This is a genomic window from Phaeodactylibacter luteus, assembly GCF_007993045.1.
Taxonomy (GTDB): domain Bacteria; phylum Bacteroidota; class Bacteroidia; order Chitinophagales; family Saprospiraceae; genus Phaeodactylibacter; species Phaeodactylibacter luteus.
Window position 1 is genome coordinate 1 of record NZ_VOOR01000009.1, and the last position, 115,343, is coordinate 115,343.

The 115,343-nt window shown below is 54.5% G+C and carries 91 protein-coding genes (1 of these 91 running past the window's edge); 41 read left to right on the plus strand and 50 right to left on the minus strand.

Annotated features, from left to right (window positions below; all coding sequences use genetic code 11):
* Positions 1-139 precede the first annotated feature (139 nt).
* From FRY97_RS05960 to FRY97_RS05970, 3 genes are all read left to right on the plus strand, one after another.
* Entirely contained in the window at positions 140-637 is a 498-nt protein-coding gene (locus FRY97_RS05960; protein ID WP_147166531.1) for a DUF6932 family protein, read from the plus strand.
* Positions 638-642: 5 nt separating this feature from the next.
* Positions 643-864: a hypothetical protein gene (locus FRY97_RS05965; protein WP_147166532.1), complete on the plus strand. Its 222-nt coding sequence runs from the start codon at positions 643-645 to the stop codon at positions 862-864.
* 1,196 nt (positions 865-2,060) lie between these two features.
* On the plus strand, positions 2,061-2,294 hold the full coding sequence (locus FRY97_RS05970) for a LexA family protein (protein ID WP_147166533.1): 234 nt from the start codon (positions 2,061-2,063) through the stop codon (positions 2,292-2,294).
* 228 nt (positions 2,295-2,522) lie between these two features.
* Here the strand turns inward: FRY97_RS05970 and FRY97_RS23120 are convergent, their stop codons facing one another.
* Positions 2,523-2,720 carry a hypothetical protein gene (locus FRY97_RS23120; protein WP_246141594.1) on the minus strand — a complete coding sequence of 66 codons (198 nt, stop codon included), beginning with the start codon at positions 2,718-2,720 and terminating at the stop codon, positions 2,523-2,525.
* Here FRY97_RS23120 and FRY97_RS23125 point away from each other — a divergent pair.
* Both FRY97_RS23125 and FRY97_RS05980 read left to right on the plus strand, forming a co-directional pair.
* On the plus strand, positions 2,715-2,924 hold the full coding sequence (locus FRY97_RS23125) for an IS3 family transposase (RefSeq protein ID WP_246141601.1): 210 nt from the start codon (positions 2,715-2,717) through the stop codon (positions 2,922-2,924). The two genes, FRY97_RS23120 and FRY97_RS23125, sit on opposite strands and share 6 nt — an antisense overlap.
* Before the next feature lie 70 nt (positions 2,925-2,994).
* The gene (locus FRY97_RS05980; RefSeq protein WP_147166535.1) at positions 2,995-3,669 is read left to right on the plus strand and encodes a lysoplasmalogenase; all 675 of its coding nucleotides are present in this window, start codon (positions 2,995-2,997) and stop codon (positions 3,667-3,669) included.
* 88 nt (positions 3,670-3,757) lie between these two features.
* Here the strand turns inward: FRY97_RS05980 and typA are convergent, their stop codons facing one another.
* Positions 3,758-5,563 carry a translational GTPase TypA gene (typA, locus tag FRY97_RS05985; RefSeq protein WP_147166536.1) on the minus strand — a complete coding sequence of 602 codons (1,806 nt, stop codon included), beginning with the start codon at positions 5,561-5,563 and terminating at the stop codon, positions 3,758-3,760.
* Between the two features lie 200 nt (positions 5,564-5,763).
* Here typA and FRY97_RS05990 point away from each other — a divergent pair, with 200 nt between their 5' ends.
* The 4 genes from FRY97_RS05990 to FRY97_RS06005 all read left to right on the plus strand — a co-directional run bounded on the left by FRY97_RS05990 (position 5,764) and on the right by FRY97_RS06005 (position 8,197).
* Positions 5,764-6,348: an RNA polymerase sigma factor gene (locus tag FRY97_RS05990; protein ID WP_170254524.1), complete on the plus strand. Its 585-nt coding sequence runs from the start codon at positions 5,764-5,766 to the stop codon at positions 6,346-6,348.
* The gene (locus FRY97_RS05995; protein ID WP_147166538.1) at positions 6,341-7,267 is read left to right on the plus strand and encodes a hypothetical protein; all 927 of its coding nucleotides are present in this window, start codon (positions 6,341-6,343) and stop codon (positions 7,265-7,267) included. Before FRY97_RS05990 ends, FRY97_RS05995 begins: the two co-directional genes overlap by 8 nt.
* Positions 7,268-7,440: 173 nt before the next feature.
* Complete coding sequence (locus FRY97_RS06000) at positions 7,441-7,779, plus strand: hypothetical protein (RefSeq protein WP_147166539.1); 339 nt, start codon at positions 7,441-7,443, stop codon at positions 7,777-7,779.
* A gap of 61 nt (positions 7,780-7,840) precedes the next feature.
* Entirely contained in the window at positions 7,841-8,197 is a 357-nt protein-coding gene (locus tag FRY97_RS06005) for a hypothetical protein (protein ID WP_147166540.1), read from the plus strand.
* A gap of 10 nt (positions 8,198-8,207) precedes the next feature.
* Here the strand turns inward: FRY97_RS06005 and FRY97_RS06010 are convergent, their stop codons facing one another.
* From FRY97_RS06010 to FRY97_RS06030, 5 genes are all read right to left on the minus strand, one after another.
* Entirely contained in the window at positions 8,208-9,350 is a 1,143-nt protein-coding gene (locus FRY97_RS06010; RefSeq protein ID WP_147166541.1) for an AI-2E family transporter, read from the minus strand.
* A gap of 415 nt (positions 9,351-9,765) precedes the next feature.
* A complete protein-coding gene (locus FRY97_RS06015; RefSeq protein WP_147166542.1) occupies positions 9,766-10,089 on the minus strand; it encodes a phosphoribosylpyrophosphate synthetase in 324 nt (107 codons plus the stop codon).
* 58 nt (positions 10,090-10,147) lie between these two features.
* Complete coding sequence (locus FRY97_RS06020; protein WP_147166543.1) at positions 10,148-10,636, minus strand: Dps family protein; 489 nt, start codon at positions 10,634-10,636, stop codon at positions 10,148-10,150.
* A 499-nt stretch (positions 10,637-11,135) separates the two neighbouring features.
* Positions 11,136-13,658 carry a sigma 54-interacting transcriptional regulator gene (locus tag FRY97_RS06025; protein WP_147166544.1) on the minus strand — a complete coding sequence of 841 codons (2,523 nt, stop codon included), beginning with the start codon at positions 13,656-13,658 and terminating at the stop codon, positions 11,136-11,138.
* Between the two features lie 203 nt (positions 13,659-13,861).
* Positions 13,862-14,272 carry a hypothetical protein gene (locus FRY97_RS06030; RefSeq protein ID WP_147166545.1) on the minus strand — a complete coding sequence of 137 codons (411 nt, stop codon included), beginning with the start codon at positions 14,270-14,272 and terminating at the stop codon, positions 13,862-13,864.
* 461 nt (positions 14,273-14,733) lie between these two features.
* Here FRY97_RS06030 and FRY97_RS06035 point away from each other — a divergent pair, with 461 nt between their 5' ends.
* Positions 14,734-16,251 carry a GH3 family domain-containing protein gene (locus FRY97_RS06035; RefSeq protein WP_147166546.1) on the plus strand — a complete coding sequence of 506 codons (1,518 nt, stop codon included), beginning with the start codon at positions 14,734-14,736 and terminating at the stop codon, positions 16,249-16,251.
* Positions 16,252-16,425: 174 nt separating this feature from the next.
* Here FRY97_RS06035 and FRY97_RS06040 read toward each other — a convergent pair whose 3' ends face one another.
* Positions 16,426-17,001, minus strand: a complete 576-nt coding sequence (locus tag FRY97_RS06040) for a hypothetical protein (RefSeq protein WP_147166547.1) — start codon at positions 16,999-17,001, stop codon at positions 16,426-16,428.
* Positions 17,002-17,167: 166 nt separating this feature from the next.
* Here FRY97_RS06040 and FRY97_RS06045 point away from each other — a divergent pair, with 166 nt between their 5' ends.
* The gene (locus FRY97_RS06045) at positions 17,168-17,398 is read left to right on the plus strand and encodes a hypothetical protein (RefSeq protein WP_147166548.1); all 231 of its coding nucleotides are present in this window, start codon (positions 17,168-17,170) and stop codon (positions 17,396-17,398) included.
* Positions 17,399-17,525: 127 nt separating this feature from the next.
* Positions 17,526-18,659, plus strand: coding sequence for a baeRF7 domain-containing protein (locus tag FRY97_RS06050; protein WP_147166549.1), 1,134 nt, complete (start codon positions 17,526-17,528; stop codon positions 18,657-18,659).
* Positions 18,660-18,755: 96 nt separating this feature from the next.
* On the opposite strand, the gene FRY97_RS06055 is transcribed toward FRY97_RS06050, so the two are convergent.
* A complete protein-coding gene (locus tag FRY97_RS06055) occupies positions 18,756-19,499 on the minus strand; it encodes a DUF4197 domain-containing protein (protein WP_147166550.1) in 744 nt (247 codons plus the stop codon).
* Positions 19,500-19,577: 78 nt separating this feature from the next.
* Positions 19,578-20,003, minus strand: a complete 426-nt coding sequence (locus tag FRY97_RS06060) for a dihydroneopterin aldolase (protein WP_211356820.1) — start codon at positions 20,001-20,003, stop codon at positions 19,578-19,580.
* A 162-nt stretch (positions 20,004-20,165) separates the two neighbouring features.
* On the opposite strand from FRY97_RS06060, the gene FRY97_RS06065 reads away from it, so the two are divergent.
* Entirely contained in the window at positions 20,166-21,389 is a 1,224-nt protein-coding gene (locus tag FRY97_RS06065) for an acyl-CoA dehydrogenase family protein (RefSeq protein WP_147166551.1), read from the plus strand.
* Positions 21,390-21,704: 315 nt separating this feature from the next.
* Entirely contained in the window at positions 21,705-22,919 is a 1,215-nt protein-coding gene (locus tag FRY97_RS06070; protein WP_147166552.1) for an OmpA family protein, read from the plus strand.
* 80 nt (positions 22,920-22,999) lie between these two features.
* Here the strand turns inward: FRY97_RS06070 and FRY97_RS06075 are convergent, their stop codons facing one another.
* The 4 genes from FRY97_RS06075 to FRY97_RS06090 form a co-directional block, all read right to left on the minus strand.
* Entirely contained in the window at positions 23,000-24,247 is a 1,248-nt protein-coding gene (locus tag FRY97_RS06075; protein ID WP_147166553.1) for a 3-phosphoshikimate 1-carboxyvinyltransferase, read from the minus strand.
* Positions 24,248-24,541: 294 nt separating this feature from the next.
* Positions 24,542-24,736 carry a hypothetical protein gene (locus FRY97_RS06080; protein ID WP_147166554.1) on the minus strand — a complete coding sequence of 65 codons (195 nt, stop codon included), beginning with the start codon at positions 24,734-24,736 and terminating at the stop codon, positions 24,542-24,544.
* A 230-nt stretch (positions 24,737-24,966) separates the two neighbouring features.
* On the minus strand, positions 24,967-26,025 hold the full coding sequence (locus FRY97_RS06085) for a PhoH family protein (RefSeq protein ID WP_246141596.1): 1,059 nt from the start codon (positions 26,023-26,025) through the stop codon (positions 24,967-24,969).
* 214 nt (positions 26,026-26,239) lie between these two features.
* Entirely contained in the window at positions 26,240-27,280 is a 1,041-nt protein-coding gene (locus FRY97_RS06090; RefSeq protein WP_147166555.1) for a T9SS type A sorting domain-containing protein, read from the minus strand.
* Positions 27,281-27,441: 161 nt separating this feature from the next.
* Here FRY97_RS06090 and FRY97_RS06095 point away from each other — a divergent pair, with 161 nt between their 5' ends.
* Together FRY97_RS06095 and FRY97_RS06100 are read left to right on the plus strand one after the other, a co-directional pair.
* The gene (locus tag FRY97_RS06095) at positions 27,442-28,215 is read left to right on the plus strand and encodes an SAM hydrolase/SAM-dependent halogenase family protein (RefSeq protein ID WP_147166556.1); all 774 of its coding nucleotides are present in this window, start codon (positions 27,442-27,444) and stop codon (positions 28,213-28,215) included.
* The gene (locus FRY97_RS06100) at positions 28,212-28,508 is read left to right on the plus strand and encodes a putative quinol monooxygenase (RefSeq protein ID WP_147166557.1); all 297 of its coding nucleotides are present in this window, start codon (positions 28,212-28,214) and stop codon (positions 28,506-28,508) included. The genes FRY97_RS06095 and FRY97_RS06100 overlap by 4 nt, the downstream gene beginning before the upstream one ends.
* A gap of 1 nt (position 28,509) precedes the next feature.
* Here FRY97_RS06100 and FRY97_RS06105 read toward each other — a convergent pair whose 3' ends face one another.
* The 4 genes from FRY97_RS06105 to FRY97_RS06120 form a co-directional block, all read right to left on the minus strand.
* Positions 28,510-28,968 (minus strand): hypothetical protein, encoded by a 459-nt coding sequence (locus tag FRY97_RS06105; RefSeq protein ID WP_147166558.1) that lies wholly within the window; start codon positions 28,966-28,968, stop codon positions 28,510-28,512.
* 201 nt (positions 28,969-29,169) lie between these two features.
* Complete coding sequence (locus tag FRY97_RS06110) at positions 29,170-32,712, minus strand: T9SS-dependent M36 family metallopeptidase (protein ID WP_147166559.1); 3,543 nt, start codon at positions 32,710-32,712, stop codon at positions 29,170-29,172.
* Positions 32,713-33,292: 580 nt separating this feature from the next.
* A complete protein-coding gene (gene xylA / locus FRY97_RS06115) occupies positions 33,293-34,618 on the minus strand; it encodes a xylose isomerase (RefSeq protein ID WP_147166560.1) in 1,326 nt (441 codons plus the stop codon).
* Position 34,619: 1 nt separating this feature from the next.
* Positions 34,620-36,116: a xylulokinase gene (locus tag FRY97_RS06120; protein WP_147166561.1), complete on the minus strand. Its 1,497-nt coding sequence runs from the start codon at positions 36,114-36,116 to the stop codon at positions 34,620-34,622.
* A gap of 338 nt (positions 36,117-36,454) precedes the next feature.
* On the opposite strand from FRY97_RS06120, the gene rlmB reads away from it, so the two are divergent.
* Positions 36,455-37,207, plus strand: coding sequence for a 23S rRNA (guanosine(2251)-2'-O)-methyltransferase RlmB (rlmB, locus tag FRY97_RS06125; protein ID WP_147166562.1), 753 nt, complete (start codon positions 36,455-36,457; stop codon positions 37,205-37,207).
* 243 nt (positions 37,208-37,450) lie between these two features.
* On the opposite strand, the gene FRY97_RS06130 is transcribed toward rlmB, so the two are convergent.
* The gene (locus FRY97_RS06130; protein ID WP_147166563.1) at positions 37,451-38,548 is read right to left on the minus strand and encodes a vWA domain-containing protein; all 1,098 of its coding nucleotides are present in this window, start codon (positions 38,546-38,548) and stop codon (positions 37,451-37,453) included.
* 306 nt (positions 38,549-38,854) lie between these two features.
* Positions 38,855-41,833: a T9SS type A sorting domain-containing protein gene (locus FRY97_RS06135; RefSeq protein ID WP_147166564.1), complete on the minus strand. Its 2,979-nt coding sequence runs from the start codon at positions 41,831-41,833 to the stop codon at positions 38,855-38,857.
* A 501-nt stretch (positions 41,834-42,334) separates the two neighbouring features.
* Here FRY97_RS06135 and FRY97_RS06140 point away from each other — a divergent pair.
* A complete protein-coding gene (locus FRY97_RS06140) occupies positions 42,335-43,750 on the plus strand; it encodes a hypothetical protein (protein ID WP_147166565.1) in 1,416 nt (471 codons plus the stop codon).
* A 491-nt stretch (positions 43,751-44,241) separates the two neighbouring features.
* Positions 44,242-45,318, plus strand: coding sequence for a 3-dehydroquinate synthase (aroB, locus tag FRY97_RS06145; protein WP_147166566.1), 1,077 nt, complete (start codon positions 44,242-44,244; stop codon positions 45,316-45,318).
* Positions 45,319-45,390: 72 nt separating this feature from the next.
* Here the strand turns inward: aroB and FRY97_RS06150 are convergent, their stop codons facing one another.
* The 3 genes from FRY97_RS06150 to FRY97_RS06160 form a co-directional block, all read right to left on the minus strand.
* Complete coding sequence (locus FRY97_RS06150; RefSeq protein WP_170254525.1) at positions 45,391-46,665, minus strand: HlyD family secretion protein; 1,275 nt, start codon at positions 46,663-46,665, stop codon at positions 45,391-45,393.
* The gene (locus FRY97_RS06155; protein ID WP_147166568.1) at positions 46,655-48,847 is read right to left on the minus strand and encodes a peptidase domain-containing ABC transporter; all 2,193 of its coding nucleotides are present in this window, start codon (positions 48,845-48,847) and stop codon (positions 46,655-46,657) included. Before FRY97_RS06155 ends, FRY97_RS06150 begins: the two co-directional genes overlap by 11 nt.
* Positions 48,848-49,045: 198 nt before the next feature.
* Positions 49,046-49,666: a head GIN domain-containing protein gene (locus FRY97_RS06160; RefSeq protein WP_147166569.1), complete on the minus strand. Its 621-nt coding sequence runs from the start codon at positions 49,664-49,666 to the stop codon at positions 49,046-49,048.
* 638 nt (positions 49,667-50,304) lie between these two features.
* Between FRY97_RS06160 and serC the strand changes: the two genes are divergently transcribed.
* Positions 50,305-51,384, plus strand: coding sequence for a 3-phosphoserine/phosphohydroxythreonine transaminase (gene serC, locus FRY97_RS06165; protein ID WP_147166570.1), 1,080 nt, complete (start codon positions 50,305-50,307; stop codon positions 51,382-51,384).
* Positions 51,385-51,558: 174 nt separating this feature from the next.
* On the opposite strand, the gene FRY97_RS06170 is transcribed toward serC, so the two are convergent.
* Positions 51,559-51,963: a hypothetical protein gene (locus FRY97_RS06170; RefSeq protein ID WP_147166571.1), complete on the minus strand. Its 405-nt coding sequence runs from the start codon at positions 51,961-51,963 to the stop codon at positions 51,559-51,561.
* A 75-nt stretch (positions 51,964-52,038) separates the two neighbouring features.
* Positions 52,039-54,141, minus strand: a complete 2,103-nt coding sequence (gene recG, locus FRY97_RS06175; RefSeq protein ID WP_147166572.1) for an ATP-dependent DNA helicase RecG — start codon at positions 54,139-54,141, stop codon at positions 52,039-52,041.
* A gap of 196 nt (positions 54,142-54,337) precedes the next feature.
* On the opposite strand from recG, the gene rbfA reads away from it, so the two are divergent.
* Positions 54,338-54,745 (plus strand): 30S ribosome-binding factor RbfA, encoded by a 408-nt coding sequence (gene rbfA, locus FRY97_RS06180; RefSeq protein WP_147166573.1) that lies wholly within the window; start codon positions 54,338-54,340, stop codon positions 54,743-54,745.
* Positions 54,746-54,756: 11 nt separating this feature from the next.
* Here rbfA and FRY97_RS06185 read toward each other — a convergent pair whose 3' ends face one another.
* From FRY97_RS06185 to FRY97_RS06200, 4 genes are all read right to left on the minus strand, one after another.
* Positions 54,757-55,257, minus strand: coding sequence for a GbsR/MarR family transcriptional regulator (locus FRY97_RS06185; protein ID WP_147166574.1), 501 nt, complete (start codon positions 55,255-55,257; stop codon positions 54,757-54,759).
* Positions 55,258-55,389: 132 nt separating this feature from the next.
* On the minus strand, positions 55,390-56,505 hold the full coding sequence (gene gcvT / locus FRY97_RS06190) for a glycine cleavage system aminomethyltransferase GcvT (RefSeq protein ID WP_147166575.1): 1,116 nt from the start codon (positions 56,503-56,505) through the stop codon (positions 55,390-55,392).
* 32 nt (positions 56,506-56,537) lie between these two features.
* Positions 56,538-58,550 carry a peptidylprolyl isomerase gene (locus FRY97_RS06195; RefSeq protein WP_147166576.1) on the minus strand — a complete coding sequence of 671 codons (2,013 nt, stop codon included), beginning with the start codon at positions 58,548-58,550 and terminating at the stop codon, positions 56,538-56,540.
* Between the two features lie 376 nt (positions 58,551-58,926).
* Positions 58,927-61,488: a transglycosylase domain-containing protein gene (locus FRY97_RS06200; RefSeq protein ID WP_147166577.1), complete on the minus strand. Its 2,562-nt coding sequence runs from the start codon at positions 61,486-61,488 to the stop codon at positions 58,927-58,929.
* Positions 61,489-61,643: 155 nt separating this feature from the next.
* Here FRY97_RS06200 and FRY97_RS06205 point away from each other — a divergent pair, with 155 nt between their 5' ends.
* Together FRY97_RS06205 and FRY97_RS06210 are read left to right on the plus strand one after the other, a co-directional pair.
* Positions 61,644-62,450, plus strand: a complete 807-nt coding sequence (locus tag FRY97_RS06205; protein ID WP_147166578.1) for a TlpA family protein disulfide reductase — start codon at positions 61,644-61,646, stop codon at positions 62,448-62,450.
* Positions 62,451-62,511: 61 nt separating this feature from the next.
* Positions 62,512-63,273 carry a M48 family metallopeptidase gene (locus FRY97_RS06210; protein ID WP_170254526.1) on the plus strand — a complete coding sequence of 254 codons (762 nt, stop codon included), beginning with the start codon at positions 62,512-62,514 and terminating at the stop codon, positions 63,271-63,273.
* 115 nt (positions 63,274-63,388) lie between these two features.
* Here FRY97_RS06210 and rplI read toward each other — a convergent pair whose 3' ends face one another.
* From rplI to rpsF, 3 genes are read right to left on the minus strand one after another with little or no spacing between them, the layout of a single operon-like run.
* The gene (gene rplI / locus FRY97_RS06215; RefSeq protein WP_147166580.1) at positions 63,389-63,838 is read right to left on the minus strand and encodes a 50S ribosomal protein L9; all 450 of its coding nucleotides are present in this window, start codon (positions 63,836-63,838) and stop codon (positions 63,389-63,391) included.
* Positions 63,839-63,865: 27 nt separating this feature from the next.
* Complete coding sequence (gene rpsR, locus FRY97_RS06220; RefSeq protein ID WP_147166581.1) at positions 63,866-64,132, minus strand: 30S ribosomal protein S18; 267 nt, start codon at positions 64,130-64,132, stop codon at positions 63,866-63,868.
* 38 nt (positions 64,133-64,170) lie between these two features.
* A complete protein-coding gene (gene rpsF, locus FRY97_RS06225) occupies positions 64,171-64,626 on the minus strand; it encodes a 30S ribosomal protein S6 (RefSeq protein WP_147166582.1) in 456 nt (151 codons plus the stop codon).
* Positions 64,627-64,984: 358 nt separating this feature from the next.
* Between rpsF and FRY97_RS06230 the strand changes: the two genes are divergently transcribed.
* A complete protein-coding gene (locus FRY97_RS06230) occupies positions 64,985-68,437 on the plus strand; it encodes a pyruvate carboxylase (protein ID WP_147166583.1) in 3,453 nt (1,150 codons plus the stop codon).
* A gap of 239 nt (positions 68,438-68,676) precedes the next feature.
* Here FRY97_RS06230 and FRY97_RS06235 read toward each other — a convergent pair whose 3' ends face one another.
* From FRY97_RS06235 to FRY97_RS06255, 5 genes are all read right to left on the minus strand, one after another.
* Positions 68,677-70,413, minus strand: coding sequence for a carboxypeptidase-like regulatory domain-containing protein (locus tag FRY97_RS06235; RefSeq protein WP_147166584.1), 1,737 nt, complete (start codon positions 70,411-70,413; stop codon positions 68,677-68,679).
* 682 nt (positions 70,414-71,095) lie between these two features.
* Positions 71,096-73,225, minus strand: coding sequence for an elongation factor G (locus tag FRY97_RS06240; protein WP_147166585.1), 2,130 nt, complete (start codon positions 73,223-73,225; stop codon positions 71,096-71,098).
* A gap of 292 nt (positions 73,226-73,517) precedes the next feature.
* Complete coding sequence (locus FRY97_RS06245; protein ID WP_147166586.1) at positions 73,518-74,438, minus strand: isoaspartyl peptidase/L-asparaginase family protein; 921 nt, start codon at positions 74,436-74,438, stop codon at positions 73,518-73,520.
* A 51-nt stretch (positions 74,439-74,489) separates the two neighbouring features.
* Positions 74,490-75,836, minus strand: a complete 1,347-nt coding sequence (locus FRY97_RS06250) for a SusD/RagB family nutrient-binding outer membrane lipoprotein (protein ID WP_147166587.1) — start codon at positions 75,834-75,836, stop codon at positions 74,490-74,492.
* A 32-nt stretch (positions 75,837-75,868) separates the two neighbouring features.
* The gene (locus FRY97_RS06255; RefSeq protein ID WP_147166588.1) at positions 75,869-79,021 is read right to left on the minus strand and encodes a SusC/RagA family TonB-linked outer membrane protein; all 3,153 of its coding nucleotides are present in this window, start codon (positions 79,019-79,021) and stop codon (positions 75,869-75,871) included.
* Between the two features lie 341 nt (positions 79,022-79,362).
* Here FRY97_RS06255 and FRY97_RS22285 point away from each other — a divergent pair, with 341 nt between their 5' ends.
* From FRY97_RS22285 to FRY97_RS06270, 4 genes are all read left to right on the plus strand, one after another.
* Positions 79,363-79,512: a hypothetical protein gene (locus FRY97_RS22285; protein WP_170254527.1), complete on the plus strand. Its 150-nt coding sequence runs from the start codon at positions 79,363-79,365 to the stop codon at positions 79,510-79,512.
* 207 nt (positions 79,513-79,719) lie between these two features.
* Positions 79,720-80,589, plus strand: coding sequence for a T9SS-dependent choice-of-anchor J family protein (locus FRY97_RS06260; protein ID WP_147166589.1), 870 nt, complete (start codon positions 79,720-79,722; stop codon positions 80,587-80,589).
* A gap of 294 nt (positions 80,590-80,883) precedes the next feature.
* Positions 80,884-82,182, plus strand: coding sequence for a Type 1 glutamine amidotransferase-like domain-containing protein (locus FRY97_RS06265; RefSeq protein ID WP_147166590.1), 1,299 nt, complete (start codon positions 80,884-80,886; stop codon positions 82,180-82,182).
* A gap of 37 nt (positions 82,183-82,219) precedes the next feature.
* Positions 82,220-83,602, plus strand: a complete 1,383-nt coding sequence (locus FRY97_RS06270; RefSeq protein WP_147166591.1) for a YfcC family protein — start codon at positions 82,220-82,222, stop codon at positions 83,600-83,602.
* 242 nt (positions 83,603-83,844) lie between these two features.
* On the opposite strand, the gene FRY97_RS06275 is transcribed toward FRY97_RS06270, so the two are convergent.
* Positions 83,845-84,429 carry an OmpH family outer membrane protein gene (locus FRY97_RS06275; protein WP_147166592.1) on the minus strand — a complete coding sequence of 195 codons (585 nt, stop codon included), beginning with the start codon at positions 84,427-84,429 and terminating at the stop codon, positions 83,845-83,847.
* A 51-nt stretch (positions 84,430-84,480) separates the two neighbouring features.
* On the minus strand, positions 84,481-87,483 hold the full coding sequence (locus FRY97_RS06280) for a DNA polymerase III subunit alpha (RefSeq protein WP_147166593.1): 3,003 nt from the start codon (positions 87,481-87,483) through the stop codon (positions 84,481-84,483).
* Between the two features lie 226 nt (positions 87,484-87,709).
* On the opposite strand from FRY97_RS06280, the gene carA reads away from it, so the two are divergent.
* The 4 genes from carA (at position 87,710) to sucD (ending at position 91,610) form a co-directional block, all read left to right on the plus strand.
* Complete coding sequence (gene carA, locus FRY97_RS06285; protein ID WP_147166594.1) at positions 87,710-88,813, plus strand: glutamine-hydrolyzing carbamoyl-phosphate synthase small subunit; 1,104 nt, start codon at positions 87,710-87,712, stop codon at positions 88,811-88,813.
* A 154-nt stretch (positions 88,814-88,967) separates the two neighbouring features.
* Entirely contained in the window at positions 88,968-90,257 is a 1,290-nt protein-coding gene (eno, locus tag FRY97_RS06290) for a phosphopyruvate hydratase (RefSeq protein ID WP_147166595.1), read from the plus strand.
* A 108-nt stretch (positions 90,258-90,365) separates the two neighbouring features.
* A complete protein-coding gene (locus tag FRY97_RS06295) occupies positions 90,366-90,683 on the plus strand; it encodes a hypothetical protein (protein ID WP_147166596.1) in 318 nt (105 codons plus the stop codon).
* Between the two features lie 54 nt (positions 90,684-90,737).
* Positions 90,738-91,610 (plus strand): succinate--CoA ligase subunit alpha, encoded by an 873-nt coding sequence (gene sucD, locus FRY97_RS06300; protein ID WP_147166597.1) that lies wholly within the window; start codon positions 90,738-90,740, stop codon positions 91,608-91,610.
* Positions 91,611-92,077: 467 nt separating this feature from the next.
* Here sucD and FRY97_RS06305 read toward each other — a convergent pair whose 3' ends face one another.
* The 5 genes from FRY97_RS06305 to FRY97_RS06325 form a co-directional block, all read right to left on the minus strand.
* On the minus strand, positions 92,078-92,632 hold the full coding sequence (locus FRY97_RS06305; protein WP_147166598.1) for a hypothetical protein: 555 nt from the start codon (positions 92,630-92,632) through the stop codon (positions 92,078-92,080).
* 308 nt (positions 92,633-92,940) lie between these two features.
* Complete coding sequence (locus tag FRY97_RS06310; RefSeq protein ID WP_147166599.1) at positions 92,941-93,429, minus strand: sterol desaturase family protein; 489 nt, start codon at positions 93,427-93,429, stop codon at positions 92,941-92,943.
* A 53-nt stretch (positions 93,430-93,482) separates the two neighbouring features.
* The gene (locus tag FRY97_RS06315) at positions 93,483-94,163 is read right to left on the minus strand and encodes a carotenoid biosynthesis protein (protein WP_147166600.1); all 681 of its coding nucleotides are present in this window, start codon (positions 94,161-94,163) and stop codon (positions 93,483-93,485) included.
* Between the two features lie 11 nt (positions 94,164-94,174).
* Entirely contained in the window at positions 94,175-95,644 is a 1,470-nt protein-coding gene (crtD, locus tag FRY97_RS06320; protein WP_147166601.1) for a 1-hydroxycarotenoid 3,4-desaturase CrtD, read from the minus strand.
* A gap of 25 nt (positions 95,645-95,669) precedes the next feature.
* Positions 95,670-96,284, minus strand: a complete 615-nt coding sequence (locus FRY97_RS06325) for a riboflavin synthase (RefSeq protein WP_147166602.1) — start codon at positions 96,282-96,284, stop codon at positions 95,670-95,672.
* 644 nt (positions 96,285-96,928) lie between these two features.
* Here FRY97_RS06325 and FRY97_RS06330 point away from each other — a divergent pair.
* From FRY97_RS06330 to FRY97_RS06340, 3 genes are all read left to right on the plus strand, one after another.
* Positions 96,929-97,426, plus strand: coding sequence for a hypothetical protein (locus FRY97_RS06330; RefSeq protein WP_147166603.1), 498 nt, complete (start codon positions 96,929-96,931; stop codon positions 97,424-97,426).
* 144 nt (positions 97,427-97,570) lie between these two features.
* Positions 97,571-101,248 (plus strand): family 16 glycoside hydrolase, encoded by a 3,678-nt coding sequence (locus tag FRY97_RS06335; RefSeq protein ID WP_147166604.1) that lies wholly within the window; start codon positions 97,571-97,573, stop codon positions 101,246-101,248.
* A 27-nt stretch (positions 101,249-101,275) separates the two neighbouring features.
* Complete coding sequence (locus tag FRY97_RS06340) at positions 101,276-102,550, plus strand: nucleoside permease (protein ID WP_147166605.1); 1,275 nt, start codon at positions 101,276-101,278, stop codon at positions 102,548-102,550.
* 437 nt (positions 102,551-102,987) lie between these two features.
* On the opposite strand, the gene FRY97_RS06345 is transcribed toward FRY97_RS06340, so the two are convergent.
* Positions 102,988-103,455: a hypothetical protein gene (locus tag FRY97_RS06345; RefSeq protein ID WP_147166606.1), complete on the minus strand. Its 468-nt coding sequence runs from the start codon at positions 103,453-103,455 to the stop codon at positions 102,988-102,990.
* 213 nt (positions 103,456-103,668) lie between these two features.
* Here FRY97_RS06345 and FRY97_RS06350 point away from each other — a divergent pair, with 213 nt between their 5' ends.
* The 5 genes from FRY97_RS06350 to FRY97_RS06370 all read left to right on the plus strand — a co-directional run bounded on the left by FRY97_RS06350 (position 103,669) and on the right by FRY97_RS06370 (position 108,655).
* Positions 103,669-104,427, plus strand: coding sequence for a geranylgeranylglyceryl/heptaprenylglyceryl phosphate synthase (locus FRY97_RS06350; RefSeq protein ID WP_147166607.1), 759 nt, complete (start codon positions 103,669-103,671; stop codon positions 104,425-104,427).
* Positions 104,428-104,429: 2 nt separating this feature from the next.
* Positions 104,430-105,434: a hypothetical protein gene (locus FRY97_RS06355; protein ID WP_147166608.1), complete on the plus strand. Its 1,005-nt coding sequence runs from the start codon at positions 104,430-104,432 to the stop codon at positions 105,432-105,434.
* A 138-nt stretch (positions 105,435-105,572) separates the two neighbouring features.
* Positions 105,573-106,706 (plus strand): THUMP domain-containing class I SAM-dependent RNA methyltransferase, encoded by a 1,134-nt coding sequence (locus tag FRY97_RS06360; RefSeq protein WP_147166609.1) that lies wholly within the window; start codon positions 105,573-105,575, stop codon positions 106,704-106,706.
* A 5-nt stretch (positions 106,707-106,711) separates the two neighbouring features.
* Positions 106,712-107,101 (plus strand): hypothetical protein, encoded by a 390-nt coding sequence (locus FRY97_RS06365; RefSeq protein WP_147166610.1) that lies wholly within the window; start codon positions 106,712-106,714, stop codon positions 107,099-107,101.
* A 237-nt stretch (positions 107,102-107,338) separates the two neighbouring features.
* The gene (locus FRY97_RS06370; protein ID WP_147166611.1) at positions 107,339-108,655 is read left to right on the plus strand and encodes a sensor histidine kinase; all 1,317 of its coding nucleotides are present in this window, start codon (positions 107,339-107,341) and stop codon (positions 108,653-108,655) included.
* Positions 108,656-108,699: 44 nt separating this feature from the next.
* Here FRY97_RS06370 and bshB1 read toward each other — a convergent pair whose 3' ends face one another.
* The 3 genes from bshB1 to FRY97_RS06385 all read right to left on the minus strand — a co-directional run bounded on the left by bshB1 (position 108,700) and on the right by FRY97_RS06385 (position 111,510).
* Positions 108,700-109,431: a bacillithiol biosynthesis deacetylase BshB1 gene (gene bshB1, locus FRY97_RS06375; RefSeq protein ID WP_147166612.1), complete on the minus strand. Its 732-nt coding sequence runs from the start codon at positions 109,429-109,431 to the stop codon at positions 108,700-108,702.
* Positions 109,432-109,833: 402 nt separating this feature from the next.
* Positions 109,834-110,523: a hypothetical protein gene (locus FRY97_RS06380; protein WP_147166613.1), complete on the minus strand. Its 690-nt coding sequence runs from the start codon at positions 110,521-110,523 to the stop codon at positions 109,834-109,836.
* A gap of 117 nt (positions 110,524-110,640) precedes the next feature.
* Positions 110,641-111,510 carry a nuclear transport factor 2 family protein gene (locus FRY97_RS06385; RefSeq protein ID WP_147166614.1) on the minus strand — a complete coding sequence of 290 codons (870 nt, stop codon included), beginning with the start codon at positions 111,508-111,510 and terminating at the stop codon, positions 110,641-110,643.
* Positions 111,511-111,710: 200 nt separating this feature from the next.
* Here FRY97_RS06385 and FRY97_RS06390 point away from each other — a divergent pair, with 200 nt between their 5' ends.
* Positions 111,711-112,883 (plus strand): sensor histidine kinase, encoded by a 1,173-nt coding sequence (locus FRY97_RS06390; protein ID WP_147166615.1) that lies wholly within the window; start codon positions 111,711-111,713, stop codon positions 112,881-112,883.
* A gap of 89 nt (positions 112,884-112,972) precedes the next feature.
* Here FRY97_RS06390 and FRY97_RS06395 read toward each other — a convergent pair whose 3' ends face one another.
* Both FRY97_RS06395 and aceA read right to left on the minus strand, forming a co-directional pair.
* Positions 112,973-113,494, minus strand: a complete 522-nt coding sequence (locus FRY97_RS06395) for a hypothetical protein (protein WP_170254528.1) — start codon at positions 113,492-113,494, stop codon at positions 112,973-112,975.
* 1,283 nt (positions 113,495-114,777) lie between these two features.
* Positions 114,778-115,343 carry the final stretch of an isocitrate lyase gene (gene aceA / locus FRY97_RS06400; RefSeq protein ID WP_147166617.1) on the minus strand. The gene runs 718 nt beyond the window's last position, so the window shows 566 of its 1,284 coding nt (coding positions 719-1,284); its start codon lies off the right edge, out of view; the stop codon is at positions 114,778-114,780.

Here is a 115,343-nt window from a genome sequence, read left to right on the forward strand (position 1 = left end):
TTGGCTAGCCGACAATACTCCGCGATGCTTCGTACTGCGGCTAGCCTGACCGTTCTGTGCAAGGAGGATAAACCCAAAAATGGAATCTGGACGATTTTCGTAAATAAATGTTAGATTGGTCTCAGAATAAAATGAATGGATGGAACCAAGTTTTGATATTCGAGGTAATTTGAAACCTTATGAGCGAATAAAATTAGATGCCCGAGCATTTAAATCCACCTTCGTAGATTCCTTCGATGAAGATTCGACTAGATACGGTCTGTTCGATAAGTATTTGGACTATACCGAAAACTTTAAGGATAAGGTAACCGGCAATTTTACCCAATGGATAAACGGCAGCTTTGTCACGAGTAAGAAAAATCCGAACGATATAGATTTTGTCAGCCTGGTTGATTTCTCAGTGGCTAACGAGAAAGAAGATATCATCAGAAGAGAATTTATCAGGAATGATGCCCTGAAAAGATATGGATTAGATGCCTACCTGTTGATTGTCTACTCAGAAGGTCATAAATTGAGGAATCATACCAAGTCAGATATCTTGTATTGGAACGATTGGTTTACGAAGAGCCGGAAAGACAAAAGGTGGAAGAGGTATACAAAAGGGTATGTTGAGCTTGAATTCAAAGAAAAAGACTAGATCAAATGGAAAATGTAAAGATCAAAGACGAAAGAATAGCGAGGATATCCGATTTATTAGAACAAATACAGTCGGTTGACGAGATGATCTCCTTGCATGAAGATAAAGGGGATCAAGAAGATTTAATGCTGATACAGTATAAGTATCGGAGAGAACAGTTTTTAGGAGAACTAAAAGAGAAGCTTCAAGAACTTAATATAAACCCTTCAGATTTAATTGCTGCTTAAGATTTGGGATAAAGATCAAAGGTGGACCCTGCGCAGAATCGAGTAGGTAAGGAGGGGCGCAAACCAGATTGTCGTTTTTTTTGGGGGCCTGCCCCTGCCGTGAGGGCAGGTGCCGCTATGCTACGGGGCTCGCTCTTCGCTCGGCCTTATCAGGCCTGCCGCCCCTTCGCAGCGCTAGGCCAATGCCAGGCTAGAGCCTTAAGCCATAAATCGCTGATACTTAAGTTGAAGTTATTTTCCGGCTAATCAAGGCGAAGGTTAGCGACTTTAGCCCGAGCTAAAGGAGCGGTTCTTTAACGAAGAGTAGGCGGAAAAGAACGAAACTTGGGGTGGCAAGGATTTATGGCTTGAGGCACTAGAGCCCCAAAAGCATAAACGCCTGCGACATTTTGGTTCACGCCCGTAAGGAGCGGCAAAATTACCACTCCTTATCCCTCTCACACCACTTAGCGTACGGACCTCGTACTAAGCGGTTCGTGAACCATGGAAAAGTTGTTCATAATAATCGAGGAAAGACTTATACCCGCGTTTGGCTAGTCTTTCCTTGGTGAAAATGTCTTGCCTTCCCTTGCGGTAACTGTAGGACTGACTACGCCCGCAAAGCGGTCGGCGGTCCAAGTCGATCCCACACCCACCGGTTGTTCCGGCGATTCACGTTCAGGCCTTCAGGCTAGCCTCTCGGGGACGGTTACTAGCAACGATGGCGTTCCCCCGTTTATCCCGGTTTGCCTCCCTGATATGCCTTCGGCTGACTTCTTGATCTATAGGAATACCGAACCTAGTTCAAGACCTCCCCGGGTAAGACCTCCCTCTTTCTGCTGATCCCGGCCGTATCTACTGCTCAGGGTTTGTTGGTTGCGGCCTTTGACATGATGTGCTGCCTTGGCCACCCTGAACAGCCTCTTATACGGTTCCTGTTCAGCCTGCCCTGTAGCTTTAGCGTATCAGGGTCCGTACCAGCATTTGCAGAGAGGCCCGGAGCCGCCCCACGCGCCCTTGCGGCTTGCTAGGCAGCTTCACCAACTCGCTGACAGTGGACTTGCACCACTTAGAAAACTCGCTATCTTTATAGCGAGGGGAGCCCATTCCGGGCACACACAAAGGCTAAAATGTCAATAGCCTCCATTCGTCGGCTACTGCATTTAGCCTGACCGTTAGGTGCAAAAATAGAATAGACCAAAACGAATAATGTTGAAATGAAATACACGAAAAAACAAGGTCAATATTTAAGTTTTATCTATTATTACAGGAAGTTGAACAATGAATCACCTGCACATTCAGATTTTCAAAAATATTTTGTTACAAATCCTGCGAATGTAAATGATATGCTGAAAACATTAGAGATCAAAGGATTTATCAAAAGAGAAGCGGGTAAAGCAAGAAGTATAGAATTGTTACTGAAAAGAAAAGAATTACCAGACTTGCAATAAAGAATAAGATGGACCAGAAGATTGAATTATCAAACGAACAATATAAAGGCTCTATGCGAATTTGTGTGGGTGCCTAAGATCGAGTTTGCCTGCTAATAAATAAATCATAGTGATAAAAGAGTTGATGATCCACGCGTTAAAGGAAGCGCGAGTAAAGCCCTAAGCCCGTCCGAGAAGCGATCGCGCGTACGTGACTTCCAGCATCAGGGGCTGCGTCTGTCCCTGGCGCTACAGGCTTTCGGCCTGACGCGCCATCAGTACTACTACCGTCCGCCGGCTGCTGGCCGTGCGGACAGTGCTTCTCGGCCGGGCTGTCCGGCATCGGCCTATACGCTCTATCAGGACGAAGACGGGCTGTCCAGCGAGCGGCCCAACGAGGAGGTCGTCGAGCTGATCCAAGAGGTCCAGCAGGACGATAACCTGCACTGTGGCTATAAACGCATGACGCCTTATTTGCAGCTGCGGGGCTACCAGATCAATCACAAGAAGGCATACCGCCTGATGCGTAGCAATAGCCTGCTACTGAGCCGGTTGAAGAAGGTCGGCCGCTCGTATGTACAGCACCTGCGGGCACAGCCCGAGCAACCGCTGACGCTACTGGAAATGGATATCAAGATGACCTGGGTCTAGTTTGCCCCCTATCCCTCCCACCAACCGCCAAAATACTGTAGCTTAGCGCCCTCACCTATTCAAAATACGGATGCAGCGGATATGGCTCTTTCTGTTCTTTTTAGCTGCTTTGGCCAATCTTTTTGGCGAGCACTACGAGGTTGCCGGGCTGGCCCTGGCTTCCAAACCACTGCTGATGCCCTTGCTGGGGCTATGGTTTCACCAAGTGGCCCCTGCTTCCCCATTAAAACCGTGGCTGATGGCGGCGGTAGCCGCTTCTTGGGGCGGGGACGTACTGCTGATGATGGTAGAGCATGGCCCTGGGCGGGCTGAGTTTTTCCTGGCGGGGCTAGGGAGCTTCCTGATTGCCCAAGTCAGCTATGGCGTAGCGTTCTGGAAGGCGGCCGCAAAAGGAGGGGCGCTTGCCGGAAAACCTTGGGCAGCCTGGCCATTCTTATTGTACCTCTTGGCGATATTGGGATATCTGTGGCCGGGGCTCGAGCCAGGGCTCAGGGCTCCGGTAGCGGTTTATGCCCTGGCCATCACGCTCATGGCAGCCTTGGCCTACAACCTAAAGACCGTCTGGGCACAGCCCCGCTTTTGGGGGCTCATGGCGGGGGTAGCCTTTTTCCTCTTATCCGACTCCCTCATTGCCATCAACAAGTTTGCACATCCTGTGCCGGCCTCCCGCCTGCTCATCATGAGCACCTATATCGCAGCCCAATACCTCATATTGCGGGCCGCAGCCCGGCAGGCCCCGGCCTGAAACAGCACCGCCGGCTTGCACTTGCTGCAAACCGGCGGTATCGCATTGCTGCTGAGCAGCACGGCTAAAATTAGTGGAGGGGCAAGGGCTAAGCCAGTGCCTTATTCTTTGCGCGTTTGCGCTCGTGCTCCTTGAGGTGCATTTTGCGCAGGCGGATCGATTCCGGAGTGACCTCCACAAATTCATCCTCCTGAATGTATTCCAAAGCTTCCTCCAGGCTGAACACCCGTGGCGGGATGAGCTTCAGCTTATCATCTGCGCCAGAAGAGCGCATATTGGTCAGCTTCTTGGTCTTAGTCAGGTTCACAACGAGGTCGCCCGGGCGGCTGTTCTCGCCTACGACCTGGCCTTCGTACACCTCATCGCCGGCAGCAATGAAGAATTTGCCACGGTCCTGAAGGTTGTTGATGCTGTAAGGAATGGAGGTGCCCGTTTCCATAGAAATAAGGGAGCCGTTGATGCGGCCGGGGATGTCCCCTTTGTGCGGCTGAAACTCCAGGAAGCGGTGTGTCATAATGGCTTCCCCGGCAGTAGCGGTCAGCATTTGGCTTCGCAGCCCGATGATGCCCCGGGAGGGGATTTCAAAGCGCAGCTGTATGCGGTCGCCTTTTGGCTCCATAGAGAGCATGACGCCTTTGCGGCGGGTGACCATATCGATGGCAGTGCCAGATTGCGGCTCAGGGATATCGATCGTCAGCTCTTCCACCGGTTCGTGCACTACCCCGTCAATACGCTTGTTGATAACCTGCGGCTGCCCGATCTGCAGCTCGTAGCCCTCCCGGCGCATAGTCTCGATAAGGACTGCCAAGTGGAGTACCCCACGGCCAAAAACGCGGAAGGTATCCGCAGAGTCGGTCTCTTCTACACGCAGGGCGAGGTTGCGCTCCAGCTCCTGAGTCAGGCGGTCTTTAATGTGGCGGGAAGTCACGTATTTCCCTTCTTTGCCGAAGAAGGGGGAATCATTAATGGTAAAGACCATGCTCATCGTAGGCTCATCGATGGCAATCGTCGGCAGGCCTTCCGGCTCTTCGTGGTCGGCGATCGTATCACCGATTTCGAAGCCTTCGATACCAAAGACGGCACAGATTTCGCCAGCGACTACCTGCTGTACCTCAGTCCGTTCGAAACCATCAAAGACGTAGAGGTTCTTGATGCGGCTTTTCTGTATGCTGCCGTCCTTTTTCACCACAGAAACCGGCTGCCCTGCGCGCAGCTCCCCGCGCTGTAGGCGGCCTACTGCGATACGGCCGATGTACTTGGAGAAATCGAGGGAGGTGATCAGCATCTGAGGAGTGCCTTCGTCAACCTTAGGGGCAGGGATGTGCTCCAGGATGGTATCCAAAAGCGGGGCGATATTATCTGTCTTTTCCCGCCAGTCGTGGCTCATCCAGCCAAACTTAGCAGAGCCGTACACTGTTGGGAAGTCGAGCTGATCTTCGGTAGCCTCCAGGTTGAACATGAGGTCGAAAACCGCTTCCTGAGCTTCATCGGGCGTACAGTTCTCTTTGTCCACCTTATTGACCACGACGATGGGCTTAAGGCCCAGTTCAATGGCTTTTTGGGTTACAAAGCGGGTCTGAGGCATAGGCCCCTCGAAGGCGTCCACCAACAAAAGCACACCATCAGCCATATTGAGCACGCGCTCTACTTCCCCGCCAAAGTCGCTGTGGCCCGGGGTGTCGATGATGTTGATTTTTACCCCTTTATAGGTAATGGAAACGTTTTTGGAAAGGATAGTAATCCCCCGCTCACGCTCCAGGTCGTTGTTGTCCAGAATCAGCTCGCCCGGCTTTTCGTGGTCAGCGAAGAGCTGCCCAGCCAGGATCATTTTGTCCACCAGCGTAGTTTTGCCGTGGTCAACGTGAGCAATAATGGCGATGTTTCTAATTTCCATAAAAAGTCCTAAGTTATGACAGCGCTGCAGGGCGCTTTCCAAAAGAAGGCGCAAAGATAGGTTTAATTTCAACGCCCCGCTCTTTCTAGCCGTTAATTTGGCATTAATTTATTTGATAGACAGGGGCTTATCCAGAAAAGGGATCGGCTTTCGCCAAAATGTGTAAATTTCGGCTGCGCACCAAATTAAAGATTCCCGGCATGCTCCGTATTTTCAGAAAGGCAGCACCTGACGACCTCCCCGACGAAGCCCTTCTGCGGCAGTACCGGCAGAGTGGCGATCAGCACCTGCTCGCTGCCTTGTTCAGCCGGCATGTGCCTCTGGTGTACGGCATTGGGCTCAAGTATTTCAAAGATCAGCAGCAGGCAGAGGATGTCTGCATGGCTGTTTATGAACTGCTGGTAAACAAGGTGCTGGAACATGACATACAGCATTTTGTTGGCTGGCTGCACGCCCTGGCCCGGAACCACTGCCTGATGCATTTGCGCAAAGCAGCGGTACAGCGGGAAGAAAATACCCCGCCCGAGCTTATGCAATCTGCCGATCAGCGGCATCATACCCTTGAGTGGCCGGAGGAGGAAGCACAGCTCAAGGCCCTGCGCAGTTGCCTTTCCGGTCTGCCCCCTGCCCAACAGCAGTGCATTGAGGAATTTTACCTCTCAGGCTACTCCTACAAGGAAATAGCCCAAAGCCGGCAAGAGACGGTAGGGCGTGTGCGCTCTTATATTCAAAATGGCAGGCGGAACCTGCGCATCTGCATGGAAAAATTGATTCATCGTGCCTGAGCATCAACCGACACCACGGGCAGCACATCTGCTGCAAAAGTACCTCTCTGGCGACATCAGCAAGGGCGAAGAGGCTGAGCTCGACCGCCTGGCCTTGAAAGATGCTGTGCTGAAGGAAGCCATGGAAGGGCTCCGGGAAGTGCCCGAAGCGGAGCACGACGAAGCCGTACGCCGGGTACGCGCCCGTTTGCGCACAGTGGGCGGCCGCCGGCTGCGGCCTGGTGCGATCGCCGCTGCAGCAGTGGCCGCAGGGCTGGTACTTGCGGCGGCCTTATGGCTGCAAAAGGGGGATGACAGCGCCCGGGAGCTGGCTATGGAGGCTGCCAAACCGGCCACGGAGGGCACACGGCCGCCTGCCGCTGCCCCTTTGCCCGCTCCCGCCCCACAAACAGCCCGCCCTGAAGGAGTGCCCTCTCCTCTGGCTGCCCCACCTCCTGTAGCAAGGCCGGAGTCCGATAAAGAAAAAACTGCCCCGCCGCCCCAACCGCCCGTGCTCGCCCAACTGGAAGAAGATGCCAATGGCACTGAAGCTAATGAGCCTGCCACATTCAGTACTGAAATGGCCATGGAGGATGCTGCAGCGGACGCACCCGCTGTGCCCCTGCAGAGCCCCCCTCCGCCAAAGGCGAAGATGGAGCGTGCAGCCCCTTCAGCTTTTGGCGGGCCTGCCCGCATACAGGCGTCAGCGGATACTCTACTGCTGTTAAAAGCTTGGCACCAAGCCTACCCCCGCTTGCCCCGGGCAGGCAGGGTCGTACTCGCTTTTGAGGTAGACGAGTCCGGCCGGCCCGCTCGCATCAGCATTCTCGAAGGAGCCTCCCCTGAAGCAGATTCCCTTGCACAACGGATACTGCTCAATGGGCCACTATGGAGCCCCGTGGGCGCAAGCGGGAAGATGATTTTCTCCCCTCCCCAATAGCCCTTTGCAGTTGTTAAAGAAGCGTTAAGGGGTGTCTTAATTTTTTGCCGGTAGGCAACTACTCTGCCCCAAACTGGGTTATAGATGTCACTTAGCATGACCAAAAAGCTTTGAAATTTTATCCCCCTGACCGGACTGCCGACGGGGGGGGATTTCAAACAAAGACCAAGTCCATGAGGGCATTACGCAATATCATTTCCCTACTGTCCATTGCAGCCGTTGCCTGCAGCCCCTTCAGCGGGGTATTGGCGCCTGTAAAAGCCCATGCCGGCTGGGGAGTGAAATACGTAAGCCAGAACATTGATGCCCCAACGGATGAAACCGCTTTAAGCTTTGAGCCAGACCCGTTCTCGGGCTGTGGCAGCAGCATACTGCCCACGCCAAGCCCACGCCAAGCGGTACCGCAGCAGGTGGCTGAGCATCTCTACGCCGCTCCCCTTTCTGGCAAAAGCCTCCCCATCTACTTACTATACCAGTCTTTGCTTTTTTACGATGCCTGCACCCTGGCCTAGCCAGGATTGCATATTTGTTCATCAGGGCTTGCCGAAGAGGCAGCTCAAAAAAGTTGAAGCCATGAATCAGGTAAGTGACCCCCAAAACGCGTTTACCCTTAAAAGCTGGTTTAAGGAAATCCGGTTTTATGAGCAGGAAATCCGCAATTGCGAATGGAGCTTAGAAGAAGTACTGCTGAAAGCCCAATCTGAAGAAGACCGGGCAAAAGTTGAGCATTTTCAAAACCAATTCCTACTGCAGCGGCTCAACCTGCAGCGGCTGAACAAACAGCTGCGCGAAGCCCTGGCCTATTCCGCGCAAGTGCGGGAGCACGCCTTTTCTGAGGTCCGGCATTTCCGGAAGTACTTCAAGACCCTGCTGAAAGAATTTGATGCTTTTCTGCACCGGTACTTCGCTATCCCAGAGCTCAAGATTTAGTGCGATCAGGCTAAAGGCTGCCGTTCTTTCTTTTATGCCGGCTGAAGTAATGGGTCAGCCGGAAACGGTCTTGGTCGTACTCGTTGAGGAACTTTTCGCTGTCGGTGAAGATGTCGCTGCTCAAGAGCTCGCTCACCGGCTTGAGCGGGTCGATATGCTCCATGACCACCTTAAGGACCGCCACAAAGGGCAGGGCCAGGATCAAGCCGGCAACGCCCCAGAACATCCCCCCCACAAAAAGGAATAAGATGGCTGCCATAGGGTTGATGCTCACGCTGCTCCCTACGACTTTAGGGGTTATAAAGTTGCCCTCAAGCGTCTGTACGCTCATGTACAGTAGCACTACCGCTGCGGGCTGCCAGAGTGTGCCGGTAGTAGCCAATGCGTAAATGAACGGCAGTGTCCCCCCGAGCGTGGTGCCGATGTAGGGGATGATAGCAAGGCAGGCAGCCAGGAAGCCCCAAAACCAAGCATAGCTTATGCCGATGAGCCACAGCCCCAAGCTGTTAAGCACCCCGAGTATCAATATGACAGCCCCCAGGCCGAAGAGGTACTCTTTGAGCACCTGCTCTACTTGACGGGTCAGCTCTTCCGCTTCCTCTCGCCGCTGACGGGAGAACTGCATCAGCAGGAAGTTCTTGAAAGAAGTGCGGTACAGCATGATAAAAAAAGTGAACAGCAAGGTCAGCAGCAGGCTGATGAGGATATTGGAGCCTGAGCTCAGGCTCTTGCCCAAGATCTGCAGCGGGGCTTCAATGATTTTGCTGAAGTTGGCCTTTATAGACTCCTCCAAGCTCTGCGTGTCCACTGCAATATATTGTTGAAGGAAAGCCAGGAGCTCATCAAAGCCTGAGCGCAGGCGGTCCCCTATTGCTGGCATATCATCCACTACAGCGCCAAATTGGACAGAGAACAGGACAATCAGCACGAGCACAGGCAAGATTGCAATGAGCATGGCTAAAATGATAGCGAGCGGGCGGTTGGATACCCAGCGCTCTACCTTGCGGGAAATGGGGAGCAGCAAAAAAGCGAACAGGGCTGCGAAGGACAAAGGCGCAAGTATGGCTTGCCCGATGATAATGAGGTACCCTCCCAAAAACAGGATGATGAGCAGGGAGGCCAGGCGGTTCAGGTTGATGGAGTCGCTCCGCATGTGTCTTGTTGGTTATTGGTGTACTGATGAAGGGCAAACGCTTGATCAAAGCAGCCCCTACAATATCGTTAAATTATGGCAATCGATGCTCTCAACGTACAAAAGCCCCTTCGGAAATGGCGCGGGCTTTTGCCCGGGCAGCCATCCGAAGAAGCTCGTACAAACCAAAAGGCGCTGTATTTCTGATGGGCACTGCCGCTATAAGCCAAAGTACCGCAGGGGCCTAGGCTTTCTCAGCTTTATGGTGGGGCCGGGCTAGCGCTTCGAAGGGGTGGCAAGCCCGACAGGGCCGAGCGGACAGCGAGCCCCGTAGCATAGCGGCACCTGCCCTCAGGCAGGGGCAGCCCCCAAACCTGCCTGCCTCCTAGGGCAGCTCCTGAAGGGACAGCCCATGAAGCGCTATGAGATCGGCTTGCTAAGCAGTGGCCCGCTTCTTGATTTTCACCTTGTCCATAAACGCGACCATGTCCATGTCTGCGTACATCCCGTAGGAAGAAATGATAATGCCCTTGGCGCCGTCTCTAGCTTCTACCGCAAAAACGATAGACATATCACTGGGGTTGGACGCCCCTTCAAAACGGTGATACTCTGCAATTTCCATATCTGAAGGGCTGTACATGCGTTTAGTCTTCAGGTTCTGCATTTTCCCCTTTTCCTTCAATTTGAACTCGGTCGTGTACCCCCGTTTTTGCAGTGCCTGAGTAGCATGCACAACGGAGGAGTATCTGTTCAGTTTCATAGTCCGACAATTTCGTTTTTTGTTTATGCTCAATCCCCTGCCACAGGCGGGGGGCGCCCTATGCCGTGGCATGCGCTTCCTTGCGGGCGTGCCAGGCATCGAGCATCCAGCTCGCTTTTTCTAAGCTCCCGAGGAACCCACCTATCATATCGATAGTGCCCTCATCTTCCACTTTGCCTGCCGCTCTGATGACCTCGCGCATATTGGCGATCAAGACCCTGTGGTTGTCCAGCACCGTTTCGGCCATTGCCATTTCATTGGTGGTGATTTCGGCCTCTTTGATTTCCGCTCTTTCCAGGTAAGCCGACATTTTGCTCACCGGCCGCAGCCTAAGGGTCAGGATGCGCTCTGCTATTTCGTCAATTTTGAGCTTTGCATCATCGTACAAAGCTTCGAACTGTTCGTGGAGGTCAAAAAAAGCTTTGCCCTCAACATTCCAGTGGTAGTTGCGGAGGTTTTGATAATAGATATGATAATTGGACAGCAAGTCATTCAGCAAGTCTACTGTCTTAGCCATTTCTTTGCGGCTCAAACCCAAGTAATTCATATTCAGCTTTTTATTTTACCTAAAATACACTTATGCAACGGAGGGGGTGGGCTTCGTGTTCGATAAAAAGCTGAATGGGCACAAACCAGATTGCCGTTTTTTTGCTTGCCCCCTCCGCAAGGATAGGGGCCTGCCCCTGCCGCGGGCAGGTGCCGCTATGCTCCGGGGCTCGCTGTCCGCTCGGCCCTGTCGGGCTTGCCACCCCTGCGCAGCGCTAGGCCAATGCCAGGCTATATAGCCCGAAAAGCTTAAGACTGTGTTGGGAATTCGCTTTTGGAGCGAATGTAGTCAAATTTCATTCTGAACAAGACGCGATATATTCAAGAATGGGGCAAAAGGGCCCCATTCTTGAATCCAATAGCCTGAGCTAAGCGACTGAAGAGCAACGAAGTGCAGGATGAAATTTGGCAAATGCAGCCCAAAGGGTGAAATCCCAACACCGTCTAAACGCCTGCGGCATTTTGGTGTACGCCCAACTGAATAGCGCAGATGCACCGGGTCAGTCGATAAAATCCTTGCGGTGAATATCGAGCCGCCGCATTTTGGAAGCCAGGGTACGAGGGTTGAGCTGCAGCATTTTGGCAGCCCCTTTGGGGCCGCTGATGCGCCAGTTGCAGCGGCTAAGGGCCTGAATGATATAGTCCCGTTGCATAGCTTCGAAGGATTTGAACCCAGCCTCTTGCCCTTCCCCCGGCCGGCCGGCATTTTTATGGAAGGCGTCTGCCAAATTGAGCGTGCTGCCGGCTGAGAGGATCACCGCTCTTTCCACGATATTCTCCAGCTCCCGGATGTTGCCCGGGAAGGCATAGCGCAGCAGCTCATCGAGCGGCTCCTGAGGGATATCCTCAATTTTCTTCCCTGCCTTTTCGGCATACTTCTTTACAAAGTAGCGCACGAGCAGTGGGATGTCTTCTCTGCGTTCCCGCAAAGGGATGTTGTAAACGGGGAAAACATTGAGCCGGTAATAGAGGTCTTCTCGGAATTCGCCTTCGTTCACCATATCTACCAGATTGCGGTTGGTAGCTGCGACCACACGGACATTGGTTTTGAGGGTCAGGCTGCCGCCTACACGCTCAAACTCCCCTTCCTGCAAGACGCGGAGGAACTTGGTCTGTAGGTCGAGCGGGAGCTCCCCTATTTCATCCAGGAAGATCGTGCCGCCATCTGCCATTTCGAACCGGCCTTTTTTCTGTTGAAAAGCGCCAGTAAAAGCCCCTTTTTCGTGGCCAAACAGCTCGCTTTCGATCAGCTCCTTGGGCAATGCTGCGCAGTTCACTTTAATCATGGGAGCATCGCTGCGGCGGCTCAGCAAGTGGAGGGAGCGGGCCAGCAGCTCTTTGCCCGTGCCGGTCTCGCCAATAATGAGGACGGTAGCGTCGGTTTCGGATACCTGCTCTATCTGGTGCAGCACCTTTTTGTAGCGGGGGCTTTCGCTGATGATATTTTTGAAGTTGTAATTGAGGTTGATCTCCTCCTTGAGCAGGGTGTTCTCTTTCTGCAGGCGCCTGGTCAGTTCTTGGACTTTATCGAGGGCGGTAGCCAGCTCCACGCTCTTGCGGATACGAGCGGAGATATCCCGCACAAAGGCGCAGCCATAGGCATGGCCTTCATAGCTGATGTAGTTGATAAAAGCCTCCACAGGGATTTCCTCCCCATCGGCACCGGAGATGCGGGTTTCAAAACTGAAGCGGCGCTCTTTTTCCAGCTTTTCCCAGATGGCTTTGGTCTTAGCTTCGGGGTCATTGGGGAACAGCTTGTCCCAAGTCTCAAAAGCAGTGTATTCCAGCTGATGGTAAGCGGTCTCATTGACATAGCGGACCTCCCCTTCCGGTGTGAACCAAAAGATCATATCCACGGCATTGTCCATGGTGAACTGGGAAAGCAGCAACCGTTCATCCCGGGCTTTTTTGCGCCGCCAGTCTCTGGCAAAGATGCAGTTGATCTCTTGGTCTTTGAAGCGGATAAGGCTGAACGAGCAGTAGACCGGGATGACGGAACCGTCTTTGGCCCTGAGGCCCATTTCGCGGTCCATGTGGCGGGAAGCCGAGAGCTCTTCCCAAGCGCTGTGCCGTTCTTCATCGCTGTAGTTGTGTACGATATCGCAGGCCTTCATGTTCAGGATATCGCGGCGGGAGTACCCCAAATGCTCCTGCACAGCCATATTGGAATACAGGAAGCGCCCGTCTGCCGTTTCCCAAAAAATCATCTCTTTGGCATGGTCCAGTGTAAATTGCGCCAATTTCAAATCCTCGTCCTGAGGGGAAAAGCCAGAAATATCTTGTAGGGTGCCGTAGAGCTTTATGGTCTGCAGCTCTGATTTTTCTGGCACAACGGTGATGGCCAGGTTGGAAAAATCGCCGCCGGGCTGTTGGACATGAACTTCGAAGCTTTCAGGCTCGCCGGACTCGATAGCGCTGCGGAGGTGCAAATTGAAAGCGCGGTAGGCTTCGGGGGCGAGCCGTTTTTCCAAGTGGCGCTCCAGCTCTTCCCGGTTAGCCGGCTTGCCCGGCATATTGAGCAGGGAGACCACCTCTTCGGTCATGCTGATGGCATCGTTGACCAAGTCCCATTCCCATCCGCCAACTTTGCTGACCTGAGCGGTCAGCTCCAACAACTTTTTATAGCGGTTGACCTGTAGCTGATTTTTAACGCTCATCAGGCAAAAGCTTTTGCCGTCGTATTCGATCAGCAGCGACTTCAACCTAACCGGATAGAGCATTTCCTGCACCGTCATATACTCTGTATCCAGCTCAAAGTACCCCGTTTGCTGCAGCAGCTTCCAACGTTTTTTCCAGTCGACCAAACTGATATGTGGGTTGATTTCGAAAATCCGTTTTTTGAGCAGCTGTTGGTGCTCATAGCCCAAGTCTAAAGCAATTTGCTTTGAGGCTGCACAAATCTGGCCGGAACGGTCTAACAATAAGGTGCCGAGCCCAAAGGACTCAAATACTTCCTGGTAGGCGTCAAAATTATTGGCTTCCAGTACTTTGGAAGCCTCTTTATTGGTGAGCTTTCTGCTCATTGTTCGCTAATCCCTGTTCTAGTTAGTAAGGCCTGCCCATCCTTAGCAGGTGAGCAGTATTCATAAAAAACGCCAAAAAGATAACAACGGTTGACAGGGCTCGGCAGCAAAGCCGGAGCGTTTGAGTATGAATTCTTGAATACAGAACTATAAGAAACGGGCTTTCGAGAGCAGTACGGCAGTTTTTGACAGCCGGCGGGCTGTTAAAATATGGAGGCGTCTTTGCGCCTGCGGTCGAGCTCTTCTACGATGATTTTTTCGATCAGCCGGGCATCGCGCACTGCTTTGTAGCGTTTGTTGATCATTACATTGCCTATCGTGAACGCGATGATCGTAAGTGGGACCATGGCCAAGGTAAAGTAGACCCCTAGGGTAAAATCGAGGCTCTGAAAAAGGAAGCTGAAGGCGATCCAAAGGGTAGTGGATGCCCCAATGAGCAGGATGAGCCGGCGGGCATGTGCCAGCTGCTGCGTGCGCTCATCTAGTTGACGGAGCAGAGCCTGCAGCTCAGGGGTAGGGTAATAGTTGGCCCCAAATGTGAGGATCTGCAGGAAATCATCATTGCCTTCTTGTTCTATCCGGCTAAGCTGGCGCTCGAGGAAAAACTGTTTCATTGTTGCCGCGCTATTAGAATTTATGGTGACGAGCTTTTGGGATGCCGGCGCCCCGACCAGCAAGAGCAGGCTTGAATTCGCGTTCGCCCGCTATCAATCATAGCCCTCTAAAATACGCAAAAATAAAGCAGGCGGCCTTTGCCTGACTGCTTCTTAACATACTATTAAGAAGAGTTGTTTGAGGCGCAAACCAGATTGTCGTTTTTTTTGCCTGCCCCCTCCGTAAGGATAGGGGCCTGCCCCTGCCAGCGGGCAGGTGCCGCTATGCTCCGGGGCTCGCTATCCGCTCGGCCCTATCGGGCTTGTCACCCCTGCGCAGCGCTAGTGCCAAGCTAAAGCCCGGAAAGCCTCAGCGCAAGCGACACTTCGGTTTACCCACGTAGTTTGAGCACTGCCGCCAATTTTTATGGCGAACCTGCTTAGCCCTGCTGCGTTTCAAAATAAATCACGAAAATCCAACTATGGCTATACTAGGCAGCATTGTAAAATCGGCTATCGAGCTGAAACACGCCCTGACCACCGACCTCCTCAACCCTTATGCCAGGCAGAAGGCACAGCTCCTGCAGCTGATCAAGGCCGCAGCCCCCACTTCTTTTGGCCTGTACTACGGCTTCCGCAATATAGCGGAAGAGGAAGACCCGGTAGCCGCTTTCCAAAAGCAGGTGCCCATCTTCGATTACGAGCGCATGCACAATATGTGGTGGCAGCGGCAGCAAAAGCAGCCTGACATCACCTGGCCAGGGCAGCCTGCTTATTTTGCCCTCAGCTCCGGCACAACTGGCAAGGAGAGCAAACGCATACCTGTTACCCGGGAAATGCTAGAGTCCATCCGTTCTGTAGGCCTTGCACAAGCGGAGAGCCTCGCCCGCTTCGATCTGCCCCCCGAGCTTTTCGAAAAAGAAATCCTCATGCTCGGCAGTTCTGCTAAGCTGCAGCAGCACCCCAATGGGCACTTGGAAGGGGAGATCAGCGGCATCAACACCAACAACATCCCCAATTGGTTTGGGGGGTTTTACCGGCCTGGGCTCGAAATTGCCAGTATTGACAACTGGGATGAACGGGTGGGAGCCATAGCCGAAGCAGCGCCCCAATGGGATATCGGCGCACTAGCTGGCATACCTTCCTGGGTTCAGCTCATGCTCAAAGCGATCATTGAGCGCCATCAGCTCAGCTCCATACACGATATCTGGCCGGGGCTGTCGGTCTACGCTACCGGTGGCGTAGCTTTCGAGCCTTACCGGAAGAGCTTGGAAAAACTATTCAGCCGGCCCCTGATTTACCTGGACACCTATCTGGCCTCGGAAGGCTTCTTTGCTTACAATGCCCGCCCTGGCACAATGAATATGCAGCTGGCGGTAGATCATGGCATTTTTTATGAGTTCATCCCCTTTGATGAAAGGGGGTTTGACGAGACTGGCGCCCTTCTTGATTCGCCCCAGGTTTTCACCTTGCGGGAAGTGGAGCCCGGGCAGGAATACGCCCTGCTGATCTCCACCCCTGCCGGTGCATGGCGCTATCTCATCGGCGACTGCATCACGTTCACTGATCTGGAAGCACTGGAAATCCGCATTACTGGCCGTACCAAGTATTTCCTGAATGTGGTAGGCTCACAGCTCTCAGAAGAAAAGCTCAACGCTGCCGTTCGGCACTTAGAGCAGCAGGCCGGCCTCTCCATCAATGAGTTTGCCGTAGCAGCAGTAGAAGACGAAGCCGGGCAGTTCGCCCATCAGTGGGTACTGGGCACCGATGCGGGGCAGCAGGAGCTGTCTGCTATTCTCGACCGCTTCCTTAAGGACAGCAACAAAAACTATGCTGTAGCACGGTCGAAGGCCTTGCAGGAGGTGCGGGTGCAGGCCCTGCCCAACGATACACTATACCATTGGCTGGAAAGCCGGAAGAAAAAAGGGGGGCAGGTGAAAATGCCTCGGGTGATGAAAGCTGAAGACATGCAAGACCTTCTGGATTTTGCACGCCCGTAGGCTTGGGAGAGCGGTTTTTCCATAAAAATTAAGGGCTTATGCCCGCCCGCTTTGCCAGCAGGAGTATGGCGAAGCCGCTACATTTGGACTTAGCGGGCCAAATGCGTATTCAGTTAGGGGCGAAATTTTATAAAGGATTGATTTACAACAACATCTACCCCCTTTTGTCCTGTCCTAAATTAATTGGTCAAGGCGCAGAGAAGGGTGCTCTTTCCCGTCGATGAGCTGCGCCACTTCGTCTACTGACATATAATACTTACGGATGCGCGACTTGTAGGCATCAGGCAGCGGCGACTGCTCCAGAATATAAATTTTGGTGGCCTGCAGCTCATCCCCAAACCCTTGCCGGATAGCGTACAGGTCTGCCTGCCGCTCTGCTCCGGAACGATAATTGGCCAGCCACCAATAGCCTATCCCAAATTTCATCATGCCCCATGCCGAGCGCTCCCGGTAGTCGCACAAATGCCCCATCTCATGGGCCAGCCATCCGGACATCACCTCCCTGGGCAACCCTGCCAAGTTGATCTGCCCCGGCAATTGAAGGTATTCGCCAATATTGATCCGGTACCTGCGGCGGGCTTTTTGCCAAAAACGGGCATCTACCACTGGCTGTGCGTTCATGGTCGTTTTACGGAGGCGGTGCTGACGCACTTCGAGCTCATAAGGGTGCAAAGGGCTAAAGCGTTCATAAACCTGCTCTATCAGGCGCCGGAGCCGTTGATCTTTGATGTTGGTTATGTGCAAAGGCATATTTAATCAAGTCAGTTTAAATGCATGGCTAAGCTGCTGCCTACAACACTTCCTCAAACCCCACAAGCGCGCGCTTGTTTACACAACAGCCTATTTAACAACACCTTACACCCACCCCTATTCGAACATACAGGCGCTGCCCCCCGTTTTAAAAGAAAAGCCGCACATGAAAAACCTGCTCGCCCGGCTCTGCTTTCTCCTGGCATTTTGCCATGCCCCCACCCTCTTGTCAGCTCAGGAAGGCGGGGCATCAAAAAGCCCCTACAGCAGCCAGAAAACCATCGGTCAAGGACAGGAGCTATGGTATGAGTCTCCTTTTTTATGGATTGGCGCAGCCCTTTTTATCGCCCTCACAGGCTACCTCATTTACAAACGGAGCAAGCAGGCTTACACCTAATGCTAAGCCCCCCCATTTACAAGCAGGGCTTAAGAAGCTGGAAAATGAGCGGAGCTTAGCGCCTGTTTGGAGCGCTTAGGGGGAATTCCACCCACCCACATTTCTTTCATCATCAAAACCAGACCACATGATAAACGATAAGCAGTTTAGAACTTTAGCAGCATATAAAGGAAAGTACCTTATCTCTATTTTCATCCCCACCTATCGTGCGGGCCATGCAAAAGAAGACCGGCTGAGGTTCAAAAATGCACTGTCTGAAGCCAGCAAACGGCTCGAGTCGGCCGGTGCGCCAACTAACGAAGCCCGGAAAATACTGAGGCCTGGGCAGGAGCTGCTGGAAGACTCCCGGTTTTGGCTTCACCTATCCGACGGGCTCTGCTTTTTTGCAGGCCCAGATTTTTCCCATTACGAGATCATGCCCATCACCTTTGATGCCAGAGTATCTATAGGCCGGTCCTTTCTATTAAGCCCCCTCCTGCCAGTGCTCAACCATGACAGCAGGTTCTTCCTGCTCGCCCTGAGCCAAAATGAAATCCGCTTTTTTGAAGGCAGCCGCTACAGCATCACCCCTGTACAGATCGAAGACTTAGTGCCAAAGGATATGGCGAGCCTTTTTGAGCTGAGCGATGCTCCAGGCACGCTTCAGCACCATGGCAGCAGCCAGCAATCTCAAGTTTACCACGGTCATGGATATGGCAAAGACGATCAGGAGCAAGACCTGATAAAATATTTCCGGGAAGTTGACGAAGGGCTGATGCAAATGCTTCACGATGAGCAGCCCCCTATGGTTTTAGCCTGCGTAGACTACCTTTACCCTATCTACAAATCCATCAGCAAGTACAGCCGAATTTATCCAGAGCCCATCCCCGGCAACCCCGACCATCAGGACGCAGTGCTGCTGCACGAGAAAGCTTGGTCGCGGTTAGGGCCGTACTTCCATCAGCAGCGGGAAGAAGATGGCGCACAGTTCGGCGAGCGGAAATCGAAAGCGATGGGCACTGTGGAGCCCACCGAAATTATCCCGGCAGCTGCCTATCAGAAAATCGAGGTTTTGTTTTTGCGCAAAGGCGCCCGCCTGCCCGGGAAGTTCGACCCCTCTGTCAACCAATTGGACATAACCGAGGGCTTTTCCTATGAAAACATGGACCTGCTTGACTTTGCAGCTGTACAGACTTACCTCAATGGTGGCAGAGTATACCTGATGGAAGCGTCAGAAATGCCAGCCCCTTCCACTCCTGCCTGTGCTATTTACCGCTACTAAGAACAGGCTTGGAGCACACAGCAATAGCAAGGTCCCCTGCCGTTGATCAACGGCAGGGGGCCTTGCAGTACAAGCTTATGAGAAAACAATGGGAGATCAGTTGCCTGATTTGTTGTCCTGCCGGGCAAAGACCCGCTTAAGGAGGTCGGTTGTACGCGCACTGACGTTGGTCCGGATTTCTTTTTCCTTTTTTTCTACCATAGTGAACAGCCCTTTCAGTGCCTGCCGGGTCACGTAGTCATCCAAGTCAGGGTTGGCCTGCTCAACGAAGGGGATTTTGTTGTAAGCGTTGACCGCATCTCCCCAATATTGCCGGGCTTTGAATTTATCCAGGGAGGAAACGATGACCGGGTTGAACTCCGCGTACAGGTTGTTGTAAGTGACCCGGTTGAGGTATTGGGTAGCAGCATCGTCATTGCCCATCAAAATATCCAGGGCATCCCGGAAAGTCATGGCCTTGATGGCGTCCACAAAAATAGGCTTAGCCTTGGCAGCAGCATCTTCTGCCCCCCGGTTGATTTTTTCCAGAATGACCTCCTCCACCTCCCGGAAGCCAGGGATGTTCTGCAGGCGGTCAGCCACTTTTTGCGCTTCAGGCGGCAGGCCGATTTTGTAAGGGCTTTTGTAGTAGCCGTCCTGTTGAGAGAGCCGTTCGGCCCCTTCGCTGATGCCAAACTCCAAAGCCTGTTTCAGCCCCCGGCCGATTTCTTCGTTGGTGAGCGCGCCAGAGCCGGAAGAGAGGGTCTCCAGGGTGGCTTGGATCTGCTGTGCAGTGCAACCGACCAAGAGGGAAGCAGCAAGAATAAAAAGCGTGAGCGAGCGGGCAAACCGATGGTTCATAGTCATTTGTTTAAGGTACTGTGAAGAGGTGTTGAGTGATAAAAGAACGCAGCAGGGGCAGGCGAGGTTGTACCTGGCTCAATCCATAGCAGGCAAATAGCCGGACAGGTCGCCTTTGGCAATCATGACCCAAGCGGCACTGACATTACCGCCAAGAGGCGGGTTCTTTTTCCGCAGCCGGACATACAGCCCGGTGATGTTATCGAACTGCTCTATCAGGCGGTCGGCAATCCGCTCGACTACAGCCTCCAAAAGCCGGGTGGGCTTTTTCATTTCTACTTGGCAAAGCAGATAAATCGTCTCATAATTGACCGTAGTGGGGATGGCCGCGTCTTCATCTTCATCTTCCCCCAAGTCTAAGTAGAGGTCATCCGATTCAGCAGCCAAGTCCGTTTCTGTATTGACCATAACATCAAGGAGGAACTCATTGCCGAGGATCTGCTCCTCTTCGTAGTAGCCGTGCGGGGCAAAAAAGCGCATGCCCTGGAGTGCAATTGTTGCCATAAATGCGGGTTTTGCCCAAAAGTAAGGCAGGCTGTCAAAATTAGGTAGCATTCAAAGGCTAATGTAGCGCAGCCGGGCATTATTCCTTACCTTTGCCCAATTGATGCAACAAACATTTTTAGGGTGCCCACCCTGACCAAAATCCAAAAATAACTTCAAACTATGCCTGATACAGGACAAGCCGTAAACGGCACCATCGAAAAGCGGGCCCGGGAAGATAAGTTTCAGGGGCATGATTATTACGCCATTGACGAGCTCCTCGAAGACGACCACCTCATTGCCCGGGACGCTGTGCGCACCTGGGTTAAGCAAGAGGTAAGCCCTATCATTGAAGAATACGCTGAACGGGCAGAATGCCCCAAGCACCTCTACAAAGGCCTGGCTGAGATTGGCGCTTTCGGCCCCAACATCCCTGCAGAGTACGGCGGTGGCGGCATGGACGAAATCGCCTATGGCCTGATTATGCAAGAGCTGGAGCGGGGCGATTCTGGCATCCGTTCTATGGCTTCTGTGCAAGGCTCTCTGGTGATGTACCCCATCTGGAAGTATGCCTCTGAAGAGCAAAAGCGGAAGTACCTGCCCAAATTGGGCAACGGGGACTTCATCGGCTGCTTCGGCCTGACGGAGCCCGACCACGGCTCCAACCCTGGCGGCATGGTGACCAACATCAAAGATGATGGCGATGCCTACATCCTCAATGGCGCAAAAATGTGGATCACCAACTCCCCGGTAGCGGATATCGCGGTAGTCTGGGCAAAGGATGAGGAAGGCAAAATCCGGGGCATGGTCGTCGAAAAGGATATGCCGGGGTTCTCTGCCCCAGAAATACACGGGAAATGGTCTTTGCGCGCCTCCATCACCGGCGAGCTCGTCTTCGAAGACGTACGCGTGCCCAAAGCCAATGTATTCCCAGAAATCCGGGGCTTGCGCGGGCCGCTCTCCTGCTTGTCTAAAGCCCGGTTTGGCATTGCCTGGGGCGCTATCGGAGCAGCTATGGACTGCTACGATTCGGCTCTGCGCTATTCGCTGGAGCGCGAACAGTTTGGCCGCCCGATCGGCGGTTTCCAGCTGACGCAGAAAAAGCTGGCGGAAATGATCACAGAGATCACCAAGGCCCAGCTCTTGGCTTGGCGCCTCGGCACCTTGGCCAACAAGGGCAAAGCCACACCTGCTCAAATCTCCATGGCCAAGCGCAATAATGTGCACATGGCCCTCGAAGTAGCCCGCGAAGCGCGGCAAATCCATGGCGGCATGGGCATCACCAGCGAGTACCCGGTCATGCGGCATATGATGAACTTGGAAACCGTGCTGACCTATGAAGGCACCCACGATATCCACCTCCTGATCACCGGGCACGATGTTACTGGCCTGAATGCCTTTCAATAGGGCCTGCCGGTAAAACAGCATCACTTGTCCCTTACAGGGGCCTTCTCGAGGGAAGGCCCCTGTACTCATTTTAACAGGATATGCTAAACGGTATCCGCTTTTCGTTACTCCTACCGACGTACGCTTCTGAACAAGCCTGGAAGGGGTTAAGAAGTTGCTTGACTTGCCCCGAGGGTGCAACAATCAGCTGATTCGTTTATTTTTACTAAGGAATAGTGTAGATTCCGGCTTTCACTGTGGCCTCCCGCCACATTTAGCCGTCTTTAAGCAGAGCCCTCCCTGTGGCTTGCACAATATTCAGACAAAAATCCAAATATGAGAAAACCGACCATTCTCCCCCTTTTGCTGCTTTGTTGCTTCGCTTTTCAGGGGCTGGCGCAGGACACCATCTTTCTGAACAACCCTTCCTTTGAAGACTTCCCCCGCCACAGCCGCCCGCCAAGAGGCTGGAAAGACTGTGGCTTCCCTGGAGAATCCGCTCCGGATACACAGCCGAGCGGCGACTTTGCCGTTACTTATCCAGCCACAGACGGCGAGACCTACCTTGGCATGGTGGTCAGGGACAACGAAACCTGGGAATCCGTTTCTCAGCGCCTGAGCCGACCATTCCAGCCGGGCACTTGCTATGAATTCAGCCTGCAGCTCGCCCGGTCGCCTTATTACGTAAGCGTCAGCCGGCGCACAGAACGGGAGACCAATTTCAACCAGCCGGTTAAAGTCCGCATTTATGGAGGCTTCGATTACTGTGAAAAAAGGGGCTTCCTTGATGAGACCAATCTGGTGAAGGAGTCTTATTGGATGCAGTACAATTTTAAATTCGAGCCTACACAGGCTTATACCTACATCGTCATCGAGGCTTTCTACGAGACGCCTACCCTCTTCCCTTACAACGGCAACGTTCTTGTTGACAACGCCTCTCCCATCCGGCCTATCCCTTGCGATGAAGATATCCCTGCGGAGCCACAAGATATCCCAGAAGTGGAGCAGCCTTCTATTGCCAACCTCAACACCCCTCCCCCAGCAGCAGAAAACCTTCCTGCGGAAAACAACGAGCCGGTCAAACCCGCTGCCCCTACCCCGTCTAAGCCAGATACACAAGAACAAACACCCCCTCCTCCTGCGCCCAAAGAAGAAGTGACCATTGCTGGGGTAAAAAGGTCTGAAATGAAAAAAGGGCAGACCATCCGTTTGGACAAACTCTACTTTGAAGCGGACAGCGCCCGGATCACCAAGCAATCGTCTACCGTACTCAAAGAGGTGGCAGACTTCATGAAGCAGAACACTGACGTCTCCATTGAGATTGGAGGGCACACCAACAACCTCCCGCCCGATGACTACTGCCTCCGCCTTTCCACAGCGCGCGCTAAAGCGGTGGCAGAGTACCTCAAGCAGTATGGCATTGATGCCAAACGGCTGCAGTACAAAGGGTATGGAAAAGATAGGCCTGTCGCCTCCAACAAAACGGTTTATGGCAGGCGCCAAAACCAACGGGTAGAAATCAAAATCCTAGAAATAGGCAGCGATGGGTAAACCCTGTGCCGCCCAAACACCAAAAGCCCCGGGGGAAATCCTCCGGGGCTTTTTTGTCCAAATCATTGGGGGCAACGGGGCTATCCTGCTTCCTCTACCTCAAACCCCAATGAAGCCAAGTCTTTCCAATAGTCGGGGTATGACTTGACCACAACACCCGGTTCTTCAATCTCAATAGGGTGCTGTAAGGCCAGTGGGGCAAAAGCCATCGCCATCCGGTGGTCTTCGTAAGTTGCAAAAACAGGGGTATGACGGTACATGGTCTTCCCTTGCACCTGAAAATAATTCCGCTCGCCAGAGAATGGCAGCTCCACCAAATTGGCATTGACCTTTTGCAGCTCTTGCTGCAGCGCTAAAATGCGGTCCGTCTCTTTGATCCGAAGCGTTTCCAGGCCGCAAAAAGTAGCTGGCACGCCCAAGCCCGCACAGCACACGGCAAGGGTCTGCGCCAGATCGGGGCAGCGCAGAAAGTCCCAGGCAAACTCTGCGGGCACTTCTGCCCCCTTGGGCTTATGCAAGTGTACCCCCGTTTCATTAAAAGTAGACTGAATGCCAAAGGCCTCCATCATCTCTACCAACACCGCATCGCCCTGCACACTATCCTGGAACAGCCCATCCAACTGTAGGCTGGCTTCCTCAGCCAAGGCTGCGATGGCATAATAGTAGGATGCTGCGGACCAATCTGCCTCCACCGTGAAGGGCTTCGGCTCATACGCTTGCGGAGGCACCGTAATGGTATTGCCCTCCCACTTATGGCTCACGCCAAAATAGGCCATCAGGTTGAGGGTCATCTCTATGTAGGGGCGGGAAACAACTTGCCCTTTGAGCTGCAGCGCAAGCCCTTCGGGCAAGGTGGGGGCCAGCATAAGCAAAGCGGAAATGTATTGGCTGCTTGTACTGGCAGCAATCGACAAGCGGGCTGTCTGGCCAAAACGATGGCCTGGGCCTATTTTCAAAGGCGGATAGCCCTGCTGCTCCAAGTATTCGATGTCTGCCCCAAGCTCCCGGAGCGCCTCTACAAGCACTCCGACAGGGCGCTGCTTCATCCGCTCGGTGCCTGTAAGGGACTGCGTGCCATCCTGGCCGGAAAGGTAAGCCGTAAGGAAACGGAATGTGGTGCCCGCCGCCCCTGCATCGAGCACCTCCTCTTTGCTTTGCAGTAGGCGCTCCAGCAGAACGGTATCCTTAGCATTGGCTAGGCGCTGTATTTCAAAGCCTTGCCCGCTGAGCGCCCTGATGATCAGGGCCCGGTTGCTAATGCTCTTGGAGCCTGCCAATTGGACACGCCCGTGGATGATTGGCTTGGGGTGATGTACCAGATAGGTCATAACACTAGGAATGGTGAGGCCGAAAAATGAGAAAAAAAAGGCAGAATTCCTTTTTTAGCAGCAGCTATAGTCCAATACACTGAAAATTGCAGCCCAGGCTTCTGCCGTTGAGATCGGGGCCTGCACCTGCCCGCGGGCAGGTGCCGCTATGCTCCGGGGCTCGCTGCCCGCTCGGCCCTATCGGGCTTGCCACCCCTGCGCAGCGCTAGGCCAATGCCCGCCTAATGCCCGAAGGGCATGAACGCCTGCGATATTTTGGCTCAAGCCCCAGCTGTTTGCAGCCCGCTCCCCCGGCTAATCCACCAAGTCTCGGTATCGGCTGGCAACATCCTCCACCTCCTCAGGTTGATGCCCAGCCTGTCCGCTACTTGCGGTACGGTCTGCAGAGCAGGCGTTTACCACACCAGCTTCCTGCATTGCAGCGACAAACTTCAGGAAAGCCTCTTCCTGTTCTTCTGGCACGTCTACTTTGAAACTAACCGTATTCATTGTGGTAAATTTTATCAAGCCTTAGCGCTTATTTAGAGCATTTTTACTCTAAAAATCAAGGAGTTGCACCTGCCCAAGGCTCCAGCATGGCCTTGGCGAAGCCGCTAAACCTGAGTTTGCCGGGCTAAAATGAAAGTTCAGCCAGGAAGCAAGGCTTATAAAGCTTTGGGGCTCAACAACAAGCCCCAAAGATTCGCTTAGCCGCCAGCTTACATCTTGGGGCGCTATTGCTATTCCTCATCCGCCGCATTAGCGGAGGTTTTCCCATCAGCAGGCTTTTGCCCCTCTTCCGCTGCTTCCCGGGCTGCCTTTTCAGCAGCTTTCCGATTGCGCAGCTCCTCATCGGAGCGCTCGTAGGCCAGGATGATTTCCTTGACCAAACGGTGGCGGACTACATCATTGGCATCGAGGCGGATGGCAGCGATCCCAGGCAGATGCCCTAAGAGGTCTGTAGCACGCCTGAGCCCAGATTTCTGGTGGAATGGCAGGTCAATCTGGGAGAGGTCTCCCGTAATGATACATTTGGCAGAAGGCCCTAGGCGGGTCAGGAACATCTTCAACTGCATGGTGGAGCAGTTTTGGGCTTCGTCCAGGATAATGAACGCATTATCTAGGGTCCGGCCCCGCATAAAAGCAAGGGGCGCTATCTCTATGACCCTTGTAGCCATAAACTGCTGCAGCTTTTCAGCGGGGAGCATATCATCAAGTGCATCGTAGAGGGGCCTGAGATAGGGGTCTACCTTTTCCTTGAGGTCACCGGGCAAGAAGCCCAAGCTCTCGCCAGCCTCTACAGCCGGGCGGGTCAGGATGATTTTCTTGACCATTCTGTTTTTCAACGCCCGTACGGCCAGGGCTACCGCAGTGTAGGTTTTCCCTGTACCAGCTGGGCCAATGGCAAAGACCACGTCATTATCCTCACTTGCTTCAATGAGGCGTTTTTGGTTGATGGTCTTGGCTTTGATTTGCCGGCCGCCACGGCCATGAAGGATGGTTTTATTGGCAGCGGCAGCACTGCTCAGCTTAGCCTCAAAAGGGTTGTTGCCGTTCATCAGGTCCTCAACCATTTGCACGGAGAGCTCTTTATGCTCCTTAAGCAAGCGCACCATCATCTCGAATTTAGCCTTAGCTTGTTGGGCCTGCTTTTTTTCGCCCTGCATCCTCACATTGCTCCCCCTGGAAGTAATGGTGACATCAGGGTAAGACTTCCGAAGAAGGTTGAGCTTGGAGTTGTTCTCTCCATAAAGCTCAACCAGATCGACGCCTTCTACCGTTAGGATAATCTCGCTCAATATGATTGGTCTCGTGTTTGTGACAAAAAAGGCTTTCCCGGGATATACCGGGCTGCCGAGTGTTTTCACAACTCGAATATATCCTAAAAAGTTCAACTCTGCCCAACCACCTGTTTCAAGATTCTATTAATTTTTGGGGCCAGCCGGGCAATGTTTGCAGTGAGTGCCCTGCAGCCGGGCTATGACTGGGCTGCAGGGCGGCTCAATATCCTGGCTATCGGGCAAGGATGACCGGGGCTGTTTGTTGCCCCTCTGCCCCGCTAAGGCGCAAGAAATACAAACCGGCAGGCAGGTGGGCCGCATCGTACCCCCAATGATAGACACCGGCAGAAAGCCTTGTTGCAGCGACAGGGGCCGCAACCTTCCGCCCCAGCTGGTCCAAAAGGCTCACCTCAAAAATGCCCGGGCGCTCCACCTCCATTTTTATGGCCATCTGGCCGTTGACTGGGTTTGGGCCAAAGCCGAAAGTGGCGCCCGCTACTGCTGCATTTGTAGAAGAAATACCGGAGGCAAAAAAGCCCAGCACAGCCTGCATGTGCAGTTTAGCCATAGTGAAGTCTTCAACGAAGAACAAATCAAAGAAATAAGAAAGCGTTTTGAATGTGCCATTATCGTAAAAAGTAGCCATTGGCATCCCCTCTAAAGGGTAGCCGGCCCCTCCCCCCATGGTGTAAATAGCCTGAGCGCCATCGGCCGGGGTCACCGCATCTGGCCACCATAAGGTTTCGAACTGCCAGCTCAGGCTGCTCAGGCCCGCAATGGGCCCATTTTCCGCCAGCTGAGCGGCAGACACCCCTATGCCGCCGTCGCTTCCATAGGCTTGAGCATCATAACTGCTGATGCCCAGGTAATCGTAAGGGAAAGATCCTGGCTCAAAAGTAGCAGGAGGCACGCCATAGCGGTCAAAAAGAAAGTCATTCCCAATCAGCCAAAGGCTTCCCCCTTCTTCCAAATACAGCTTGAGGGCATCGTTGTCTTCGTCCATACCTGCCCAAAGCGAAAGGCCCACGCCATCGGTGGAAGTATGCCAGATCAGGAGGTCATAACCCGACATCAATTCATAAGACGGCGGTAGCCCTTCAGCAGCTGCATCGTAAAGATCGTATTCGTACCCGGCGGAGTCGACAGCTAAGGTGATAAAGGACGTGTTCTCAAATTCATCCGCAGAATCATCTACCACTAGGATGCTCAGCTGAGCCCAAAGCGGCAGGGAACCTAATAGAAAGAGGGAGAACGTAAAAATTGATTTCATCATAAAACGGTTTTGAAGTTATGAAAACAGCAGCCCAGGGACAGCCTCAAGCAGCTGTAGGGCTACATTATGCAACACAATATGCGCGTTCTGGATTGCGGTTACTAAAATAGTCTTTACTTTTAGGCCGTCATACGGTCAACCCTGATAATAAACCCCTTTTCATGGCGATCATCACGCTCACCACAGACTACGGGCCCGGCGGGTACTACCTCCCCCGCCTGAAAGGGGCATTGCTCAGTGCCTGCCCTGGAGCTCAGCTGACCGACCTGGCGCACCATATCAACAATTATGATATTGTGCAAGCTGCTTTTCTGTTCCGCAACGCCTGGCACCGATTCCCAAAAGGGACGATCCACCTAATTGGGGTGAACGACATTGCCAGTGCTGCCCCCCGTTTTCTGGCTGTCGCCCACCGCGGCCATTACTTTATTGCACCGGATAATGGGCTGTTCAACCTCATATTTGCCGACGATCAGCCGGTACAGTACAGAGAGGTCCTTTATGAGCATTCAGAGCTCATGGGCATAGAGCAAATTTATGCCCGTGCAGCCGGGCACTTGCATGCTGGCAGGCCAGTCATTGAGATAGGGCCTGCCGCAGAAGGCATTGTGCAGCGCATTACGCTGCAGCCTGTCATCAGCCCTGGCCTGATCCGGGGGTCTATTATTTATATTGACCACTACGAAAACGCCATTACCAACATCCATCAGCTCCTCTTTGAGCAGGTTGGCGCAGGGCTCCCTTTCGAGCTTTACTTCAAACGCCACGACCCAATACGCAGGCTCAGCCACCACTATCATGAGGTGGAGGTGGGCGAGCCCCTCTGCCTCTTCAACTCGGCCGGGCTCTTGGAAATTGCGGTGAATATGGGCAAAGCGGGCAGCTTGCTTGGGCTCAAGGCTGAAGATACCGTTCAAGTAGAATTCAAAACATGATCAAGCGCATCGTTAAACTGACTTTCCGGCAAGACGCCATTTCGGGCTTCCAAACTATTTTTGACCAGTCCTGCGAAAAAATAAGGGCCTTCGACGGCTGCCAGCACCTCGAGCTTTGGCAGGATGTAGATGCCCCCGAAGTCTTCTTTACCTATAGCTACTGGGATAGCGAAGCTGCCCTGAACGCCTACCGCCACTCTGCCCTCTTTCAGGCTACTTGGGCCAATACCAAAAAATTGTTTGCCGCCAAACCACAAGCTTGGAGCGTACAGCTCAAACGGCAACTGCCCTGACTCAGACGGTCCCCCGGTTGCGGGTCCGCCATACAGAGACCAACAGGCGGAACGGCAGGGCTACGCTTGAGATGACCGCAGCTACGCCAAACAAGATGAGCTCACTGCGGATGTAGGTCATCAGGTTGGCTTGCGCACCGTAAGCCCCGCTCCCAACAATGGCTTCAGGCCCTTCCTCATCTAGGAACGTCTGGAAATAGTTCAGTTCCTGTATCAAATAGAAAACCAGGGGGATACACAAAAAGACCACAACGACCTTCAGTGGCTGCCGCTGTGCCAAAAAGGTGTGCTTCAGCAAGAAGAGGTAGCGGGTCATGGTGATGGCCGTTACCACAAATACGATATTGGGGAGCCAAAACTTATAGGTATTCAGTGTAGTGAGGATGGGGAGCAGCACTGCCGCTGCAATGATGAAAGTAAATACCCAAAAAAATAGCTCTAGCTGTAATTTCTTGCCCATGGAAAGCCTGTTTTTTTGCGTTCACAGATTAAAGGAGATGCGCACTGCCCACTCCCATTGCCAAACGGGGCAAAAGTAAACCTAAACCATCACTTTGGCAGCATCTGCCACTCGGTATTGCTCAAACAAAAGCCCCGGCAAGCTAACCACTTGCCAGGGCTTTTGTTCGGGCCTCTGTGCCCTAACGCTATGCCAGAGAGATTACCGGATAACGACTTTCCGGGTGGCAGCCTTGCTGCCGGACTCGACCCGTACAAAGTACATGCCAGCCGGCAAGCTGCTCACATTGAGCGTTGACATCTGGTACTGCCCATCGAGGCGTACCTCCTGCTGCATGACCCGGCGGCCATCCATCGCAACCAGCGAAATCACCGCATCTTCCTCTCCTGCTAAGTCGAGCGCTACGTGCAGCTGCCCCTGTGCAGGGTTAGGGAATACCGCTACTGCATCTGCAGGCAGCTCCTCTTGGGTGCGGGTTGGCAACTGAGAATCAACGATTGTCCCTTTCTCACGGGCAGCGGCACAGGCTAGGTCGCCCTGATCGGAAGAGATGCAAGCCTCCCCGTTGTAGTTGACCATGTCCATCAGCTCGATGTCATCTACAAACCAGCCCGGAGTGCCATCCAAAGGCACATTGGCCGCATCAGAGCCGAAGCGGAAGCGGATGTTCACCATCTGCCCGGCATACTCAGAGAGGTCTATATAAGAGCTTACCCAGCCCTCTCCAGAATTGCCAGAGAACGCATCGAGGAAAGGAATGACCAGGGTCTGATAATCCAGCGTGCTATTGTACCCGCCACGGATGAACTTGTCCGGAATGCGGAACCAGCTCTCGTCGTCCAGGGAGATTTCCACCAGGCCGCCGTCGAAGCCGATTTCTGTGTTGTATTTGTGGAAGAAGCGCATAACCGGCTGTTCCCCTGTCACCTCGATCTGCTCGCGCAAGAAAAAGACCTGGTCGTTTTCAGCTTCATTGTTGAGGACAAACCAGCTGTTTTCTCCACTGTAGGCATCGAGATCTGAAATCTGCCACACGTCGAACCCGTCTGGGTTGAGGTTGAGGAAGAACCAGTTGTCATCGCCGTTTTCCATGTCATCAATAAACTGAGTAGTGGAGAAGATGCCCTCGTCGGAATCCATGGTATAGGTGATGGTCATGCTTTCGCCATTAGCCAGCTCGCCGACTTCAAAAGTGACCACACCATCTCCCAGGGTAGCTGTAGCCCCAGTTTCAGAGCCTGGCGCATAAGTCAGCCCGGCAGGGATTTCATCTTCAATCATCACACCAGATACCGGCTCGCCTTTGTGGTTGATGATGCTCAGCGTCACTTCTACCGGATCGCCCGGCTGAATCAGGGGCGTCACTGTTTTACTGATTTTCAGCTCCTGAATGCATTCTGGGCGGGCTTCAAAGTCCTGCTGATTATCGTTGCGGTTATCACTGCTGCCCTGATCCATAAAGAAGCCCATACCCCGGCGGGCAAATACTTCCCAGATCAGGCATTCGTGCGCACCATCGTAGTTGATCATGTCTGCAGCCATGATGGCATCTCGGCCATCTTCGAACCCAGGGCTGCAAGCCTGCAGCTTCATGCCATCCATCACCAACTGAATGGCCATGTTATTGCCGCCAGTGCCATTGACCGGGTCTGGGTCCCAGCCGTACTGATCGACCATAGCCCAGTACAGGTCCCAGGTTACCGCTGCCCAGACCTCCCCAAGCGGGTGAGGGGCAGTAGTGCTTTTCACATCATCGTATACCTGGTCGTTCACGCTCATATCCGTAGAATAGCGCTGACGGCGGATGCCCGGCCCAGTAGTTTCCTGCCGCAGCGCAAAGGTGCCGATGCCACGGGGCAGCTCGCCGTTTTCGCCCGGCTGTACCGTAGAGATCAGTGCAAAATAGTCGCTCCAGCCTTCGCCCATTTGCTCGTCGTTGCCTAAGCAGCCTGCAGCTGACGGGCCACCCGTCAGGCGATTGGAGATACCATGCCCGTATTCGTGAGCGATAATCCCGTTGTCCAGGTCGCCATCAATAAACTCAGGGCCATTATCGGCTGGCACTTGGAAGGTGACATTCAAGCCCTGCCCTGAGAACTGCCGGATAGTCTGACAGTCCGTCAGGCCCATAGAGACGACAGGGATAGTGACCTGCCCGCCTACGGCACCGCCAGCCATGCCAACAAGCTCATCCTCAAAGTTGCAGATAATGGCTGCGATAGCCCCGGCATTCTGTGCGTTTAGGGCCTTGAGGCCAAACTCGCACCCGCCACGGTCGATGATCGCGACTTTCCCAGCCATCTCATCGCCATTGATCAGCGCATTGCAAGCCAGGGAGCCCTCGGGCGATCCATCGTCGGCAATAAGCCCATCGCCAGTAACGGGATCTTCGGTAATCGGTGCCCCAAAAGTAGCGGCTTGTACTTCGTATCCGCCTGCTACAGGCTGAGGTGCATTTACAGAAAAGATGCTGCCGCCCCCTGTCCACAGGTACATCTGCATACGGCCATTGCCCCCATCAGGCGGAGTTGCGAAATTAGCATTGTTAGTGCCGCCGCCGTCCTGTGCTTGTGCCAGGACATAGTCGTTGCCTACACCGCCACGGCTGTAGTTGTTCTGCTGAAAGTTTCCGGCCTGCTCGTCGAAGCCATAGGCATAAGTGATATCGTGCATCATATTGTTCATGTAGAACAGCTGAGTCACGGCTGCCTCCTGATAAGTTTGAGGCTCTTCATTGAGGTCAAGCGGGAAGTCGAAAATAAGGTCTTCGCCCCCATCAGGCTCATCGCCCTGAGGGGTATCTGAATTGTCCAGGTCAAGAAAAGCATGTGCGTTATTGCCCCGGGTAATGGTATACTCCGGGCCCGCCTCTCCGTTGGTATCATGCCAGCCAAAGGGGGAAGCGAGTGTATCTGCCGGGTTGGAAACGATCACGCGTGGGCCATGAATAGGGCTCTCTGCCAGCAGGGCAAATACGTTATATACTGCGCCGTCGGCCTGCATTTGCATGTTCTGCATAGCTAGGGCTTCTGCCGCAGGAAGGGCAGGAGCAGCAGCGGCCTGATGTGCACAGTTGTGGGCGTGGTGGTGGGCATCGGGCGCTCCGAAGTCGCACTTCACGGTCCAGTTCTGCCGGCCGATGACCTCTCCCGTGAGGGCGTCAACCCGCAAGCTCCAATAGTCTGCGGAAGAAGCCATATCGATAGAAAGGTCCCACGCCAAGCGTAGGCCCTGCTTTTTGGTAGGCTGGAAAACCAGCTGAACGGGGATAGGGCTATTCGCCAAGTTGCCGCCTTCAAAAGTGTAGCGGTCCCCCTCTTCAGCTGTTTGAGCCAGGCGGGCGTCTAAGATGACGCCCAGCTCAGTCGCGGCTGCTTCTATAGCCTGAAAAGGCGTAAGGGCAGGCACTGTCGTATTGATTTTAGCGGCTACTTCTGGCACAAAACGGTTGGTCGCAAATACCACTTCCCCCCCTTTCACGTGCACACCGTTGATGGCGTTGTACACTTCGATGCCAGCATAGCGCTGATTGAAGTACAAGTGGGTGGTATTGTTGTGCCTGCTGCCTACCTGATCGCGGAGCACGAGGTCTTTGGTATCATCAGGTGCCAGCCCCCAATCGGCAGGAGCTTTCTCCATGTAGCGAAGCGCCACATCAAGCGGGGTCTGCAACTGTGCCTGCAAAGCGGGCACGAACAGCAGAGCAGCGATGAGGGTTAAAATAGGGGTAATCGTTTTCTTCATACTTAAGCGAAATTGATCTTGATGAAAGAATTGAGCAAAGTAAATTGAGGAAGACAGGAGCTTAGAACGTGTTGGGATGTTGGCCTTCTAGTCGAAAACTAGCAATTTTTTGATTAGCCGAGACCCGAAAACCGGAGTTTAGCCAAGTCCCGCTTTTGATGCACAAAAGCAGGAAGGATTTTCGGGGCGAAGCATAAGCGAAAAAGTGTCCCGCTGTCTAGCGGGATAGACCGATCACTAAAGTCCCAACACGCTCTCTTAAAGCTTGCTGCTACCATTAGACTTGATGCGCAGGGTGATCATTGCAGGGTTTAAGGGCTTGTTTGGGTTTTGCAGCCCGCCAAAGCCTTGCACGGCGGGCAGGTTGATCAGGACAAAATTTGGCTGCGTTGGCTCCAAAAGCAAAATCCCAACAAGCGCTAAATGGCTCTTTTTTCCCACTGCACTGACCCGATGTGCCAAGTCTATTATTTTGCAGTGGCTAAATTAGGCAAAATAATCAGGCACCTGCCCTATCAGATGCGGATAATAATAAACAGACGACAAAAGTTAAGCCGCTGCAATTGCCCAGCTGCTTGTGTTATATGTAGTTGTTAATCAATTGCTCCAGCTGTTCCTGCTTGCCGCTGACCAGCGGGGGCTCGCCTTGCTGAGCTGCAATATCGCACAGGGCTTCCAGGGTGAGCTTGCCAGCCTCATAGCCGGCACCAGCCCCTGAGTCATAAGAGGCATACCGCTTTCCCCTCAGCTCCAGGTAAGGGGATTCCTGCAGGATACGGTCAGCAATGAGCAAAGACCTGGCAAAAACATCCATGCCTCCGATGTGGGCGACGAAAATGTCCTCGAGGTCGGTAGAATTCCGGCGCATTTTGGCATCGAAATTGACCCCTCCGTGTTCAAACCCTCCGGCCTGAAGGATCTCGAGCATGGCTTCTGTTACTTCGTAAATATTAGTAGGGAATTCGTCAGTGTCCCAGCCATTTTGATAATCGCCCTTATTGGCATCTACGGAGCCCAGCAACCCTGCATCGGCGGCCATGCGCAGCTCGTGGGCAAAGGTATGCCCGGCCAGGGTGGCGTGGTTGACTTCAATATTGAGCTTAAAGTCTTGGTCTAGCCCAAAGGCTTTCAGGAAGCCGATTACGGTTTGTGCATCGTAATCGTACTGATGCTTGGTGGGCTCCATGGGCTTGGGCTCAATAAAAAAGGTGCCTTCAAAACCAGCCTTGCGGCCATAATCTCGTGCCATGCCCAGGAAACGCCCCAGGTGTTCTATTTCACGCCGGGTGTCGGTATTGTGCAGGCTCATGTACCCTTCCCGCCCGCCCCAGAAGACATAGCCGGTGCCCCCAAGAGCGATCGTGGCGTCGATAGCATTTTTCACCTGCACCGCAGCATTGGCCAGCACCCTGAAATCAGGGTTGGTCGCAGCACCATTCATGTAGCGGGGATTGGAAAAAACATTGGCCGTGCCCCAGAGCAGCCTCACCCCGGATGCGTCCTGCCTCTCTTTTGCGGCAGCCACCATCACCTCAAGGCGCTTCCCAATCTCCCATACTGTCCCGTCCCCTACCAAGTCTACATCGTGAAAACAATAAAATGGGATGTTCATCTTGGTAATAAACTCAAAAGCCGCATCCATCCTGTGCTTTGCTGCATCCAAAGCCCCGCCGGCCGTATCCCAGGGGAAGGCTTTTGTCCCCGGGCCAAAGGGGTCTCCTCCTGTGCCGCAGAAGGTATGCCAGTAGGCGACCGCAAATTTGAGGTGCGCTTTCATCGTTTTGCCGGCAACGACCCTGTTCTCATCATACCATTTAAAAGCCAGTGGGTTCTTCGATTTTGGCCCCTCATACTGGATTTGCCCAATGCCTTTGAAATACTCTTGGCTGCCTGTTAATACTTCCATTTTACTGCTGTTTGATTTGAATCGCGTTCTCCAATTGTTGTTTCCAGTGCCTGTAGGCCTGCGCGTACTGCGCTGTAAGCTTTGGGGCAGGCTCCGTGAGCTCCAAAAGGCGGAGCCCGCTAAAGGCTTCTTCAAAAGAATGGTAAAAGCCAGCGCCTACCCCGGCGCCCCGGGCAGCACCTATTGCCCCATCTGAGTTGTACAATTCGACCCTTGCCCCAGTGGTATTGGACAAAGCTTCCCGGAAAACCGGGCTTAGGAACATGTTGGCCTTCCCTGCCCGGACCACCTCAGCTTCCAGGCCTAGCCCTTGCATGATCTCCAGCCCGTACTGAAAAGCAAAAGCGATGCCCTCCTGTACTGCTCTGGCCAAGTGCCCTCGAGTGTGGCGGTTGAAGCGCAGCCCGCTGAAAGAAGCGCCCAAGTCGCAGTTGCCCAGCATGCGTTCTGCGCCATTGCCGAAAGGGAGCACGGCAAGCCCCTCCGAGCCGGGCGCAACAGCCTCTGCCAGATGGTTCATCTCTGCATAGCTGAGCCCTCCGCCCAACATGCGGCGAAGCCAAGCCTGTTGTATGCCTGTGCCATTGATGCAAAGCAGTATGCCCACTCGGGGGCTGGCCTTGGTATGATTGACATGCGCGAAGGTGTTCACCCTCGACAAGGGGTCGTACTTCAGCTCATCGGACAGCCCATACACGACGCCAGAAGTCCCGGCGTTAGCTGCCAGCTCTCCTGGCGACATGACATTAAGAGAAAATGCATTGTTGGGCTGATCCCCAGCCCGGTAGCTGACGGTTGTGCGTGCAGAGAGCCCCAGCTCACTAGCGGCAGCAGCGGTGAGCTGCCCCTGATGGCCAAAGGCAGGGACCGCCTCCGGCAACAGCCCCTCCGGTATGCCCAGGCCCTTTAGCAGAAAGCCTGCAGGCTCGTGCTGGGGAAAGTCCCAGAAAACCCCTTCTGAAAGGCCGCTTATCGTGGTCAGCGGCTGGCCCGTCAGCTTCATGGCGATATAATCTCCGGGAAGGAGGGCTTTGTGGATTTTGTCAGCCAGCCTAGGCTCGTGATCCAAAACCCACTTGAGCTTGGCTGCGGTGAAATTCCCCGGAGCATTCAGCAGGCTCTGCAGGCAACGCTCCTCCCCTATCTCCCGGAAAGCCTTGCCACCGGCCACTACCGCTCTGCCGTCGCACCAGATGATGGCCGGGCGCAAAGGGCGCCCAGCTTTGTCTATTATTACCAAGCCGTGCATCTGATAAGCGATACCGATGCTCAGGATATCCGATGGCCGGGCACCGGACTGAAACACCACATCCTTGACTGCAATTTTCAGATGATGCCACCAGGTTTCCGGGTCTTGTTCTGCCCACCCGGGGTGAGGGGAAGCAATAGGCATCTCCTCTTTGGGAGAATAGGCTGCCGCTATGACGCTGCCCGACTCACCGTCGAGCAGTGCTGCTTTTACAGAGGAACTGCCAATATCTAATCCCAATAAATACATATGGGGCGTTTTAGGGCGTAAATCAAAATGTCGCAGGCGCTCAGGTTTTATTGGCTTTAGCTTGGCATAGGCCTAGCGCTGCGAAGGGGTGGCAAGCCCGATAGGGCCGAGCGGATAGCGAGCCCCGGAGCATAGCGGCTCCTGCCCACAGGCAGGGGCAGGCCCCACCCCAAAAATGGCAATTGGGTTTGCGCCCGCGTTTTGAATTTTCATGCAATAGGCTGCACTTATGGCACAGCCGCCATTAAATCTACCAATATCCTGTGCTTTTCTCATAGAATGCCGGCCTTTAAATCTTGCTTGCACCAACATGGCAGGAAAAACCTCATATTTGCAGGATGGAAAAACGCAGACTACCAGACTTTGAGATCCTATTCGGGCGCCACCCGGTCACAGAAGCCCTGCAAAATGGTGTACCTATGGAAAAGGTGATGTTGCAGCAAGGCATAAGGGGCGAAATGGAAAAAGAGCTCCGCCACCTTTGCCGGGAAGCGGGCACCCCACTGCAGGTCGTGCCCAAAGAGCGGTTCAAACGCTACACTAAAGGCAATCATCAGGGGGTAGTAGCTTTCCAGGCATTGATCCGGTACCAGCGTATAGAGGATATCCTTCCCACGATTTACGAAAAGTCGGAATCCCCTTTGCTGATCCTGCTCGACGGCGTTACTGATGTGCGCAATTTTGGGGCTATTGCACGCTCCGCAGAAGCCTGTGGGGCACATGCCTTGATCATCCCACAAAAAAACAGCGCCCAAATCAACGGGGAAGCTATCAAAACCAGCGCCGGCGCGCTCAACCTCATCCCGGTATGCCGGGAAAAGAGCCTAATCACCACCATCGAGTTCTTACAAGCCTCGGGGGTGACCGTCTTGGCCAGCGACCTGCAGGCGGAGAAACCCCTGCATGAGCTAGACCTTAGCCGCCCTGTGGCTTTCGTGCTTGGTGCAGAGGGTGAAGGGATAAGCCCTGCGGTGGCCAAAAGTGCAGATGAGACCTTCATCATCCCACAGGTTGGGCGTACGGACTCCCTCAACGTCTCGGTGGCCAACGGGATGATGCTGTACGAAGCTATGCGGCAACGGATGGGCTAGTGGTCTGTCAAGGCTAAAACTAGGGGTTGCCTGCGGCGGCTTTTGAGGCTACTCTTCGTTGGACAACCCCTTACGTAGCGCTGCTATGCGCGGGAACATCCGCCTTGATTAGCCTCAAAATTCGCTCCCACTCAACCCATAAATTAACACTTGACAGACCACTAGCCTTTGGGCTTTATGAAAGCAAAAAGCCCCCGCTTGCCACTATCTTGGCAGGCGGGGGCTTTGTACAAACAAGCTCTCTTAGTTTTCGTCGATACGATAGGGGGTTGCAAAAAATATGGCCCTAAGCTGAATGGGGTCGTCAAGGTCCGGATCGAACATTTGGGTCGACCGGTTGTAGATGACGGTGTAAATGTTGGCGATCAGCTCATTGATGTCATTAAAGCGCTGCTGCAGTTCTACAGCATCTTCCGCTTCCACGAAATAGTTTTCGCTGCTCGCTAAGCCTTTTAAGTAGTTGGTATTGTACTCCAAGCCCTTGCCCTTCAGGCCGATCATATAGCGCGGCACCGTGGAATCCATGATGCGGGCCTGATTGGCAGACGGGTTGTTCGAGCCATTGTCGTTGCCATCGGTAAAAGCGACCAGCACCCGGTCGTCGACATCAAGGTCGGCTTGCTCAATTGCATCCAGGCCAGCGATGATGCCATCGCTAAGGCGGGTGAAGGTTTGTGCGTTCAGCTCCGGATAAGGGAAGCCGTTGATAGCGGTAATGATATCTGACAACTGATTGGTGAATGGGTACGTGATGACGGTATCTGCAAACAAGGTGAGCCCTACATAACTCTCGCCATTATTGTTGTTAAGTACTTGACTGGCAAAGTCGATTGCATACTGCTTGACCTGATCGCGGTCTTCTCCAAGCGAGCTGCTGACGTCAATGCACAGCTGTGTCGCCAGTTTGGTCTGCGAAAACTCTTCTTGGTTCTTGAACTCGGTCTGCTCAAACCAGCGGTCGTTGGCAGGGCGGGTTTCGTCCAGTTCTTCTATGACGACGCATTGGGCGGTATAATTGAAATCATTGTCGCTGAGACGGATATTCGGGATGCGGATGACCATTTTGTTGCCTTCTACGGTAGGGGTAAAAGACAGCTCGTCGTACTGCACCCGCTCATCGGTACGGGTGGGGACAATTTTAGCGGTTGGCTCCTGCCCTTGATAGTTGGTATACTCAAACCGGAGGACAATCGCATCGTCTTTATCTACGCCAATGCAGGATGGGTCTGGAATTTCGTTCGGATTGGCGTCCGGTACGGTTTTAGGGTCTTTGGAACAACTGCTGTAAAAGACAGCCACTGAAAGCAAGGCCAACATGAAAAGGGAATGCATCGATTTCATAAACAGGTGTTTGAGTGGTTCAAGGGGAAAATGCAGCCCGGCTGCATCGAACAGCTCTTATAACTCTTCTCTGCCAAGGAATATTCGACAGCTTGTCTTAAATTTTATTTAATGGACCGTTAAATTCCAAGGCAGGGGCGGGCTATGCCTGGCGCACCACAAAAAAGAAGCTCCGCCAACTGACGGAGCCTCGTGCTAATAACAAATCATAATCTCATGAAATAAATAAGACGACCTAAGTCTTATGCTGTTATAACGTCAACTAAACGTGCTAAGTATCAGTGTGCCAGTCTTTTTAACCAATTATTAACGGATGATGAGCGTGCCAGCCGCTACTTTCTCTCCGTCAGCACGCACCAAATAGATGTAGCTGCCTGCGGGCAGGCCCTCCCGGTAGATAATGCACTGCGCGCCGTCAACTTCCTTTTGCCGTACCGGCTGCCCATTCATGTTCAGCAAAGTGAACTGATAAGAGTGCGCCCCCTGTATGCCTACCACTTCCAAAGTAATGAATGCTGAAGCCGGGTTGGGGTACACCTTAATGGTTGCGTTTTCTGCCCAGTCAGGCACATCTATATCCACAGGGATGGCCTCAAGCAGCTCTCCATAATCAAGCGCTTCAATGACATGATGCGTCAGGTTGGTCTCCACCGGTGCATAGTAATCAAATATCACCTGCGCCCGGTTGTTGATGACCGTGCCTGCGCTATTCCCCGGGCGCTGCTGCACCTGGAACTCCAGATAGGCATAGTCTGAAGTGCTTACCCCCTCAGCAGCAACCGGCAGCTGCAGCCCATTAAAGGTCGCTTTGATGACCCCTGTGTGGTAAACCTCGAAATCTACAGGGTGGCTGCTCGCTCCGAGGGTGACGGTGGTAATGTCCAGCTCTTCGGGCAGCGTGTCCCGGATAACGGCCCGTGTCAGGGTATCTTCCCCTATATTGCGGAAAAAGATGCGGTAGGTAAGGGTCGTCTCAGCGGTAATGACAGAATCCCTCAACCCTTTGGGATGAGCCGTCATATAAACCTCTGGCTGCTCCTCAAAAATCTCATCTACATGTACAGAGACCGCAGGGTCTGCGTCATTCTCAGGCCACTGTGTGACAAAGCCAGTGCTGTAGGTCCCCTCATCGTTAGTGCCACAACCTTCTACGGCCTTAGTAGGGAACAAACTGCCCGGATGCCCTTCCACCTGCTCGGCAACAATCCGGTAGGTGGCCCCTGTAGCAGGCAGCGCGACTACAGTATCTTCAAGGGGCCCCAACTCAAAGGGCTGAGTAAGGAAAACCACAAGGTCTTCTTCTACGATGAAGAAATCACGAGCAGCGCTCATCGCTGCTGTCCCTGTATTGGAAACCCCAAACTCGATCACCCCCTCTTCCTGCTTGCAAAGCCCATCTACCCCTACACTTGCCCCGTTCCAGTTGGGGTCAAGCGGCAGGCAGGTGCTATCTGGAAAGATCCGGGCACTGACATAAGCGGCCTGCCCCTCTACTATACCCTCACAGGCCATCTGCGTGCTGACGGTGAAAGAACCGCCTTCGTTGTAAGGGACCGAGCCAAGGTCGAACTGATAAACCCCATCTTCCACTACAAATGGCAATGAAGCTGACTCGAAGGTGAGCAGGGGGTCAAATGTAAGGCTTACCATAGCGCCGGCTTCTGCATCGCCGGTGCCCGTATTCTCGTAGGCTACGGTATACTCAATATTTGTGCAGTTGGACAAGAAAGGGGTAGATACATCTACCTGCATCAGTGGGCAATCCGGGATGACAGCCTGAATCGGGAAATTGACCGTAATATCATCATAAGTGTCTTCAAAGACAATATTCACGCCATTAGGCAGGCAAGTTTCCCAATACGCATTCAGAGGCAAGGCCTCGAGGATGTAATCTCCGGTATCTACGCGGATTTCAAACCGCCCGTTTTCATCTGTTGCACTGTAGAACACTTCGTTGTCCATGGCATTCGTCGCCCGGACCAACCAACCCTTCAAGGCAGGCTCGCCGGGGTCCATGTCACAGGCCAAGTCGATGTCGTGAAATACCTTGCCCCGGATATAATTCGAGTGTATCAGCCCGTTGGCGTCTGTCAAGGTGAGCACCACATCGTTCACAAAGTTGAGCAGGCTTCCGCTAGAGCCGACCATCACATAGCCACCCCGGCTAGTTGGGGCGATGCCCAAGGCCTCATCTGTATTGAAATCGTCCCCATTATTGTTGAACCATTCCAGATTGAGGCTGGCATCGAAGGCCGCGATCAGCATATCTACGTTCGCGCCGTTCACCTCTGTGCTGCCGCCAATCACGTAGCCCCCGTCTGGGCCTGGGATGATGGCGTTGGCCGCATCGCTCTGCCCAAAGAAATCGACAACGACAGAATCAGCCAGCGCACCGGAATCATCGTACCGCCAGATACCGACATTCCGGTTGTTGCCAATAAACCCAGCTACGACTGCACGCCCTTGCCCATCGACCAGGACATCGTTGCCAGCTTCTTCTTCCAGAGTAGCCACCCGTGCTTCCCATAGGACGCTGCCAGCCGCATCTACCCGGTACGTGACGATATCGGTGCCAAAGGTAATTGGGGGTGGGAAAGGGCTGTCTTCCCGGCCGGTTATGACAAAGCCATCGCCCATCACAGCTGCAGCTTCTGCCTGTTCATCCCGGCCCGAATCAATAAACTGCACCCATTCCTGCTCCCCTTCAGCGTCCGTCTTGATCAATAGGATATCATCATCGACATCTTCGTACTGCACATAGCCCGCCATGAGGTAACCGCCATCCGGCGCTAACACAATATCATTGACCCGGACGCCGACTATACCTTCTTCTGGGTAGGAAAACGTTTTCACCCATTCCTGTTTGCCGTCCCGAGAGACTTTGATCAGCAACCCCTCGAATGGGCCATTGACTGCATCGAAGGATACTTCTCCTGCAATCAGGAAGCCTTCGTCCGGAGTCTGGACAACAGACCGGGCAAACTCTGTGAACCCGGGGTCAAAAGTTTTTTCCCAGACGACTGTGCCGTCCACATCCGTTTTTACGGCATAGACATCCAAATCCTGATCTGGCCCGTTGGCAAAAGACTCGCTGTAGCCTATGAGCAGGTAGCCAAGGTCTGAAGTTTGGATAACGGCATGGCCAAGGTCTTCCTTGTTGCCGCCAAAATACTTGTCCCAGCCTTGTGCATGCAAGTTGAAGAAGGATGAGAAGAAAAGCGCTGTCAACAGCGCAAAGGCTTTGCAGCGATAAAATTGGAGGGTTAAAGCACGTGACGTCGTCATCGAGAGTTTATTTAGGCCGTTTATGAAGCGCTAGGGAAGGCAGGACCGCGGTGCCGCCCCGGCAGCATGTGTGTGTCATCTCTTTATTTGGCGGGCAGTTGCTTAGAGCGTGTTGGGACTTTGGTAATCGGTCTATCCCGCTAGACAGCAGGACTCTTTTTCGCTTATACTTCGCCCCGAAACTTTCGCTAAACTCCGGTTTTCGGGCCTCGTCTAATCAAAAAATTGCTAGTTCCCGACTAGAAGGCCAAAATCCCAACACGCTCTCTTAACAGCATAGCAAGGTGTTCCGTTCCGCTGTTTTAAGCACTAACTACCTCACCCATTACAAAAGTGCTATAATAAATGTAGGCACTCAAAGACAAAATTCCTATTTTGTTGAAAATATAAAAGCAATCAGAGCACACACATTCCGTTATAATCTACCTAAACAACTCAATACCATTTAAAAACAGAGATAAAAAAACAAAATCTGTGTTGACCAATCTTTAAATATCAGCCATGACGAACAGCCACCTCACGCTCATTCTGCGCACCCTCTCCAAAAAAGAGGTCCGCGATCTTAGAAAATGGCTTCATTCCCCGGCCCACAACCAACGGGAGGATGTGGTAGAGCTCTTTGAGTACCTCGTCAAAGGGCAGCACTTGTATGAAGACAAGTTCCTAGAGAAGGAGCGCGTTTTTTCCCGTATCTTCAAAAAGGAACGTTTTGACGATGCCAAATTACGACAGACCATGCACTTCCTGCTCAAAACCCTGGAAGAGTTCCTCATTTACCAAGAACAACAGAGCGATGAAGTGCGTGCCCGTATGGCATTGGCCAGCGTTTTCCGCAAAAGGAAACTCGACCGGGCTTTCCAGAAAGCCATACGGTCTGTAGAAGGGCTGCAGGAGCAGGCCACCTACCGCAACGAGCAGTTCCTGCGCAACGAATACCTCTTACAGCTGGAAAAGTACTCCTTCTACGATGGGAAAAAAAGGACAACGGAGATGAACCTCCAACAGGTTTCTAATGCCCTTGACCTGACTTTCATCGCAGATAAGCTACGGCAGGCTTGTGCCATGACCACTCACCAGAAAGTCTACAAAACCGAATACAAAATACACCTCCTCGATGAAATCATATCTCATGTAGAAGCGGAAGGGCTGCTCGATTACCCAGCTATTGCCATTTATTATTACGGCTTCAAGGCCATCACCAGCCCTCCAGGCATCGGAGAGCCTTACTTCCTTCAACTGCGCAATGATATCCGGAAATACAAAGGCTTGTTCCCCAAACATGAGCTGCGGGATATTTACCTCATGTCCATCAATTACTGTGTGGCGCAGATCAACAGGGGGCAGGATACCATGAGGAGCGAGCTATTTGACCTTTACAAAAACGGCATCGACAGCCAGATATTGATCGAGAACAATACGTTGTCCCACTTTACCTTCCGCAATATTGTCAACTTGGGCACTGCGCTCAGGCAGTTCGAGTGGGTAGAAGATTTTATCGAAAAGAACCAGCGCTTCCTACCCCTACGGTACAAAGAGACTTTTGTGCAATACTCCAAGGCTAAGCTCCACTTCACCAAGCGGGAGTACAACCAAGCCATGCAGCTTTTGGCACAGTTCGATTTTGATGACATCCTCATGAACCTTTACGGCAAAGCGATGCTCATCATCATGTACTACGAGCAGGAGGAGACTACCGCCCTTGACTCCCTATTGGAGAGCATGCGGACCTACATCCGAAGGAAGGACATCATCGCCTCTTACAAAGCGCTCTACTCCAACCTGATCACTTATACCCGGAAGCTTGTCCGTATCAATCCTTATGACCGTGCTGAAATTGCCAACCTTCGTAAGGAGATCACTAGCGCCAACCCCCTGCCAGAGAAAGACTGGTTCCTTGAGCAGCTGGCTAAGCTGTAGCAGCCGCTGGCCAGGCACCTTGGGCGCAAACCAGATTGCCGTTTTTTTTGGCCTGCCCCTGCCGCAAGGATAGGGGCCTGCCCCTGCTCGATGGCAGGTGCCGCTATGCTACGGGGCTCGCTATCCGCTCGGCCTTATCAGGCCTGCCGCCCCTTCGCAGCGCTAGGCCAATGCCAGGCTAGTGCCTTAAGCCATAAATCTCTGATACTTAAGTTGAAGTTATTTTCCGGCTAATCAAGGCGAAGGTTCGCGACTTTAGCCCGAGCTAAAGGAGCGGTTCTTTAACGAAGAGTAGGCGGAAAATAACGAAACTTGGGGTGGCAAGGGTTTATGGCTTGAGGCACTAGAGGCACTAGAGCCCCAAAAGCATAAACGCCTGCGGCATTTTGGTTCACACCCGGCACCTTTGCGCATTGGAGTATACTGCTTTTTAAAATTTGTTTTCTTCCTGCCAAACTGCTTAGTTTTGCACCCTCACCAAGCTTTCAAGCATGCAGACGCTAGCCCTTGGCTCCTACCATATCCATATCGGCCCTATTGGCCCATCTGTTTCAGCCTTTTTAAAGGGGCGCCACTTCAGCCAGCTTTTTGTACTGGTGGACGAAAACACCAAAGCCCACTGCTGGCCAGCTTTTGCCCCTGCCCTGAGCGGCTACCCCTCTACCCTGATTGAGATACCGGCGGGGGAAACGCACAAAAACATTGCCACTTGCCAGCTCATCTGGGAGCAGCTGATGAAGGCCAGCGCAGCCCGGGACGCCCTCCTCATCAACCTTGGCGGGGGCGTCATTGGAGACATGGGCGGCTTTGCAGCCAGCACTTTTAAGAGAGGCATACCCTTCATACAGGTCCCCACCACCCTGCTCTCTCAAGTAGACGCCTCCATAGGGGGCAAGCTGGGCATTGACTTTATGCAGGTCAAAAACAGCATCGGCCTTTTCTCTGACCCCCAGGCTGTGCTCATAGACCCTGCTTTCCTCCGGACCCTTTCTGGCCGCGAAATCCGGAGCGGTTATGCCGAAATCCTTAAGCACAGCCTGATTGCAGATGCCGGACAGTGGGGGCGGCTCAACACCCTGGCCCAGCTCGACACAGCAGAATGGAGCGAAATCATCCCTCAGTCGCTTTTGGTCAAACAACGTATTGTAGCAGCCGACCCCTTTGAGAAGGGGATACGCAAGGCGCTCAACTTCGGGCATACTATTGGGCACGCTGTAGAAGGCATCGCTCTGGAAACCGATACCCCTCTTTTGCATGGCGAAGCCATAGCGGTAGGCATGATTTGTGAGGCCTGGCTCAGCCACAAAAAGCTAGGGCTGCCCCAGGAAACGCTCCATACTATCACCAACTATTTATTGCGCGTCTACGGGAAGCCTGCGATCCATAAAACGGACTATACCGCTTATTTGCAGCTCATGGGCAACGATAAGAAAAACGAAGGGCAAGCCATCAACTTTAGCCTCCTTCCAGCCGCCGGGCAGGTGGAAGTCAACTGCACCGCAACACAAGAACAGATTATCGGCGCCCTAGACTATTACCGGCAGCTGCCCAGCCCTGCCCCTAGCTGATAGGCAGGCATCAGAGAGGAGGTGCTATAGTATTTTCCAAGCCAGCACTTAGAGATGCTATGCTAGCATCTCTTAATGCCCGGCCAGCATCCACAGCTGCCCAGCTAAGCGCTGCAGCAGTGAACGGTCTGCCGTACGGATACGGGCAAGTGCAGGCGTACCGGGCTTGATGCTGAGCGTATCACCATATACCGTAACCCATGGGCATTCCACGATCAGGCTCAAGGGCCATTGGCTTTCTTCGGCTACTTGCCCGATGCTCGACACCGTGGCTTGCAGCGCGCCAAACTCAGCTTCAGGATAGCCTGGCAACGAAAGGCGGGCGGGCTGCCCTGGCCTGACCTTCCCGAGCCCTTTGGCAGAGAGGAACCCTGCTGCATGGCATCCCTGCTGCGGTTCATCTGGGACAAGGGCTAGCATTGCCCCCCCAGCTGGAATGTAAACGCCGTCCTGTAGCTGCCTGCGCAGCTGCACACGCCCTGAGACCGGCGCTTCCCCTACCGCAGCAGAGCGCCAAGTTGCATAGGCAGATTTTAGCTGGGCGAGGGACAAGCTGAGCTCGCTTTCCCGTTCCCGCAGCTGTTGACGCCCCTGCTCACGGAGGATGATCTGCTCACGGCGTAAGCGCTGCAGCTCCCGGTTGTTGCCTTGCTGGGCCAAGGCCACCTGGCGCAAAGCTTCCATAGCCCTCAGCCAAGCCACCTCCGCCCGATCTACTTCCAATTGGCTGATGCCCCCACCTGCCAAAAGCGTTTTTGCCCGCTCCCAGTCTACTTCCGCCAGAGCAGCTTCCCGCTCCAAGCTAAAAGCCTGCGCTGTAAAAACACTATCAAGCTGCTCCTGTGCCCGCTGCTGAACGGCCAAGCTTGCCAGTTGCTGGCTTATGGCACTAAGGTGAGTTTCATCTTCAAGAGCCAGCCTGGCCTGTAGGTAGGCAGCCCATGGCGCTTCCAGTATGCCAAGGCCTTCAAGGCTCGGCAACGACCCGGCTGCACCGCCAGCAAGCCAAGCTTCAAGCTCCTCCGCAGCGGCCCCGCTCATGCTTCCTTTTCTGCTGAACAGCCACTCTCCTTCCGCTACTTGTTGCCCATCCTCCACCCATAGCGCTACAACGCCGGAGAAAGGGGCACGGACTTCAATCGGGAGCCCCCCTTCCCAGAGCAACACCTCGGCTTCCACCACATCCGGGTAGCGGATTACTGCCGCCAGGGCAATCAGCAGGGCAAGGGCAACTCCTGCCGCAACCATGCCCCAGCGGAGCGCCCAGCCCGGCGGCCGGCCCAGCATCTGCCGTACCAAGAGCGGAACGCTCTCGCCTTCTGGCCCCGTATGTCCTTTATTCTCCAAGTTCAAGCTGGTTTCTGATAAGCTGGAAATAGGCGCCCCGGGCATTTATCAATGCGGCATGACTGCCCTGCTCCACAATTTGCCCTTTCTCAAGCACGACAATCTGATCGGCTTGCCGGACGGTGCTCAGGCGATGGGCGATGACTACCGTAGTCCTCCCAGATTGGAACGCTGCCAAGTTCCGGTTGATGATCCGTTCTGTGTTGGCATCCAAGGCATTCGTTGCTTCATCAAGAAACAAATAATCTGGGGATTTATAAACTGCGCGGGCCAGCAATAGGCGCTGCCGCTGCCCCTGACTGATGCCGCTGCCCTGCCCGCCTACTTTGGTCTGCAGCCCTAGCGGGAGATCTTGCAAGTCCTCTTCAAGCCCTGCCATCCGTATTGCTTTTTCCAGCTGATGAGGATCTGGGGCGGTGCTGCTCTCTGCTATATTGTTCGCCAAGGTATCTGAAAAGACAAAGCCATCTTGCAATACCGCCCCGCACCGGCTCCGCCACGCTGCTTTATCCAATTGTGCGAGCGGCTGCCCACCAACAAAAATCTGCCCCTGCTCTGGCTCATAAAACGACAAAAGCAGTTTTAGGAGAGTGGTTTTCCCGCTCCCGCTGCGCCCAACAATAGCCGTTACCTTGCCGGCAGGGATGGCCAGACTGACCTCCCGAAGGGCTAATGGGCTAAGGGCAGAATAGCGGAAGCTGACCCCCTCCAGTTTGATGGCCTGCGCCCCTGCGCGGAGGGGCAGGCCCGGGGAAGCCGATTGTTCTGGTGCAGCGTGATGTACATCTGCCAAGCGGGCGAAGCTAAGCTTTGCATCCTGCCATTGGCGGGCAAAGGATACTAGCCTGCTCAGCGGCAGATTGGCTTGCCCCAGAATAAATTGCACCGCTAGCATCATGCCCAGTGTGATCTGCCCCTCAATGACGAGCTGTGCGCTCAGCACGGTGATCAAGATATCCTTCAGCTGACTGATCACTGCAGCGCCATTATCTTGCGCCTCTTCAATATTCAGCGCCTTCAGGTTGGCCCTGAACAGCTGGGCTTGTACCTCCATCCACTGCCAGCGCCGCTTCTGCCCGCTGCCCTGCAGTTTAATTTCTGCCATGCCCTGAATGATTTCGATAAGGCGGTTTTGGCTGTTGGCCCCTTCGCGGAAGCGCATATGGTCCACTGCACGGCGCCTCCCTAAGAAAAGGGCGACCCACCCCAGATAAGCAGTACTGCTCAGCAAAAAAACCAAAAACAACCCCACGTGATAAAAGGCCAAGATCCCCCCGAAGACCAACAAACTGAATACCGAAAACAAAAAGCTGAGGGAAGATTGTGCCAAAAACTGCTCTATCCTGCGGTGGTCGCCTATGCGCTGCAGCAGATCGCCCGTCTGCCGGGTATCCAGGAAGGAAAGCGGCAAAGACAGCAACCGCTGCAGAAAGTCGGCAATCAAAGAGACGTTGACCCGGGTGCCCAGGTGCAATAGTATGCGGTTTTGCAGGATACGGATTGTGGCCCGCCCGGCAAACAAGGACAGCTGTGCCAGGAGGGCCAAGCGGATGAAGCCCAAATCTGCATTCCGGATGCCAATATCGACAATAGCCTGAGTCAGCAAAGGGAAAGCCAGCTGAACAATACTGGCCAGCAGCAGCCCTAGTGCCAACTGCCCAATATAATGACGGTAGGGGCGGAGGTGAGCCCAAAGGTAGCGCGCACTGCCCTCCCCTCCGGGCTGTGGCGGCTCCTGTTCGTAAAAAGCGGGCTGTGGCTCCAGCAATAGGGCGATCCCAGACGCCCCCTTCTGCTCATAAGCATTTAGGAAGTCAGCCTTGCTCAAACGCCGCAAGCCCAAGGCCGGATCTGCAATACGTACCGTATTGCGCCCAATCTGATAGACCACTACGAAGTGCCGCTGCTCCCAGTGCACGATAAGCGGCAAGGGGGCATCTTCCAAGCCGGGCTGCTCTGCAGCACCGGTTAGGGGCAGCAAGGCCGGCAAGGCCTGAAACCCCATTTTCTCTGCAGCATATACCAGCCCTTGCAAGGCGCTGCCCTCTCGGTCAACCCCCGTTTGCTCGCGCAGATATGGCAGTGGATATGCCTTGCCATAGTGGCGCGCGACCATCCGCAGGCAGGCCGGGCCACAGTCCATGGCATCGTGCTGGGCATCAAAGGGGAAACGCTTGGGCATGGGCAGTCACATCGTTGTCGGACAGCTAAAATGCATAATCTGCCGTTACCCGGCAAATCCGATTGGCAGGATAATTGGAAAGGGCGATGGCCTCTTCCTGCTATCAGGCAAAAACCACAGCTGCCGCTAGGCCCCGAAATGCGAGCAGCCCGGCAGGGGGTAAGGCCTGCCGGGCTACTCGTCTTGGCGCACTTAAGCTTATTCCATGCGGCGGACATCCCCGCTGCCTACGATGCTTTTTTCTAAACGGGGGTTGCCTTTGTAACGGACATCGCCGCTACCGGCTATGCTCACTTCTAGCCGTTCGGCATTGCCAAGTTTCACATCGCCGCTGCCGGCAATGCTCACTTCACAGGCTTGCATATCCAGCCCGGAGGCATCCACGTCGCCACTGCCGGCTACGCTGATTTCCACTTTGTTGGCTTTGCCTTGGATGTTGATGTCGCCGGAGCCCCCAATAGCCAGCTCCAGGCGATCCAGGTTATTGAAGCCGGGCTCTACTGTCACATTGCCTGAGCCGCCAATGGAAATGGCTTTCAGGCTCGGCATGCTGACCCGGACCACAACGCCCCGGCCTCGCCAGTTCCTTACCTTTTTTTTGAGCCCAATGCCCAAGGTCTCCCCATCTGCGGTGATGGCGACCTCTTTTACCGCATCTTCTGGCCCCTCCACTTCGTAACTATGAGGGCCCTGTGTGATAATGACATCTGCGGAAATGGCCAGCGCGACTGCCGAAAAGGTTTTGCCCTGGCTCTGTGCACAGGCCTGGTAGGCAAAGGTAGTGGCCATAAGCAGGCCAAGAAGAGTAAGCTTTTTCATGATTGGTTGGTTTTTAGTGCCTGTTTGGAGCGGTTTAGCCACGAAAATCAAAAGTTTATGCACGCTTGCTGTGCCTGCGAAGCCACTACATTTGAGCTGAGCGGGCTAAATAGAAAACCAGTGAGGAGGCCAGGCTCATAAAACGTTGATTTGCAAGATTAACGAGCTCCAAACATGCTTTTAATGATACATTGGCATTGATGGGCCGGGGCATTGCAGGGTTATAGTACGCTGGCCTAGCGCATCGAGCCTATTTTGTTGTCCGGCAGGGTGCTCCCCCCCGGGCTTAACAGCAAAGATGGCATTTGTGGGCAAAGGTTGCTTGGGCGCGGGCCAAAATATCGCAAGCTTATGGCACTCGGATCGCACCGGACTAGCGCTGCGCAGGGGCGGCAGGCCTGATAAGGCCGAGCGGATAGCGAGCCCCGTAGCATAGCGGCACCTGCTGTATGGCAGCAGGTGCAGGCCCCATCACATTGTGCAGGGGCATCTGTTTGGCGCCGGGTTGCTTTCTTTGGCCTTGAAATTCGGCTTGCACATTTTTTTTAGCTTAAAAAGGCCGTACGATGGCTGCCCCCCTGCTGCAATAAAACATTCAAAATGCTACATTTGCCCTTAAGGACATAATACCCGATACCATGAAGAAACACAATTTCAGTGCAGGCCCGGCCATTTTGCCGCAGCCCGTTTTTGAACAGGCAGCAGAAGCTGTACGGGATTTTAACGGCATGGGCTTATCGCTTTTGGAAATATCCCACCGCAGCCCACAGTTCACTGCAGTACTAGATGAGGCACAGGTGCTGGTGCGCGATCTGCTTGGGCTGAGCGACGCCTATGAGGTTCTTTTCCTGCAAGGCGGTGCCAGCTCACAGTTTTTCATGACCGCTATGAACTTGCTGGACGAGAAGGGCAAAGGCGGCTATGTGGATACCGGCAGCTGGTCGGCCAAAGCCATCAAAGAAGCACAGGCCTTCGGGCCAGTAGAAGTGGTCGCCTCGTCCAAGGCCTCCAATTACAACGCCATCCCCAAGGGCTATCCTATCCCTGATGGGCTTACTTACCTCCACATCACGACCAACAATACTATTTTCGGAACGCAGTACAAGGCCCTGCCAGAAACAGCAACCCGGTTGGTAGCGGACATGTCTTCCGACATTTTCAGCAAGCCGGTAGATACGGAGCGCTTTGACCTGATCTATGCCGGGGCACAGAAGAATATGGGCCCGGCTGGGGTCACCTTGGTCATTGTCCGCAAGGATGCGCTTGGCAAGGTGGGCCGTCATATCCCAACTATGCTCGACTACCGGACCCACATCAAGAAGGGCTCTTCTTTCAACACCCCGCCGGTATTCCCGATCTATGTGAGCATGCTCACCCTGCGCTGGGTAAAAGCCAACGGGGGGCTGAAGGCCATGCAGGCCCGCAATGAAGCCAAAGCCAAGCTGATGTACGAGGCCATAGACAGCAACCCTTTATTTGATGGGACGGTGGCTGCGGCAGAAGACCGCTCTGTCATGAATGCTACGTTCAACCTCATCGAAGGGCGGGAAGACTTGTTTGCCCCTTTCTTGGAGCTGTGCGAAGAGGCGGGCTGTTCTGGTGTAAAAGGGCACCGCTCTGTTGGCGGTTTCCGGGCTTCTCTGTACAATGCGATGGACTTAGAAAGCGTGCAAGTATTGGCGGACGTCATGCATGCCTTTACAGAAAAGTACGCCTGACGGGGGCCTGCCCCCGGCTGAACGTACAACTACCAAGGGCCCCTGCCCGGTATAGCTGAGCAGGGGCGTTTGGTGCAAAGACAACGGGCTGCCAGCCCTTTAAAGCTGCAGCCCGGTCGGCAATAGCGTTCTATGAAAAAATTAGGTTTGCCAGCAGCTTGTGTGCGTGGCGAATTAGTACAGATACCTTAGCAAGAGCTGATCGTTGGTCACTTCAGCTACTTCCCGGAGCTGATCATAGCCATTTTGCGAAAGCTTGATGGTGAGCGGCATATCGCTGACCTGCTCCCAGGTGCCATCGTACCAACCTGTGTAGGAAGGCGGCGTACCGCACCAGCTCCATTGGAACACCCGGTAGGTGCCATCCGCTCGCAGCTCTATCATCTGGCTTTTCTCCATCACGTCCAGGCCCTCATCATTGGGCACGCGCAAGTAGGCTTGGGTGTCGGTAGCAGGGTGGCCGTCGAACTTCCAGTAGCCCAGCAGCGGAGAATCTGCATAGGCTTCGCTCTTTTCGCAACTAAAAGCTAGGGTGCTCATCAGCAGTACGGCCAGACCGAATAACAGTCGGGTATTCATAGGCTTATGTTTTTTGGTTTATGCTGGTAAGGTAGACCCCCGTGCGGGGCAAAAAGGTTGGGTAGGCAGCAAAAATCAGGAGATCCGGCTCCAGCCTTTGAGTTTGCGGCCATGTTTTTCGAGGTGCCACTTAGCCGGGTGGTGCTCAGGGCGTTCCAGCTGAGGGTCATCATCCAGTATGCGGGCAGCCACTTCGCGGGCCGTCTGCAAAATGCGCCCATCGCGGGCGAGGTCAGCAATTTTGAAATTGAGGATGCCACTTTGCTGTGTACCTTCAATATTGCCAGGCCCGCGCAGTTTGAGGTCGGCTTCAGCAATTTCGAAGCCGTTGTTGGTGCGCACCATAGTGCTGATGCGTTCTTTGCTCTCCTTGCTCAGTTTGAAGCTAGACATGAGTATGCAATACGACTGTTCTGCCCCCCGTCCGACCCGGCCCCGCAGCTGATGCAATTGGGAGAGCCCAAAGCGCTCGGTGTTCTCGATGACCATAACGGAAGCATTGGGCACATTCACACCGACCTCGATGACGGTAGTGGCTACCATGATCTGGGTTTTGCCGGAAACAAAGCGCTGCATTTCATAGTCCTTATCGTCTGGCTTCATGCGCCCGTGCACAATGCTGATCTGGTAATCGGGGGGCGGGAATTCGCGCTGCAGGGCCTCGTACCCGTCCTGCAAGTTTTGCAAGTCTAGTGTTTCGGACTCTTCAATGAGCGGGTAGACGACATAGACCTGCCGCCCTTTCGCAATTTCTTCCCGCATAAAGCCAATGACCCGCATCCGGTTATTTTCGTTTTTGTGCAAGGTCTTGATTTCTTTTCGGCCCGGCGGCAGCTCGTCGATGACAGAAACGTCGAGGTCTCCGTAGAGGGTCATGGCCAGGGTACGGGGGATGGGCGTAGCTGTCATGACCAAGATATGAGGCGGGCAAGGAGAGGCTTTGCGCCACAGCCTCGCCCGCTGTGCTACGCCAAAGCGGTGCTGCTCATCGGTAATGGCCAGCCCGAGGTTTTGAAAGACCACGGGGTCTTCCAGGATGGCGTGTGTGCCGATGAGGAAATGCACCTCCCCGGCTGCCAAGCGTTGGAGCAGGGCCTTGCGCTTCTTACCTTTTACACTGCCCGAGAGGAAGCCTACCTCTACGTCCATGCCTTCCAAGTAAGCGGAAATGGAGTGATAGTGCTGTTGTGCCAAGATTTCAGTTGGCGCCAGCAGGCAAGCCTGGTAGCCGTTGTCCAGGGCAAGCAGCATGGTCATCAGGCCGACAATGGTTTTGCCGCTGCCGACATCGCCCTGCAGAAGGCGGTTCATTTGCACCGCCCGGCCCAAGTCCCGACGGATTTCGCGGAGCACTCGCTTTTGGGCATGGGTGAGCTCAAAAGGCAGTTTTTCCTCATAAAACTTCATAAAGTACTCCCCTACTGTCCCAAAGCGGTACCCTTTGATGGCATCTCTGCGGCGGCGGATCTGCAACAGGCGCAGCTGCAGGAAGAAGAGCTCTTCAAATTTAAGGCGGTTGCGGGCGAGCTGCAGTTCTGCCTCCGACCTTGGGAAGTGGATAATCCGAAGGGCTTCGTAGCGGGAAGGGAAACGGAATTTTTGGACCAGGTAGGGCGGAAGGTTTTCGGCTAGGTCTTGTGGGTTGAGCTTTTCGAAAAGGCCGGCCATGATGCGGCGGCGGTTGCGGGCATCAAGCCCTTTGGTATTCAATTTTTCGGTACTAGGGTAGACCGGGGCGAAAGCCACCGCTTTTTTTTGCTGTTCTGCTGCAGCCTCCTCCATTTCTGGGTGCGGGATGCTCAGCTTGTCGCGAAAGGCATTGACCCTACCATAAATCACATACGGCTTCCCGACTTCCAGCTGTTTTTCGAGCCAGCTCACACCAGAAAACCAGACCAGGTCTATGGCGCCGGTTTCATCTCTAAAACGGGCAGTCAAGCGCTTTTTGCGCCCTTCCCCCACCGTTACGAGCCGCCTCAGGGTACCTTTCAGCTGCACTTCCCCGCTGTCCTCCCTCAGCTCGTTAATGCGGTGGAACTGCGTCTTGTCAATATAGCGATGAGGGAACTGTTGCAGCAGGTCACCTACGGTAAAAATGCTGAGCTCCTTATTGAGCAGTTCGGCCCGCTTGGGGCCAACGCCTTTGAGGTATGATATGTCAGACTCCAGAAAATTCATAGCTGCCTTCAAAAGTAGAAAGAATAGCGCGGTGTTGAAACCCTCCTGCTCACAAATTGTTGGAATCTTGGAAACATATGAATGCCCCCTTAAGCTGCTGCCAGAATAAGCGTTGACATACCCACTGAATAATCGTATCTTTGGCGCCCCAAATGAAAAGGCAAGCCGCAGCAGCAGCTAAAATGAAAAGAAATTTATGGAGACGAAAAGACAATTACAAGTTGCAGAACTCATCAAGCGCAATTTCGGGCTTGTCCTTCAAAACGAAGGCAGCTACGTATATGGCCCGGAGCCTTTGGTAACTGTCACCCAAGTCAAAATATCTCCGGATTTCAGCAGTGCCAAAATCTACCTCAGTGTTTACAATACAGAGGATAAGCAGTCTGTCATCCTACAAATGGACAATGAGATGGCACGGCTCAAGCAAGCCCTCTCCCACCGCATCCGCAAGCACATCCGCCGCATCCCGGAAATAGCATTTTATATGGATGATACACTAGATGAGATGTACCGGCTGAACCAATTGTTCGACAAGCTGTACGAAGAGGGGCACATCCGGGAAGAAGGGGAGGAAGAAGAGGGCGAAGGCCCTGCTGAAGCATAAGGCGGCTGCCCCTACTTGATCATTTTCATAAAGGTACCTACGAACCAATTGGAATCTGCTTTGACCAGGGTGTCCAAGGTAGAATCCGCTTTAGAGGAGAAAAGCTTGATTTCACGGATAATCTCTGTGAACTCGCGAGCTTCTTTACTGTTGCCCTCAATGCTGGAGATTTCGTCCAATACGCGGAGCATAGGCTCGAGTTCCCGCTTCTTGCGCTGCACGATGATGCTTTTGACGACCTCCCACATATCTTTTTCTGCTACAAAGTACTCCCGGCGCTCTCCGGTTTTGAGCTCTTTATAAGCCAGCCCCCAGTCTATCAGCGCCCGGATGTTCATATTGGCATTGCCCCGGCTGATTTTGAGCTCTTCCATCACTTCCTCTGCGCTCAAAGCTTCTGGAGAAATCAGCAAAAGAGCGTGTATTTGAGCCATTGTTCGGTTGATCCCCCAGCTTGATCCCAGGGCTCCCCACGATTGTAAGAACTTCTCTTTGCCTTCTTCGAGTGTCATTTGCTACTAATTTCGCCGGTAGATTCGGTACGTCCGGATGTATTACAATGAGTAAGTGCGCACTTTTGTTTAGAAATGGCATGGGCCAGGCTAGAAAAATCACCGCTTGCCTGGCCCGAGCTCCAAAGAAAATCAAGCGCCAGGCTTGTAGAAAGGCGCCTTGGCCACGGTTGCTTTGAGCTGCTTTTTCCCAGCCTGTACCCATAGCGTAGTGCCGGGGGCATGTGCGCCGTTGGCGACATAGCCCATACCAATGGGGTAGCCCAAAGATGGGGATAGAGTGCCGGAGGTCACTACACCGATCTCCTCCCCAGCCTCGTCCAAAATAGCATAGCCATGGCGGGGCACGCGGCGCTCATCGGGCAAAACAAACCCACACAGCTTTCGGCTCACCCCCTCTTCGCGCTGTTTGGCAAACACCTCGCGGCTGATGAAAGGCCCTTTCTTGGTCTTGGTGATCCACCCCAGCCCAGCTTCTATTGGGGAGGTCGTGTCATCGATGTCATTGCCGTAAAGGCAAAAACCCATTTCCAGGCGGAGCGTGTCGCGAGCTCCCAGCCCGATAGGCTTTATGCCAAAAGCGGCTCCTGCCTCCATCACAGCATGCCACAACGCCTTAGCCTGATCTGAGCGCACATACAGTTCAAAGCCTCCTGCGCCAGTGTAGCCCGTAGCGGAGATGAGCACATTATCTATACCTGCGAAAGTACCTTTGGCAAAGGTGTAATACTTCATGCCAGCCAGGTCTACCTCCGTCAGGGGCTGCATCACTCCGATAGCCTTGGGGCCTTGCACGGCGAGCAAAGCCGTATCGCCAGAAATATCGATCATAGCAGTATCGAAGGTATTCTGGGATTGGATCCAGGCCCAGTCCTTTTCTATATTAGAAGCGTTCACGACCATCATAAAGGCCATTTCGCCTGCTGCGCACATATCCTCGGGCAATCGGTACACCAGGCAGTCGTCTACAATCCCCCCTTTATCGTTGGGGATACAAGAATACTGCGCATCCCCGATAGCCAGCTTGGCTGCGTTGTTGGAAGTGACATGCTGAACGAGGTCTAGCGCTTGCCGGCCACGGATGATGAACTCCCCCATATGGGAAACGTCAAAAACGCCAATCCCGCTGCGGACTTGGTGGTGCTCTTCTTTGATGCCCTCATAAGAAATGGGCATATTGTATCCGGCAAATTCAGCCATACGAGCGCCCAGCTCTTGGTGTACGGCGGTAAGTGGTGTGGTCTTCATGGTAGTTGGTTGGTCAGGTTTCCAGGCCAGGGCTACTTTGCCAAGGCTACTTTATTAATGCGGTCGCCGATCTGCAGCTCGTGCACGATGTCCATACCGGCGGTAACGCGCGCAAAGATAGTATATTCTCCGTCGAGATGAGGAGTAGGCGAATGGGTGATAAAAAACTGCGTGCATTCGGTATCGTTGCCAGCAGAAGCCATCCCTACATACCCTTGCGCATCGTAGTGCAGCTCGGGCAGCTCGGAGCGGATGCTGTAATCGAGGCTGCCATAGCCATCGCCTCTTGGGCAGCCGCCCTGCACGACAAAATTAGGGACGACCCGGTGGAAGGTCTTTTCGTTATAGAAGCCCTGCCTGGCCAGGCCAATAAAATTAGCCACAGTGCCGGGCGCAAACTCAGGCAGCATTTCCAGGCTGATATTGCCCTTGTTGGTTTCCAGCACGACTTCCCGGGCGGGGTTCAGCCCATTCAGCATCGCCCAATCAATAGGGTGGTTATAAACTGGCTTGCGCGGTTGTGGCCGGCCTTCCCCTTTCAAGAAAGCGATAGTATGCGCCAGTTCGTTGTAGGTTTCTATTTCCTTAGGCAGCTCTAGGCGGGCCAGCGCCTGCTGTGGGATATCGAGGTTGGAGATGAGGGCATCGAAGTTCAGGTTTTCATTGCGCAGGGCAACGGCGGCCACAGCGATCATCCCCGGGTCGCCAGCTTGAAGCACTTCCAAGTACATGCCAAGGAGCTCCCGGCGCACAGACCGGTAGCCAGAACCAAAAAACGCCCGGAAATCTGCACGCCCGCTGATGGCCGCAAGGGCTTCCATTGTGGCGGTACGCACCACAGGGGAAGAAGACTGCGCCCCTTGCTGATAAATGTAGCGGAAGTTCCAGCCAAATTCTGCCAGCGCCCTCAATGCAGCTGCTTTTTCATATACTGAGGCCGTGCCCTGCAGCCATTGACGCAGCTCAGCATTGATGGCATCACGGGTGTTCACCGCATAGGCCGGAAGATGGCGGTTGGCTGCCCGGTACAAACCCAACTGCACCATAGCCGGCAGGGAGTCTTTCGCCCATTGCCAGTAGCTGCTCGCATCCCGGGCAATGCCGTTCTCCAAGAAATATCCGGCTGCCCTAACCGCTTCCTGCTCTTGTGCACTGCTCAGCGCCCGCTGCACATCTAGTTGTACCGAATCATAAGGGTAATTGGCATAGGCTGCCAGGACATTACAGCGCACCCGATAATCGGGGTCGCTGCCCCTCAATTTCAGAAGAGCAGGCAGCGCTTCCTCACTCAGGGTCTTGCCCAAAGCAGTAGCCAGGGCCATACGCACATCCGCTTCCGGCTCCTGAGCGATTGCGCCAGACAACTGCCCACCCGCACCGGTCAGGTCTATGCCGGGCGCCCGCTGCAGATAGTGGGCAGCTTGTAAGCGCACCTCGGTGGGGTACACTTTTGAGCAAGCCAGCTGCAGCATGCGTGCTGTGCCTTCCGGAACGACTTTCCCCCTAAGGGCAAACTGATAAACCCCACGGGCCTGGCCCAACAACAAAAGCGTATCTGTCGCCTGATAAGTGCTTATGGTAGCCAGCGCCTTTAGCTCTTCCTCTCCCCCGCACTTGCCTACCGCCTCCAAAATAGCAGCATTGGAAAAGGCAAAAACGCCAGCCGTATCTGTGCGCTCAAAGGCTTGCAGAAGAGGCCGCGCCCCGCGCTCATCCCCCGTTTGGCCAATAGCGTATGCCGCTGCTGCACGGACCCGCACGACGGGGTCCCTCAACAGCAGCTGAAGGCTGTCTATGCCGGAGCCATCACGGATAGAAGCAAAAGCACGGGCTGCCAGGTAACGCCAAGAAGGGTCTTCATCCCGGAAAAAAACATAAAGGCTATCAGCCTCCTTACGGTCTTGAAAATCTACGACCCGCTGAAACACAGGCGACCGGGCGTCCAGAGAAATTTCCGTCTTCACCTCATCGGAAGGAGGGATGCAACCCTGTGCCAACACGAGAGCACCCAAAAAAAATAGCAGATAGGTCGGTAGTCGGTTCATGCGTCTTGGTTGTTGATGGTGCGGCCCATACCAGCCATACCGGTACGAAGCCAAATACGAACAAAGACAAGCTGGACCTTACCAACCGGCGCCAATCAGCTTGTCGTTTTTTAGGCCTGCCCCTGCCGCAAGGAGGGGGGCTGCCCCTGCCTGCGGGCAGGTGCCGCTACGCTTCGGGGCTCGCTATCCGCTCGGCCCTATCGGGCTTGCCACCCCTGCGCATCGCTAGCCCAATGCCGGCCTAAAAGCCGGCAAGCGATACCTGGGCCGATCAGTGCTCCCAGCTTCTGGGCTCAAACGGCCCTCCTTGTATTTTGCAAGACAGGCAAGCAAACACGCAAGCCCCTGCCCCGCCTTGCTGAGCTTTTTCCACGCCCTACCTAAAATCCTCGCCAAACAAGTCTTCCGAGAAGCCTTCGTTCTCGAACTCCTCGTTCTCTTCCTCATCTTCAGGAAGCTGATTGCGCAGGTATTCGCTGCAGTCCATTTCTATCCCGATGTCACCGCTTGGGCGGTAGAAACGGGCTGTGGGGTCATAATCGATAGAATCCCGCTTTTCGAGCTCCTGCAAGAACATTTTGAAAAAAGGCTTTGCCATTTTTGAGCCCTGCCCATACTGTATGGAGCGGAAGCGGATCCAACGGTCCTCGCCCCCTACCCAGGTGCCAACCACCAAAGAAGGGGTAATGCCCATGAACCAGCCGTCCACGTAGTCGTTGGTCGTCCCCGTCTTCCCGCCAACCTCGCTCTTGACGTTGTACACACCGGCGGAGTACTTCAGCATCTCCACCATTACATGATTCGCATTGGGGTTGATGGCGACATTTTCTTCGGGTATACCCTCATAGAGCTTCTTGCCGTCCTTATCTTCTATGCGCTCGATAAAGTAAGGCTTATTAAAAATACCGTTGTTGGCAAAAGTGGTATAGGCGCCAGTCATCTCCATATTGGTGAGGTCTGTGGCCCCCAGGCAGATAGAAGGCTGACGAGGCACGCGGTAACGCCCATTCGGATAACGGGCAGAGCTGTCAATGCCCATTTGGTTGACAAGCCCGCGCACCGGCTCGGTATCTCCAAGCTGCTTCATCAGGTGTACAGAGACGGTGTTTTTGGACTGCTTCAGCCCTTCTTTCAGCGTAAAGAGCTGGCCGGAGTACTTCCCATCTGAGTTGCGGGGCGTCCATTCCTTGAGCAGGTTGAAATTGCCATCGCCCGGTGTGATGGTCTGCGGCAGGTCGTACACTTGGTAACATGGCGAAAAGCCTTGCTGCGCAATCGCGGTAGCATAAACAAAAGGCTTGAAGGTAGAGCCCACCTGCCGGCTAGTGCGGTTGTGGTCGTACTTGAAGTACTTGAAGCCAACGCCGCCTACCCATACTTTCACCTGCCCGGTCACCGGGTCTACGGCCAGTATGCCCGTTTGCAAAATCATACGGTGGTACTTGATCGAATCCAGGGGGGTCATCACCGTATCCGTTTCCATCCTATCGTTGTAAGCAAAGACCTTCATATCCACTTCCGTGGAAAAAGCTTTGTCCACCGCTTTCTGCAGTGCCGCCCACTGTTTTTTCAGCTTAGGGAAATGCGGGCTGCGCTTCACCTTGCGGTATTGTGCGGCCAAGGCCGTACTGATGAGGTTGCGCTCCACCAGGCCCGCGATAGTCGTCCCATCTTCTTCATCGGCTATGATGCGCTCCACCTCCCGGTCGTCTGCATGAAAGACCAGCTCGACGTCTTCGTTGATATTGGCCAGTACACCGTCGAGGTACTGTGCCCGCAGAGACTGATAGCGGTCTGACTGCCTCAGCAGATCCTGAAGGCCCGCTTTGCGGATGCTCACCGGCACTTCATGCTCGGAGGAGGTAGTGTATTCCCAGGGGTCTTTGTTCACTACGCCCCAAGTCTCCCAAAAGCGGCCTTGCACCTGCGACATATGCTTCTTCATGACCGTTTCAGCTATGCGCTGCATTTCGGGGTCGATGGTGGTATAAATGCGCAGCCCGTCCCGGTAAATATCATAATTGCTGCCATCCGCCTTCCGGATATTCTCGCTGGCCAGCAAGCGCTTGACATCCTTAGCCAGCTCCATACGGAAGTAAGGAGCGATGCCATCTACATGCGACTGCCGGGTATACCGGAGGTTGAGCGGCCTTTGCCGTAGAGTATCATAAGCTTCTGCTGTGATCAGCTCGTTTTTCTCCATTTGCTTCAGCACCACCATCCTCCGGTGCAAGACGGTATCGGCCCGCCTCAGCGGGTCAAAGAGAGAAGGGTTTTTCAGCATCCCGATGAGCATGGCCGCTTCGTCTACCGACAGCTCGTCCTGTTCTTTATCAAAATAAATTTCAGAAGCAGCCTTGATGCCATAAGCCCCATTGATGAAGTTGAACTTATTGAGGTACATCGCAATGATCTCCTCCTTAGTGTACCTTTTTTCTAAGCGTACAGCGATGATCCATTCTTTGAGCTTTTGTAAGCCCCGCTCCCAGATGTTGCGGGAGACCTGTTCGGTAAAGAGCAGCTTGGCCAGCTGCTGTGTGATGGTCGAGCCGCCGCCTGAGCTGCGCTGCCCGAGCAATACCGTTTTGACCGCTATCCGGCCCAAGGCTTCAAAATCGATACCGCTGTGGTCATAAAAACGTTCGTCTTCGGTAGCGATCAGCGCATTGACCAAATTGGGGGAGAGCTGATCGAAGGTGACCGGCACCCGGTTTTCGGTATAATAGCGGCCGATGACTTCCCCATTGCTGCCGATGACAAGGGAAGCCTCCTCGCTTTTGGGGTTTTCCAGCTGCTGCACAGAGGGCAGGTCGGTAAACGACAAGCCAATGAAAACCAAGCAAATACCAAGCAGCACTGCGCCTGCAGCCAGCCACATCCACTTGGCAATCTGCCGATAGATAGCTTCTTTATCGTTACGCCCCGTTTGTTGTTTCATAAGCAGGTTTCGGTTACGGTATCAAAAGTAGTGAATTATTGGGGTTTGGAACAAGGGATGCCCCTACAAGGTACTACAGAGGTAGTAACGTTAAAATAATTACGGCTCATGCCTTTACCACATGGAAAACGCAGATTCTTAGCTATATTTCGGCTATGAGAACCTGCACCCTCATTTTTATCATCATCAGCATTGGCAGCTGTGCCCCTAGAGCACAGCAAACTGCGGCTTTGGCCCTGCCCCAACAGCTTGCCGCCTGGGCCGAAGCCTTCCCTCCTCCCCAAGAGGCCGGCGGCATACGCCCTTTTTTCGACTTTGTAGACGCTCAGCTGGCAGACACCCTCGCCTCCTTACAATACCGGGCAGCGCTCCTGAAGCTCATCCTTGAGCAAGAGGCAGGCTGGGAAGCCTACAGCCGGGCGGTCACTCCGGGGGAAATCGCAATGATCGACTTTCAGCTGGGGAAGGCCAACCCCTACCGGGGCCAATATGAAGCCCCCCTGCAGCGGTTTTATGAGACCCGGCAGCTCGCCAAGGCTTTTGATTTTACGGCCCTGAATACGGCAGGGGATACCGTGCGCATCAGCGACTTTGGGGCGCATGTCCTTTATCTGGACACCTGGGCGTCTTGGTGCCCGCCCTGCATGCAGCAGCTGCCTTATCTGCACGAGCTGGCTGAAGCTTATGCCGATCAGCCCGGTTTCCTAATCGTCACCCTCTCGTTCGACCGCTCCCTAAAAGCCTGGCGCAAAGCGCTGTCCCGGCAACCGGCCCACCCCAATATCGTGCCCCTCTTCATACCGGGCGGCATGAGTTCGGATTACAGCGACTTGTACGCTGTATCAGCCCTGCCCGACTATGCACTGCTCGGGCGCCGCCTCCGAGTTATCGATATGGAGGCTGGCAAGCCTGGCAGCAGCCACCTCCGCGAGCAGATCAATCAGGCACTGCGGGAACCCTAGCCCGGCCATTGTTGTTTTCCGCAAGGATTATCTTTCCATGAACTTTCCCCAACCGACAAAAATGCCCAAAAAGACCATCAAACATTCAGCCCGCATCGACTTTCAGCTAAAAGTGGAAGGACAAGAAATACCCGCCCGCCTGTACCGGGAATTCCGCACCAATGTGCGGGCCAGCATAGGCAAAACTGCGGCCATCCTCCGGCTCCCGGTCCACCTTTCTAAAGCGGAACAAGACCGGCAGGTCAAGTGGTTCACCTCTTGGGTTGCGCAGCGGGTCAGCCAAAGCAAAGCCCTCTCCGATCACTTTGAGCCCCGCACCTATCGAGATGGGGATATCCTGCAGGTTGGAGAACGCCGATACTCCCTGAAGCTGCAATGGGAAGACCGCAAAACCCATACGGGCAAACTTTTGCCGGAAGGCAGCATCCTGCTCAAGCTGAGCCGGGAAGACAATGGGCACAGCCTTTCCAAAAACATACAGCACCTGCTCAGCCGGATTGTCGCTCAAGACTTCCTGCCGGCCATCACCCAGCGGGTGCAGGAGCTCAACCAACAACACTTCCAACAGCCCATCAATGGCGTACACCTCAAGTACAACCACAGCAACTGGGGCAGCTGCTCCTCTGCTGGCAACATCAACCTCTCTACCCGTTTGCTGTTCGCCCCTCAGGAGGTTATAGACTACGTCATCATCCACGAGCTGGCGCACCGCTTGGAAATGAACCACTCGCCAAGGTTCTGGAAATTGGTGTCCGATGCTATGCCCGACTACAAGGACAAAGAGGAGTGGCTGAAGGTGAACGGCAGCAAGCTCACTTTTTGACCAGCCTGCCGGTGCCCACAAAAAAGCCGGCTGCCCAGGTTGCCCCAGTAGCCGGCTTGCTTATGTAGATTGTTTATAGTTCAGCGGCAAAATTACGCTTTGCCGGATAGGCAGCTTACTCTGCGATGACCTCGAAGTTGACCTTGATGTCCACTTCAGGGTGCAGGTTCAGCTGAGCAGTGTAAGTGCCGAGGGTTTTGATGTCCTCTTCAGGCATGACCACACGGCGGCGGTCCACCTCGATGCCCATCTGATCTTTCAATGCAGCAGCAATCTGAACATTGGTTACGCTACCGAAGATTTTTTCGCTTTGTCCTGCCTTCGCGCCAATTTTCAGCACTTCGCCTTTCAGCTTAGCCGCCATGTCTACGAATTCAGCTTTGCGCGCAGCCAGTTCAGCCTCTTCTTTGCGCTTAATTTCATCCAGCTTAGCCATATTGGCAGTATTAGCTACCAAAGCCAGGCCTTGAGGGATGAGGTAGTTGCGTGCATAGCCCGGCTTAACCGTTACGACTTCATGCTTGTCGCCTACCTTATCCATATCTTGCAACAGAATGATATCCATCTTTCAAAAATTTAGAGGGCTAGAGAATTACTTCAGCAAGTCGGTTACATAAGGCAGGATAGCCAAGTGGCGGGCCCGCTTCACCGCAGTAGCGACTTTGCGCTGATACTTCAGAGAGTTGCCAGTGATACGGCGGGGCAGGATTTTGCCCTGCTCGTTCACGAACTGAGTCAGGAAGTCTGCGTCTTTGTAATCGATGTACTTGATACCGAATTTGCGGAAGCGGCAGTATTTGGTGCGCTTCTGGCCAATCTTCGGGTTGCTGAGGAACTTAATATCGTCTCTTGATGCCATGATCTTTCAACTTTGAGGATTAAACAATGTAGCGCGGCCTACTCTTCTTCTTCGCTTTTCTTAGCAGGTGCCGGCTTAGCCTGTGGCTTGCCACCTTTGCGGCGGTCGTCGCGGCGATCACTTTTCTTGTCATCGCTTTTCTTAGCGGCTTTCTTCACCTTGCCAATTTTGCCGGCGCGCTTGTCTGCGTTGTACTTTACGCCGTACTTGTCCAGTGCGACGCTCAGGAAGCGCATGATGCGCTCGTCCCTGCGGAAGGCAAGTTCCATCGGGTCGATAAGCTCGCCGTTAGGCGCTTCGAACTCAACGCAGTAGTAAATACCGGAAGTACGCCGGTTGATTGGGTAAGCCAGCTGACGCAGGCCCATTTCGTCCACATGTACGATCTGGCAGCCCTCATTCTTGAGGTGATCGACATATGTCTGAGCTGTCGCTTTGATCTCGTCCCCCGACAGCACCGGGTCTACGATGAATGTTACTTCGTAATTCTTCATTTTGGATCAGACATATTAATGAATAATAAAAAACGCCCACAAGGGCTTTAAACAGCTGAACACCAAGCTGCTGTGCAAACACAACAGGGCCTTGAGCATTTAGCGGCTGCAAAGATAGGCAAACCCTTTGATTTACACAAGCTTTGCAGCGCTTGCCTTCAGGCATTGGAAGGTAGTTCCGTTTATGGTTTTGCACGGTACCCCGGATTGCTTATCTTTCCCGCTCTGTAGAAGCTTGCTGGGGTTTTGGCCTTCTAGCCAAAAAGCAGCAGCAAGCACGAAACGCCCCTATGCGCACCGCAAAAGCCAAAGGGGCCAGCCCTGCCCAGAACACTACAATCACACGTTACAAGGAATTATGAAGCCACAAAGAAAGCGATTTAAGAAGCTACTGGTCGCCAACCGGGGCGAGATTGCCATCCGGGTGCTGCGCGCCGCATCTGAGCTCAACCTGCGCACCGTTGCCATATACACCTATGAAGACCGCTACTCCCTGCACCGCTACAAAGCGGACGAGGCTTATCAGGTTGGCGCAGATGATGACCCCCTCAAGCCTTACCTCGACATTGAGGGGATCATTCAGATAGCCCGCGAGAACGAAGTGGACGCCATACATCCGGGCTACGGCTTCCTTTCGGAAAATGTCAACTTCGCCCGCCGCTGCCGGGAAGAAGGCATCGAGTTTGTCGGCCCCAGCCCCGAAAGCATGGAGCGGCTGGGCGACAAAGTAGCGGCCAAAGCCCTTGCCCGCCAGGAAGAAGTGCCCCTCATCGAAGACAGCCAAGAGCCATTGGCAGATGTGGAGACCGCCCTGCGCGAAGCAGCGCGCATCGGCTATCCTATCATGGTAAAAGCAGCAGCCGGCGGTGGCGGCCGGGGCATGCGCGTAGTGCGTTCAGCCGATGGCCTTCCTGCTGCCTTCCAAGAAGCCAAGCGGGAAGCGGGCAACGCCTTTGGCGATGACACCATTTTCCTCGAAAAATTCATCGACCAGCCCAAGCACATCGAAGTGCAGCTCCTAGGGGACAAATACGGCAACCTTGTGCACCTCTACGAAAGGGACTGCTCTGTGCAGCGACGGTTCCAAAAGGTGGTGGAAGTCGCCCCCTGCCCTTCCATCAACGAAGTGACCAAACAAAAACTGTACGACTACGCCATCCGCCTCGGCAAAGCGGTCAACTACAGCAACGCCGGCACCGTAGAATTTTTGGTAGACCGCAACGAGAACATCTACTTCATTGAAGTGAACCCCCGCATACAAGTAGAACACACCATCACAGAAGAAATAACGGGGGTTGACATCGTGCGCTCGCAGATCCTCATTGCCATGGGGTACGAGCTGAGCCATCGCACCATTTACATCCGAAACCAAGATGATGTGGAGTGCAGTGGCTTCGCCGTGCAGTGCCGGGTCACTACAGAAGACCCCAGCAATGGCTTCAAGCCAGACTACGGCACCCTCATTGCCTACCGCTCTGCCTCTGGCATGGGCATCCGCCTCGACGCAGGCAGCGCCTTCCCCGGAGCAAAAATCTCGCCCTACTTCGACAGCATGCTGGTGAAAGTGACCGCCTGGGGCCGTACCCTCAAAGGCGCTTCCCAGCGCCTGCACCGCGCCCTGCGCGAGTTCCGCATCCGCGGCGTGAGCACCAACATCGGTTTCTTGCTCAACCTACTGCAGGACGAGACCTTCCAAAGAGGGGATGCCACAGTCAATTTCATACAAGACCACCCGGAGCTGCTCGCTATGCCGGATTGGCGCGACCGGGGCACCAAGCTCTTGCGCTACCTGGCAGAGGTGATCGTCAACGACAACCCCGATGTCAAGTTCAAAGACCCGAGCAAGATTTTCCTAGAGCCGGTAGTCCCCTCCTTCGACCCCCTGGCCACCCCGCCGGATGGCACCCGGCAGATACTCCAAAAGCTGGGCCCGGAGCGGTTTGCTCAATGGCTGAAGGAACAAAAATCTATTCAGTACACGGACACGACCTTCCGGGATGCCCACCAATCGCTTTTGGCCACCCGTATGCGCACCTACGATATGGAGAAGGTGGCCCACAGCTTTGCCCAGCGCCATGCCAACGATGTATTCTCTATGGAAGTATGGGGCGGTGCCACCTTCGATGTCGCTATGCGGTTCTTAAAGGAATGCCCGTGGAAACGGCTGGAATTCCTACGGGAGGCCATCCCTAATATCTGCTTCCAAATGTTGCTGCGGGGCTCTAATGCTGTAGGCTACACCGCCTACCCCGACAACCTTATCGTTAAGTTTGTAGAAGAGGCTGCCGCCGCCGGTATCGATATCTTCCGGATCTTTGACTCCCTCAACTGGGTAGAGGCCATGAAGACCAGCATCCGCGCGGTGCGCGAGCGCACCAACAGCGTGGCCGAAGCTTGTATCTGCTATACCGGCGACATCACCGACCCCAAGCGCGCCAAATACAACCTACAGTACTACATCGATCTTGCGCGGCAGCTGGAAGACGAAGGCGCTCACATCATTGCCATCAAAGACATGGCAGGATTGCTGAAACCGCTTGCCGCACAGGAGCTCATCGGGGCCCTGCGCAGCCATATCGAAGCACCTATACATCTGCATACCCACGATACCTCTTCCATACAGGCCAGCACTTATATTAAAGCCATAGAGGCTGGGGTAGATGTAGTGGATGTCGCCATCAGCTCTATGTCTGGCCTCACCTCACAGCCCAGCTTCAACGCCGTGGCCGCCATGATGCAACAGCACGAACGGGAGCACCCTGTAGACCTGCATTCGCTCAATGAGTTCTCCACTTATTGGGAAGCCGTACGCCGGTACTACTACCCCTTCGAGACAGAGCTGCGCGCAGGCACAGCCGAAGTCTATGAGCACGAAATCCCCGGTGGGCAGTACTCCAACCTGCGGCCCCAAGCGCGGGCGCTCGGGCTGGAAGAACAGTTTGAGGCCATCAAAAAGAACTACCGCATCGCCAATCAGCTGTTCGGCGATATCGTCAAAGTGACGCCTAGCTCCAAAGTAGTGGGCGACATGGCCATGTTCATGACCGCCAACAACCTCACGGAGCAAGACATTTTCGAAAAAGGGGACAAGCTCGCTTTCCCAGATAGCGTAAAAGCGCTGATGAGGGGCGACCTGGGGCAAACCCCGGGCGGTTTCCCTGAAAAAATCCAACAGCTCATCCTCAAAGGCGAAAAGCCGTATACGGAGCGGCCTAATGCCCACCTCGAGCCTGTCGATTTTGACAAGGAGGTCCCTGCATTCCGGCAAAAATTCGGACAGCACCTCGATATGCGCAACTTCCTAGCTTACAAGCTTTACCCTAAAGTTTACGAAGACTACCGCGAGCATTATGAGACCTACGCCTTGGTACGGGCGCTGCCCACACCGGCCTTCTTCTTCGGGCTGAAGCCCAACGAGGAAATCATGGTCACCCTGAGCAAAGGGAAAAGCCTGCTCGTGAAGTACATCAATATGTCTGAGCCAGACGCACAGGGCGTACGCCTCGTCTTCTTTCAGCTGAACGGGCAGACCCGTTCTGTGCCTGTGCGGGACAAGAGCGTACAAACAGAGGTTGTCCTCAACCGCAAGGTAACGCATGACAAGCAGGTAGGCGCCCCGCTACAAGGCAACATCTCTAAAATCTTGGTGGAAGAAGGCCAAGAAGTCGCCCTCAATACCCCCCTGTTCACCATAGAGGCCATGAAAATGGAATCTACCATTACCTCCCCTGTAGCAGGCAAGGTAAAGAAGGTCTACCTTACCGAAAAAACCTTGGTAGAGCAGGATGACCTTGTGATCGAGCTGGAGTAAGCAGTGCGCTCCACCAAAATCGAGTAGGAGAAAGTTAATCCACGCCATCAGTGCTGCAGGCACTCCAAAGATGGCTGGGTTAGCTTTCCTCTGCTCACACTGAGATGTGTTAAAAAATCAGGACATCAAATTCTCTTAAATTTGTGTTCTTCTTCCATCAGCGAAAGAAAGGGAAACATAGGGCGGAGGGAAGATTTGTCAAGTTGAGAACGCTAATTGTATACATTTTATCAAGCCACTTAGAAATACAACTGTAAGCCCAGGCCAAACTGGTAGTAGCCCAGACTAAATGGATTGCGAAAGTTTTTTCCGTACAGTAGCACACGCTCTTCCCCTTGTTTGGCTATTACCTCCAACTTATTATACATACTGAAGGGAAGGTAGCTGTCCAAGGCCAGGTAAGAACGGGCACCTACTCGGTATTTCAATTGCAATCCGGTGATCAAATTTATCTGTTGAGAGGATTCGTTGACCTGCACAGCTTCCTCTTGTAGGGTAGTATTTTGCAATAAATCACCAAAGGGCAATCCCTCGCCGGTTTCCAAGTCAGCTTCAAAATAATTAGCACCTGCGCTGATTCCAATCAGGCATCTTTGATTTTTTGTTATAGGTTGACTCCTGGTCATCAAAAGGGAATGCGAGTTTACCTTTCGGGTAAAACCTATGGAAGCTCCCCCAGCATACCCTATCCCCCAAACGTTATTGAGGCGGTAATTCACTTGGAAAGCCAAAACAACCTCATTCACACCACTGCGCAATTGGCCGTCAAGACCGGATTCGTACAGTGCGGACAGCTCGCTCCAGGGCTTGTACCTCAGCAAGCCAAGCCCCACATTATATGATATATTTTTAAATACCCCCTGAAAGCCCCTACCTTGCAATTGCGCAGTTTCACCTTTAGACAACTCCTGTACGAGTCTGTCATTATAATGAACTTGGTCTTTAAAAGAAATTAGGTCTGTTGAAGGAGTATGCCTGTTCAAATAGAAAAAATTATTCAGGTATATGCAGTTAGCGGGTTCCACATCTTTTTCTGAAAACCCAGTCCGGTAATTGATGAAACTCAGCCGAAAGAAACGATCCTCTTTAAAATACTCGATGGTGAAGTGGCGAAAGAGCCGGCTGGAATATCTATTTTGTACAAAGCTTTGTAATTTTTCTTTCTTGGTTGTGTATTCTGCTCTTACCAGAGCATAAGTGCTATCCTGAATATACAATGCACCATAATACCCCGGGGTTTCAAACTCCATTTTGAACAAGGCCCCACCCATATAACTGAGGGTATCCAAAAGCTTGAACCGGTATTTCTCCGCAAAGATATCATCTAAGGGGGCCTCTCGGGCAGCCACAACATCAAAACGGTGTACATTGTGCGCCCCTGCTATAATTGTTGTAAAAGGCGAATACCCGGGCTTTTGAAATTCGACCTCTCCATCAAGGATTCGAACGGTGCTATACTTATTCGGCTTGGAATAGGTCAGCTTATCTGCTTCGATAATAGCATCAGCTGAGTAAATCAGATCTTGGTACAAGCTATCGGCAGCCAATTGCTCAATTACACGCCCGGTGATTCGTTCGCTTTGCTGTGGGTAGTTCTCCGGAATGGCGTCTAACACTTTTTGAAGCAGGTCTCTTTCGCGGTCTACGTAAGTGACGACTACTTCGGAAAGCGACAGAGAAGCAGCATGTAGCCCGATAATGTTGGGGGCACCTACAGTAAGCTCTGCTCTCTTGGGTTCATAACCAATTGCAGTGATCATGACTTCTATCTTCTGCTCATCTGCCCGGTGCGAAAAAGTACCGTTCAGATCAGCGACAAAGCCGGATTGACCTTCGGGCAGTATTTGAAAGTGTGCATAAGGTATTAACTCCTTACTATCCACATCTTGTATTTCTCCATAAAAAGTATGCTCCTGAGCCGAGATAGCCAAAGACATCAATTGCAAAATAAGCACAATCAAAGTAATCCCTTTCATAGGTGGTGATATTACAAAATTGCTCGCCCTTGGACACAAACCAGACTACCCTTTTTAAAGGCCTGCCCCCTCCGCAAGGATAGGGGCCTGCCCCTGCCAGCAGGCAGGTGCCGCTATGCTCCGGGGCTCGCTGTCCGCTCGGCCCTGTCGGGCTTGCCACCCCTGCGCAGCGCTAGGCCAAGGCTAGCCTAAAGCCCGAAAAGCATCAACACCTGCAGCATTTTGGTTGACGCCCTTTTCCCTTTCTATTAATATTGATCTCCAACTTGAATCTATCATCAAGCAGATTATATATCAGCTGGGCATGCTGCCGCTGCAAGCAGCCCCTGCTCAAGGTAGTACACTCCTGACCTTAGACTTCCAAAATAGGGTTTCTCCGTCGATACTGGAAGTTTTGATTTCATCTGCGGCTTTAATCTTAACTTGGCAAGCCCCTCTCTCAAATGGCCTTCTACACAATAAGGCTTCCTCAGGCCAGGGCTTTGCGGACAGCTCCCCTCACGAAGAGAGCCCTCTTGCTATTCACTGATATACCCCTCCTGCCCAACCTGTAGCAGCCTGCCCCCAAGCTACGCCCAAAGTAAGTGGACGAACAGAAGGCTGTACTGCTTCCTGCCGGACACCCTTTCAGGTTTCAGGAGCAGCCCGGGGCTGTACAAGCGGCACCTCCCAGAGCGAAAAGCTAGGCCTCTGCTGTAGCCTCCTCGTGCGCCTTCATCAGCTCGGCCTGCAGATCGCCAGGGACGGGCTGATACGCCAAAAACTCCTGATGGAATTTAGCGCGCCCCTGAGAAAGGGAGCGCAGGCGGGAAGAGTATTCGTACAGCTCTGCCAGTGGCACATGAGCCGTGATTTTCTGATAGTGCCCATCGCTGTCCATGCCCATAATCATGGCCCGGCGGGTCTGAAGATCTCCCATGATATCCCCCATCGACTCATCAGAGCAAAGGATGTCTAATTGATATACCGGCTCCAGCAATTGAGGGGATGCATCCCGGAAGGCTTGCCGGAAAGCTTGTTTTGTGGCCAGCATGAAGGCCATGTCGTTGGAGTCTACCGCATGCATTTTGCCATCGTAAATGCACACGCGGATATCCTGGCAGGGCGAGCCAGTGAGCGGCCCTTCCTCCATGCGCTGCATCAGCCCTTTCTTGATGGCATTAGCATACTTGGCATCGATTGAGCCCCCTACTATACACCAGTAGAACGCCAGCTTGCCGCCCCAAGGCAGTTCCTCTACTTCCTTGTTGCGCACACTAAGCCCCTGTGGGTCAGCCATGCCTTCCTCCCAAGGATCTATCCGGAGGTGTACTTCGGCAAATTGGCCTGCGCCGCCAGATTGCTTTTTATGGCGGTACATACTATCTGCTGCCCGGGTGATGGTTTCGCGGTAGGAAATGCGCGGCCGGGCAAACTCCATGCTCACCTGATTGACTTTCTCGATCCGGTAGCGGATAAGGTCGAGGTGGAGCTGCCCCTGCCCGTGGAGTATCGTTTGGCGGAGCGCTGCAGACTGCTCCACGATCAACGTGGGGTCTTCCTCCTCAATCTGATGAAGGGCCTTGATCAGCTTCTCCATATCGTTTGCGTTCAACGGCTGTACCGCTTCCCGGATGCGGGGCTCGGGGAAATCTATCAAGCGTATCTGCCGGTCTATACCTTTGATATTGAGCGTATTGTTAGTATGGCTGTTCTTCAGCTTGACCGTCACGCCGATATCTCCGGCTTTAAGCCGGGGCACCGCCTCCCGGTTTTTGCCCTCTGCGATAAAGAGCTGGCCAAAGCGCTCTGCCGTGCCATTCTTTGCATTGATCAGCTCATCGCCTGCGCTCAGCGTACCAGCGTACACTTTGAAGTAAGAGACCATGCCCACCTGCGGCTCTGTCATGGTTTTGTAGATGAACACCGTAGTGTCCTCCTCTGCATCACAGGGCAAAGTCGCCTCCTCCCCTTCCAATCGCGCGGCCGGGCGGTCGGCAGGTGAGGGGCAAATGTCATTGATGAAACCCATAATCCGGCCACTGCCCATATTCCTTACCGCCGAACAGACAAAAACAGGGAACAGCTGCTGATGGGCAATCGCAATGCGCAGCCCTTCCGTCAGCTCTTCCTCAGTGAGGGAGCCTTCATCGAAAAAACGCTCCATCAGCCCTTCGTCATTCTCGGCCGCAGCCTCCACCAAGGCGTTGTGCATTTCTTGTGCCCGGCCCAGCTCTGCCTCAGGGATAGGCACTTTCTCTGGCTTGCCGCCCCCATCCGGGAAAACGTACATCACCATCCGCAGGGCGTCTACAATCGTATGGAAACCCACCCCTGTACTGATCGGGTACTGCACCGGCACCACTTTCTCGCCAAAGCGGGCCTGCGCCTGTGCCAGGGTCTGCTCAAAGTCCGCTTTCTCATGATCTACTTGATTGATGACAAACAGGCAGGGCGTTTCAAAACGGCTTACGTAGTCCCAAATGAGCTCAGTGCCCACTTCCACACCGTTTTGCGCATTGAGCATCATGATACCGGTATCTGCTACCTTGAGCGCGGAGACCACCTCCCCTACGAAATCATCAAAGCCCGGGGTATCTATAATGTTGATTTTAGAGTCCTTCCATTCCGCGTGTGTAAGGGAAGCAAAAATAGAGTTGCCCCGCTCCCGTTCGATATTTGTGTAATCAGACTGCGTATTCCGCTCTTCCACACTGCCCATGCGGGTGATATCCCCTGCTTCAAAAAGCATACATTCGGTAAAGGTCGTTTTGCCACTGCCTGTATGGCCCAATAAAGCGACGTTGCGGAGGTTTTGGGTTTCGAAACTCATAATGCGGATGCTTTTGGTTAGTAATTGTGGGCGCGGCCAGCGCACTGCAGAACTGTCCAAAAATGAAGCGGACAGCTCGCTGCATACCTGAGCCCGGGCATATTTTCCACGACAAGATCCCTCATCGCCTGCCTGTCGCTGATGACCTTTCACAACACATCAAATGATATTTGACAGCCATCTATCAACAAGCAGGAGAGAGAAATAATAAACTGCCAAAATAAAATTAACAGTATTAAATCAGGAAAACAAACCTTAACGCAAAACAAAGGCAACAAAACACTACCTCTTCTCATTCCGCCTCATAAATGGCCGTTACCGGGGGCGCTCCTGCCCGGGCCCAGCCCCGGTACATCCCCTCCGAGTTGAAGGGCAGCGCCACCTGCCCTTGGGCATCCACTGCGATCAGCCCGCCATCACCGCCAAGGGCCAGCTGCTTCTCCAAAATGACCCGCTCGGCGGCCTGCTGCAGGCTTAGCCCAGCGTACTCCATAAGGCAAGAGACGTCATAGGCTACCACCCCGCGCAGGTAGTACTCGCCAAAGCCAGTACAGGAGACCGCGCAGGTCCGGTTGTTGGCATAATTCCCAGCACCAATCACAGCGCTATCGCCTATGCGGCCAAACTGTTTGTTCGTGAGCCCGCCCGTGGAGGTCGCTGCGGCCAGATTGCCGTGCAAGTCGAGGGCCACGGCCCCTACCGTCCCAAACTTGTCGCTATGGTCCAATTGAATTTTCTTGGCCGCCCGGGCCTGCTGCAGCTGCTCGTGCCGCAGAGGGGTAAAAAAGTAATCAGGGGAAGCTTCAGGCAGCCCAAGCTCGCGCGCAAAAGCCATAGCGCCGGGACCGCTGAGGAAAACATAAGGGCTCTGCTCCATCACTGCGCGGGCCAGCAGCACGGGGTTTTTCAAGTGCTCCACCAAAGCGACAGCCCCAGCCTCAAGCGTGCGGCCACACATGATGGAAGCATCCATTTCGTGGCGGCCATCGTGGGTGAAGACAGCCCCACGCCCGGCATTAAAGCAGGGGGCATTCTCCAGGACGGTCACCGCCCGTGCCACGGCATCAACGGCAGTGCCCCCCTCTGAGAGCACCGCCGTACCGGCATTCAGTGCAAGCCTAAGCGCATCGTGATGGGCTGCCTCCTGTTCTGTGGTCATCTGGGTACGCCGGATGGTGCCCGCCCCGCCATGAACAGCTAAAGTATACGACATCTGTTCCAAGTTTAAAGCTGGTGAGGAATGGTGAATGTGCTGCCAACCGTGTTATTGGTCCCACCAAAAGCGGTCTTGCAGGTTCGGGTTTTCTGTTGGGAAATTATTGTTGAACAGGCGCTCATTTTGTGGATAGACGAACCGCCGGGGTATGCCGCCGCCGGGGTTCTGCGGGTTGGCCCCTCCTGCATTGGGCACTAGCTCAGGAAAGCCCGTACGCCGGTAGCCTGTCCAGCCCTCTATTTGGGTAAAGTGGATAATATACAATTGCTGCAGGGCCTGTGCAAGGTCTTCCCCAAAATTTCCGGACAGGGTGGTTTGAGCATCCAGGTAAGCGGCAAGGGCTTCCTCTGCCAGCCCAGGCACTACACTGCGGATATGTGCTTCCACCCCAGCCTTCAAGGCAGCTTGCGCACCATCGCCCCCTGTGCGCAGTAAGGCTTCTGCTTCCAGCAGCTTAAGCTCTGCATAGGTCATTAGGGGTACCGCAGCATCTGTAGCAGCATAGTAGTCCCCTACCCGCTCTATGCCGAATGAACGGCGGATCAGGGCTGACCGGCGGGGGTCGCCAGTGCTTTCCAAGAGGTTGGAAAAGTAGGGGTCCACTTCCACATAGGGCGTATTTTTGAAGTAAACGAACCAAGGGTTCTGCTCAGCTTCCGTAAAACCAAAGGGGTAGGACAGCTCCGCCTCAGGCGATTGGAAGGCCTCTGCTATGGCACCTAATGCCAAAGCTGCCGCTTCCGGGCGCTGCTTGATGGTGTGCAGGTAATATCGGGCTTTAAGGGCATGAGCAGCCTGCACCCAGCGCTGCAGGTCGCCCTGATAAATCACATCGTCGTCTCCCGGGCTGACCGGGCTGTCTGCTTGCAGCTGTGCAATGCCTTCGTCCAACAACTGCTGAACGGTGGTGTACACCTCTTCTTGTGGGTCATAAGCAGGGCTGAAGCGCTGCCCGCCCTGCAAGGCTTCGCCGAAAGGCACATCCCCCCAAAGGGAAGTCAGGGTGCCCAAATTGAGCGCCAAGAGCACATTGGCCACCCCCGCATAATGAGGCTGCCCCTCTTCCAGGGCTTTATCCCTGATGATGCGCAACTGGTTCAGCGGGCCATTGTAAAAATCCTGCCATACCGGGTTCATATTGAAGGCTTCGTCCAGCAGATAGGCTTCTACGGTCACCGCCCGGTTGTCTACCCCTTCAAAGTACTGCGCAAAAATGCCCGCGATGACAGCAGCCTCTCCAGACATCAGCTCCGCCGTCTCTTCCATAGCAGTAGGGAGGAGCACCTGCACGGGCACGTCTGTAGGGTCGTTGGGGTTGATGTTGGCCTGCTCTAGGTTGCAGCCTGCAAAAATAGTTAGGAGCAGGCCCAGTAGGATATATCGGTAGTAAGTCATCTCGTGTTGGTTTTTATGGTTGAAGGGCCAAACTAAAGCCCGATTTTCAGGTTCACGCCCAGGCTTCTGGTATTGGGGCTATTGAAATAATCGCGCCCGAAGCTGTTGCTCGCACCAGCCAGATTGGTCTCCGGGTCAATGCCGCTGTAAGGGGTAAACAAAAACAGATTGCGCCCGCTCAGCCCTAGCTCCAAGCTGCGCACCGGCAGGCGGGCAGTCACCGCTTCCGGGAAACGGTAGCTGATGGTCAGTTCGCGCAAGCGCACCCAAGAGCCATCTTCGATAGCGGCTTCCGACACTCCGGCAAAAGGGTAACGGCTGTAATAGCGGGAATCTCGCCTCACTGCAGTACGGTTGGGCTGCCCGCCCACCTCTTCCCCATCTATGACGGTGCCTGGAGCATACACCCCTTCAATCACTACTTCCTCCTCCCGCTGCTCGGTGCTCTTGTGGGTGCCCAAGTTTTTCATCACGCCTACGGTGCCGTTGAAGATGTCGCCCCCCTGCCGGATATCAAGCAGGACAGAGGCATAGAGCCCTTTCCAGGAAAAGCTGTTGCGGAGCCCAGCGAGCCAGTCCGGGTTGGGATCGCCCACTATGCCGGGGTCCTGAGGGTCGTACACAGGGTAGCCATCAGCGTCTATCAGCAGGTCTCCCGCTTCGCTCCTCGACCACCGGGTGCCGTACAGCACGCCAAAGGGCTGCCCCTCGATAGCCCGGTTGTTGGTAGACGCAACACCAGCTGAGCCGAAGGAGAGGTCGGGCACCCCTTCGCCCAGGGATTCCACCGTATTTTCATTGGCGGTAAAATTCAGGTCCACGTCCCAGCTAAAGCTTTCGGTTTGCAAAGGCGTAGCATTGAGCTGCAGCTCGACCCCCCGGTTGCGCACCCGGCCTGCATTGGTAATGACAGTCGAAAAGCCCGTAGAAAAGGTGACCGGCACCGCGAGGATTTGGTCGGTGCTCTCCAGGTCGTACCAAGTCACGTCTAGCCCCAAACGGCTCTGAAAAAAACGCAGGTCAGCCCCGATCTCCATGGTCCGGGTCTGCTCTGGGCGCAGTCCTGGATTGCCAATACTCGTGGAGGGGGAAAAAGCCGTCTGCCCTTTCACCGGGCTGCCCAGCACAAAGAAATTGTCGAGGGCATAGGCGAAAGCATCCTTCCCGATACGGGCATAGGACAGCCGAAGCTTGCCGAATGAGAACACGGGGTCTGTAGCCAGCCCCAAAGGCTCTGTAAATACAAAGCCTAAGCTGTAACTGTCGTAGAAAAATGGGACATTCTCGGTAGGCAGGGTCGATGACCAGTCCCAGCGCCCGGTAAAGCTCAGGTAGAGGTAGTCCCGGAAACCCACCTGCCCGTCGTAGAAAGCGCCCGCAATCCGCCGCCGGGTCTCGCTATCGTCCACGAAAGTGACCTGAGAAACGTTGGAGATGTCATAAAAACCCGGGATGATGAAGTTTTCGCCTTCCTGCACGCTAGAATATCCGCGCTCGCTGAAATAGTTGTGGCCCGCCGTGAGCCGGGCGGTAAAAGACTCGCTCAGGCGGCTTTCTGCCGTCAGGAGGAAGTCCGAATTGACACTCCGGTAAGCATAAAGGTCATTGAAAATGACGCCAGTGCCAAATTCATTGCTCTGATTGTCCCAGTGGGAAGTGCGCTCCTCAAAGTAAAAGTCGGTGCCCAAGCGGTAAACTGCATTCAGCCAGGGCGCCAGCTCGTAGCTGAAGCCGGCATTGCCGATAATACGGTTGACACGGTCCCGGCTCAGGTTGCGGTTGACCGACCAGTAGGGGTTGTCATAAGCGCCCCAATAGGTACGCGGGGTGCCATCGGGCAGCAGGTAAGCGCCGGTTTCGTCTTCTGCATCCTCATACCCATTGGCCAAATCAAAAGAGGCCGGCGCCCGGGCCAGGCCCAGCATAACGCCAGAAAGGTTGCTGCCCCGGTTGGTACGGTCACCCCCAGAGTTGATGTAGTTGGCAGAAGCCTGCACCTTGAGTTTTGGGGAAAGCTGTGCATCGCCGCTGACTTTCAGGGTGATGCGCTCAAATGTGCTATTGGGCACAATGCCCGTTTGCCTAAGGTACCCCCCGGAAGCAAAATAGCTGGCCGACTCCCCTCCCCCGCTCGCACTGAGGTAAGTGCTGGAGGTCACTCCTGTATTAAAAAAGTTGCCCAGGTTGTCGAAGGGCGCTACTGCTGCTGCTGTAGCTGTGGGGTCGCTCTGCCCTACAATGCGGCCAAGCCGGCTGTAGCGGTAGGTGGGGTCGCCATCATAGCGCAGGGTATCCATGCGCGGCCCCCATGAGCGGTTCGACTCTCCCGGGGCTGCATATACAGGCACCCCTCCTGAGAGGTCGCCCTGTGCAAAAAGCTGCTGCTGCTCTGGCAGCTTATTGACCTGATCGAAGGTGATGGACTGAGCAAAAGACAGCCCGCCTTTTTTCCGGCCTTTTTTGGTCGTGATCACCACGGCCCCATTGGCCGCACGCACCCCGTACAAAGCAGTCGCCGCACCGCCCTTGAGGATATTGAGGCTTTCGATATCATCCGGGTTGATGTCAATGGCCCGGTTCGACTGATCGGTGAAGTTGGAGCCGGCAAAACTGTTGTCTATGGGCACGCCATCAATGATAAACAACGGGGAGTTCTCCCCCAGGGATGTCCGCCCCCGGATGACAATATTAGCCGACGCCCCAGGATTGCCCGAACTGCTGACCACCTGTACGCCCGCTACTTTGGCGCTAAGGGCATTGACCAGGTTGCCCTCCCGGGCATTGGAAAGCTGTTCGCCGCCAACTTCCTGTGCAGCATAGCCCAAAGCCTTCTGGCTCCGCTCTATCCCGACTGCTGTCACTACGACCTCATCGAGCAAAGCCGCCGCCTCTGACAGGCGGACGTCGATACGCTCGCGCCCGCCTACCGGCACCTCGAGCCGGCGGTATCCAATATAGGTGAAAATCAAAACAGCCTCCTTTGAGCCTGCCTCAAGGGTATACCCCCCATCTATATCAGTAACCGTGCCGGCCGAAGGGTCATCTTTAACAAATACACTTACCCCGATCAGGGGCTGAGGAGAGGGCTGCCCATCTGTTACCGTGCCGCTTACGGTATGCTGTGCGTGCACAGGGAGCATGCCCATCACTGTGCACAGTATTGCTAGTACATAATCTTTGGCCATCGTTGCACCAAATTGTACCCCTCCGAACACCCTTCGAAAGCGCAGGAAGGAGTGGATTAAACAGAAATCATAATTGGGGAAATGTGCGGCAGGAGATCGCCGCAAGGAAGATCAAGAACTGGGCTAGCAGTCAAAGATGGGCTGTAGCCCGCGCAGGCTAGGCGCCTCTTGGCAGCCTCCCCCGGCAGGAGGCAGCGCAATGAAAGGCGGCACGTGTATTTTATTTTCTTTATTCACCTGACAAAAGTAAGCACCACTTTTTTGATTTCAAAACGAATGCCTGCAATACCTCTTTTTTACCGCTCAAAGCAAACCGATGGCAAAAAAGCCCCGGTATTTCTATGGCACAAAACCTATTTTACCTTATATTTGCTGCTCAATATTTCTGCAAAAATAAGATTTACGTGCAAAAGCGGCTTACTCCATCCTTCCTCAAGCCCACCCACAAGCAGCTCAGCCTGATGGGCCTGCAGCCTATATTCGACTGCTAAGCCAAGCACGGGGAAACCGCCTCGCTCTGCAGTCTTTCCATCACAGACATTACCATGTACTTTAGCGTTCTTGGCTCTGCCCGGCGGTGCAGCCTTGAACGATAACAGGCCCAATGCAGCAGCAAGCCGCAGCCCTTTTCCGCATACCTCATTGCCCGTACGGGCAATACGCAATACTCCAATTCTTTACCACTACAAACTTATGCCATGAAAGGACCAATACAACTCCTTATCGTATTGCTGCTTGCAGCAGGCTCCTTCTCTGCTCAAGCACAGGAGACCATTGTTTATGATTTTGAAGACGGCCTGATGCCTGAATCTTTCACCCTGATCAACCGGGACATGCTGGTGCCCAACTCGCCAGAAGACGCTGGCTTCGCCGATACCGCTTGGATGGTCATTGAAAGCGGGCTCCTAGAGAGCTTTGCCGCCCTAAGCCTCTCTTGGTACGTAGACGATGCCGGGCCAGCCGATGACTGGATGATCTTGCCCAAAATCACCGTGGCAGAGGGCTCTACCCTCAGCTGGACAGCCATTTCCACCACTTCTTCTGGCAACTTCCCAGACAGCTACCAGGTGCTCATCAATGCTGGAGAGCCTACTTTTGAAAGTTTCGAGGCCAACGGCGCCATCCTCCTCACCGTAGACCCGGAAGAGTCGGAATCGCCCCAAATGCGGGACATCAGCCTGGCAGATTATGCCGGCCAGGATGTGCACATTGCCTTCCGCAATATCACACCTAGCGGCGATGCCCTGCTCATAGACGACATCACGATCACAGAGGGCATCCTCTCCAGCACTCCAGCGCTGGCTCCTGATCATTTTCAGCTTCAGGTGCAGCCCAACCCCGTACAGGGCCAAGCCATCATCCAATATACCCTGGAGCACAGCAGCCCTGCCCAGCTGATTGTCCGCAATATAAACGGGCAGCAGGTCATGCAAGCCAACCTCGGGCAGCAAGGGGCCGGGCAGCAGCATGTATACTGGGACACCGCCGGGCTCGCAGCAGGGCTGTACACCATCACGGTACAAACCGCTGAGGCCGTCGGCACCATCAAAGCCATGGTACAACCCTAAAGCTCGAAAAGGGCGCAAACCCAATTACCTTTTGGGGCCTGCCCCTGCCCCAATGGGCAGGTGCCGCTATGCTACGGGGCTCGCTATCCGCTCGGCCCTACCGGGCTTGCCACCCCTCCGCAGCGCTAGGCCGGTGCCACCATAGTGCCGATAGCACCCAAAAGCTTGCGATATTGGGATCACCACCCTTGACGATGGGCTGCTCAGCCTGCTGCCTGCCTGTGCCGGCAGCAGGCTATATTGCCCCAACAAGTAGAAAACCTTATCTTTTCCAACCTCAACCAAAATCCGCCCATGCGCCTCATCCTACTAGCCAGCCTTTGCCTTTTAGCTGCCGCCGCCCGCACACAGAGCTACACCTCTTTTTTCACCGGCGACACCACCGATGTGGCCACAACCACTGTGCCGGGCATCGTCCTCGCAGGCGGCGGGGGCGACAATGACGAAGCCATGCAGTGGATGCTGCAGCGGGCCGGCGGAGGGGATGTCGTCGTCATCCGTGCAAGTGGCGCGGATGGGTACAATGATTACTTTTTTGAAGACCTTGGCGTAGACGTCAACTCCGTCGAGACCATCCGCTTCGAATCCGCAGCAGCAAGCACAGACGAATACGTCATACAGCAGATCAGGAATGCAGAGTGCCTCTTCATTGCAGGAGGAGATCAATACGACTACTACTCCTATTGGCAGGGCAATGCCATCGGGGAGGCCATCAACTACCTGCTCAATGAAAAAGGGGTGCCCGTAGGCGGCACAAGTGCTGGCATGGCCATTTTGGGCGGCTGGTACTATGCCCCTTCCGGCTCCGCGCTCACTGCGGAAGAGGCCCTCTCCGACCCTTTCCACCCAGATTTTGAAGTACTGGGGCAAGGCGATTTCCTACAGGCGCCCTACCTTTCCCAGATCATTACCGATACCCACTACGAACAGCGGGAAAGGCCTGGCCGCCACCTCGCTTTTCTTGCCCGTATGCTACATGCCGGGGCCAGCCAGGCTTTTGGCATTGCTGCCAATGAGTATACAGCGGTCTGCATCGATGAGCAAGGCACCGCCCGCGCGTTTGGGGAGTACCCCGCCTATGCTGAAGATCTCGTCTACTTCCTACAAGCCAATTGCCAGGATGAGCGGCTGCCAGAAGCCATGCAGGCCGGCCAGCCCCTGACCTGGGACCGCGGGCAAAGCGCAGTGAAAGCTTACGCCCTGCCCGCCCGCCCGGGGGGCGCTGGCGCCATAGACCTGGCCAGCTGGTCGGGCTTTAGCGGAGGGAGCTGGGAAAACTGGTATGTGACAGCAGGCGAGCTGCACCGTGTACAGAGCCCCAACGGGGACTGTGCGGATATACTGAGCACCACCGAATACAAGGAGCTGCCGCCCCAAACATTCCGCATATCCCCCAACCCTGCCCGCGGGCAGCTCCAATGGCAAGGGCCTCAACCAGAGCACATCCGCATCTACGGCCTCACCGGCCAGCTGAAACGGAGCTGGGCGGCCCCGACTGCCCCATTGCCCCTGGGCGGCCTCCCGGCCGGGGCGTATCTGCTCGAAGCCGTGTTCCAAGGTAAAGCTCAGGCCCTGCGCCTATTGGTTTATTGACCCTAGCGGCTGGAAGCTGCAGCTCAAAAATACCCACATGAAAAAATTCCCCGATACGCTGGTTATTATTTTGGGAATCATGGCGGTCTTCGCTGCCCTGACCTGGATCATCCCTGCCGGAGAGTTTGCCCGGGCAGAAAGCGGGGGGCGGGCAGTGATCGTGCCTGGCTCCTATGAGCTGACTGCATCTAGCCCGCAAGGGCTGGGGGCCGTGCTCATGGCACCAGCCCGGGGCTTTATCTCTGCTGCGCAGATCATCGCCTTTGTCTTCCTTGTTGGCGGGGCTTTCGGGACCATCACCCGCACCGGCGCTATCGATAGCGGGCTGCAGCAAATTGTAGCCTTCAGCCAGTCCAACCCGCGCTACAAACGCAGCATCCTCCCTCTGGTCATTACGCTTTTCTCCTTGGCCGGGGCTACTTTCGGCATGAGCGAAGAAGTGCTGGTGTTCGTCCTCATCACCATCCCATTAGCCCGTGCGCTGGGCTATGACACCATTACAGGAGTAGCCATATCTTTCGTTGGGGCAGGGCTAGGTTTTGCAGGAGCTTTCATCAACCCGTTCACAGTAGGCGTCGCACAAGGTATTGCAGAGCTACCGCCCGGCAGCGGACTGGGCTACCGCCTAGCCGCCTGGGGCTGCATAACGCTTACCGGCATTGTATACATCATGCGCTACGCAGGCAAGGTAGAGCAGCACCCGGAAATGAGCCCAGTCTACGAAGCCGGCGGCGAGGACAAGCCCACTGCTGGCACAGCCCCTCAGCACCACTTTACAGCAGCGCACAAAGCCATACTGCTGCTGTTGGCGGCAGCTATTGGGCTGCTCGTCTATGGAGTCAGCAATTGGGGCTGGTACATCAATGAGATAGCGGCCCTGTTTATCGCCACAGGCCTCATAGCAGGGGCAGCAGGCCGGCTGGGCTGGGGCAAAGGGGCAGCAGCCTTCAAGGAGGGGGCAGGGGACATGCTGACCGCAGCGCTCGTGATTGCCATGGCAAAAGGGCTGATCGTAATTGCAGAGGACGGGAAGATCATAGACACCCTGCTGCATGCTATGGCTAGTGCTACTGCTGGCTTGCCCAAAGCAGTCACGGTAGAGCTGATGTTTGCGCTGCAGACTGCACTCAACTTCTTCGTCCCTTCCGGGTCCGGGCAGGCCGCCCTTACGATGCCGATCATGGCACCGCTGAGCGACCTGCTGGGCATCGGGCGGCAGACCGCTGTCTTGGCTTTTCAGTTTGGGGATGGGCTCTCCAACCTGATCATCCCTACAAGCGGGGTAACGATGGGCGTTTTGGCTATTGCACGCATCCCTTATCAGGTATGGGCCAAGTGGTTCCTCCCCCTTTTCCTATGGCTGTGCCTGGTCTGCATGCTCCTGCTGCTGCCCCCCGTACTCTGGTTCGAATGGGCTTAGGCTATTGGGCGTGAACCAAAATGCCGCAGGTGTTCAAGCTTTTCGGGCTTAAGGCACTAGCCTGGCAATGGCCTAGCGCTGCGCAGGGGTGGCCGAAGGCCAGACCCGACGCCTGCAGGGCGAGGGGCCGAGCGGATAGCGAGCCCCGGAGCATAGCGGCACCTGCCCATTGGGGCAGGTGCAGGCCCCTCACATGGTGCAGAGGCAGGCTCTAAAAAGCGATAATCCGTTTTGCGCTTAGGCTATTCGCCTTTGTTGTTCAGGATACCCAGTACATCAGCGGTGATGTCGTAGCTATCTTTAGCCCCAAGGATGCCTGAGCCCTGGCCGTACTGCAAGATGTAATCATAACCACGTGCTTCCTGCAGGCTGTCCATAAGCCGCATCAGTTTTTCCTGAAATGCCCCGAGCAGCAGTTGCTGTTCGCTCCCTAACTGGCTGGACAGTTGCTCCTGTTCGGCCATCAGCTCCTGCTGTTTCTGCCCCAGGCGCTGCTCCTCCGAAGCGATCTGATTGGGCGCCAACAAGCCCTGCTGAATCTTGGCCTGCACCTGGCGGAACTCCGTTTCCAGGGCCTGCATCTGCTGGTTCAGGCGCTGAGAAGCCTCCTTCTGCCGGGCCGCGAGCGCCTGCTGCTTTTCCCGGAAATCCTCGTACTTGCTCAGCAGGGTATCTGCATTGAGGTAAACGATCTGCCCGGCGGCAGCCCCATCACCGGCTGTAGCGGCAGGGGCGCTGGGGGTGCTGCTGCCCCCTTGCTGGGTGAACAGGTAGGCTACCGCGATGATCAATAAGGCATTAAGCGCTAATGAGATGTTTGCTTTCATAGTTGTCAAATTTGAGGCGAATATCGGCAAAGCAAGGCTGTTGTCCCCTTTTTAAGGCCGGTTTGTTTCAAAAGGGCCTGCTTCTGTTGGGTAGCCAAGCGGCCCAAGGTAGGGCAGGCGCTCCAGCTCAAGCACCTCCACTGTGGGGAAACCAAATTCCAAAACCACCTTGCCCCTGACCCGGTACACCCCTTTTCCCCGAAAGGGGTATTTCCCCAAGCTGGCCGGGAAATGCACCGTATCCCAGAAGTGCCCGTCTTCCCCTAGCCAGGTGCCAAAAGCCATCCGCTTGCCCCCTGCCGTGCGCACTTGCTTTTGGCAAACATAATACCCTAGCAAAGTGACTACCCGGCCCGCTGCCTCCCGGAGCCGCCCGGCACAGGAAAGGCTGTTGGCCCGGTAGCGCTGATCAATAAGGCGGAAAGGCGGACAAAGCGGGAACCCGAACAGCTCCATTTCGTCCATAGCATCTTGCAACTGCTGCTGTTCAGGGGGCACCTCATCTGGCACAAAAACAGGGGCGGCACGCTCCTCCTCCGGGAACAGGCCCATGCCGCCCCCTTCGGCCTGCTGCCCGGCTACCTGTTCCCACAGCAGCGCTGCCTTAGCGCGGGCTGTAAAGCGGAATGCCCCCGCCCGGATAAGCAGGCCGGTCTGCTCTTTCCCGGCATCTACCCGGCTCATGAAGTCGGCCAGCCCCCGGAAGGGGCCGCCTGCAGCCCGCTCCCGGGCCACTCTGCCGGCTACCTCAGCTTCCAGCCCTTTAATGTGCACAAAGCCCATATAAACGGCCCGGCCTTCTACTGTAGTCAGGTACGAGCTGTGGTTGACACAGGGCGCATGCAGCTCGCCCCCGCAACGGCGCAGCTCGTGAAAGTAAAACTCCGCTTGGTAAAAACCGCCAAAGTTGTTGATGACCGCTACCATAAATTCAATCGGGTAATGTGCTTTAAGGTAGAGGCTTTGGAAGCTCTCTACGGCAAAACTGGCAGAATGGGCTTTGCAGAATGCATAGCCCGCAAAACTTTCCATCTGCTGCCAGACCTCAGCGGCAAGCTCCTCGGGATACCCCCGCGCCCGGCAATTGGCCTGGTACTGCTCCCGGATGCGCGCCAGGCCGAGCCCGGCTGTACGCTTCCCGCTCATAAGGCGGCGCAGGACATCGCCCTCGGCCAGGCCGAGCCCGCCAAAGTGGTGGGCAATTTTCATAACGTCTTCCTGATAGACCATGATGCCAAAGGTCTCGCTCAGGTGCTCTTCAAATACCGGATGGGGATAGGTAAATGAGTAAGGGTGGTGAAAACGCCGGATATACTCTTTCATCATCCCAGAGCGGGCTACACCGGGCCGGATGATGGAGCTCGCAGCGACCAAATGGATATAGCTGTCGCACCTCAGTTTGCTCAGCAGCCCCCTCATAGCAGGGGATTCGATATAAAAGCACCCCATGCACTGCCCCTCCCGCAGCAGCGCCCTGGCCTTTTCATCCTTTTTGATCTGTTCCAGGTTTTGGAGCTCTACCGTACGCCCAGTGTTCTGCTTGATGAGGCCCACGGCCTCTTTCAAATGCCCAAGCCCCCGCTGGCTCAGTATATCGTACTTGTGAAAGCCCAGCGCCTCAGCATGGTGCATATCGAAGTGAGCCACTGCAAAGCCTTTGGGCATCATCTGCAGGGCGGTATGGTAGTACAACGGCTGCTGTGCAATGAGCACGCCCCCTGCATGGATGGAGAGGTAATTGGGGAACCCCTCTAATTTTTGGCCATAGTGCAGTACTTTGCCCGCCAGCCCGTGGTGCCGGGCTGATCCTGCGGGGGAAGCAATGATGGCATCAATCTCCGCTTTGGGCAGCCCATATACCTTGCCCAGCTCACGGATTACAGCCCGCCCCTGAAAAGTGACATAGGTGGCCAGCAAAGCGGTATAGCCCCGCCCATAACGCTTGAAGATGTAATCCGTTACGTCGTCTCGTTCATCCCAAGAAAAATCAATATCAAAATCAGGGGGCGACTGCCGGTGGGGGTTGATGAAACGTTCGAAATACAGCCCCAGCTCAACAGGGTCGACATCCGTGATGCCCAAGCAATACGCTACAATGGAGTTGGCACCGCTGCCCCGCCCTACGTGCCGGTAGCCCATAGCAGCTGCGTAGCGCACAATGTCCCAAGTAATCAGGAAATAAGGGCAGAACGATTGCCCAGCTATGGCTTCAAGCTCCTGCCGGACCCGCTGCTGTGCATTTTGGTACTCCGGGCTGCCAGTGCCCAGGTGGCCGTAGCGGCGCTCGCACCCGTTGTGCGCCAGCTTTTCCAACAACTGGAAATCCCCCTGCACACTGCCCGTAAAATTTTGCCGGTTGAGGTGCAGCCCTGGCTCAAACTGAATATGACAGGCAGCAAGCAGGGCCTCGGCTTGTTCGAGAAGGTAAGGCTGGCTTTGGTAGAATGTCTGCAACTGCTCCGGTGGCATCAGCCGCTCTGAGGCTTTACAAACCGTGGCGGCCGGCAACTGGCTGAGCAGAGCGTTTTCGTCAATCGCGCGGAGTAGGCGGTGCAGCTCAAACCCCTCATTGTCTACAAAAAAAACCGGGCTTAGAGCGACCAGCTTATGGCGGTGCGCCAGCAGCTCGTGCCCAAACAGGCGGGCCACATGCTCAGGGCGTATCCCAAGGTATTCCTCCTTACGGAAATCTGTGATGGGCTTCACCAAGCGGGGGTACACAATGAAAGCGTGCTCCATGGGCGGGGCCACATCAGGAAGGGGCTTGTTGTCTATTGATGACTCACTGAGCAGCTGGTTCAGCTCCCGGAAGCCTTCCAGGTTGCGGGCAAGCCCGATATAAAGGCAGCGCTGCCCCCTGCGGAACTCCACGCCCAGTACAGGGTGCAAGCCCGCCTCCCGGCAGCAGTTCCAAAACTCAAGCGCACAGCTCGTATTGTTGACATCCGTAAGCGCCAGAGAAGCATACCCTAGGCCTTTGGCCCGCCGGACGAGCTCAGCCGGCGGCAGGGTGCCCATTCTAAGGCTATAGTAGGTGTGCGTATTGAGCAGCATGAAATATGAAGTGGTGGGGAAAAGCGGGGGGTGGCACAATAAAAAACTTTTTGTTTTCAAATCAAACCCCATGGAAACATAAATTAAAAACAAATTATTTTACCTTGCATTCGAAGCCGAATCTGCACACCGGAAAAAAGGAGCGATTTATTCCCTGCCCTTTGCCCGCTGTACTTTTGCAATTCGGCTCCTGAATTGTATCTTTGCGCGAAATTCCTCAAGATAAATGAGCGACATTCAGCAAGTTCCCGCCGTACTCCTCCTTGAAGACGGCACGGTATTTCACGGCCTCTCGGCTGGAAAAATCGGCACGACTACAGGAGAGATCTGCTTCAATACCGGCATGACCGGCTACCAGGAGATTTTCACAGACCCCTCTTACTATGGGCAGCTCATGGTGCTGACAAATGCCCACATCGGCAATTACGGCACCAAGCGGACCGAGTCAGAGTCTTACAGCATCAAAATCAATGGGCTGATCTGTAAAAACTACACCTACGAGTACCACCGCCCCCTTGCAGACCAGTCTATACAAGCTTATTTTGAAGAAGAGAACTTGGTGGGCATTTGCAATATCGACACCCGCGCGGTCGTCCGCCACATCCGTAGCAAAGGGGCTATGAATGCTATCATCTCTTCAGAAGAGACCGACCTTGATGCCCTGAAAGCCCGCTTGGCGGAAGTCCCTTCCATGGATGGGCTGGAGCTGGCCTCTAAGGTGAGCACCAAAGAGACGTACACCTTCGGCAGCCCGCAGGCCAAGTACCGGGTAGCGGTGCTCGATTTTGGGATCAAGCAGAACATCCTCAACAATTTTGCGGAGCGCGACTGCTACCTGCAGGTATTTCCGGCCCAGACGCCTATTGAGGAGCTGCGTGCTTGGAACCCCGACGGCTATTTCCTTTCCAATGGGCCTGGAGACCCCGCCCCTATGGCGTATGCGGTAAGCACTGCCAAAGCTATTTTGGAAGAAGACAAGCCGCTTTTTGGCATCTGCCTTGGCCACCAGCTGCTGGCCCTTGCGGTAGACATCCCGACCTACAAAATGCACCACGGCCACCGTGGCATCAACCACCCGGTCAAAAACTTGGCTACCGGCAAATGTGAGATCACCAGCCAAAACCATGGCTTCGGGGTGTCGCCAGAAGCCATTGAGGCCAATACCGACAAGGTAGAAGTGACCCACATCAACCTCAACGACGGCACGATCGAAGGCATGCGCATCAGAGGCAAAAAGGCGTTTTCGGTTCAATACCACCCCGAAGCCTCCCCTGGCCCCCACGATGCCCGCTACCTCTTTGATGAGTTCGTAAAATTAATGGAAAATTAATCCGGCCGGGATAGCTTGTTTTGTGCCGGAGCGCTACTTTGAGCCCTAATGGCTATCCCAAAGGAAACCGCCCTTGCCATATACCCAAATTATGGGAGAACCGGACCAGCCCGGCCACAAGCCGGCTTTTTAACTCAATTTAAAACCAACAGGTATGAGCATTATCCTTGATATCAATGCCCGCGAAATCCTTGATTCCCGTGGCAACCCTACCGTAGAAGCAGAAGTCATCACCGAGTCGGGCTTCCTCGGCCGGGCTGCAGTGCCCTCCGGCGCTTCAACTGGAAAGTACGAAGCAGTGGAGCTGCGCGACGGCAACAAAGGGCGCTACCTTGGCAAAGGCGTACTCAAAGCCATTGAAAACATCGAAGACCAGATCCGCGAAGAGCTGATCGGAGTAGATGTCACTGAGCAGCGCTACATCGACCAGATCATGCTGGATATCGATGGCACCAACAACAAGAGCAAGCTTGGCGCCAACGCTATACTCGCGGTTTCCCTGGCTTGCGCCAAAGCCGCTGCAGAGGCTACCGTACAGCCGCTTTACCGCTACCTGGGCGGCGTGAACGCACACGTGCTGCCCGTACCAATGATGAACATCCTCAATGGAGGCTCGCATGCCGATAACAGCATCGACTTCCAGGAGTTCATGATCTTGCCTGTCGGAGCAGAAACCTTCGCCGAATCCCTGCGCATGGGCACCGAGGTTTTCCACCACCTCAAGGCTGTGCTGAAAAGCAAGGGCTACTCTACCAACGTTGGAGACGAAGGGGGCTTTGCGCCTAATATCAAATCTAATGTTGAGGCGATAGAAACTGTTCTTACCGCTATCGAAAAAGCTGGCTACCGCCCAGGTGAAGACATCTTCATCGCCATGGATGCGGCAGCTTCTGAGTTTTACAACGAAGAAGAAAAGGTATACCACTTCCACCAGTCTACTGGTGATAAGCTCAGCACCTCCGATATGGTGAGCTACTGGACAGACTGGGTCAACAAATACCCCATTTTCTCTATCGAAGATGGCCTGCACGAAGACGACTGGGCGGGCTGGCAACAACTGACCGCTGCCATCGGCAACCGTACGCAGCTGGTGGGAGACGACCTCTTCGTGACCAATGTGGAGCGCCTGCGCCGGGGCATAGCAGAGCAGTCTGCCAACTCCATCCTCATCAAGGTCAATCAGATTGGCTCCCTTACGGAAACGATCGACGCGGTGAGCCTCGCCACCCGCAATGGGTTCACCAGCGTGATGAGCCACCGATCTGGCGAAACGGAAGATACAACGATCGCAGATTTGGCTGTAGCACTCAATACCGGGCAGATCAAAACGGGCTCTGCTTCCCGCTCTGACCGGATCGCTAAGTACAATCAGCTGTTGCGCATTGAGGAAGAACTGGGCGAGCAGGCCGGCTTCCTGGGCCAGAGCCTGATCAGCAAAGGGTAAGCCAAAAGGGGGCGGGCATTTTGAGTCCAGCCCCCTTTTGTCAGGATATATTAGCGGGTCTCTTTGCTTATTCGTAAGTTTAGGTGTCCAAAATCAACCTGTACGCTTATGGCCAAGCGCCCCAACCCACTGCAGCCGCTCTTAGAACGGTTGCCCAAGCCCCTCCGGAACAAGTACTTCCTGACGTTGTCGCTGTTCTTGGGATGGATGGTCTTCTTTGACAACCATGACCTGCTCACGCAAATCCGCTTGCAGCGCACGGTCAATCGTATGCACGAAGACAAAGCGATGTACGAGCAGCGCATAGAAGCGGCTAAACAGGACCGGCTCGACTTGGAAGTCAACAAGGAAAAATTTGCCCGCGAGCAGTATTACATGAAGAAAAGCGGGGAAGAAGTATTCATTATTGAAGAGGAAGAAGACTGATGGCTTCTTGCCTTTCGTACCCAACTTGAAAAATCAATCGATAAAACCATAGTTATGTCAGTTCTTGTAAATAAGGATTCTAAGGTCATCGTTCAGGGCTTTACCGGAAAGGAAGGCTCCTTTCACGCTGAGCAAATGATCGAGTACGGCACGAATGTCGTAGGCGGTGTAACGCCGGGCAAAGGTGGCCAGGAGCACCTGGGCAAGCCTGTTTTCAATACCGTAGCAGATGCTGTAAAAGAAGCAGGTGCAGACACTTCGGTCATTTTCGTGCCCCCTGCTTTCGCCGGTGACGCGATCATGGAGGCTGCAGATGCTGGCATTAAAGTCATCATTTGTATTACCGAAGGGATCCCTGTGCAGGATATGGTTAAGGTGAAAGCCTACCTCAATGGCCGTGACTGCCGCCTCGTTGGGCCCAACTGCCCGGGTGTCATCACACCTGGCGGCGCCAAGTGCGGCATCATGCCTGGCTTTATCCACAACCCGGGCCGTATCGGCATCGTTTCCCGCTCTGGCACACTGACTTATGAAGCAGTGGACCAAGTGACCAAGGCGGGCATGGGCCAGTCTACTTGTATTGGCATCGGTGGTGACCCCATCATCGGCACTACGACCAAGGAAGCCGTTGAGCTCCTGATGAACGACCCGGACACGGACGGCATCATCATGATCGGCGAAATTGGCGGTGGCATGGAAGCAGAAGCTGCTCAGTACATCAAAGCGCACGGTACTAAGCCTGTCGTTGGCTTTATTGCTGGACAGACAGCGCCTAAGGGCCGGACTATGGGCCACGCAGGTGCGATCATCGGCGGCGCAGAAGATACTGCTGAGGCTAAAATGAAAATCATGGAAGAGTGCGGCATCCACGTTGTCGCTTCTCCTGCTACTATAGGCGAGACCATGAAAAAAGCACTTCAGGGCTAAGCGCCGCGCTTCCCTGCACAGGCTTGCACCACGACAAACGGCCCGGCTCCTTCACAGGGGCGGGGCCGTTTGCCGTTTGGCATGTACTTCCGCTGGGCATGAACCCCAAATGCCATAGGCGTTCAAGCTTTTCGGGCTCTAGTGCCTCAAGCCATAAACCCTTGCCACCCCAAGTTTCGTTGTTTTCCGCCTACTCTTCGTTAAAGAACCGCTCCTTTAGCTCGGGCTAAAGTCGCGAACCTTCGCCTTGATTAGCCGGAAAACAACTTCAACTTAAGTATCAGAGATTTATGGCTTAAGGCACTAGCCTGGCAGTGGCCTAGCGCTGCGAAGGGGTGGCCGAAGGCCAGACCCGACGCCTGTAGGGCGAGGGGCCGAGCGGACAGCGAGCCCCGTAGCATAGCGGCACCTGCCATCAGGCAGGGGGCAGGCCCAAAAAGACGACAATCTGGTTTGTGCCCCTTCCGCTAATAAGACAACAGCACGATGATCGCAATCAGCAGCAAGATGATCAGGGTGATGGTGATGAGGGAATTGCTGTTGTTGCGGTATTTATTAAAAAGCAGCTCCAACACCTCCCGCCAAACTAACCGGCTGCCTACCCTTTCATTAACCAGCACGAGGTATTCTGGGCGCCTCAGCTTTTTATTATCGCCATGCTTCGATAGGATGAAAAAGTCGGAATCCAAGAAAGCGAGGTCATAGAGCTCGGTATCGCCTAGAGAGATCATCAGCTTATTGGAGCTTGGCAGATAGCGCCAACTGCCCTCCTCTACATCTCCGTTCACGGAGCGGAGGTACTCGCCCTCTTCATTGAAGAAATGCAAAATGGCATCATGAAAGGCTTCGTCGTCGCGGAACTCCAGCCACGGGCGGTCCAGATAAAACTCCTGCTCCCGCAAATCTTCGCTCAACGGCCGTACGACCTTGAGTATATCGCGGAGGCTCTCATCCATAGCGGTATGCTCCGGCGGGGTTTCGTTGAAGGTTTGATTGACCTTGGCAAGGTATTTATTCTCCACGTGAAAAGTATCAGTGATTAGGATTGAGCAGGGCGAAACAGCCTCTCCAAAGGTAAGCACACTACAGGAGAAATGCCAGCCGCCTTGCCCCGCGCTGCTGCCTTTTAAGCACAGATTTGAAATACAGCCCGGTGTGCAGGCTAAATCTATAGTGGCTTGGGGGTATTTTCTGCCAGATCGGCATGGAGCATTTGGTCTCAGTGCTGCGCTGTGTGCCCGGTGCCGCTGTGCCTGTTACCGCCACGGAGACAGGGAGGTTCACAAAGTATCTTGCCTTAGCGGGTAGTTTGTTAAGGGCCGAACCTGTACTAATGCTCTTTCTGCCCAGCCCACTCCGAGCGCTTCCGGAAGTATTTAGGATTGACGATCAACAAGCCGAAGGACTCGCCGTCCTCTTTATCCTGTTTGGCGTGGTGGGCACCGTGCGCCCTCAGGATAGCGCGGGAATACTTGCTGTCCAGCTGCCTAAACCACTTGAAACGCTGATGAATATAGACATCATGGATCAGGAAGTAGATGAGCCCGTAAATGGAGATGCCAATGCCTACGAACAATAGCCAGAAGTAGCCTGGCACGGACAGGCCCACGATATAAGAAAAAGCGCTAGGGATAGCAAAAACCAAAAAGAACAAGTCGTTCTTTTCAAAAAAGCCATCTTTCTCATGGTGCGGCTTGTGATGGTCCTCGTGCCAGTCCCAAAGGAAACCATGCATGATGTACTTATGCGCAAACCAAGCCATAAACTCCATACCTACAACAGCCGCTAGTGTGACCAGCGTATAAATCAGGACATTCATGCCGTTATTCAATTTTATGTCTTTCAGAATAGAACCCGTGCGCTTTGCCTGCTTCATGCGGTGCCCAGCACTAACAAAATGGCAAAGAAAGCAACCTGCAGGAAAAACAAGGCTACCCCCACTTTGTTGCGCAGCCCGGGGTGAAGATAAGCAAACAGCAACTGCAAAGGCAGAGCGACTGCCATCCATCCTGCGAAATTCTGCAGCGGGATCTCTCCGCCGCCCCACGACCAGAACCCGAATGCCATAGCCACCGGCTCGATGATGACATCAAGGGCCACCATCAGCACCGCAGAAAGGCTGCCCCTCCACCAAAAAGAGCGCCCGGGCAATAAACGATTGGCGAGCACCCCGGATGCATAGCCGAGCATCAGCCAATTGACCCCGATCATAAGCGGAGTGCCCCACACCTTAGGCCCCAACACCTTACCGTAGGCATAGTCGCCAAACAGCAGCCCGGTCTGTACGCCAAACAATTCGGCACCAAAACCCACTACATAAGCCACTAGCAGATAAAACAAGGTTGGCTTGCCCCACCCCCGATGAAAAGAAAGCATTACCCCTACCGATACCAGCAGGTTGAGCGGGGTAAGCAGTATAAAATCAGGGTGGACAGGGAGCAATATCCCCACTACGCCCACTGCATAGAGGATAGCAAGCACGGCTATGGCCCGGGGTGCTGTCCAGGCCCGCTTCCCGGCGGGTACAGAGGTAGCTGCTGCTGTAGGTTGCATAAGTTCAGGTTTTAGCTGGCCATTTCTTCAGCCATGAGCTCTTCGACAATTTTGGCAGACAGCAAGCACAAAGGGATGCCGCCTCCCGGGTGGGCACTGCCGCCGCAGAAATACAGCCCGCGGATACGGCTGGAGAAATTCGGATGCCGCATAAAAGCGGCCATACGGTTGTTGGAGCTCGTGCCGTAAAGCGCCCCAAGGTGCGACTGCGTGCGGCTTTCGATAGTGCGGGGCTCGAGCACATCCTCACAAGCAATGAGCGGCTCGACATCAGTGCCCAACATCCGGCTCACCTTTGCTAAGACCTGCGCCCGGCAACGGCTGATCAGCGCGTCCCAATCTTGCCCGCTGTTGTAAGGTACATTGATCATCGTAAACCAGTTCTCATGCCCGGCGGGCGCATCTGCCGGGTCGGCTTTACTGCTGATGTTGATATAGACCGTAGGGTCGTCAGAGACCGCTCCGGCCTCCAACAGGGCAAATTCTTTTTCGTAATCCTCGCTGAACAGGATATTGTGCAGCCCCAGTTCCGGAAAGCTCCGTTTGATGCCCCAATAAAAAATCAGGGCGGAGGTAGATTTTTGCTGCCGCAAAATGCGTTTGGGCTGCCGGGCGTTCGGCAACAGCTTTTTGTAGGTAAAGAAAACGTCCATATTGCTGACCACCCGGTCGAACGGCAGCTCTTCTTCCCCCACCCTAAGGCCAGCGGCCCGCCCATTTTCTACTAAAATCTCACGGACCGGTGCCCCAAAATGGAAAGCGGCCCCCTTGCGAAGCGCAAGCTCATAAACCGCTTCTGTGATGGCGTGCATCCCGCCGATAGGGTAATACGCCCCCTGCTCGTGCTCAAAATGAGGGATGATATTCAACAGGCCCGGCGCTTTGTAAGGGTTGGAGCCATTGTAAGTGGCAAAACGGTTGAACAGCTGCACCAGCTTCGGGTGCTTTGCCAACCGTTCGTTGACACGGTTCATGCTCGTGAACAGGTCTAGCCCAGGGATTTGCAGCATCGCCTTCAAGACTTTGGCATCGGCCCAGGTAGACCATTTGTGCAGCGATTTCTCCAGAAAAATCCGCCCGGTCACGCCATATTTGTGCGCACTGTCGGCCAATACCGCCCCCACCCGCTCAGCAGGCACGCCCAACTGTTGCTCCACCTCCGCAGCGAAAGCCTCCTTATCGGAATGAGCATGCAGGCGCGTGCCGTCTTCCCAAAAATAATGGCACACTACATCCAGACGGTTGTACCTGAAATGCACATGCGGGTCCTCACCTGCAGCCCGGAACAAGTCATCTACATATTGAGGCATAGTGAACAAAGAAGGGCCCGCATCAAAACGGTAACCCTCCAGCCAAAAAGCCGATAGCTTGCCCCCGGGGTAGCTGTTCGCTTCATAAACGCTGACCTCATGCCCCAATGATGCCAGCCGGGCCGCAGTCGCCAGCCCGGCTATCCCCGCTCCGATTACTCCTATACGCATCCCAATGTACTTTTTCTCTGTACGGTCAAACCTGCCGGGAGGCAGCCGGCCCGGCATAAAGCCGCGCGTACCGTGCAATGTATTTTCCGATGATGTCAAACTCCAAGTTGACAGTGCTGCCTGCTGCGAGCGCCTTGAAATTGGTATGCTCGTACGTATACGGGATGATCGCCACAGAGAAACGGTCCTCTTCCGGCTCCACCACAGTCAGGCTTACCCCGTTTATACAAACCGAGCCTTTGTCTACTAGCAAATGCTCTTCCGTTGGCTGATAACGGAAGCGGTAATACCAGCTGCCATCGCGCTCCTCTACTTCCGTACAGACTGCCGTGGCATCCACATGCCCCTGTACCATATGCCCATCAAGCCGGGCATCGGCTTTCATAGCGCGCTCCAAGTTCACCACACTGCCCAGGGCCCAGCCGCCCAAGTTGGTCCGCTTGAGGGTTTCCTCAATGGCGGTCACCGTATGCTGATCGTCTTCCAGAGCGACTACCGTCAGGCAGACGCCATTGTGAGCTACGCTCTGATCAATCTTCAGTGCGGCGGAAATACTGCTGCGGATGGTGAAGTGTACGTTGGTGCCCTCCTCCTCTATTCGGGTAATTTCACCCAGCGATTCGATTATGCCTGTAAACATGCTAGTCTCCGATTGTTCATGGCCAGCCGGCTGTACGTAACGTGCGGCAAGCCCTCATTTTCAGTTTTGATAACAGCGCTTCCTGCGTTTAGTTGCCGACGGGGGGGCAAAACCAGCAACCCCCTCTCTTTTGGCAACAGAGAAGAGCAAAGTAGGGCAAACCAGGTTGCCGTTTTTTTTGCCTGCCCCCCCCTGTAAGGATAGGGGCCTGCCTCTTCCGAAAGGATGGGGCCTGCCCCTGCCTGATGGCAGGTGCCGCTATGCTACGGGGCTCGCTGTCCGCTCGGCCCCTCGCCCTACAGGCGTCGGGTCTGGCCTTCAGCCACCCCTGCGCAGCGCTAGGCCAATGCCAGGCTAGTGGTCTGTCAAGTGTTAATTTATGGGTTGAGTGGGAGCGAATTTTGAGGCTAATCAAGGCGGATGTTCCCGCGCATAGCAGCGCTACGTAAGGGGTTGTCCAACGAAGAGTAGCCTCAAAAGTCGCCGCAGGCAACCCCTAGTTTTAGCCTTGACAGACCACTAATGCCTTAAGCCATAAAAGCATAAACACCTGCGGCATTTTAGTTTAGGCCCGAGCAAAGTAAGGGAGGGCTGCGTGCTGCTTTTCCCAACTTTCGTTACTTTTGTAAAAACGAACCGACTACATGGAGTCTTTTGATGTTGAAGCCTTGTTCAGTGACCTCACCGCCTACCTGTCCGCTACCGGGCCTATGGAATGGAGCATAGGCGGGGGTATCGCCCTACTGCTCCTTATTGCCGGGGCATCTACAGGGGGCAAACGCAAACGCAGGAAGAAGGCTGCTGCCATTGCCCCAAAATTGGCCATTGGCGACTTCCAGGTCTCCCCTCTCGGCAAAGATGCTTACTTCAAAATCTACAACCACGGCAACCTCGCCCGCCTGAGCCAGATCATCATCAAAGGCAAGGGGCACATACAAGTCAAAAACGCCATTGCCGGGCACGAAATCGTCACCGGCGATTCCTACCGCATCTTCCTCGAAACTACTGGCAACCGCAAAATCAATACCGACTTTATTGTGGACCTGACCTATATCGATCAGGCCGGCAACGTTTACCAGCAGGATTTCCCAATGTCAAAACCCAAACCTCAGCCCGCCCGCCTGGTGAAGTTCGCCCCTTAATCCGTAGCATAAGCGGAATCAACCGCTTTAGTGAAATAAAATTTCGCCATATTCCTGCCTGTTAGCTGGGAATTCTGTTTACATTTGCTTTGCCCCGTTAGTGTCAAATCAACACTTTGGGCATAAACGTAACACCAGCGATTCATGAGGCTTACCTTCCCTACACTCCTGCTGCTGCTCCTGTTTAGCAGTTGCCAACAGGACTCCCCTGTAAATGCCGGCCTTCCCGAGCGCGGGCACTCCCCTTGGGCAGTGCGTTCTGTGCTAGACGGGCAGGCCCGTATGCTTTCTCTTGCACTTTCCAATGGCCACTGGGCGGCCTACAGTGCGCAGAACGGGCAGTTTTACAAGTTCTGGAAAGGCGGCATCAACTTTGACGGTGCTGTTTACACCACAGTGCACGGCCCTCAGCCCAGCAGTATCGGCGATGCTTACACCATACAGCCCAAAGAGGCACAGCAGTGGCGCCTGCGCACCGCACAGGGCGAGGTTGCCCCGGCGATCAAGTACCTTGGCCACCGTTTCGAGAGCGGGCAGGTTTACCTAAAATACGAACTCCGTGCCCCGGGCAGCCCCCCCATAACGGTAGAAGAACGGCCCGAAATACTGGAGACCGGCAATGGGCAAGTGGGGCTTGAGCGGTCCTTCACCGCCACAGGCTTGCCCGAAGGGGCAACCCTTCTCCTTCATGCCTACTATCAATCCCTGCCCACTTTGCGCAGCCTGGAAACCAACGGCCAGCTTTCCCTTACCGATAGCCTGATGGAAGAAAACAGTGGCAGACGGTCGTGGCAGGCAGAAGGCTGGCTGGCGCTCAACCCATCAGGCCCAACCCGGCTGGCCGCTACTTTCACAGCAGAGCCTACCATCCCCAACCCTAATACTACCGTAGACGAAGCAGAAGCGGAGCTGCCGGAAGGTGCCCGCCTTATTGCCCGTAGCGACTGCAAAGCTTGCCACAATACCCATGTCAAAACAGTAGGCCCTGCCTACGTAGAAATCGCCCGCCGCTACCCCAACAATAGTGACAACGTTGCTATGCTGGCCGCAAAGATCAAAAATGGAGGGGCCGGCAACTGGGGGGAGGCCATGATGACGCCCCACCCAGACTTGGACGATGCTACGCTTGAAACCATGGCCAGCTATATCCTTGGGCTGGACGGAGAAGCAGAAGCAGGAGAAGAAGCGCAAAACAACATCGGCCCGGCTCAATTAGCGTTTGTAGATGCCGCGCCTGGCGTACAGAAAAACGAACTGCTGCCCGGGGTACTGGCCCAAGTCTTTCAGTACAATAAAAGCCTGCAGCAGCTCTCGGATATCAACTTCCAGGGCACGCCAGAGTACGAGGGCATTATGCCAAATATCTACATCGGCCCTAGCGAGTTCCAATCCCTAAGCGACAACTTCGCCATCAGCTTTCAAGGCTACCTGGCAGTGCCTAAAGACAACAACTATGTCTTCCGGCTGCGCAGCGACGATGGCTCCCGCCTGATACTAGGGGGCAAAGAGATCATTGACCACGATGGCTGGCACGGGCCTTCTCCCAAAGACGGAGAAGTCGCGCTGCGTGCCGGGCTACACCCCATCCGGATTGAATTCTTCCAAGGCGGTGGCGGCAAGTTTGTGTCCCTAGAATGGAAATCTTTTGACGACGACAAATTCGCCCTCGTGCCCCCCACACAGTTTTTCCATACCAAAGCCGAACAGCCTGCCCCAGGGGCTGAGGCCCCGCCCATGGCACAAACCCTGCGCATACCGGGCCACAAATACCCGGTCAATGCGGTACACCCCAGCTACACCTTGTCTCAAGCCCGCCCAGACGCCTTTATGCCCAAAGTAGGCGGTATGGACTTCCTTAGCGACGGGCGGCTTGTGGTCAGTACTTGGGATGCGGAAGGCGCTGTCTACATCGTAGATGGTGTGCAGAGCGGAGACCCGGATAAAATGACCGCGCGCAAGATTGCTTCTGGCCTCGCAGAGCCCCTCGGCCTCAAAGTCGTGGACGACACCATCTACGTCCTGCAAAAGCAAGAGCTGACCCGGCTGATCGATCATGACGGAGATGAAGTGGCCGACGAGTACCAGACCGTTTCCAACGATTGGGAGGTATCAGCTAATTTTCACGAATTCACCTTCGGCCTGGCTTACAAAGAAGGGTTTTTCTATGCGGCCCTGGCCATTGCGATACTCCCTGGGGGCGCGAGCGCCAACCCTCAGATACCCGACCGCGGCAGAGCCATCCGCATCTCCAAACAAACTGGAGCGGTAGACTTTATCGCACGGGGGCTGCGCACCCCGAATGGCGTGGGCCTAGGTGTGGACAACGAGCTGTTTATCGCAGACAATCAGGGCGACTGGCTCCCTTCCTGCAAAATCCTGCACATTACGGAAGGGGACTTTTTCGGCTCACGGGCGGTAGACTCCGCCACGGTAGCCCAGCTGCCGGTCAAGCCGCCCGTAGTGTGGCTGCCTCAAGACGAGATCGGCAACTCTCCGAGCACGCCCTTAGCCCTGAACGACGGCCCCTACAAGGGCCAAATGATACATGGGGAAGTCACACATGGCGGCGTGAAGCGCGTTTTTGTGGAAAAAGTAAAAGGCGAATACCAGGGCGCTGTATTCCGTTTCATACAGGGGCTGGAAGCCGGGGTCAACCGCATGGCCTGGGGGCCAGACGGAGCACTCTACGTCGGGGGCATCGGCTCTACTGGCAACTGGCAGCATACTGGCACACAGTGGTACGGGCTGCAGCGGCTGCAGTACAACGAAAACCCTGCGTTTGAGATGCTTTCCGTAAGCGCCCGGAGCAACGGCATGGAAATCACCTTCACCGAGCCCCTTGAGCCGGGCACCGGCTGGCTACCCGGAGCCTATACGGTACAGCAGTGGTGGTACAAGCCTACAAGCAGTTACGGTGGCCCCAAAATGGACCTGGAAGACCTCACTGTAAAATCGGCTACTGTATCGGAAGACCGGCGCAAGGTCTTTCTCGAGCTGGATGGCATGAAAGCTGGCCACGTCATCTACATCCGTCTGCCCTATCAATGGGTAAGCGAAAGCGGGCTGGAGCTATGGTCTACCGAAGCCTGGTACACCCTCAACAACATCCCGGAGGGCAAGCTTGGCACCGTGAAAGCGCCACCGCCCGCGCAAGCGCCCAACACCCTTTCTGATGCAGAACGGGCCGCCGGATGGCAGCTCCTCTTCGATGGGGAATCTACAACAGGCTGGCGCAACTTCAACGCTGATACGCTGGGCCGCGCATGGAAGGTGGACAACGGCGCTTTGTACCTCGACCCCGGGCAAAAGCCAGAGGGCGCCTGGCAAGCCGATGGCGGAGGGGATATCATCACCGCTAGTATATACGAGGATTTTGAATTCAAAATAGACTGGAAAATAGCCCCCTGCGGGAATAGCGGTGTATTCTTCAATGTGCAGGAAGGGGAAGGCTACAGCTACGTCTGGCATACCGGCCCGGAAATGCAGGTGCTTGATAATACCTGCCACCCGGACGCCCAATACGAGACCCACCGCGCAGGCTGCCTTTATGACCTGATCCCCGTGAAGTACGAAGCGGCCCGCCCGGCGGGCGAATGGAACGAATCCAGAATTATTTCCCAAAACGGCCAAGTCAGCTTTTGGCTGAATGGCCGCAAGCTGGTTTCTTTTGAAATGCACAACGACGAATGGAAAGACCGGATTGCTGCCAGCAAATTCCAGGAAATGCCTGATTTTGGGCTGGCGCGCAAAGGGCATATTGCCCTGCAAGACCACGGTGACCCCGTATGGTTCCGCAACATCAAAATCCGCCCGCTCGATTAAGCAACTGACCACACAAAAATCATACACATGAAATCAACTACGCGAATACAACTCTCCTTCATGATGTTCCTGGAGTTTTTTATCTGGGGCGGATGGTTCGTGACGCTGGGCACCTTCCTGGGGAGCAACCTGGCTGCTACCGGCGCACAGACCGGGATGGCTTTTTCTACACAATCTTGGGGGGCTATCATTGCGCCTTTCATCATCGGGCTTATAGCCGACCGCTACTTCAATGCAGAGCGCATCCTAGGAGTGCTCCACCTGGCTGGCGCATTCCTAATGTACCGCATGGCCAATGTGCCTGATTTTACAGCTTTCTACCCGCTGGTGCTGAGCTACATGATTTTGTACATGCCAACGCTGGCTTTGGTCAACTCCGTATCCTTTAATCAGATGCAGGACCCCGCCAAGGAGTTCTCGCCTATCCGGGTTTGGGGCACTATTGGCTGGATTGTAGCGGGGCTCACCATCAGCTTCATCTTCAGCTGGGATGCGCAGGAAGCAATTAAAGCCGGGGCGCTAAAGAATACGTTTTTGATGGCTGGGGGCGCAAGCCTTGTACTCGGCATTTTCAGCTTTTTCCTGCCCAAAACACCGCCCAAGGTGGAGCAGGGGGAAAAAGTGCGCATAGCTGACATCCTCGGCCTGGAAGCCCTGCGCCTGCTCAACAACCGCAACTATCTGATTTTCTTTGTCTCCTCTGTGCTGATCTGCATCCCTCTGGCTTTCTATTATCAGCAGGCCAACCCCTTCCTAGTGGAAATTGGGATGCAGAATGCTACTGGGAAAATGACCATCGGGCAGGTCTCTGAGGTCCTGTTCATGCTGTTGCTGCCCGTATTCCTCAAGCGTTATGGCATGAAGGCAACCCTGCTCGTAGGCATGGCCGCATGGACGATCCGGTACCTCCTGTTCGCTTTTGGAGATGTAGGCCAGTACTCCTTTATGCTGCTGCTGGGCATAGCCCTCCACGGCATCTGCTACGATTTTTTCTTTGTCTCCGGCCAAATTTTTACCGACTCCAAAGCCGGGCCTAAAATCAAAAGCGCAGCGCAAGGGCTCATCACCCTGGCCACTTATGGGCTGGGCATGCTGATCGGCTTCTGGGTAGCAGGAAAAATTTCCGATGCCAACCTGCTCGCCGACGGCACTCACAGCTGGCAGAATATCTGGGTATTCCCCGCTATTTTTGCAGCGGCTGTGTTTGTCTTGTTCGGGCTGCTGTTCAAAAATGAAAAGCTGGAAGCAGCAGAAGTGGAGGACGTGCCTGTCGTCCCTACCGAGCCAGGTGCGGTGGTTTAAGCGCTCGTTTTTTTTGCGGTTGGACCATAAAAACAGTGGGGCAAACCAAAATGCCGCAAGCGTTTATGCTTTTCAGGCTTTAGGCGGGTATTGGCCTAGCGCTGCGAAGGGGTGTAAGCCCGATAGGGCCGAGCGGACAGCGAGCCCCGTAGCATAGCGGCACCTGCCCGCTGGCAGGGGCAGGCCCCTCCTCACGTCAACGGCAGGCCCATCCCGCTAAGCAGGCAAAAACGACAGCCTGGTTTGCGCCCAACCAAGGGTTTTGCCGAAGCCACTAAATTTGAGTTTAGCGGGCTAAATAAAAAACCAGGGAGGAGGCCAGGTTCACAAAGCGTTGGCTTACAATAGGTAAGGAGCACCAAACACGCGCTAAGCCCTTCGGCTGATATAGACAGGCTGCAAAAGGGCCTGCCCGTAAGCACCGGCAGGCCCTCTTGTTATTCAAACACTTCTTTCATTTTGCTTTTCAGCTCCCTCCAATCATTGCGGGCACCGCGGAGGGCGTCATCGAAGGCAGCTTCGGGGGAATCCCACAACGCTTCGACCGCCTCCTTCATGCGCTTAGAAGTACGGCTGCTGCCTTTTAGCTCTTTGGCTACACCGTCTCCATACCGTTGGTAGTAATAAGAAAGCGACCGCGACCAGAATTTCCGTCTTTCCCGCCGGCTCATAGCCGGTTCATGCACCTCGTAACACTCCTCCACGTAGGCCCGGAAGCGCTCGTCATACTTCCCCCAAGCAGGGTCAGAAACAGGCAGGTCTGCTTGTTTGGCTTCGTCCAGCAATTCGTAATAAGCATGGAGGAAGCGCTCCTTGTCCGGCTGGCAGGGGCTAGTGCTGCAGCTCGGCAAGGATAAAGACAGCAAGCACGAAAAAGCCAACAGCAAGTTCTTAGATTGGGGCATAACTCAAGTGGTTGGTTGAAAAGAGCTAACGAAAAACGGGGCAAAAAATTGGCAGCCGCCTGCTTTGTGCCCTCAAGCAAAGCGCATATCTAGACATTGTTGAAAACCCCAGCGTCATTTGTACCCGCCCTATCCGCCTTTCCGCCTGATTTTTATGCTATCTTAGCCCATGGAAAACAGGAAGCCCTACCTTAAAGGCTATCAAAATAAAACATGACCCACCCAGGCAAAATATACCAACAGATTACCCAAGCCAAGCAAGCAGGCGAAAAGCGCTTCGCTTTATTGATCGACCCCGACGAAGTGTCTTTGGCGGGCCTTCCCGCCCTCGCAGAACTTGGGGCACAGACCGGCGTCGATTTCCTCTTCGTTGGCGGGAGCTTGCTGGTCCACAACACCCTATCAGATTGTCTGTCGAAGCTGCGCAGCTCCTGCAGCCTGCCGATTGTGCTATTCCCGGGCAGCCCACTGCAAATTGACGATAAGGCGGACGCCCTGCTGTTCCTCTCGCTGATCTCTGGCCGCAACCCGGAGCTGCTCATTGGGCAGCAAGTCATCAGTGCGCCCTATCTGCGGCATGCCGACCTGGAGGTCATCGGCACAGGCTATATGCTCATTGACGGAGGGGCCCCGACCACTGTATCTTACATGAGCAATACTACGCCTATCCCTGCAGACAAACCGGATGTGGCCATGGCAACCGCTTTAGCCGCAGAAATGCTCGGGCTGCGCATGCTCTACCTCGATGCGGGCAGTGGCGCGCGCAACTCCATACCCGAGGCCATGATCAAGCGGGTCTCCGGCGCGGTCTCTATCCCCTTAATTGTAGGCGGAGGCATTAGGACTCCCGAGCGGGCCTTTCAGGTCGCTAGTGCTGGGGCAGATGTGGTCGTAGTGGGCAATGCTATAGAAAAAGACAGGCAGCTGCTGCGGGCAATGGTAGAAGCCGTACACGCTGGCACAACGATTTGAGCATGCTCAGAAAATGGTTTTTCTCCTGCACCATAGCCCTTCTCCTTGCCCCCCTGGCTCATGCGCAGGAGCCGGTCTTGCTCCAAAATGCCTCTTTTGAAGGAGAGCCGGGCTATTCCCGCATCCCTGCCGGCTGGTACTTCTTCGGCGAGGCTGGGCAAACGCCCCCCGATATACACCCCCATCACCACCTTTATCCCTCACTTCCTCTACTCCCACCACGAGACGGCCACACTTACCTCGGCCTGGTGCTTAGGGAAGATGGCACAAGCGAAGGGCTTGGGCAGGCTTTATCGCGCCCCATGCAAGCCGGCTCCTGTTACCAGCTGATGCTCTACACCGCACGGCCTAAATTTTATCTCGCGCTCAGCAAATCCACCATGCAGCTCACCAATTTCAACCAGTCAGGGCGGCTCCAGGCCATGGCCGGCTCTGAGCATGGCCAGCCCGAACAAACCCTATGGGAAGGCCCAGCCAACACCATAAACGACTGGCAGCCAATATATTTTTCCTTTAAGGCAGAAAAAAGCTATACCCATTTTTTCCTGAAGGCAGTACACAATAATGGAGCAACCGCTTATGATGGCGGCATTTTTATAGACCAACTTTCCCCTATCTGGCCTGTAGATTGTGAGACCCTGGCCCCTGTGCCTGCCACAGCAGCACAATGGGTTGGGGAGCCCTTTTCTATTGCTGCCCTCAACCGCCTGCTGGGCCACCCCATTTTTACCGCCGACAACCAATTGGAGAACGCACTCCTCCACCTGCCCAACGGGGATTTCCTGCAGGGCAACCCTGTTTTTTGGCAAATTGCACAGTGGCTCGCCAACAACCCCAAAGCTAAAGCCCGAATGGCCGGCCCCAACCCTGCGCTTTGGCAGCACGAGCTGCATTACCTGATGAAAGCGGCAGGCGCCTCTCCAAAACGGTATCGCATCAAAAGAGGCGTGCCCTTGGGGAAAAAATGGATTGCCGGGGACCGCTTCTACCTCAAATGGAAACCATAACCGGGCAGCTCCGAAGCCTGAAGCGGGAAATAGCCGCTACTTTGTAGGGCGTATATTATTGCTACTCGGCTGCAGCCTGTATCTTCGCCCGGCAAGCCTTTTGCCAAAAGGCAAAAGCCAACTCAGGAACCTGCAGATATGGAATTTATTGCCAAGACATTAGCCGGGCTCGAGCCCGTTTTAGCTGAAGAGCTCCAACAGCTGGGCGCTTCGGAAGTCCTCCCCGTCAACCGGGCCGTCCGTTTTGAAGGAGATAAAGCCCTCATGTACCGGGCCAACCTTGAGCTGAGGACCGCCCTGCGGGTCTTGGTGCCGGTGCATCAGGGGAAAGCGCAGAACGAAGAGGCCCTCTACCGGCTTATCCGGGAGGTAGACTGGTCTCAGTACATGGGCGTCAATGATACCCTTGCCGTAGATGCAGTCACCAACTCCGACTTTTTCCGCCATTCTAAGTATGCTGCACTGAAAACCAAAGATGCCATCGTAGACCAGTTCCGGGAAAAAAGCGGGCGCCGGCCAAGCGTCAACGTCTATGCGCCAAGGCTGCAGGTAAATGTGCACATCTACAAGGATGAAGTGACCATAGCGCTAGACAGCTCGGGAGAGTCCCTACACAAGCGGGGGTACCGGGTCAGTACAGTAGAAGCGCCTATCAATGAGGTGCTTGCCGCAGGCATGGTACTGCTCAGTGGCTGGAAAGGGGAACAGCCTTTTATCGACCCTATGTGCGGGTCTGGCACCATACTGATCGAAGCCGGGCTCATCGCTACCCGCAGGGCCCCTCAGCTCACCCGCGAGCGTTTTGGCTTTATGCGCTGGCCCGATTTTGATGAAGGCCTCTGGAATTCCATCCTAGATGCTGCGCGAAGCCGCATTATCAAAGCCCCACACCCACTGCAGGGGAGCGATAAAGACTTTAAAGCCGTGCGGCTGACTGAGCAGAATGCCTCCCTGGCCGGGCTGGACGGGCAGGTGGACGTGGTGCGCAAAAAATTTGAAAAACTAGAGCCAGAACACCCCAATGGAGTACTCATCATGAACCCACCCTATGATGAACGGTTAGAAGAAGATGACATCGGCGCACTGTATGAAATGATCGGCGACCGGCTTAAGCAGGCCTTCTCCGGCTATACCGCATGGATGATCAGCTCTAGCGGGGAAGGGTTTAAGCGGGTCGGCCTGAAGACGTCTAAAAAGCATATCCTCTTCAATGGCCCCCTCGAATGCCGGTTCGCAGCCTACGAGCTGTACGAAGGGAGCCACAAAAAATAACCTACATGAAGTACAATGCTTCTGCCTTATTAGTAGTCGGGCTAATTTTTTCAATATTTTTGGAAGGATATGCACAGGAAAGCTGGATGATATCCGGGCATTCCATACCGGAGCTAAAGTCAGCAGCAACGTATCCTGCGCTGAAAAGCCATTCACTTTGGCTGCTATTGCCTGCCAAGCGGCAAATGGTCACGCTCACGCCACCAAAAAGCCAACTGGAGCCCGAGGCTTTTCATAGCTTAGCCCTCATCAATCCAGATAATTCCTATAAAAATTTAGGAGTATTCTGCAAATGGGAAGTACAGTTGGAGAAAGCCGCCCGCTTCCCTGTGCGCTTCCGGTTGGGCGAGTTCAATTACGTCGAGCAACTGGAAGGCAAACAACCTAGCTATTAGCACCGTCCGTTATGCACAATGCGTGCTGGCAACAACTACAGCCGCTCTAAGCTTAGTTTTAATCATCCCCCTTGTCACCAACCCACAACGGGGAGTTGCCCATAACAGCTACCTGAAAACACCAATAGGAACATGCAGCGCCTTAGCGTTCCCAATGGCCCGTTTTCAGGATCATAGACAACTCCCTGCGCCAAGGCCTTCTAAATGACACGGCCCGCTGGCAGATTTTGAAACATTATGGAAAACGCTTACCGTTCCCGTTTCCTTCGTGAGCAGAGCCAAAAAACACGTATGTATGGCTTGATCACTACAGCTGTTGCCCTGCTCGCCATCCCTGTATTCTACTACATCGATGTGTACGAGCTGCAGCTGTCCGGCACGCTCCCCTGGCGCCTGCTCGGGCTTTCTGGAGTAGCCCTTTACCTGATCAGCCTGCTGTTCAAGCTTAAGCCCCGCCAACGCATCTTGGCCCACACGGCCTCTCTATCCATCTATCTGCTGATGATGCTGGGCCTGGCACTTGACATCCTGCAATCTCCTGCCTACAAACTGGACCATGGCTTTGCAGTGACCACAGGCGTACTCACCGTTTGGCTCGTCATTGTGATGGTCTCTAGAGGGGAGCGCATCTACCTTATGTGGACAGGCATAGCCCTTGCCCTATTTTTCGGCAGCATGCTGCTCCTGGGCCCTGTCCAAGATATCGGGTTCCCTATCACCATACTGCTCATTTCTGGGTTTGCAGCCTTCACACTTTACTCTCAGCACAGGCAGGAATTGCAAAAATCTATCTATCTCTATCAATTGGAAGAGAAAGAGGAGCGCATAGCCCGCCAACGGGAAGAGCTGGCTACCGTAAACGCCAACCTCAACAGCTTTAACTATGCCATCACTCACGACCTGAAGGCGCCGCTGCGGCGGGCACAGTCCTTTGCCCAGCTCATCGAAAGAAGACTGAGGAAAATGGGGCTGCATGATAAGGATACCGAGGAATTCATGGCCCACATCCACCACGACCACCAAAAGCTGTTTGAGATCATCGATGGGCTTACCCTGCTGAACCAACTGGGCGTGGCCCGCCCTAGCCCAACATGGGCCGACGTACAGCTGCTCACAGCTCAAATCTGGAAAGAGCTGAAAGAGGAAGGGGGGCAACAGGCACACGCAAATATCGAGTACAGCCAGGCAGGGCCGGTTTTTGCCGATGCCAAACTCATCTGGCACGTACTGCACAACCTCCTGGCCAACGCCATCAAGTATTCGGCACTAGAAACCGCCCCTTGCATACAGGTGTCTACTTACGATGAAGCCCAAGAGCGGATACTCAAGGTGCAGGACAACGGCGCCGGCTTCCCTGCGGCCATGGCTGCAGAGCTCGGGCACCCCTTCAAGCGCCTGCACGCCGCCTCAGAGTTTGAGGGCTCTGGCATCGGCCTGGCTATCGTCCGTTGTGTAGTAGAGCTGCACCGCGGCCGCTTTTGGGCAGAGGGCGAAGAAGGCAAAGGCGCTGCTTTTTACTGCAGTTTCCCAATGCCCGATCAAGGGGCTAGCTGAGCGCTTCCGCATGGCCTTAGCCCCCCTTTTTCATCCCCCTCCAATCAAAACAGCTCAAACAAGCTCCGCACGCCCGGCGTACGCGCCACATTGAACCCCTCGGCATAATCGAACCCTGCAGGCCGGCCATAGGCCGCCGCCTTCGCAGAAAGAAAATCCATAAAGCTCTTTGAAGAAATCGGGGAGTTCAGCTCCTCGGCGTATTCGGTAGCCTCCGGCACATAAAACTGAGAGCGGAAAGCCTTCACCAGCTCCAGCTTGCGCCCCATGAATGGGGTGATGTCCACGACAAAATCAGGCTTGAGGTTGTAATCTTGAATGTAATGGTAAACGGCCGACGGGCGCCAGCGCTCCTGCAGCTGCCCATCCTTGCCCCGGGTCTCTATTTTCGCCAGCCCCGCATAAAAACAGGCATCGGCCGTCAGCTTAGCCGCCCGGCCATGATCAGGGTGGCGATCGTCCAAGGCATTGCAAAGGACAATCTCGGGCCGGCACTCCCGGATGACAGGGATGATCTTTCGGATATTCTCCTCCGAATACGCAAAGAAGCCATCTGCCATGCCCAGGTTCTCCCGGAATTTAGCCCCCAACAGTTGCGCAGCATCAGCCGCCTCCTGATCCCTGATCTCGGCAGAGCCCCGGGTGCCGAGCTCCCCACGGGTCAGGTCCAGCAGCCCTACGGTTTTCCCCTTCTCGATATGGCTGAGCAGAGTACCGCTGCAGCTGAGTTCCACATCATCGGGGTGTACCCCAATGGCCAGTATATCCACTTTCATATTCCTTTAAGATAAGCTATAGAAAAGAATGTAGCCCCAGCGGAGCAGCCTCAAGGGAGTTTGAGCCCTAATCGTTTGAAGCTTCCCCCCATTGCGCAGTAACACAACCCCCTTGCAGCAGGAAAGTTAAATAACAGCGTTAAAACTTTGAGCCCGCAGGCCGAAATAACCTGCCCTTACGGTAAACCTTCAGCACGAGAAAGCGCTTACATCCATACCTCCGCCTAACCGGTAAGGCCTTTGATTTGGGGCCTCCCCTCGCCTCCCGGCTCGGGGCGCTACGCTCCGGGGCTCGCTATGCGCTCGGCCCTATCGGGCTTACACCCCTTCGCATCGCTAGTCCGGCACGGCTAGCAGACTGCAAAATCACAGCACAGGCATGAACATTAAACTGAACACCGGTTAGTTCCACTGCCCATCATCATCATCTTCCGGGCGGAAACCAGGGTCCCAAAAACGCCGGTAAGTAGGGTCTACGCCATCTTCTTCCTCATCCTCTTCCCACTCGTCTTCCTCCTCGTACTCATACCCATAAGCATCTCCACGGTAGTAATAGGCATCCTGTTCAATCGCGTTTTCCGCGTTCAGCAGGAAATCCGGAAGGCTGGCAGGGCCATCGCTCGGCTCAGGGCTGCTCTGCAATTGGTCCAGCCATTTTTCGTACACCTTGCACTGACAATAACGGGCGCCAAACGGGCAGGCCACGGTATCGTAATTGCAAAAATCGATCTGCCAGGTATTGTACTTCAAGACGGGCACCTCTTTGCGCAACTGCTGGGCCAAAATGGCATACCGCTGACGGGAGGGCAAGCCCAAAGGGAAGTTCAGGATGAAGCCGTATGCATCAAGGCAATCGTTCAAGGCATCGAGTATCTGCAGCAGCTGATCGTCCTCTAGCCGTTCTTCAGGCGGAAACCAATTCGGATCGAGCCCGGCAATGAGCCCAAGCGGCTTCCGGGGGGCATCCTTCGCCTCTTCATCCGGGGTAAGGAACTCGAGGTCTTCTTCTTCCTCATCTCCCATAAGATAATGGGGCACATTCTCCATGGCCGCGAGGATATCCTGAACCAAGTAGTTGACATACTTTTCCATACGGGCAGCGTCATTCCATTTTAAGGCAGGATGTCTCCTGCTTGTAAGCAAGGTAGTTAAAAAAGGGCTGCAATGCCAGCCCTTTCAAGCCCGAGTTATCCACATATTCCAGCCTGTCTAGTCTTTGAGTGCTTCCTGCACCTTATCCATCCGCTCGTTGGGCACCATGAGGGACAAATCATAGTGGCGGATCCGCCAGCCTTCATCATCTAGGGCCAGCACACCGGAGCCACGGCAAGTGCCCATGTTCTTGGTGTCGAGCAGCTCTTCAAACCAAGCTGTCTTTCCATCCTTCGAGAAGTACAGCTGCCGGCTGTAGGGGCGGAAGTCCCAGGCTACTTCGCGCTCGAAAGCAAAAGCGGCCCACTCCCGGAGCTCATCCCTCAGCCAGCGCTCTGAAGCATCGGTGCCCAGGTAAATGCCTTCTTCGTGCATGCCCCCAAAAAAAGCAGCTGCATCGGCCGTGGCAGCAGCGCGGTGCCAATTGTCCAACAACTGCCCGATTTCGGCAGCATGGTCAGGGGCTTCCGTACGGCAGCCTTCCCGGTTGCGGGTATCTGTAATGTGGGAGATCTTCCACCCTTCAGCCGTTTTGAACAGCTCAAAGGCATTGGTGCCACAGTGCGATAGCTCCCCATTGTAGAAAAAAGTATAGTCGGTCCAAGCGGTGGCCAACAGCCCGTCTATCCGTATATCGTAGCTCCATATCTGCTCGTCCAATGCCCCTTTGGGCGCCTGCCCTACGCTCTGCACAAAACGCTCCAGGCTGCCGGCCCGCAGCACCGCCTCCCCTGTTTTATCGGCAACAGCCGTATACATGCCCGCACCGGGCAAAAAGGCAGCACGGACCTGAGTACTGTCGGAAGCCCGCATCCCGTCAAATAGCTGCTCGATAGGGGCTTTGACGGCCTGAAAAACGGACATAGGCTGTGCGCTGAGCTGCAGCAGCCCGGCCAGGGAAAATAGGGTTGAAAAAAGGTACCGCATCGTCGTTGGGGTTTGAGGGGTGATTGAAAATAAGTGCCGCCAACCGGGCGTTATACCCGGGCTGAAGGGCCGGCATGGCCAGCTCCAGGCTCATTGTCAGGGTAAATATGCCACAGTATCTGCAATTCCCCTACCTTGGCAGGTGAGATAATTGCTAAACCTTACCCCAACCCCTCTACAAAACGGCCAACTACGCAGTCATGGATATTTACAAACGAAAATCGAGATGGAAACTTTACCTCGGCGTAGCCGGGGCGCTCATCGTAGCCATCTCTATGGTCTACACCAGCTACCTGACCGGAAAACTGGCAGAGGAGGAGCGCAGCAAGGTCGCCCTCTATGTAGAAGCACAAGAACGCTTCAATAATCAGCTGGAAATGGAAGCCATACAGGAAAATGGCTGCCCCGAGCCCGACTTCACCCTCCACCTGCTCATCCTACAGTCCAACAACACCATACCTGTTATCGCGGTAAATGAACAAGGCCGGGTAGACTTCACCGTTAATGTACGGGACACCAGCCAGGCTTATCTGCTTGCGGAGCTGGCCCAAATGGATGAGGAAGGCTTTCAGCCCATCCAAAGCTCCAACCACCGTATTTACTACAAGGAGTCTACCCTGCTCCAGCAGCTGCGCTACTTCCCATTCGTACAGCTGTTCCTGATCGCCGCTTTTGTCGCCTTTGGCTACCTTGGCTTCAGCTCTACCCGCCGGGCCGAGCAGAACCGCGTTTGGGTGGGCATGGCCAAAGAGACCGCCCATCAGCTGGGCACGCCTATATCGGCCATCGTCGCTTGGATCGAGCACCTGAAATTGATACGCGACGAAGACGAAGAGGTACAGGAAGTGGTGACGGAGCTGCGGAACGACGTCAGCCGCCTTGAGCTGATTGCCGACCGCTTCTCCAAAATCGGCTCCGCCCCAAAACTCGACCCCATCAATGTGTTCGAAGAGCTCGAACAGTGCCGGGCCTATATGCAGCGGCGGGCTTCCCGTAAGGTGGCTTTCCAATTCCCAGACCCCGGCAGCCCGCCTCAGACTATCCACATCAATTCCCATCTCTTCGATTGGGTGGTGGAGAACCTGCTCCGCAATGCCCTCGATGCCATGGACGGGCAGGGCGAAATCAGCGCTGAAGTCTATGACGACAACGACTTTGTCTACATCGACATCACAGATACCGGCAAGGGCATACCCGACAACCGCTTCAAGACGGTCTTCCAGCCGGGCTTTACCACCAAGAAAAGGGGCTGGGGCCTTGGCCTCTCACTCGCCAAGCGCATCATAGAAGAATACCACAATGGGAAAATCTTTGTCAAACGCTCGGAAGAAGGCGTAGGCACGACCTTCACAATTCAGCTGCCTAAGCTCTAGGGCTTGCCGCCTGCGGCTATCCGCAGGCGGCAAATGCCCCTACTCTACCACTACCTTTTCTGCCAAGAGCAGCTCGCCCCTGCGGCCCTCTACCGTGAGCACGTATACCCCCGGAGGCAGGCTTGGCAGGGCAGCAGACCAATCTGCAGCGGGGGGCACTTCGGCCGGTAGGCCACCTGCCCCTGCAAGCTTGACAGCTGAAGGATGGACAGCCCTTCCGGCGGAGCGGCCCACTGCAACTGAAGAACCTGCCCCCGCACGGGGTTGATCACCTTTACAGCGGGGCCGGCTTTGCCGCTCAGCACCACGCTCAACACCTCGCTGTAGGCCGACTGCCCGTCGTAGTCTACCTGCAGCAGCCGGTAATACCAACGGCCTGGCCCGGGGCGGTCCATATAGCGGTAAGATGTTGTTTCCTGTGTGGTGCCCTGCCCGGCGACCTGCCCCACCGCTTCCCACCTACGCCCATCTGCGCTGCGCTCTATGCTGAAGTAGTCGTTGTTGAGCTCCTGCGCGGTAGCCCACTGCAGCAGGGCCGCCCCGCCTTCCTCGCGCAAGGCTAGGGCAGAGTAGGTGACGGGGAGAGGGGCGTTGCCTGTAGCTGCTGACATTCGCATCTGATCTACATTGAGTGTACCCAAACCAAGTAAACCCGTAGAATAGCATTTTGCCTGTACCGTAGTAGTATTAAAATCTGCCCCAGTGATATCGCCTCCACCTGGATTGGAAAACACAAACCTTAAGTCTTGATCAGCGCCACTAATCGAAAGCAACGTAGCACTGCTTAACATTGCTTCTAAATTGTTGTCAACCCATAACTCCATGGTAAAACCAGAACCTAAACTGACTAGAGAGTTCCCAAAGCCCAGTACATCTACCCAAACCTCTGTTACCTCTAGTGTATCCAAGCTTGTAAAGTTAAATGTTGCAACAAGCTTATCTGTCCCCCCAAGTATTGGAGTTACAGAAACTTTTGCTAAGTCAAGTGACTCGAGAACTGCAGGACTAGACGTATTTAACCAACTTGGTAAAAGTACCCCTCTATTCTCATTTTCAACATCACCTGCATTCACCGTCTGTGAACTCTGCCCCCACCCCTGCACGCCAAGGCCAAGGAGGAGTGCGGCCGTCCAAAAAATGCATACTTGTTTTTTCATAAGCTCGATAGTTGCCAGCGCTGTGCACAGGCAGCCCGCCTGGCCACCACGGTGGTGCTCAGACGCTGAAGTTGTACATATTGGTTTAAAAAGCCAGCCTTAGTGCTGCCCGGCGGGGCCCACGCCAAACAGCAAACCCCTGCCCTGCCCAGCGGCCATGAGGCTGCCGGACAAGCAAGGAGAGCTGCGTTTTTGAGCTTATTTGTATTGGGTAAGACAAGGAGGAACGCCGTCCGGCAGAGCCGAGCGAAGATCTTTGCATTAAATCGGGCGCTGATTGCTCAGCGCCCTACTGGGGCAAGTTTTTGTGTAAATAGATTGGGCTAAAATGGGCAAATGCCCCGGTGGGTGTATAGCACAACCACAAGAACTGATGCAACATGAAATGCAGCTCAGCTCGAGAAGAGTACCATCCAAGCACCGCCGGGATAAGTCGTGCCCCCTTCTCAAGGAGAAAGGGATGGAATTTAATTTCTACGGGAATGGTGAGCAATCACAACGGGAGGGGGACAGCACAGGGCGTCCGGACAACGTTTTTACCGCTTCCGTTGATTTTAGTGCTGTTCTAGTGATTTATTGGTTCAAATATCTATATAAAACCCTAGGGCTTTTCGATAAAAAAATATTTTTTGTGACATAACAACAGCCCCTAAAGCCTAAATAGCCTGACACGAAAAAAGCCTGCAGCAAGCTGCAGGCCGGACCAATCGAAACCAGTATTGTCTGAAAACTCAATTTTAGTGGGCGAACTGCGCCTCCTCCGTGCTGCCTTTCATAGCCACAGTGGAAGAGTTGCCTTGCTGCACTGTATTCTGCACATAATCAAAGTAGGTCGTGCCTACAAATGCCTGATGCTTCACCGCTTGGAAGCCAGCCCCTTGCAAGGCAAACTCCCGCTCCTGCAGCTCGCTGTAGCCTGCCATGCCCCGTGCCTTGTAAGCTTGTGACAATTCGAACATGCTCGTATTCAGGGCATGGAAGCCAGCCAAGGTGATGAACTGAAAGCGGTACCCAAGGGCGGCGATGTCCTCACGGAAAGTCAGCATCTGCTTTTCGCTCAGGTTGGCGGCCCAGTTGAAAGAAGGCGAGCAATTGTAAGCCAGCAGCTTGCCCGGGAATTGCTCGTGTATAGCCTGTGCGAACTCCCGTGCCTGCCCAAGGTCAGGGTTGGAGGTTTCCATCCACAACAGATCGGCAAAAGGGGCGTAAGAGAGCCCACGGCTGATGGCTTGTTCTACACCGCACCTCACCTCGAAAAAGCCTTCAGAAGTGCGCTGTTGGCTGGTGACAAAGGGGCGGTCTC

Coding starts and splice junctions, on each gene's coding strand:
- FRY97_RS06210 (WP_170254526.1), top strand. CDS start 62,512: ATGCCCAAAAAGACCATCAAACATTCAGCCCGCATCGACTTTCAGCTA.
- FRY97_RS06395 (WP_170254528.1), bottom strand. CDS start 113,494: ATGTCAGCAGCTACAGGCAACGCCCCTCTCCCCGTCACCTACTCTGCC.
- FRY97_RS05970 (WP_147166533.1), top strand. CDS start 2,061: ATGAAATACACGAAAAAACAAGGTCAATATTTAAGTTTTATCTATTAT.
- aroB (WP_147166566.1), top strand. CDS start 44,242: ATGCAGACGCTAGCCCTTGGCTCCTACCATATCCATATCGGCCCTATT.
- FRY97_RS06335 (WP_147166604.1), top strand. CDS start 97,571: ATGAGGCTTACCTTCCCTACACTCCTGCTGCTGCTCCTGTTTAGCAGT.
- rlmB (WP_147166562.1), top strand. CDS start 36,455: ATGGAAAAACGCAGACTACCAGACTTTGAGATCCTATTCGGGCGCCAC.
- FRY97_RS06170 (WP_147166571.1), bottom strand. CDS start 51,963: ATGAATACCCGACTGTTATTCGGTCTGGCCGTACTGCTGATGAGCACC.
- FRY97_RS06330 (WP_147166603.1), top strand. CDS start 96,929: ATGGAGTCTTTTGATGTTGAAGCCTTGTTCAGTGACCTCACCGCCTAC.
- FRY97_RS06260 (WP_147166589.1), top strand. CDS start 79,720: ATGAAAGGACCAATACAACTCCTTATCGTATTGCTGCTTGCAGCAGGC.
- FRY97_RS06075 (WP_147166553.1), bottom strand. CDS start 24,247: ATGACCTATCTGGTACATCACCCCAAGCCAATCATCCACGGGCGTGTC.
- crtD (WP_147166601.1), bottom strand. CDS start 95,644: ATGCGTATAGGAGTAATCGGAGCGGGGATAGCCGGGCTGGCGACTGCG.
- FRY97_RS06245 (WP_147166586.1), bottom strand. CDS start 74,438: ATGTCGTATACTTTAGCTGTTCATGGCGGGGCGGGCACCATCCGGCGT.
- FRY97_RS06385 (WP_147166614.1), bottom strand. CDS start 111,510: ATGCGGTACCTTTTTTCAACCCTATTTTCCCTGGCCGGGCTGCTGCAG.
- rpsF (WP_147166582.1), bottom strand. CDS start 64,626: ATGAAGAATTACGAAGTAACATTCATCGTAGACCCGGTGCTGTCGGGG.
- FRY97_RS06185 (WP_147166574.1), bottom strand. CDS start 55,257: ATGACACTCGAAGAAGGCAAAGAGAAGTTCTTACAATCGTGGGGAGCC.
- FRY97_RS06280 (WP_147166593.1), bottom strand. CDS start 87,483: ATGCTGCTCAATACGCACACCTACTATAGCCTTAGAATGGGCACCCTG.
- FRY97_RS06035 (WP_147166546.1), top strand. CDS start 14,734: ATGGCTATACTAGGCAGCATTGTAAAATCGGCTATCGAGCTGAAACAC.
- FRY97_RS22285 (WP_170254527.1), top strand. CDS start 79,363: ATGGCACAAAACCTATTTTACCTTATATTTGCTGCTCAATATTTCTGC.
- FRY97_RS06380 (WP_147166613.1), bottom strand. CDS start 110,523: ATGGAAAAGTATGTCAACTACTTGGTTCAGGATATCCTCGCGGCCATG.
- FRY97_RS06140 (WP_147166565.1), top strand. CDS start 42,335: ATGACGAACAGCCACCTCACGCTCATTCTGCGCACCCTCTCCAAAAAA.
- FRY97_RS06110 (WP_147166559.1), bottom strand. CDS start 32,712: ATGAAGAAAACGATTACCCCTATTTTAACCCTCATCGCTGCTCTGCTG.
- FRY97_RS06160 (WP_147166569.1), bottom strand. CDS start 49,666: ATGAAAAAGCTTACTCTTCTTGGCCTGCTTATGGCCACTACCTTTGCC.
- eno (WP_147166595.1), top strand. CDS start 88,968: ATGAGCATTATCCTTGATATCAATGCCCGCGAAATCCTTGATTCCCGT.
- FRY97_RS06350 (WP_147166607.1), top strand. CDS start 103,669: ATGACCCACCCAGGCAAAATATACCAACAGATTACCCAAGCCAAGCAA.
- FRY97_RS06050 (WP_147166549.1), top strand. CDS start 17,526: ATGATAAACGATAAGCAGTTTAGAACTTTAGCAGCATATAAAGGAAAG.
- FRY97_RS06205 (WP_147166578.1), top strand. CDS start 61,644: ATGAGAACCTGCACCCTCATTTTTATCATCATCAGCATTGGCAGCTGT.
- FRY97_RS06275 (WP_147166592.1), bottom strand. CDS start 84,429: ATGAAAGCAAACATCTCATTAGCGCTTAATGCCTTATTGATCATCGCG.
- typA (WP_147166536.1), bottom strand. CDS start 5,563: ATGGAAATTAGAAACATCGCCATTATTGCTCACGTTGACCACGGCAAA.
- carA (WP_147166594.1), top strand. CDS start 87,710: ATGAGCGACATTCAGCAAGTTCCCGCCGTACTCCTCCTTGAAGACGGC.
- FRY97_RS06310 (WP_147166599.1), bottom strand. CDS start 93,429: ATGAATGTCCTGATTTATACGCTGGTCACACTAGCGGCTGTTGTAGGT.
- sucD (WP_147166597.1), top strand. CDS start 90,738: ATGTCAGTTCTTGTAAATAAGGATTCTAAGGTCATCGTTCAGGGCTTT.
- FRY97_RS06265 (WP_147166590.1), top strand. CDS start 80,884: ATGCGCCTCATCCTACTAGCCAGCCTTTGCCTTTTAGCTGCCGCCGCC.
- rplI (WP_147166580.1), bottom strand. CDS start 63,838: ATGGATATCATTCTGTTGCAAGATATGGATAAGGTAGGCGACAAGCAT.
- FRY97_RS06000 (WP_147166539.1), top strand. CDS start 7,441: ATGAGGGCATTACGCAATATCATTTCCCTACTGTCCATTGCAGCCGTT.
- FRY97_RS06155 (WP_147166568.1), bottom strand. CDS start 48,847: ATGCCCAAGCGTTTCCCCTTTGATGCCCAGCACGATGCCATGGACTGT.
- FRY97_RS06010 (WP_147166541.1), bottom strand. CDS start 9,350: ATGCGGAGCGACTCCATCAACCTGAACCGCCTGGCCTCCCTGCTCATC.
- FRY97_RS06095 (WP_147166556.1), top strand. CDS start 27,442: ATGGCGATCATCACGCTCACCACAGACTACGGGCCCGGCGGGTACTAC.
- FRY97_RS06295 (WP_147166596.1), top strand. CDS start 90,366: ATGGCCAAGCGCCCCAACCCACTGCAGCCGCTCTTAGAACGGTTGCCC.
- FRY97_RS06065 (WP_147166551.1), top strand. CDS start 20,166: ATGCCTGATACAGGACAAGCCGTAAACGGCACCATCGAAAAGCGGGCC.
- FRY97_RS06020 (WP_147166543.1), bottom strand. CDS start 10,636: ATGAATTACTTGGGTTTGAGCCGCAAAGAAATGGCTAAGACAGTAGAC.
- rpsR (WP_147166581.1), bottom strand. CDS start 64,132: ATGGCATCAAGAGACGATATTAAGTTCCTCAGCAACCCGAAGATTGGC.
- FRY97_RS06045 (WP_147166548.1), top strand. CDS start 17,168: ATGAAAAACCTGCTCGCCCGGCTCTGCTTTCTCCTGGCATTTTGCCAT.
- FRY97_RS06345 (WP_147166606.1), bottom strand. CDS start 103,455: ATGCCCCAATCTAAGAACTTGCTGTTGGCTTTTTCGTGCTTGCTGTCT.
- FRY97_RS06005 (WP_147166540.1), top strand. CDS start 7,841: ATGAATCAGGTAAGTGACCCCCAAAACGCGTTTACCCTTAAAAGCTGG.
- FRY97_RS05960 (WP_147166531.1), top strand. CDS start 140: ATGGAACCAAGTTTTGATATTCGAGGTAATTTGAAACCTTATGAGCGA.
- FRY97_RS06355 (WP_147166608.1), top strand. CDS start 104,430: ATGCTCAGAAAATGGTTTTTCTCCTGCACCATAGCCCTTCTCCTTGCC.
- FRY97_RS06270 (WP_147166591.1), top strand. CDS start 82,220: ATGAAAAAATTCCCCGATACGCTGGTTATTATTTTGGGAATCATGGCG.
- FRY97_RS06255 (WP_147166588.1), bottom strand. CDS start 79,021: ATGGCCAAAGATTATGTACTAGCAATACTGTGCACAGTGATGGGCATG.
- FRY97_RS06120 (WP_147166561.1), bottom strand. CDS start 36,116: ATGTATTTATTGGGATTAGATATTGGCAGTTCCTCTGTAAAAGCAGCA.
- FRY97_RS06060 (WP_211356820.1), bottom strand. CDS start 20,003: ATGGCAACAATTGCACTCCAGGGCATGCGCTTTTTTGCCCCGCACGGC.
- FRY97_RS06070 (WP_147166552.1), top strand. CDS start 21,705: ATGAGAAAACCGACCATTCTCCCCCTTTTGCTGCTTTGTTGCTTCGCT.
- bshB1 (WP_147166612.1), bottom strand. CDS start 109,431: ATGAAAGTGGATATACTGGCCATTGGGGTACACCCCGATGATGTGGAA.
- recG (WP_147166572.1), bottom strand. CDS start 54,141: ATGAATTTTCTGGAGTCTGACATATCATACCTCAAAGGCGTTGGCCCC.
- gcvT (WP_147166575.1), bottom strand. CDS start 56,505: ATGAAGACCACACCACTTACCGCCGTACACCAAGAGCTGGGCGCTCGT.
- FRY97_RS06230 (WP_147166583.1), top strand. CDS start 64,985: ATGAAGCCACAAAGAAAGCGATTTAAGAAGCTACTGGTCGCCAACCGG.
- xylA (WP_147166560.1), bottom strand. CDS start 34,618: ATGGAAGTATTAACAGGCAGCCAAGAGTATTTCAAAGGCATTGGGCAA.
- FRY97_RS06100 (WP_147166557.1), top strand. CDS start 28,212: ATGATCAAGCGCATCGTTAAACTGACTTTCCGGCAAGACGCCATTTCG.
- FRY97_RS06015 (WP_147166542.1), bottom strand. CDS start 10,089: ATGAAACTGAACAGATACTCCTCCGTTGTGCATGCTACTCAGGCACTG.
- FRY97_RS06365 (WP_147166610.1), top strand. CDS start 106,712: ATGAAGTACAATGCTTCTGCCTTATTAGTAGTCGGGCTAATTTTTTCA.
- FRY97_RS06055 (WP_147166550.1), bottom strand. CDS start 19,499: ATGAACCATCGGTTTGCCCGCTCGCTCACGCTTTTTATTCTTGCTGCT.
- FRY97_RS06080 (WP_147166554.1), bottom strand. CDS start 24,736: ATGAATACGGTTAGTTTCAAAGTAGACGTGCCAGAAGAACAGGAAGAG.
- FRY97_RS06090 (WP_147166555.1), bottom strand. CDS start 27,280: ATGATGAAATCAATTTTTACGTTCTCCCTCTTTCTATTAGGTTCCCTG.
- rbfA (WP_147166573.1), top strand. CDS start 54,338: ATGGAGACGAAAAGACAATTACAAGTTGCAGAACTCATCAAGCGCAAT.
- FRY97_RS06240 (WP_147166585.1), bottom strand. CDS start 73,225: ATGAGTTTCGAAACCCAAAACCTCCGCAACGTCGCTTTATTGGGCCAT.
- FRY97_RS06250 (WP_147166587.1), bottom strand. CDS start 75,836: ATGACTTACTACCGATATATCCTACTGGGCCTGCTCCTAACTATTTTT.
- FRY97_RS06105 (WP_147166558.1), bottom strand. CDS start 28,968: ATGGGCAAGAAATTACAGCTAGAGCTATTTTTTTGGGTATTTACTTTC.
- FRY97_RS06340 (WP_147166605.1), top strand. CDS start 101,276: ATGAAATCAACTACGCGAATACAACTCTCCTTCATGATGTTCCTGGAG.
- FRY97_RS06370 (WP_147166611.1), top strand. CDS start 107,339: ATGGAAAACGCTTACCGTTCCCGTTTCCTTCGTGAGCAGAGCCAAAAA.
- FRY97_RS06360 (WP_147166609.1), top strand. CDS start 105,573: ATGGAATTTATTGCCAAGACATTAGCCGGGCTCGAGCCCGTTTTAGCT.
- FRY97_RS05980 (WP_147166535.1), top strand. CDS start 2,995: ATGCAGCGGATATGGCTCTTTCTGTTCTTTTTAGCTGCTTTGGCCAAT.
- FRY97_RS06235 (WP_147166584.1), bottom strand. CDS start 70,413: ATGAAAGGGATTACTTTGATTGTGCTTATTTTGCAATTGATGTCTTTG.
- FRY97_RS06315 (WP_147166600.1), bottom strand. CDS start 94,163: ATGCAACCTACAGCAGCAGCTACCTCTGTACCCGCCGGGAAGCGGGCC.
- FRY97_RS06130 (WP_147166563.1), bottom strand. CDS start 38,548: ATGAAATCGATGCATTCCCTTTTCATGTTGGCCTTGCTTTCAGTGGCT.
- FRY97_RS06195 (WP_147166576.1), bottom strand. CDS start 58,550: ATGAACCGACTACCGACCTATCTGCTATTTTTTTTGGGTGCTCTCGTG.
- FRY97_RS06135 (WP_147166564.1), bottom strand. CDS start 41,833: ATGACGACGTCACGTGCTTTAACCCTCCAATTTTATCGCTGCAAAGCC.
- FRY97_RS05990 (WP_170254524.1), top strand. CDS start 5,764: ATGCTCCGTATTTTCAGAAAGGCAGCACCTGACGACCTCCCCGACGAA.
- FRY97_RS06040 (WP_147166547.1), bottom strand. CDS start 17,001: ATGCCTTTGCACATAACCAACATCAAAGATCAACGGCTCCGGCGCCTG.
- FRY97_RS06200 (WP_147166577.1), bottom strand. CDS start 61,488: ATGAAACAACAAACGGGGCGTAACGATAAAGAAGCTATCTATCGGCAG.
- serC (WP_147166570.1), top strand. CDS start 50,305: ATGAAGAAACACAATTTCAGTGCAGGCCCGGCCATTTTGCCGCAGCCC.
- FRY97_RS06325 (WP_147166602.1), bottom strand. CDS start 96,284: ATGTTTACAGGCATAATCGAATCGCTGGGTGAAATTACCCGAATAGAG.
- FRY97_RS06025 (WP_147166544.1), bottom strand. CDS start 13,658: ATGAGCAGAAAGCTCACCAATAAAGAGGCTTCCAAAGTACTGGAAGCC.
- FRY97_RS06030 (WP_147166545.1), bottom strand. CDS start 14,272: ATGAAACAGTTTTTCCTCGAGCGCCAGCTTAGCCGGATAGAACAAGAA.
- FRY97_RS06390 (WP_147166615.1), top strand. CDS start 111,711: ATGGATATTTACAAACGAAAATCGAGATGGAAACTTTACCTCGGCGTA.
- FRY97_RS05965 (WP_147166532.1), top strand. CDS start 643: ATGGAAAATGTAAAGATCAAAGACGAAAGAATAGCGAGGATATCCGAT.